General features: G+C 43.7%; 90 protein-coding genes, 1 tRNA gene and 3 pseudogenes (2 of these 94 cut by a window edge). 30 read left to right on the forward strand and 64 right to left on the reverse strand.

Annotated elements, in window-relative coordinates; genetic code table 11:
* The 14 genes from ptsG to yceD all read right to left on the reverse strand — a co-directional run.
* On the reverse strand, nt 1-709 hold the 5' end (the start) of the coding sequence (gene ptsG, locus FCV43_RS02375; RefSeq protein WP_136993911.1) for a PTS glucose transporter subunit IIBC. Its footprint begins 725 nt before the window's first position; 709 of the gene's 1,434 nt are visible here — the first part of the coding sequence; the start codon lies at nt 707-709; its stop codon lies beyond the left edge, outside the window.
* A gap of 446 nt (nt 710-1,155) precedes the next feature.
* Nucleotides 1,156-1,923: a TatD family hydrolase gene (locus FCV43_RS02380; protein WP_136993912.1), complete on the reverse strand. Its 768-nt coding sequence runs from the start codon at nt 1,921-1,923 to the stop codon at nt 1,156-1,158.
* Nucleotides 1,914-2,879: a DNA polymerase III subunit delta' gene (locus FCV43_RS02385; protein WP_136993913.1), complete on the reverse strand. Its 966-nt coding sequence runs from the start codon at nt 2,877-2,879 to the stop codon at nt 1,914-1,916. The genes FCV43_RS02380 and FCV43_RS02385 overlap by 10 nt, the downstream gene beginning before the upstream one ends.
* Before the next feature lie 8 nt (nt 2,880-2,887).
* On the reverse strand, nt 2,888-3,520 hold the full coding sequence (gene tmk / locus FCV43_RS02390; RefSeq protein ID WP_017053920.1) for a dTMP kinase: 633 nt from the start codon (nt 3,518-3,520) through the stop codon (nt 2,888-2,890).
* Entirely contained in the window at nt 3,517-4,533 is a 1,017-nt protein-coding gene (mltG, locus tag FCV43_RS02395; protein ID WP_136993914.1) for an endolytic transglycosylase MltG, read from the reverse strand. Before mltG ends, tmk begins: the two co-directional genes overlap by 4 nt.
* Nucleotides 4,530-5,348: an aminodeoxychorismate lyase gene (pabC, locus tag FCV43_RS02400; protein WP_136993915.1), complete on the reverse strand. Its 819-nt coding sequence runs from the start codon at nt 5,346-5,348 to the stop codon at nt 4,530-4,532. Before pabC ends, mltG begins: the two co-directional genes overlap by 4 nt.
* An 87-nt stretch (nt 5,349-5,435) precedes the next feature.
* Nucleotides 5,436-6,677, reverse strand: a complete 1,242-nt coding sequence (gene fabF, locus FCV43_RS02405) for a beta-ketoacyl-ACP synthase II (RefSeq protein WP_136993916.1) — start codon at nt 6,675-6,677, stop codon at nt 5,436-5,438.
* 98 nt (nt 6,678-6,775) lie between these two features.
* The gene (gene acpP, locus FCV43_RS02410) at nt 6,776-7,009 is read right to left on the reverse strand and encodes an acyl carrier protein (protein WP_017051317.1); all 234 of its coding nucleotides are present in this window, start codon (nt 7,007-7,009) and stop codon (nt 6,776-6,778) included.
* A gap of 166 nt (nt 7,010-7,175) precedes the next feature.
* Nucleotides 7,176-7,910, reverse strand: a complete 735-nt coding sequence (fabG, locus tag FCV43_RS02415; RefSeq protein WP_170961592.1) for a 3-oxoacyl-ACP reductase FabG — start codon at nt 7,908-7,910, stop codon at nt 7,176-7,178.
* A 25-nt stretch (nt 7,911-7,935) separates the two neighbouring features.
* The gene (fabD, locus tag FCV43_RS02420) at nt 7,936-8,859 is read right to left on the reverse strand and encodes an ACP S-malonyltransferase (RefSeq protein ID WP_136993918.1); all 924 of its coding nucleotides are present in this window, start codon (nt 8,857-8,859) and stop codon (nt 7,936-7,938) included.
* Between the two features lie 84 nt (nt 8,860-8,943).
* Nucleotides 8,944-9,894 (reverse strand): beta-ketoacyl-ACP synthase III, encoded by a 951-nt coding sequence (locus tag FCV43_RS02425; RefSeq protein WP_017051314.1) that lies wholly within the window; start codon nt 9,892-9,894, stop codon nt 8,944-8,946.
* A 5-nt stretch (nt 9,895-9,899) separates the two neighbouring features.
* Nucleotides 9,900-10,925, reverse strand: a complete 1,026-nt coding sequence (gene plsX, locus FCV43_RS02430) for a phosphate acyltransferase PlsX (RefSeq protein WP_017051313.1) — start codon at nt 10,923-10,925, stop codon at nt 9,900-9,902.
* A 10-nt stretch (nt 10,926-10,935) separates the two neighbouring features.
* Nucleotides 10,936-11,106 (reverse strand): 50S ribosomal protein L32, encoded by a 171-nt coding sequence (gene rpmF, locus FCV43_RS02435; RefSeq protein WP_017051312.1) that lies wholly within the window; start codon nt 11,104-11,106, stop codon nt 10,936-10,938.
* A gap of 48 nt (nt 11,107-11,154) precedes the next feature.
* Nucleotides 11,155-11,679 carry a 23S rRNA accumulation protein YceD gene (yceD, locus tag FCV43_RS02440; RefSeq protein ID WP_017051311.1) on the reverse strand — a complete coding sequence of 175 codons (525 nt, stop codon included), beginning with the start codon at nt 11,677-11,679 and terminating at the stop codon, nt 11,155-11,157.
* A 149-nt stretch (nt 11,680-11,828) separates the two neighbouring features.
* Between yceD and FCV43_RS02445 the strand changes: the two genes are divergently transcribed.
* Entirely contained in the window at nt 11,829-12,413 is a 585-nt protein-coding gene (locus tag FCV43_RS02445; RefSeq protein ID WP_136993919.1) for a Maf family protein, read from the forward strand.
* Here FCV43_RS02445 and rluC read toward each other — a convergent pair.
* Nucleotides 12,408-13,352, reverse strand: a complete 945-nt coding sequence (rluC, locus tag FCV43_RS02450) for a 23S rRNA pseudouridine(955/2504/2580) synthase RluC (protein WP_136993920.1) — start codon at nt 13,350-13,352, stop codon at nt 12,408-12,410. The two genes, FCV43_RS02445 and rluC, sit on opposite strands and share 6 nt — an antisense overlap.
* Nucleotides 13,353-13,960: 608 nt before the next feature.
* Here rluC and rne point away from each other — a divergent pair.
* The 3 genes from rne (at nt 13,961) to cobO (ending at nt 19,767) form a co-directional block, all read left to right on the forward strand.
* A complete protein-coding gene (rne, locus tag FCV43_RS02455; RefSeq protein ID WP_136993921.1) occupies nt 13,961-17,044 on the forward strand; it encodes a ribonuclease E in 3,084 nt (1,027 codons plus the stop codon).
* Between the two features lie 282 nt (nt 17,045-17,326).
* Nucleotides 17,327-18,886 carry a SulP family inorganic anion transporter gene (locus FCV43_RS02460; RefSeq protein WP_136993922.1) on the forward strand — a complete coding sequence of 520 codons (1,560 nt, stop codon included), beginning with the start codon at nt 17,327-17,329 and terminating at the stop codon, nt 18,884-18,886.
* Nucleotides 18,887-19,161: 275 nt separating this feature from the next.
* Nucleotides 19,162-19,767 (forward strand): cob(I)yrinic acid a,c-diamide adenosyltransferase, encoded by a 606-nt coding sequence (gene cobO, locus FCV43_RS02465; protein WP_136993923.1) that lies wholly within the window; start codon nt 19,162-19,164, stop codon nt 19,765-19,767.
* A gap of 117 nt (nt 19,768-19,884) precedes the next feature.
* Here cobO and FCV43_RS02470 read toward each other — a convergent pair whose 3' ends face one another.
* From FCV43_RS02470 to apbC, 3 genes are all read right to left on the reverse strand, one after another.
* Nucleotides 19,885-21,990, reverse strand: coding sequence for an AsmA family protein (locus tag FCV43_RS02470; RefSeq protein WP_136993924.1), 2,106 nt, complete (start codon nt 21,988-21,990; stop codon nt 19,885-19,887).
* Between the two features lie 221 nt (nt 21,991-22,211).
* Nucleotides 22,212-22,853: a uridine kinase gene (gene udk, locus FCV43_RS02475; protein ID WP_017051304.1), complete on the reverse strand. Its 642-nt coding sequence runs from the start codon at nt 22,851-22,853 to the stop codon at nt 22,212-22,214.
* A gap of 166 nt (nt 22,854-23,019) precedes the next feature.
* Nucleotides 23,020-24,096 (reverse strand): iron-sulfur cluster carrier protein ApbC, encoded by a 1,077-nt coding sequence (apbC, locus tag FCV43_RS02480; RefSeq protein ID WP_136993925.1) that lies wholly within the window; start codon nt 24,094-24,096, stop codon nt 23,020-23,022.
* A gap of 157 nt (nt 24,097-24,253) precedes the next feature.
* Here apbC and metG point away from each other — a divergent pair, with 157 nt between their 5' ends.
* Nucleotides 24,254-26,329 (forward strand): methionine--tRNA ligase, encoded by a 2,076-nt coding sequence (metG, locus tag FCV43_RS02485; RefSeq protein WP_136993926.1) that lies wholly within the window; start codon nt 24,254-24,256, stop codon nt 26,327-26,329.
* 187 nt (nt 26,330-26,516) lie between these two features.
* On the opposite strand, the gene fadR is transcribed toward metG, so the two are convergent.
* Entirely contained in the window at nt 26,517-27,356 is an 840-nt protein-coding gene (gene fadR / locus FCV43_RS02490; RefSeq protein ID WP_136993927.1) for a fatty acid metabolism transcriptional regulator FadR, read from the reverse strand.
* Between the two features lie 626 nt (nt 27,357-27,982).
* Between fadR and nhaB the strand changes: the two genes are divergently transcribed.
* Nucleotides 27,983-29,572: a Na(+)/H(+) antiporter NhaB gene (gene nhaB, locus FCV43_RS02495; RefSeq protein ID WP_017051300.1), complete on the forward strand. Its 1,590-nt coding sequence runs from the start codon at nt 27,983-27,985 to the stop codon at nt 29,570-29,572.
* A 131-nt stretch (nt 29,573-29,703) separates the two neighbouring features.
* Nucleotides 29,704-30,228, forward strand: a complete 525-nt coding sequence (gene dsbB / locus FCV43_RS02500) for a disulfide bond formation protein DsbB (protein WP_113795902.1) — start codon at nt 29,704-29,706, stop codon at nt 30,226-30,228.
* A gap of 149 nt (nt 30,229-30,377) precedes the next feature.
* On the opposite strand, the gene FCV43_RS02505 is transcribed toward dsbB, so the two are convergent.
* Entirely contained in the window at nt 30,378-30,992 is a 615-nt protein-coding gene (locus tag FCV43_RS02505) for an SEC-C metal-binding domain-containing protein (protein WP_136993928.1), read from the reverse strand.
* A 185-nt stretch (nt 30,993-31,177) separates the two neighbouring features.
* On the opposite strand from FCV43_RS02505, the gene dusC reads away from it, so the two are divergent.
* Nucleotides 31,178-32,128 carry a tRNA dihydrouridine(16) synthase DusC gene (gene dusC, locus FCV43_RS02510; RefSeq protein WP_029203227.1) on the forward strand — a complete coding sequence of 317 codons (951 nt, stop codon included), beginning with the start codon at nt 31,178-31,180 and terminating at the stop codon, nt 32,126-32,128.
* Nucleotides 32,129-32,213: 85 nt separating this feature from the next.
* Here dusC and malZ read toward each other — a convergent pair whose 3' ends face one another.
* The 5 genes from malZ to FCV43_RS02535 all read right to left on the reverse strand — a co-directional run bounded on the left by malZ (nt 32,214) and on the right by FCV43_RS02535 (nt 38,166).
* Nucleotides 32,214-34,073 (reverse strand): maltodextrin glucosidase, encoded by a 1,860-nt coding sequence (malZ, locus tag FCV43_RS02515; RefSeq protein ID WP_136993929.1) that lies wholly within the window; start codon nt 34,071-34,073, stop codon nt 32,214-32,216.
* A 203-nt stretch (nt 34,074-34,276) separates the two neighbouring features.
* Nucleotides 34,277-35,071, reverse strand: coding sequence for an ABC transporter ATP-binding protein (locus FCV43_RS02520; RefSeq protein WP_017051295.1), 795 nt, complete (start codon nt 35,069-35,071; stop codon nt 34,277-34,279).
* Entirely contained in the window at nt 35,068-36,012 is a 945-nt protein-coding gene (locus FCV43_RS02525; protein ID WP_136993930.1) for an ABC transporter permease, read from the reverse strand. Before FCV43_RS02525 ends, FCV43_RS02520 begins: the two co-directional genes overlap by 4 nt.
* 52 nt (nt 36,013-36,064) lie before the next feature.
* Nucleotides 36,065-37,033 carry an ABC transporter substrate-binding protein gene (locus tag FCV43_RS02530; RefSeq protein WP_017051293.1) on the reverse strand — a complete coding sequence of 323 codons (969 nt, stop codon included), beginning with the start codon at nt 37,031-37,033 and terminating at the stop codon, nt 36,065-36,067.
* 254 nt (nt 37,034-37,287) lie between these two features.
* Nucleotides 37,288-38,166: a Tim44 domain-containing protein gene (locus tag FCV43_RS02535; RefSeq protein WP_017051292.1), complete on the reverse strand. Its 879-nt coding sequence runs from the start codon at nt 38,164-38,166 to the stop codon at nt 37,288-37,290.
* A gap of 208 nt (nt 38,167-38,374) precedes the next feature.
* Here FCV43_RS02535 and FCV43_RS02540 point away from each other — a divergent pair, with 208 nt between their 5' ends.
* The 3 genes from FCV43_RS02540 to FCV43_RS02550 all read left to right on the forward strand — a co-directional run bounded on the left by FCV43_RS02540 (nt 38,375) and on the right by FCV43_RS02550 (nt 41,873).
* On the forward strand, nt 38,375-38,965 hold the full coding sequence (locus FCV43_RS02540) for a TetR/AcrR family transcriptional regulator (protein WP_017051291.1): 591 nt from the start codon (nt 38,375-38,377) through the stop codon (nt 38,963-38,965).
* A 15-nt stretch (nt 38,966-38,980) separates the two neighbouring features.
* Nucleotides 38,981-40,855 carry an MFS transporter gene (locus FCV43_RS02545; protein ID WP_136993931.1) on the forward strand — a complete coding sequence of 625 codons (1,875 nt, stop codon included), beginning with the start codon at nt 38,981-38,983 and terminating at the stop codon, nt 40,853-40,855.
* Nucleotides 40,856-40,946: 91 nt separating this feature from the next.
* Nucleotides 40,947-41,873, forward strand: coding sequence for a YeiH family protein (locus tag FCV43_RS02550; RefSeq protein ID WP_136993932.1), 927 nt, complete (start codon nt 40,947-40,949; stop codon nt 41,871-41,873).
* Here FCV43_RS02550 and FCV43_RS20325 read toward each other — a convergent pair.
* The 7 genes from FCV43_RS20325 to FCV43_RS02580 form a co-directional block, all read right to left on the reverse strand.
* Complete coding sequence (locus tag FCV43_RS20325) at nt 41,856-42,017, reverse strand: hypothetical protein (protein ID WP_017051288.1); 162 nt, start codon at nt 42,015-42,017, stop codon at nt 41,856-41,858. The two genes, FCV43_RS02550 and FCV43_RS20325, sit on opposite strands and share 18 nt — an antisense overlap.
* Before the next feature lie 129 nt (nt 42,018-42,146).
* Complete coding sequence (menE, locus tag FCV43_RS02555; RefSeq protein WP_136993933.1) at nt 42,147-43,601, reverse strand: o-succinylbenzoate--CoA ligase; 1,455 nt, start codon at nt 43,599-43,601, stop codon at nt 42,147-42,149.
* 1 nt (nt 43,602) lies between these two features.
* Nucleotides 43,603-44,589 (reverse strand): o-succinylbenzoate synthase, encoded by a 987-nt coding sequence (gene menC, locus FCV43_RS02560; RefSeq protein WP_136993934.1) that lies wholly within the window; start codon nt 44,587-44,589, stop codon nt 43,603-43,605.
* A gap of 124 nt (nt 44,590-44,713) precedes the next feature.
* Entirely contained in the window at nt 44,714-45,580 is an 867-nt protein-coding gene (gene menB / locus FCV43_RS02565; RefSeq protein ID WP_017051285.1) for a 1,4-dihydroxy-2-naphthoyl-CoA synthase, read from the reverse strand.
* A 27-nt stretch (nt 45,581-45,607) separates the two neighbouring features.
* Nucleotides 45,608-46,426 (reverse strand): 2-succinyl-6-hydroxy-2,4-cyclohexadiene-1-carboxylate synthase, encoded by an 819-nt coding sequence (gene menH / locus FCV43_RS02570; RefSeq protein WP_136993935.1) that lies wholly within the window; start codon nt 46,424-46,426, stop codon nt 45,608-45,610.
* On the reverse strand, nt 46,416-48,131 hold the full coding sequence (menD, locus tag FCV43_RS02575) for a 2-succinyl-5-enolpyruvyl-6-hydroxy-3-cyclohexene-1-carboxylic-acid synthase (RefSeq protein ID WP_136993936.1): 1,716 nt from the start codon (nt 48,129-48,131) through the stop codon (nt 46,416-46,418). The genes menH and menD overlap by 11 nt, the downstream gene beginning before the upstream one ends.
* Nucleotides 48,128-49,435, reverse strand: coding sequence for an isochorismate synthase (locus FCV43_RS02580; protein ID WP_170961590.1), 1,308 nt, complete (start codon nt 49,433-49,435; stop codon nt 48,128-48,130). The genes menD and FCV43_RS02580 overlap by 4 nt, the downstream gene beginning before the upstream one ends.
* A 226-nt stretch (nt 49,436-49,661) precedes the next feature.
* On the opposite strand from FCV43_RS02580, the gene FCV43_RS02585 reads away from it, so the two are divergent.
* Complete coding sequence (locus FCV43_RS02585) at nt 49,662-50,876, forward strand: pyridoxal phosphate-dependent aminotransferase (protein ID WP_017051281.1); 1,215 nt, start codon at nt 49,662-49,664, stop codon at nt 50,874-50,876.
* A gap of 350 nt (nt 50,877-51,226) precedes the next feature.
* Nucleotides 51,227-51,826, forward strand: coding sequence for a 5'-deoxynucleotidase (gene yfbR / locus FCV43_RS02590; protein WP_136993938.1), 600 nt, complete (start codon nt 51,227-51,229; stop codon nt 51,824-51,826).
* Between the two features lie 80 nt (nt 51,827-51,906).
* Here yfbR and FCV43_RS20590 read toward each other — a convergent pair.
* Nucleotides 51,907-52,620 (reverse strand): annotated as a pseudogene (locus tag FCV43_RS20590) (IS3 family transposase); the annotation flags it as partial.
* 130 nt (nt 52,621-52,750) lie between these two features.
* Between FCV43_RS20590 and FCV43_RS02600 the strand changes: the two are divergent.
* Both FCV43_RS02600 and FCV43_RS02605 read left to right on the forward strand, forming a co-directional pair.
* The gene (locus FCV43_RS02600; RefSeq protein WP_240697113.1) at nt 52,751-53,500 is read left to right on the forward strand and encodes a hypothetical protein; all 750 of its coding nucleotides are present in this window, start codon (nt 52,751-52,753) and stop codon (nt 53,498-53,500) included.
* A gap of 26 nt (nt 53,501-53,526) precedes the next feature.
* The gene (locus FCV43_RS02605; protein ID WP_136993939.1) at nt 53,527-54,381 is read left to right on the forward strand and encodes a hypothetical protein; all 855 of its coding nucleotides are present in this window, start codon (nt 53,527-53,529) and stop codon (nt 54,379-54,381) included.
* Between the two features lie 123 nt (nt 54,382-54,504).
* Here the strand turns inward: FCV43_RS02605 and FCV43_RS20330 are convergent.
* A pseudogene (locus FCV43_RS20330) lies at nt 54,505-54,616 on the reverse strand (IS3 family transposase); the annotation flags it as partial.
* A 2-nt stretch (nt 54,617-54,618) separates the two neighbouring features.
* Here FCV43_RS20330 and FCV43_RS02610 point away from each other — a divergent pair.
* A pseudogene (locus tag FCV43_RS02610) lies at nt 54,619-54,832 on the forward strand (YfbR-like 5'-deoxynucleotidase); the annotation flags it as partial.
* Nucleotides 54,833-54,870: 38 nt separating this feature from the next.
* Nucleotides 54,871-56,190 carry an anti-phage deoxyguanosine triphosphatase gene (locus FCV43_RS02615; RefSeq protein ID WP_136993940.1) on the forward strand — a complete coding sequence of 440 codons (1,320 nt, stop codon included), beginning with the start codon at nt 54,871-54,873 and terminating at the stop codon, nt 56,188-56,190.
* 29 nt (nt 56,191-56,219) lie between these two features.
* Here FCV43_RS02615 and FCV43_RS02620 read toward each other — a convergent pair whose 3' ends face one another.
* The gene (locus FCV43_RS02620; RefSeq protein ID WP_113795888.1) at nt 56,220-56,858 is read right to left on the reverse strand and encodes a tRNA-uridine aminocarboxypropyltransferase; all 639 of its coding nucleotides are present in this window, start codon (nt 56,856-56,858) and stop codon (nt 56,220-56,222) included.
* Between the two features lie 9 nt (nt 56,859-56,867).
* Between FCV43_RS02620 and rrtA the strand changes: the two genes are divergently transcribed.
* Entirely contained in the window at nt 56,868-57,431 is a 564-nt protein-coding gene (gene rrtA, locus FCV43_RS02625; protein WP_240697114.1) for a rhombosortase, read from the forward strand.
* Nucleotides 57,432-57,545: 114 nt separating this feature from the next.
* On the opposite strand, the gene FCV43_RS02630 is transcribed toward rrtA, so the two are convergent.
* From FCV43_RS02630 to tig, 7 genes are all read right to left on the reverse strand, one after another.
* The gene (locus FCV43_RS02630; RefSeq protein WP_431188280.1) at nt 57,546-57,851 is read right to left on the reverse strand and encodes a ComEA family DNA-binding protein; all 306 of its coding nucleotides are present in this window, start codon (nt 57,849-57,851) and stop codon (nt 57,546-57,548) included.
* A 128-nt stretch (nt 57,852-57,979) separates the two neighbouring features.
* Entirely contained in the window at nt 57,980-59,833 is a 1,854-nt protein-coding gene (gene ppiD, locus FCV43_RS02635; RefSeq protein ID WP_136993941.1) for a peptidylprolyl isomerase, read from the reverse strand.
* A gap of 181 nt (nt 59,834-60,014) precedes the next feature.
* Nucleotides 60,015-60,287 carry an HU family DNA-binding protein gene (locus FCV43_RS02640; protein WP_017051274.1) on the reverse strand — a complete coding sequence of 91 codons (273 nt, stop codon included), beginning with the start codon at nt 60,285-60,287 and terminating at the stop codon, nt 60,015-60,017.
* Between the two features lie 194 nt (nt 60,288-60,481).
* On the reverse strand, nt 60,482-62,833 hold the full coding sequence (lon, locus tag FCV43_RS02645) for an endopeptidase La (RefSeq protein WP_136993942.1): 2,352 nt from the start codon (nt 62,831-62,833) through the stop codon (nt 60,482-60,484).
* Between the two features lie 118 nt (nt 62,834-62,951).
* Nucleotides 62,952-64,232 (reverse strand): ATP-dependent protease ATP-binding subunit ClpX, encoded by a 1,281-nt coding sequence (gene clpX / locus FCV43_RS02650; protein ID WP_113795885.1) that lies wholly within the window; start codon nt 64,230-64,232, stop codon nt 62,952-62,954.
* An 83-nt stretch (nt 64,233-64,315) separates the two neighbouring features.
* The gene (gene clpP, locus FCV43_RS02655; RefSeq protein WP_017051271.1) at nt 64,316-64,942 is read right to left on the reverse strand and encodes an ATP-dependent Clp endopeptidase proteolytic subunit ClpP; all 627 of its coding nucleotides are present in this window, start codon (nt 64,940-64,942) and stop codon (nt 64,316-64,318) included.
* Nucleotides 64,943-65,046: 104 nt separating this feature from the next.
* Nucleotides 65,047-66,345 (reverse strand): trigger factor, encoded by a 1,299-nt coding sequence (tig, locus tag FCV43_RS02660; RefSeq protein WP_017051270.1) that lies wholly within the window; start codon nt 66,343-66,345, stop codon nt 65,047-65,049.
* 527 nt (nt 66,346-66,872) lie between these two features.
* Here tig and FCV43_RS02665 point away from each other — a divergent pair.
* Together FCV43_RS02665 and FCV43_RS02670 are read left to right on the forward strand one after the other, a co-directional pair.
* Nucleotides 66,873-68,675: a sensor histidine kinase gene (locus FCV43_RS02665; RefSeq protein WP_136993943.1), complete on the forward strand. Its 1,803-nt coding sequence runs from the start codon at nt 66,873-66,875 to the stop codon at nt 68,673-68,675.
* 10 nt (nt 68,676-68,685) lie between these two features.
* Nucleotides 68,686-70,029, forward strand: a complete 1,344-nt coding sequence (locus FCV43_RS02670; RefSeq protein WP_136993944.1) for a sigma-54-dependent transcriptional regulator — start codon at nt 68,686-68,688, stop codon at nt 70,027-70,029.
* A 379-nt stretch (nt 70,030-70,408) separates the two neighbouring features.
* Here the strand turns inward: FCV43_RS02670 and FCV43_RS02675 are convergent, their stop codons facing one another.
* The 3 genes from FCV43_RS02675 to FCV43_RS02685 form a co-directional block, all read right to left on the reverse strand.
* Nucleotides 70,409-71,770, reverse strand: coding sequence for a TRAP transporter large permease (locus FCV43_RS02675; protein WP_017051267.1), 1,362 nt, complete (start codon nt 71,768-71,770; stop codon nt 70,409-70,411).
* A gap of 3 nt (nt 71,771-71,773) precedes the next feature.
* Nucleotides 71,774-72,460: a TRAP transporter small permease gene (locus FCV43_RS02680; protein ID WP_050988724.1), complete on the reverse strand. Its 687-nt coding sequence runs from the start codon at nt 72,458-72,460 to the stop codon at nt 71,774-71,776.
* An 81-nt stretch (nt 72,461-72,541) separates the two neighbouring features.
* Nucleotides 72,542-73,540: a TRAP transporter substrate-binding protein gene (locus tag FCV43_RS02685; protein WP_017051265.1), complete on the reverse strand. Its 999-nt coding sequence runs from the start codon at nt 73,538-73,540 to the stop codon at nt 72,542-72,544.
* A 369-nt stretch (nt 73,541-73,909) separates the two neighbouring features.
* Between FCV43_RS02685 and FCV43_RS02690 the strand changes: the two genes are divergently transcribed.
* Entirely contained in the window at nt 73,910-74,317 is a 408-nt protein-coding gene (locus tag FCV43_RS02690; protein WP_029203223.1) for a thioesterase family protein, read from the forward strand.
* Here the strand turns inward: FCV43_RS02690 and FCV43_RS02695 are convergent.
* The gene (locus FCV43_RS02695) at nt 74,295-75,203 is read right to left on the reverse strand and encodes a 4'-phosphopantetheinyl transferase family protein (protein ID WP_017051263.1); all 909 of its coding nucleotides are present in this window, start codon (nt 75,201-75,203) and stop codon (nt 74,295-74,297) included. The two genes, FCV43_RS02690 and FCV43_RS02695, sit on opposite strands and share 23 nt — an antisense overlap.
* 696 nt (nt 75,204-75,899) lie before the next feature.
* On the opposite strand from FCV43_RS02695, the gene FCV43_RS02700 reads away from it, so the two are divergent.
* From FCV43_RS02700 to pfaD, 4 genes are read left to right on the forward strand one after another with little or no spacing between them, the layout of a single operon-like run.
* Nucleotides 75,900-83,780: a type I polyketide synthase gene (locus tag FCV43_RS02700; protein WP_136993945.1), complete on the forward strand. Its 7,881-nt coding sequence runs from the start codon at nt 75,900-75,902 to the stop codon at nt 83,778-83,780.
* Nucleotides 83,780-85,813, forward strand: coding sequence for a PfaB family protein (locus FCV43_RS02705; protein ID WP_136993946.1), 2,034 nt, complete (start codon nt 83,780-83,782; stop codon nt 85,811-85,813). Before FCV43_RS02700 ends, FCV43_RS02705 begins: the two co-directional genes overlap by 1 nt.
* Nucleotides 85,810-91,740, forward strand: coding sequence for a beta-ketoacyl synthase N-terminal-like domain-containing protein (locus FCV43_RS02710; RefSeq protein WP_136993947.1), 5,931 nt, complete (start codon nt 85,810-85,812; stop codon nt 91,738-91,740). Before FCV43_RS02705 ends, FCV43_RS02710 begins: the two co-directional genes overlap by 4 nt.
* Before the next feature lie 37 nt (nt 91,741-91,777).
* Entirely contained in the window at nt 91,778-93,415 is a 1,638-nt protein-coding gene (gene pfaD / locus FCV43_RS02715; RefSeq protein WP_136993948.1) for an eicosapentaenoate synthase subunit PfaD, read from the forward strand.
* Between the two features lie 196 nt (nt 93,416-93,611).
* Here pfaD and FCV43_RS02720 read toward each other — a convergent pair whose 3' ends face one another.
* The 8 genes from FCV43_RS02720 to FCV43_RS02755 form a co-directional block, all read right to left on the reverse strand.
* A complete protein-coding gene (locus FCV43_RS02720) occupies nt 93,612-94,748 on the reverse strand; it encodes a S8 family serine peptidase (protein WP_017051747.1) in 1,137 nt (378 codons plus the stop codon).
* A gap of 173 nt (nt 94,749-94,921) precedes the next feature.
* Nucleotides 94,922-96,289, reverse strand: a complete 1,368-nt coding sequence (hflX, locus tag FCV43_RS02725; protein WP_136993949.1) for a GTPase HflX — start codon at nt 96,287-96,289, stop codon at nt 94,922-94,924.
* 402 nt (nt 96,290-96,691) lie between these two features.
* Nucleotides 96,692-96,829, reverse strand: a complete 138-nt coding sequence (gene ykgO, locus FCV43_RS02730) for a type B 50S ribosomal protein L36 (RefSeq protein ID WP_017053342.1) — start codon at nt 96,827-96,829, stop codon at nt 96,692-96,694.
* A gap of 1 nt (nt 96,830) precedes the next feature.
* Nucleotides 96,831-97,100, reverse strand: coding sequence for a type B 50S ribosomal protein L31 (locus FCV43_RS02735; protein ID WP_017053343.1), 270 nt, complete (start codon nt 97,098-97,100; stop codon nt 96,831-96,833).
* Between the two features lie 296 nt (nt 97,101-97,396).
* Nucleotides 97,397-97,657, reverse strand: coding sequence for a DUF5062 family protein (locus FCV43_RS02740; protein WP_017053344.1), 261 nt, complete (start codon nt 97,655-97,657; stop codon nt 97,397-97,399).
* A gap of 119 nt (nt 97,658-97,776) precedes the next feature.
* Nucleotides 97,777-98,823 (reverse strand): ornithine carbamoyltransferase, encoded by a 1,047-nt coding sequence (gene argF, locus FCV43_RS02745; RefSeq protein WP_136993950.1) that lies wholly within the window; start codon nt 98,821-98,823, stop codon nt 97,777-97,779.
* Between the two features lie 130 nt (nt 98,824-98,953).
* Nucleotides 98,954-100,045 (reverse strand): agmatine deiminase, encoded by a 1,092-nt coding sequence (gene aguA / locus FCV43_RS02750; RefSeq protein WP_136993951.1) that lies wholly within the window; start codon nt 100,043-100,045, stop codon nt 98,954-98,956.
* Between the two features lie 17 nt (nt 100,046-100,062).
* Complete coding sequence (locus FCV43_RS02755; protein ID WP_017053347.1) at nt 100,063-101,481, reverse strand: APC family permease; 1,419 nt, start codon at nt 101,479-101,481, stop codon at nt 100,063-100,065.
* A 563-nt stretch (nt 101,482-102,044) separates the two neighbouring features.
* Between FCV43_RS02755 and FCV43_RS02760 the strand changes: the two genes are divergently transcribed.
* Nucleotides 102,045-102,650, forward strand: coding sequence for a TetR/AcrR family transcriptional regulator (locus FCV43_RS02760; RefSeq protein WP_029203448.1), 606 nt, complete (start codon nt 102,045-102,047; stop codon nt 102,648-102,650).
* 133 nt (nt 102,651-102,783) lie between these two features.
* Here FCV43_RS02760 and FCV43_RS02765 read toward each other — a convergent pair whose 3' ends face one another.
* The 8 genes from FCV43_RS02765 to FCV43_RS02800 form a co-directional block, all read right to left on the reverse strand.
* The gene (locus FCV43_RS02765) at nt 102,784-103,896 is read right to left on the reverse strand and encodes an ABC transporter ATP-binding protein (protein ID WP_136993952.1); all 1,113 of its coding nucleotides are present in this window, start codon (nt 103,894-103,896) and stop codon (nt 102,784-102,786) included.
* A 6-nt stretch (nt 103,897-103,902) separates the two neighbouring features.
* Nucleotides 103,903-104,760, reverse strand: coding sequence for a carbohydrate ABC transporter permease (locus FCV43_RS02770; RefSeq protein ID WP_136993953.1), 858 nt, complete (start codon nt 104,758-104,760; stop codon nt 103,903-103,905).
* A complete protein-coding gene (locus tag FCV43_RS02775) occupies nt 104,757-105,695 on the reverse strand; it encodes a carbohydrate ABC transporter permease (protein WP_009848503.1) in 939 nt (312 codons plus the stop codon). The genes FCV43_RS02770 and FCV43_RS02775 overlap by 4 nt, the downstream gene beginning before the upstream one ends.
* A gap of 144 nt (nt 105,696-105,839) precedes the next feature.
* Nucleotides 105,840-107,087 (reverse strand): ABC transporter substrate-binding protein, encoded by a 1,248-nt coding sequence (locus FCV43_RS02780; RefSeq protein ID WP_017053351.1) that lies wholly within the window; start codon nt 107,085-107,087, stop codon nt 105,840-105,842.
* A 98-nt stretch (nt 107,088-107,185) separates the two neighbouring features.
* Nucleotides 107,186-108,640, reverse strand: a complete 1,455-nt coding sequence (locus FCV43_RS02785; RefSeq protein WP_136993954.1) for an ATP-binding protein — start codon at nt 108,638-108,640, stop codon at nt 107,186-107,188.
* A gap of 33 nt (nt 108,641-108,673) precedes the next feature.
* On the reverse strand, nt 108,674-109,402 hold the full coding sequence (locus FCV43_RS02790) for a response regulator (RefSeq protein ID WP_017053353.1): 729 nt from the start codon (nt 109,400-109,402) through the stop codon (nt 108,674-108,676).
* A gap of 284 nt (nt 109,403-109,686) precedes the next feature.
* The gene (locus FCV43_RS02795; RefSeq protein ID WP_136993955.1) at nt 109,687-110,316 is read right to left on the reverse strand and encodes a LysE family translocator; all 630 of its coding nucleotides are present in this window, start codon (nt 110,314-110,316) and stop codon (nt 109,687-109,689) included.
* A 302-nt stretch (nt 110,317-110,618) separates the two neighbouring features.
* Nucleotides 110,619-110,695, reverse strand: a tRNA-Arg gene (locus tag FCV43_RS02800).
* 214 nt (nt 110,696-110,909) lie between these two features.
* Between FCV43_RS02800 and folD the strand changes: the two genes are divergently transcribed.
* Complete coding sequence (gene folD / locus FCV43_RS02805) at nt 110,910-111,764, forward strand: bifunctional methylenetetrahydrofolate dehydrogenase/methenyltetrahydrofolate cyclohydrolase FolD (protein WP_136993956.1); 855 nt, start codon at nt 110,910-110,912, stop codon at nt 111,762-111,764.
* A 324-nt stretch (nt 111,765-112,088) separates the two neighbouring features.
* Here the strand turns inward: folD and FCV43_RS02810 are convergent, their stop codons facing one another.
* Together FCV43_RS02810 and FCV43_RS02815 are read right to left on the reverse strand one after the other, a co-directional pair.
* The gene (locus FCV43_RS02810) at nt 112,089-113,090 is read right to left on the reverse strand and encodes a lytic murein transglycosylase (RefSeq protein ID WP_136993957.1); all 1,002 of its coding nucleotides are present in this window, start codon (nt 113,088-113,090) and stop codon (nt 112,089-112,091) included.
* 32 nt (nt 113,091-113,122) lie between these two features.
* Nucleotides 113,123-113,404 (reverse strand): YcgL domain-containing protein, encoded by a 282-nt coding sequence (locus FCV43_RS02815; protein ID WP_136993958.1) that lies wholly within the window; start codon nt 113,402-113,404, stop codon nt 113,123-113,125.
* 186 nt (nt 113,405-113,590) lie between these two features.
* Here FCV43_RS02815 and minC point away from each other — a divergent pair, with 186 nt between their 5' ends.
* The 3 genes in view from minC to minE are tightly spaced (at most 18 nt apart) and all read left to right on the forward strand, a layout consistent with a single transcriptional unit that may run on beyond the window.
* A complete protein-coding gene (gene minC / locus FCV43_RS02820; RefSeq protein WP_017051321.1) occupies nt 113,591-114,253 on the forward strand; it encodes a septum site-determining protein MinC in 663 nt (220 codons plus the stop codon).
* Between the two features lie 18 nt (nt 114,254-114,271).
* Nucleotides 114,272-115,084 carry a septum site-determining protein MinD gene (gene minD / locus FCV43_RS02825; protein ID WP_017051322.1) on the forward strand — a complete coding sequence of 271 codons (813 nt, stop codon included), beginning with the start codon at nt 114,272-114,274 and terminating at the stop codon, nt 115,082-115,084.
* Between the two features lie 6 nt (nt 115,085-115,090).
* Nucleotides 115,091-115,343, forward strand: partial view of a cell division topological specificity factor MinE gene (gene minE / locus FCV43_RS02830; RefSeq protein WP_017051323.1) — the 5' portion only. Its footprint extends 11 nt past the window's final position; the window shows 253 of its 264 coding nt (coding positions 1-253); it begins with the start codon at nt 115,091-115,093; its stop codon lies beyond the right edge, outside the window.

Below are 115,343 nucleotides of genomic sequence, written 5' to 3' on the forward strand. Positions count from 1 at the left end.
CGTCATCTGCAGTAAGGAAACAAGTCATGATACCGTTTACAGTTTCGCCAGCGTTATTTGTACATTGACCCGCTTCGTAGAAGAAAGGTACGTTCCAAATGTGGTGAAGACCGAATGGGATCAGAGAACGCTCAACAATACCGTAGATACCAAATGCAGTAACTGGGTTCTGGTTAGCTGCCCAATCAGAGAATGCTGCGATTGCAGAACCCACTGGTGGCCAAATAACAGAAAGGATTAGACCAAGAGCAATAGAGATAAAACCAGTTACGATTGGCACTGCACGCTTACCAGCGAAGAAGCCAAGGTATTCAGGAAGCTGAATCTTGAAGAAGCGGTTAAATGCCCAACCAGCTACACCACCCGCTAAGATACCACCTAGAACACCAGTATCGATTTTATCTACGCCAACTACAGTAGCCATTACTGCTAGTGTCGCTGTCATGATACCGTAACCAACGATAGCAGAAAGACCTGCAACACCGTCGTTATTTGTAAAGCCAAGTGCAACACCTACTGCGAATAGCAGCGGCATTTGGCCAAAGACTGAACCACCAGCTTGTTCCATTAAGTGAGAAACCACTTCTGGAAGGAAACTAAAGTTTGCAGCACCAACACCAAGTAAAATACCTGCAACCGGAAGAACTGATACTGGTAGCATCAGAGCCTTACCGACTTTTTGCAGGTTGGCAAAAAGATTCTTAAACATTTTTATGCTCCTGATAAAATTTATAAGTTTTTTATGGGTCCTAACGGCACACCCCCGCAGCCTAAATGTTAGCACCCATTGAAAATGTAACCATGTGTTCCGTTATATTTTTCGCCTCTAAATATATATTGTTGCACCCCTATATATCTAGTTACTTACGAAATTTAGTTTCAAAACCCATTATAGATCACAGTGCAAAACCCACTCTGCAATGCTTTACAGGTAACTTAAATCATTGTTATTAATCAACTTTACAATCAACAAGGTTTATTTTACTGCGTAAATAAAATATTGGCAGTTGTTATTTTATGTAACAAATTTACATTTTGACTTATTTGACATCTCGGCTTCAACAAAATCCGTAAACATTAGCAAACACAGCATAGAATAAGATAAAAACAATAAAAAAGGAGCTTTCGCTCCTTTTTACAGCCCAATTTGATTTTTCATCGCAAAAAAAGATCGTGGTAGTTTTTGGTGGTTTTTTCAGCAACTGAGGATAACGACGCCCCTTTTAACTGTGCAATATAGGATGCAACTTCCACAACATACGCTGGTTGATTCTCTTTTCCACGATGCGGAACTGGAGCTAAGTAGGGAGAATCCGTTTCAATAAGCAGCCTTTCTAACGACAATGCCGCCACCACTTCTTTCAACTCTTTGGCTTGTCTGAACGTCACTATTCCCGAAATTGATATATAGAAGCCAAGCTCCATAGCAGATTCAGCAAACTTTAAATCTTCAGTAAAGCAGTGGATCACACCACCACATTTATCTGCGCCGCCATTTTTCAAAATCGATAAAGTATCTTCACGCGCATTGCGAGTATGAATAATAAGTGGCTTGTTCACCTCAACGGCTAATTCAACCTGCTGCTCAAATCGTAATTTCTGCAACTCCGCAGTCTCTGGTTGATAATGATAATCTAGACCAGTTTCACCAATCGCAACCACTTTGGGATGTTTGGCGTATTCATATAACTTGTCGAGTGAGAAGTCACTTTTGACATCGAGTGGATGAACACCACAAGAGGCATGAACTTGCTCATATGGGGCAATCATCTCAAGCATTTTAGGAAAAGAGTCTAAAGTTACCCCTACCGATAGCAGTGACTCCACTTTAGCTTGCTTAGCTTTGTTAATTACGTCTTCAATTCCATTGTGTAAATCAGTGTAATCAAGCTTATCTAGGTGGCAGTGTGAATCTACGAACATGATGCCTCTTGCAATTTCAGTAACCAATTAATAACCATCAACTCTGTGTTTAAACCCGTATGGTTTGAAAGCTGATCCATTAAATCTTTTAATAAGTGTGACAACTGGTAGCTTGCTTCATAAGTTAATAATTTGGCTAATGCATCGCTCCCAGGAAGCAAATCACGACTATTTATACCAAAGTGAGCTTTTTGAGTATCACTGAGCAAATACCAGATCCAGCTCAACTTCGTCAACGTGTCACTTTCCAGTGCTGACCACAACTCATAAACATCCGTAGATTTTCCGTCGATAAAAGTAATAAACGCGGACTCAACACCACGATAGCTTTCAACGCCATTCTCATTGACAAATTCTAGAGTTTTAAGAGGAGCATGATGATTCAAACTTGCTACATAGCTTGGAATTTCATTGCTAGTTTGTTGGCCAACCCAATCCGTCAGGTCTGCAGATGAAGGTAAAACAATTTGCATTTGCTGGCAGCGACTAATGATGGTGGGTAAAAGCTTATGAGCGTTCTCTGTCACCAACAAAAAAACGCAATTATCTGCTGGCTCTTCTAGTGTTTTAAGTAGAGCATTAGACGCCGATTCGTTCATGGCTTCCGCTGGCGTCACGATGATCAATCGAGTTCCATTTAACTGTGATGACTGCTGAGCAATATGATTACATTGTCGGATCTGATCAACCGTGATTGATTTACCTTCCTTCTCTGGTTTTATCCAGTGTAGATCCGGATGGCTACCCGACTTTATCAGTTCGCAACTATGACAAAATCCGCACGCCTCACTAGCATAATTAGAGCACATCAGCGCTGCGCTAAAGTGCTCTAATAACTGTAAGATCCCCACGCCGTTACTCGCAGAAATCAGCATTGAACCAGATAAACGCTGGTTGTCTAACTTATCTTTTAACTGTTCCCATGTTGGTTGCAACCATGGATAGAGTGTACTCATAAGTGAACCTACTGAGCCTTAAGCCATGTAATTAAAGTCGCTTTAATATCTTTAGCAACATTAGCAATCTCTTGCTCAGCATTAATGACAAAAACAGAATCATCAGAAGCCGCTATTTCTAAATAACGCTCTCTTGTGCGGTCAAAAAAACTAATATCCATTTTCTCAATACGATCGAGCTCTCCGCGGCCTCTTGCGCGTTCAAGACCAACGCGAGGATCAAGGTCAAGATATAGAGTCAAATCAGGCTTAAATCCTTTTAAGGTTGTCTCTCTGAGGTTTTCCATCGTCGCTCTTGCTATTTGACGACCACCACCTTGATAAGCTTGAGATGACATATCATGGCGATCACCTACCACCCAACTTCCGGCATTTAGAGCAGGCTTGATGACATTTTCCACTAGTTGAACTCGAGCAGCGTACATAAGCAATAACTCAGTCATGTCTTGAAGCACTTCGCCTTCATGCTCCTCTTTCACTAATGAGCGCATTTTCTCGGCTAAAACCGTACCGCCAGGCTCTCGTGTATTAACAATTTGTTCGACACCAAACTGATTGAGCGTGTCTAAAATTGCGTTAATTGCGGTGCTTTTCCCCGCCCCTTCGAGCCCTTCGACTACAATAAATTTTGTTTGATTCATTTATTCTTTCTTAATTGTTTTAGGTACGCTCTAACCGCACGATTATGTTCAGCTAGGGTTTTAGAAAATACATGGCCGCCAGTTCCACTAGCAACAAAGTAGAGATATTTTCCTTTTTCAGGATTCAATGCTGCCTTAATTGATGCCTCGCCGGCCATAGCGATTGGTGTTGGTGGCAAACCGTTAATTACGTAAGTGTTATAAGCAGTACGAGCTCGTAAATCCTTTTTACGAATATTGCCTTTGTAGTTGTCACCCATCCCATAAATAACCGTAGGATCCGTCTGCAAACGCATGCGTTTATTCAATCGATTGATAAACACAGAAGCGACTCTTTCACGCTCAGAAGCAACCGCTGTCTCTTTTTCAATGATTGAAGCGAGGATTAAAGCCTCATAATCACTTTTCAAAGGTAGCTTATCCTGACGTGATGACCAGTGCAGGTCCAATACTTGCTTTAAGTTTGCATGTGCTCGCTTCAATATATCGAAATCCGACGTTCCTAAAGTGTAATAATAGGTTTCAGCTAAAAATAGGCCTTCTAACTTATCTCTATCTATCCCTAACTTTTGGGCAATTTCGGTTTCAGATAAAGCCGCTAGACTGTGATCCAAATACTTCGCTTGTTTAAATTGCTCTAACCATTCACTGAATCGGCTACCTTCCACAAAAGTAATCGAAAATTGGTGCTCTTTTCCTTCAACGAGAAACGCTAACACTTCTCGCAGTGATTGTTCAGGCTCAATCAAAAAAGTACCCGCTTTAATGTGAGTCAGCTCAGGATGTAATCGGCGTACTAATTTTGATGTTGGGTTACTTACAATCCAGCTATCCGTAACAAATTGATTCAGGACACGATTAAAGCTCATGCCTGGTTTTATGGTTACAATTTCCTCATCTTGGATCTGAACAGGTTGATCGAGAAATTGTTGAATTTGCGATGTGGTATAAAAAAAAGCGCCTGCCGCCAATACCGCTAGTACTGTAAGCAAGAGTAGTAACTTCTTAATCACGAGTTAATCGTCTCCTGAAATATTGTTGTCATTGTTCCTATCGAATAAGCCCTGTGCTGATCCGAAGAAAAATTTATTTGAGTAACAGGGACGACACCTAAAATAGAGTTGGTAATAAAAATTTCATCAGCGTCGTAAAGCCTAGTAAGCTCAAAGTGTCCTATTTTTGTCTCAATCTCATTTCGTTTTGCGGATTCAAGTATTTGTTCACGAATCACACCCGCGACACCGCAGTTAACAAGACTCGGGGAATATAACACATTGTCTTTCGCCCAAAATAGATTCGCCATTGTTGTCTCGATAACATAGCCATTGATGTCCATCGCAACGCCATCCACAAATCCACGTTGCTCAGCTTCAGACTTCATTAAGATCTGCTCAAGTCGATTATTATGCTTGTGGCCGGCTAAATACGGATTTAAGCCTAAGCGGTGTTCACAAATGGTTAGGGCTATTCCGCTCTGTGAAAATAGCTCATATGACTCAGGAAAGCTGAAATCACTGATCGTTACCGTAATTGGTGAAATATTGTTAGGGCTATACCCTCTCCCACCTTGACCACGACTGATGTGCAACTTAAGCCCCGCTTTGGACACTTTTTGGCTTGCCTGCTCTAACCAGGTAAAAATGAGCTCCCAATCGGGCCTAGGAATCTGCAAAGCATCAAGGCTCCGATTCATCCTCTGAATATGCTTCGGCCAATATTGAATCTCGCCGTTTAGCGTGAGCATTGTGGTAAAGCAACCATCTCCGTATTGAAAAGATCGATCACTTAAAGAGATTGTGTCACTTGGTTGTCCATTCACCCAGTACATTTTTGCTATCCCACAAACAAAGAAACGGCTCAATGCTAAGCATCAAGCCGTTCGAAAACAAGTCTAAATGTGACCTATTGGGTTAACTTAAATCTTTTTGAAGATTAAGCAACCATTTGTACCACCAAATCCAAACGAATTACACGCAGCATAAGTAAGATCTGCTTTACGTGCCGTATGTGGAACAAGATCAATACCTAAGTCATCTTCAGGATTATCTAGGTTGATTGTTGGCGGAACAATTTGGTCAACAAGAGTTAACGCTGTAATAATTGCTTCTACAGAGCCTGCCGCACCCAATAGGTGGCCAGTCATCGATTTAGTAGAAGAGACTAATACTTGCTTACTTCCTGCTTCACCAAGTGCTCGTTTGATGCCTTTAACTTCTGCAACATCACCCGCTGGTGTTGATGTACCATGAGCATTGACGTAGCCAATTTGCTCACCCGTAACATCGGCATCACGCATGGCAGCTTCCATCGCAAGTGCACCACCAGAGCCGTCTTCACTTGGAGACGTCATGTGATAAGCATCACCAGACATACCAAAGCCAACGATTTCACAGTAGATTTTAGCACCACGAGCTTTTGCGTGTTCGTACTCTTCAACAACCATCACGCCAGCACCATCACCGAGAACAAAACCATCACGATCTTTATCCCATGGGCGAGACGCTTTTTGCGGTTCGTCATTACGAGTAGAGAGCGCTTTTGCTGCTGCAAAGCCGCCCATACCAAGAGGCGTTGATGCTTTTTCAGCACCACCAGCTAGCATGGCATCCGCATCACCATAAGCGATCATACGTGCTGCATGGCCGATATTGTGTAAGCCTGTTGTACAAGCTGTTGAGATTGCAATGTTCGGACCACGTAAACCTTTCATGATAGACAGGTGACCTGCAATCATATTTACGATGGTTGAAGGCACGAAGAAAGGACTGATTTTACGAGGACCTTTTTCCGAAAGCACTTTATGGCCTGCTTCAATTAAACCTAAACCACCAATACCTGAACCGATAGCTACACCAACTCTTGGTGCATTCTCTTCAGTAATGGTTAGGCCTGAATCACTAAAGGCTTGGATTCCTGCTGCGATGCCGTATTGGATAAACAAATCCATTTTACGTGCATCTTTTTTAGACATGTACTCTTCGCAGTTAAAGTCTTTGACTAGACCTGCAAAACGAGTTGAGAAATTGGTGGCATCAAAATGATCGATATTATCGATTCCACTTTGACCAGCTAGCAGGGCTTTCCAAGATGATTCTACAGTGTTGCCTACCGGTGACAACATACCCATGCCAGTGACAACTACACGACGCTTGGACACGATTTTACTCTCCGGGAATTGATGAAAGGGTTCTATATGAGGGATAGAAGGCTTTAGAAAAAACACAGGCGGTCTAGATGACCGCCTGGGAGAGAATCTTACTGAGCGCTGGTCACGTAGTCGATAGCAGCTTGAACAGTAGTGATTTTCTCAGCTTCTTCGTCTGGAATCTCAGTGTCAAATTCTTCTTCTAGAGCCATTACTAGCTCAACTGTGTCTAGAGAATCAGCACCTAGATCGTCAACAAATGAAGCTTCGTTTTTAACTTCTGCTTCGTCAACACCTAGCTGTTCGATGATAATTTTTTTTACGCGTTCTTCGAGGTTGCTCATTTTTCTTTTCCTTTACAGAGTTCGCTTTATGCGATGTTTTCCGTAGTTTATTCAAAACTTTAAAAGTTGCAAGGAAGACCTTGCTGGTCAAACCACAATTTACGCGATTTTAACCGAAAATACATACATTTTTGACCTAAATCATGCATAAATTTTATGCAACGACTTAAACCATGTACATTCCACCATTAACGTGAAGTGTTTCTCCAGTGATGTATGCTGCCGCTGGAGATGCTAAGAATACTACAGCTTCCGCAATTTCACGAGGATCACCTAAACGACCTGCTGGTACATTTGCTAGTGTAGCAGCACGTTGCTCATCATTCAGCGCTTTTGTCATATCTGTTTCAATAAAACCGGGTGCAACGGTATTTACTGTTACACCGCGTGAAGCAACTTCACGAGCCATAGACTTAGTAAAACCAATTACACCAGCTTTTGCAGCGGCATAGTTTGTTTGACCAGCGTTACCCATGGTACCAACAACAGAACCGACGTTAACGATACGACCTTGACGCTTTTTCATCATGCCACGCAATACCGCTTTAGACATGCGGAAAATAGGCGTTAGGTTAGTATCGATGATGTCATTCCATTCATCGTCTTTCATACGCATTAGCAAGTTATCACGAGTGATACCTGCATTGTTAACAAGAATGTCAATCGCACCGAATTCATCGTTGATGGTTTTCAGTGTAGCAGCAATTGAGTCAACGTCAGTGACATTAAGAGCAAGACCTTTACCGTTCTCACCAAGGTACTCACTGATTGCATCTGCGCCGCCTTCAGACGTAGCAGTACCGATAACTTTAGCACCACGCTCAACTAAAAGTTCAGCGATTGCACGACCGATACCACGGCTTGCGCCTGTAACCAGTGCAACTTTGCCTTCTAAATTCATCATAACTTCTCTATTAAGTGGTTATTTACTTAGCAGCTTCTAGTGATGCAGTATCATTAACTGCTGCAGCTGTCATAGTTTTTACGATTCGTTTTGTTAGACCAGTAAGAACTTTACCAGGGCCTAACTCAAGAAGTTTTTCAACACCTTGTTCGTTCATCGCTTGTACGCCTTCAGTCCAACGAACTGGGCTGTAAAGTTGACGAACTAATGCTTCTTTAATTTTTGCAGGATCTGTTTCAGCCGCTACATCAACATTGTTGATAACTGGCAGCGCTGGCGTGTTGAACTCTAGTTCTTCAAGCGCAATAGCTAGTTTGTCTGCTGCTGGTTTCATTAGAGCACAGTGAGAAGGAACAGAAACAGGTAAAGGAAGTGCACGCTTTGCGCCTGCTTCTTTACATAGTACACCTGCACGCTCTACTGCCGCTTTGTTACCTGCGATAACAACTTGGCCTGGAGAGTTAAAGTTAACAGGAGACACAACTTCATCTTGCGCTGCTTCTTCACACGCTTTAGCAATCGCTTCATCACCTAGACCGATGATAGCGTACATTGCACCAACGCCAGCGGGTACAGCTTCTTGCATAAGCTGGCCGCGCAGTTCAACTAACTTGATCGCTTGTTTAAAATCGATAACGCCAGCACACACTAATGCAGAGTATTCACCTAGGCTATGACCCGCAAGGTTTACAGGCTGCTCTAAACCCAGTTCTTGCCATACACGCCAAATCGCCACAGAAGCGGCAAGCAATGCAGGTTGAGTTCTGAATGTCTCGTTAAGATTTTCAACAGGGCCATCTTGAATAAGAGCCCACAAATCATAACCAAGCACATCTGACGCTTCTGAAAAAGTCTGCTTAACAACATCATACTTTTCGCCAAGATCAGCCAACATGCCAAGAGCTTGTGAACCTTGACCTGGAAATACGATAGCAAATTTGCTCATTTCATTTACCTTCAGAAATTCAATATATAAATGCAATAAAGGTAAAAGTGACTTACTTTTACCTATTAATTTTTTTGATGCTAACTAGAATTTAACTAGAGCTGAGCCCCAAGTAAAACCGCCACCAAATGCTTCTAATAGCAACGTCTGTCCACGCTTAATACGACCATCTCTGACTGCTTCATCTAACGCAGTCGGTACCGTAGCAGCGGAAGTATTACCGTGACGATCAAGGGTCATCACTACTTGGTCTAAAGACATCGTCAGTTTCTTCGCGGTTGCGGAAATAATACGATAGTTCGCTTGATGTGGTACAAGCCAATCCAATTCAGATTTATCCATATTATTAGCCGCTAGCGTATCTTTAACTAAACGCGAAAGTTGAGTTACTGCCACTTTAAATACTTCGTTACCCGCCATATGAAGCCATTTATCGACATCACCACCACGTTCCGGAACTTCAAGACTTAATAGCTCACCAAAACGGCCGTCAGAGTAAATATGGGTAGAAAGGATCCCAGGCTCTTCACTTGCCCCAACAACTACGGCACCGGCCGCATCTCCAAATAGGATGATGGTAGAGCGGTCAGTTGGATCGCATGTTTTTGAAAGCGCGTCCGCACCAACCACTAAGACATTTTTACACATGCCAGATTTGATATGCTGATCCGCGACAGATAACGCATAAACGAATCCAGAACATGCAGCGGCAAGATCAAATGCAGGACAACCAACGATCCCTAATCTGCCTTGAACTTGGCAAGCTGACGATGGAAACGTGTGGCTGCTACTTGTTGTCGCAACAATAATAAGATCGATGGCGTCTTTATCAATGCCCGCCATTTCTATTGCTTTCTCTGACGCATAAAAAGCCATATCCGCAACAGTTTCATCATCAGCTGAAATGCGGCGCTCTTTAATACCTGTACGAGTTACAATCCACTCATCTGTTGTGTCTACCATTTTTTCTAAATCTGCGTTTGTGCGCACTTTAGATGGCAGGTAGCTACCAGTACCTAAAATTTTGCTATACATGAAAACTAATAATGCCTCTCGAGTAAAACCGCTTCCAAACGATCGCTAATACGGCTTGGTACTTGTCGTTTGACCTCGTGCAAAGCTTCGCCTATCGCGTTGACAACCGCGCTTACATCGGCACTTCCATGACTTTTAATGACAATGCCGCGCAATCCTAGCAAACTTGCGCCGTTATACTGGTCGGGGTTCAAGGTTTTTAATTCAGAAAATAACTCAGAAAACAATTTTCTAGCTATCCAGCCTTTAATTGTAGACGCCATCATGTGCGTTTTTAATTTATCAATGAAGAGTTGTGCAGTGCCTTCACAAGTTTTTAGGCAAACATTACCCACAAACCCGTCACATACTACGACATCAGCGCTATCTTGTAATAACTGATTGCCTTCGATATAGCCAGTGAAGTTGACAGATTGCGTTTGCGATAACATTTCAGCGCAACGTTTGACTAAATCATTGCCTTTTATCTCTTCGGCTCCAATGTTAAGGATTGCAACTCTCGCGGGGGCTCCTAAGTGCTCCTCAGCAAGCGCGCTACCCATAACTGCAAATTGGAATAGAGAATCAGCATCACTCGAGACATTGGCACCTAAGTCAAGCATCCAGGTTCTTTTTCCTGTAGCAGTAGGAAGCGCAGAAACAAGGGCTGGGCGATCGATACCGGGAAGAAGCTTTAGGCGAAAACGAGAAAGGGCCATCAATGCGCCTGTGTTTCCACCGCTTACACATGCATCGGCTTCGTCATCAGCAACCAGATCAATGGCGACTCGCATGGAACTGCCTGCACTATTTCGAAGTGCAAGAGATGGTTTTTCTGAATTTGAAATCACTCGATCACAATGCTTTATACTCAGACGAGAATGAGGCTGGCAATCAAGTAAAGATAATTGAGATGTGATCGTATTTTGATCACCAATAAGGACCACTTTTAGCTCTGGGAAATGCGACAGTGCCTGCACGGCGGCAGGCACTGTTACGCGAGGACCGAAATCCCCGCCCATTGCATCAAGTGCAACGGTTATATTTTGCAAAGGATCAACCTTACTTGTTGATAACCTTTTTGCCACGGTAGTAACCGTCAGCAGTCACGTTGTGACGTAGGTGAGTTTCACCTGAAGTTGCGTCTACAGATAGTGCAGCTGTAGTTAGTGCATCATGTGAACGACGCATGCCACGCATTGAACGTGATTTCTTGCTCTTTTGTACGGCCATTGACCCTACTCCTATGTAAATTCTTAAAAATACTTACTTGATAATAAGTTAGTTCTTTAAGTTTTTTAAAACATCAAATGGATTCGGCTTCTCTTCCACAATTTCTTCTGGAATATCACCAAACACCAAATTATTTGAGTTAACGCTACAGTACGCTTCATCGTGCATTGGAATTTGTGGCAATCCAAGGATGAACTCGTCTTCAACTAGTTGTATGAGATCTACTTCACCGTACTCGTTCAGATCTACCAAATCGTACTCTTCCGGTGCTTCCTCTTCACTCTTCTCACTATAATAGGGAGTACAAGTGAATTGTACTTCGCACTCATGTGCGAAAATCTCATTACAACGCTGACACTCTAAATCGACTTCGACGTTAGCTTTACCAGAGATAACGACTAATCGCTGTTCATCAAGCCCAAATGACAATGAGACTTGCGCGTCGCGTTTTACGCTTTCAACAGATTCAGATAAACGTTTAAAAAGACTAGGTTGAATGATACCAACTAAATCCAATCTCTTTTGTGCCGTTTTACCCGGGTCTACCGAGCGCGGTATTTTTACCTTTTGCATAGGGCGCGAATCTTATCTTCCAAAATGTATTTAGTCAAAGGAAAAGAAGAAAAAAATGTACTTTTCTCCCCTTCCCGCAAAGAGAGTTATGAAGATGGACATAAGTTCGTATATCCTTCAGCAAGAACTCGAAATAATTGTAAATTAAAATGAAAAATTACCAACTAGTTTTAGCATCGACTTCGCCATTTAGGCAGCAGTTGCTCTCAAAGTTAGCAATACCTTTCACTACGGCTCAGCCAGATTGCGATGAAACACCATTAGCACAAGAGTCTCCTCAGGACTTAGTGATGCGCTTGTCAGAGGAAAAAGCTAAATCATGCGCCGTTATTGCGCCAAGTCTGATCATAGGTTCAGATCAAGTCTGTGTTATCAATGATAAAATTGTTGGTAAACCGCACAACAGAGAAAATGCCATTGCCCAGCTAGAAGCTCAAAGCGGCAAAAGCATTACTTTTTATACCGGCATTTCATTATGGAATACCGAAACAGGTCGCTGCATCACTAAACTCGACACTTTTACCGTTCATTTTCGCCAGCTTTCGCGTTCGATGATCGAAGCGTATGTTGATGCAGAACAACCTTACTATTGCGCAGGAAGCTTCAAGAGCGAAGGTCTTGGCATTGCCCTCTTCCAACGACTAGAAGGCAAAGATCCAAATGCTCTAATCGGTTTACCCCTTATTACTCTCATCGATATGCTAGAGGAACAAGGCGTCACCGTTTTATCATAAACGTCGCAACCCCGTTAAAGCTTCTTCGAGACGTTTTTCCATCGGTGCCGAGATATCCATCTTTTCTTCCGATCCCGGATGAACAAACTTGATATTCGCGGCATGCAAAAACAGTCGGTCAAGACCCACTTTATTGGTGTAGGCATCAAATCGACGGTCACCATATCGGTCATCCCATGCGATTGGGTGGCCGGTATATTGGCAATGTACACGAATTTGGTGCGTACGCCCGGTAATAGGACTAGCTTGCACTAGTGTCGCATCTGCAAATTTTTCCAACACTTTGAAACGTGTCTCAGACGCTTTTCCATTCGGGTTAACTCGAACAATACTGTTTACTTCGTTTTTAAGCAGTGGCGCATTCACCACTTTACAGCTCGATTTCCAAACGCCCATGACTAAAGCAAAATAATATTTCTGTACGGTTTTTTCACGAAACTGCGCTTGCAGGTGACGTAACGCAGAACGCTTCTTCGCCACTAACAAAATACCAGACGTGTCTCTGTCTATGCGGTGGACTAACTCCAGAAAGCGAGCATCCGGTCTTAAAGCACGTAATGCTTCGATTGCTCCAAACTTTAAACCGCTTCCACCATGTACAGCAGTACCAGAAGGTTTATTCAGGATTAACATATGATCATCTTCGAAGATGATCGCATGCTCTAATTCAGATACCTTATTCAATTTGGTATTTGGAACATTGTCTTCTGTTTTTTCTTCAATCGTTACTGGCGGAATTCTGACTATATCTCCAGCTTTTAACTTATATTCAGCTTTAATTCGCTTCTTATTTACACGGACCTCTCCCTTACGCACGATTCGATAAATCATACTTTTAGGGATGCTTTTTAGTTGGTTTCGTAAGAAATTATCAATACGTTGACCAGCCATATCGTCGTCAATATCGACAAATTGGACTTTAGTTCTAATTTCACTCATGCCGCTATTGTATCACTCAAATGTCTATCACATCACATTTTCTTACTTCTCTTTTACTGTCACCAACTTGCCAAATATTGCTGATTTTTGCATCAAAATTTATGAGAACTAAAAAGCTGTGTATAAAAATAGCCCTTATTTAGCACAAATGTGCGTTTATTGTCTTTAAACCCTATATAAACATAGGCTTACTCAGCTCAAAAAAGAACCTAAAAATATTTATTTTGCCTGTTTATAACAAAGCAGATTGCTGTGAATTCCCTCCACTGTTATAGTTCTCAGCTGCTATTGATTAATTGATTGTTTTTTGTACTCGTCAGTTATCGACAAGCAATAATAATTGAGTAGAAAACTTAGTATCCAGTGCAGCAACCGGCGTAAGACACGAAGAGCTAAGTCACCTTATCGCTCTACTCATCGTAAACTCATGTTGAGTATTCACCGCCACATCGCGGATCATAGGCAACATACCTATGATGACTGAAGTGCCCTAGAGCATCCCTTCCAGCCGGGAGGTTGCAACGTTAAAGCCGTGGGATCAGGCACCATGAGAAACGAAATAAAGCGATAAGATCAAAATAAAAGAAAAGACAACGAGAATTTCTAAAATGAAAAGAATGTTAATTAACGCAACTCAAAAAGAAGAGTTGCGTGTCGCTTTGGTTGATGGTCAGCGACTGTTCGATCTTGATATCGAAAGCCCAGGCCACGAATCAAAAAAAGCGAATATCTACAAAGGACGTATTACCCGTATTGAACCAAGCCTAGAAGCGGCATTCGTCGACTATGGTGCAGAAAGACACGGTTTCCTACCTCTTAAAGAAATTGCCCGCGAATACTTCCCTGATGGTTATACCTACCAAGGCCGTCCAAGCATTAAAGAAGTGCTAAAAGAAGGCCAAGAAGTAATTGTACAAGTAGAAAAAGAAGAACGTGGCAGCAAAGGCGCTGCTTTAACAACTTTTGTTTCTCTTGCGGGTAGTTACTTAGTTCTTATGCCAAATAACCCTCGTGCTGGCGGTATTTCTCGCCGTATCGAAGGTGATGAACGCACGCAACTTAAAGCAGCATTAAGCACTCTTGAGCTACCTCAAGGTATGGGGCTTATTGTCCGTACAGCTGGTGTTGGTAAAAGTGCAGAAGAACTTGAGTGGGATTTAAATGTACTGCTGAACCACTGGGGTGCAATTAAACAAGCCTCTGAGACTAACCAAGCTCCGTTTTTGATTCACCAAGAAAGTAATGTAATCGTTCGTGCAATTCGTGACTACCTACGTCGCGACATTGGCGAAATCTTAATTGATAGCAATACTATTTTTGAACGTGCTCAAGCTCATATTCAGTTGATTCGTCCTGATTTCATGAATCGTGTTAAGAAATACGATGGTGAGGTGCCACTGTTTAGCCACTACCAGATTGAAAGCCAGATCGAATCTGCCTTCCAACGTGAAGTTCGTCTTCCATCTGGTGGTTCTATCGTTATCGACCCAACAGAAGCACTGACTTCTATCGATATCAACTCTGCCCGCGCAACAAAGGGCAGCGATATTGAAGAGACAGCGCTTAACACTAACTTAGAAGCAGCCGATGAAATTGCACGTCAATTACGTCTACGTGATCTAGGTGGTCTAGTTGTTATCGACTTTATCGATATGACGCCAGTTCGTCACCAACGTGAAGTTGAAAGTCGTCTACGTGATGCTGTTCGTTTAGATCGCGCTCGTGTTCAGATTGGTCGCATTTCACGTTTTGGTCTTCTAGAGATGTCTCGTCAACGTTTGAGCCCATCACTAGCGGAAGCAAGTCACCACATTTGTCCTCGTTGTACGGGTACTGGTGTTGTGCGTGATAACGAATCTCTAGCACTATCTGTTCTACGTCTTATCGAAGAAGAAGCTCTGAAGGACAACACAGCACAAGTACTTGCTGTTGTGCCGGTTCCAATCGCTTCTTATCTTCTGAACGAAAAACGTCGCTCAGTAAATCACATCGAGAAGAATCAAGGTGTGAAGATCACGGTTGTTCCGAACTCTGATATGGAAACACCTCATTTCGAAGTAATTCGAGTGAGAGAAGGTGAAGAGTTCGATCTGTTATCTTACCTACTGCCTCAAAAACTGGATGCTTTGAAAGAAGCGGAAAGCAAAGAGCCTGTAGAAGTTGACATCAAGCCGAAGAAAATTGAAGAACCTGTATTAAAAGGGTTTGCCGCGCCAGCACAATCAGCGCCGACACCGGCACCGGCTCCAACACCAGCAGCTAAACCTGCTAAAGTTGAAGAAAAAGCAGATTCTCAGCCAGGTCTATTCAGCCGTTTCTTTAAAGCACTGTCTAGCTTCTTATCTAGCCCTTCAGAAGAAGTGAAAGAAGAAGTTAAACCAGAGCCAAAACAAGAGAACAATCGTCAACGCCGTGATCGCAATGATCAGCGTCGCCGCAACTCTCGTGATAATGGCAACCGTGACAATAAACGTCGCCGTAAACCTTCACGCGAAGAGCAAACTGAAGAGCAAGGCAATAAAGCAAATGATCAGCAGCCTCGTCAACAGCAAAACCGTAAGCCACGCCAAGATCGCCGCAACAAGCCGAAAACGGAAGTTAAAGCGCCATCTAAGCTAGCGGAACAGGGCCAGCAACTTGCTGCTGAAGCAAACGCTGCTCCATCTACTGATGCTAACGCAAAACGAGATGCTAAACCTGTTGAGAAAACAGCAAAAATCAAAGAGCGTCGTCAACGTCGTAAATTGAATAAGCAAGTTCGTGTGAATGGCAAGAAACCAGCCGTTGAAGCGGAAACTCAAGTTAAAGCGGAAGTTCAGCAACAGAAACAAGCTGTTGAAAAAGTAGAAGTAGAAGCGACTAACGATACGGTTCAAAAAGAAGAGCCGAAACAACGTCGTAACCGCCGCTCTCCTCGTCATTTAAGAGCAAGTGGTCAACGTCGTCGTCGTGGTCGTGATCGCAAACCAAATCCATTCCGCCTTCGTCCAGGTGGTGTTGCCTCTCCTGAGATGGCAATGGGTAAGGTAATGCCGATGTACGTACCTAAGCCTCATCACCATGCTGCACCTAAAGTTGAACAAGAAGTGGTTAATACCGAGACTGTTGAACAAAATGCTCCATTAGGTGGCTACGCTTTCCCTGAAACAGCAATGGGTAAAGTGATCATCAAGCGTGAAGAGACGGTTGAAGCAGTTGTAGCGGCTTCTGTTGCAGAAACAAAAGCTGAAACAGTTGAAGTAGAAGCTGTAGTTGAACCCGTAGTTGAAACGACTCCTGTTGTTGAGACTCCTGCTATTGAAGAGACAAGCGTTGCAGAAGAAGCAACGGTTGAACAAGCTCCAATAGCGGTTGTTGAAGCGAATACTGAAGAGACTAAGACTGTCGAAACTCAGACTGTCGAAACTAAGGTTGAAGCTCCTATCACTGAAGCACCTACTGTTGAAGAAAAGCCAGCTGTAGTTCTTGAAGAGCAACCAGCTGTATCTAAGCCAGTGGTTAAAGCAGCCATTAAGGGTGTTAAATCTCAAGCAGGTTCAGCAATGGCAAGTGCACCAGGCCCTCAAACTTTAAAAGAGATTGAAGTCGTGGCGGCACCATTTAAAGCAGAACGTTACCAACCGAAAGGGGCTGGTAGCCAAGTCGCTCGTAGCAGCGCATCTGCAGGAATGACCAAGCCACAAGGTTACTAACCTAACTTTATATAGTCTAAAGCACTATACCTGAAACAAACGAGTCGCATTCTGTGCGGCTCGTTTTTTTTGGTCTAAACTATAGATATGATGAAGATCATGTATTTGTGACGATTTTTAGCCAATATGCGGTTCATTCTTGAACTTAGTCACACTTTTAGGTAGCATGCGCCGACTTAAGTTCTCGACACCAGATTCTTATGCAGCTCTTTTCCATCACTGTTTAGTACGCGTATAGAAATTTGTGTCGGGTAAAATCCATCTTTAGCATACTGAGCCCCCATGTTTGAATTCCCCCAATTTTCGAAACACTCTGTAAAAAACGATGTGTTGTCAGGTTTAACAGTAGCATTAGCTCTTGTTCCTGAAGCCGTAGCATTTGCATTTGTTGCCGGTGTTGACCCTATGGTTGGTCTATACGCTGCCTTCATTGTTGGTTTAATCACCTCTATCTTTGGTGGTCGTCCAGGCATGATTTCAGGTGCAACTGGTGCAATGGCTGTTGTAATGGTTAGCCTTGTAGCAACGCATGGTGTTCAGTACTTATTTGCAGCCGTATTATTTGCAGGTATCCTGCAAATCGCAGCGGGCATATTTAAGCTTGGTAAATTCATTCGAATTGTTCCGCATCCAGTAATGATCGGTTTTGTTAACGGACTTGCTATCGTTATCTTCTTAGCACAGCTAGGACAATTTAAAGCACCTGATATGTCAGGAGCATTAACTTGGCTTCCTAGTGGTCAAATGACGATCATGCTTGGTTTAGTTGCTTTAACGATGGGTATAATCCATTTCCTACCTAAGCTAACGACTGCTGTCCCGTCTTCTCTAGTTGCGATTGTCACGGTAACGGCGCTTGTCGTTGGCCTAGATCTAGAAACACGTACTGTTGTGGATTTCCTACGCACCATGTCTGGCGATGAAGCAGCAACGCTTGCTGGCTCACTACCAACATTCGCGATTCCATCTGTACCATTTACTCTAGAAACGCTACAGATCATTCTGCCATATGCAGTTATCCTTGCCGCTATCGGCTTAATTGAATCACTGCTAACACTGACAGTACTAGACGAAATGACCAATACTCGCGGTCAAAGTAACCGTGAATGTGTTGGTCAAGGTATCGCAAACATGACATGTTCTGTTTTCGGAGCTATGGGTGGTTGTGCAATGATTGGTCAATCAATGATCAACATTAACTCAGGTGGTCGTGGCCGCTTATCAGGTATTGTGGCTGCTGTTGCTCTGCTAATTTTCATCCTATTCGCTTCTGCCCTGATCGAGATGATCCCTCTCGCGGCATTGGTTGGCGTAATGTTTATGGTTGTAATTGGTACATTTGAATGGGCAACATTTAAACTTGCACGTCGCGTACCTAAACAGGATTTCTTTGTCATCGTCCTGGTTACCGTTGTAACAGTAATGACTGACTTAGCCGTTGCAGTAGCAGTAGGTGTTGTCGCTTCAGCGCTTATGTTTGCTTGGCAACATGCGAAACATATCTACGCAAGCAGTGCATTGAACGAAGAAGGCTCTAAAGTTTATCATGTTCATGGCCCTGTATTCTTTGGCTCTGCAGCAAACTTTTTAGAGCTTTTTGACGCAAAAAATGACCCTGCAGACGTGATCGTTGATTTTGCAAATTCTCGTGTGACTGATCACTCAGCAATTGAAGCGATTGAAACACTGGCAGAGCGCTACACCGCACTGGGTAAGACTCTACATTTACGTCACCTGAGCCAAGATTGCCGCGCTCTTCTTCATAAAGCTGGCAGCCTTGTTGAAATCAATGTAAAAGAAGACCCTAGCTATAAAGTTGCAACCGACTTACTTGCTGGCTAATCTAGATTATACCTATCAAAGGCCGATGCGATTTGCATTGGCCTTTTTTATACCTCTTTGTTTTTATATCTCATCATTTTTATGCCTCATGGCTTGCCGCCCCCACCTTCTTAGACCTCGACATCTGCCTGTATTATTTCTTTGTATATGTCTCTATTGACCAACAGAGGAAACTTAGCGCCTATTCACCCAAATTTTGAAGGTTTTTAGCTCTCCAACATTGCGTTATCATGCAAGGAAACTATTCTGAAAAACTAGGCTGAAAAGGAATACCTATGCCAATTGATGACAATAAAGAAGCTCGACACAAAGCGCGCCAACAGAAAGTAAAAGATCAGGTTGATGAAAAAGTGGCGGCAGCGCAAGAAGAGAAAGGGCTACTGCTTGTGATCACTGGCAACGGCAAAGGAAAATCAACCTCCGGGTTTGGAACCGTCGCAAGAGCGGTTGGTCATGGCTTAAATTGTTCTGTTGCTCAATTCATCAAGGGAACTTGGGATAATGGCGAAAGAAATTTACTTGAAAAGCTTGGGGTTGAATTTCAAGTGATGGCAACAGGCTTTACTTGGGAGACTCAAGACAAGCAATCGGATACCGATGCCGCACAGTTAGTGTGGAAAGAGTGCAAACGCATGCTGCAAGATGATTCTATTGATGTGGTGCTACTGGATGAGCTGACATATATGGTCACTTACGGCTACATAGACCTCGACGAAGTCATTGAAGCACTGACGCAGCGTCCTAAGATGCAATCTGTTGTTATCACAGGCAGAGCGGCACACCGTAGCCTCATTGAGCTTGCGGATACCGTATCTGAAGTAAGAAATGTAAAGCATGCTTTTGAATCAGGTATTAAAGCCTTGAAAGGTGTCGATTGGTAACTTCGATTACCTTTAAGTGCCTATCTTGTTAGCGCTTAGCCATAGAATATTTAGCGATCAAAAAAACGTCCCTAGCCAGGGACGTTTATCTATTAAAGTTGAATCTGAATAGCTGACTTAATTAAACAGACCTTTCAACAATCCATTGACGGCTTCTTTGGTCTTTTCATCTTTAATTTTATCGGTGAGTTTTTCAACACCACGATCAACTTCTTTCTTAGCTTTCTGTTTTAAAACATCATCAAAAACAAGTTTGAACTTAGGATCTGTCCATTTCCCCGTAATTTTAACAGGGATCGTTACGTCTTTAAGATCATCAATATTTTGGCCACCTTGCCCTTCAAGAGAACCAACAATCGATGTTCTCACTAGAAAGTCAGCCGTCTCGCTAATATAGTTGGCTTTACCTTCACCGTGGATCCGAAGCAGTGGTGATTGCATGTTTAGATTGTTTGTTGAGACTTCACCATTATTCAATGTCAACGTCGCGGTCATCGCACTAAAGTCTGTCTTTTGAGCTTCACTGCCCTCTTTAACTTCTTCACCTTTAATTTTGGCATAGTTAGTACGAATCAATTGAGCCACATTGATCCCATTAACCGCACCGTCTTCAAAGTTAATTTTGATTGTCCCACTAATATTTTTCTTTATGCCCGTTGGCGTTAAGCCTTTGCCTTTTACATCAACGTTGATGTTACCGCTTCCTTCCAACTTATCATTGTTCGCCACATCTTTAAGCAATGGTTGAACTTTAACGCCGATGATTTGTTTTTTGGCACTATAAGTCGCTGGCACTTTACGAGCATCTAATCGGGCGCTTGCTTTAATTGAACCTTGATAAAGGTTTGAGCTAAATGATTGCAGATCAACCACACCACGATTAATAGAAAACGCAGTATTCACACTCTGCATTCGAGCATTGTTCGCTTTAAATTTGTCGATGGTAATCTTGCCTTTAACATCAAGTCCTTTTAATGCACTCAGATCGGGTTCAACTTCAGGCCCTGCTTTCGCTGGGGATGGTTCGTTACCTGCCGAGTCCGTCTTATTGTTACTGTCCGTTGCTTGCCCTAGCCCCAAAAACTCATCTAAATCGATATCTGGACTATGAAGTGCAAAACGTACTTTAGGAATATCAGCAAGCGTAATATTCGCTTTACCATCTAACTGGATTTTATTTAGGGTCAGTTTTTCTAGAACGAAGTCCAAATAACCTTTGTTAATGTCAAAACTAAAGTCTGAGTTCATCTGTATTTTCATTGGCGACTGCGGCAAGCTATCTCCAACAAAAGATGAATCTAGTGTGAGTGACTCAACCGCAAGAAGAGAGACTGCACTATCAATAGAAAATACTGCGTCACCTTTCACATCAAGTGCAAGATCCGCAGCGTTACCTTTAACGCTATAACCTAACGAGTTTGGCTGATCAAATTCAAATCGATCTAACGTGATTCTTGCGTCTTTAATCATATTCACGCCATCATCAAATGTGGCATCAAATGCAATGTCTCTAACCGCATATTCCTTATAGCCTTTAGAAAGCTTAAGCTCAGCTTCTCCTTTGGCTGTAAAATTTTGCTGATTATTTTTACCTTTCGCTTCAAAAAGAATCGATGTCCACTGTTCTGCTTTAAACTCAGACATGCTAAAGCCGACATCATAGAGTTTTGTGTACGTTTTGGCTTTATGATCTTGAATTTCAAGAAGCGCGTTAGTGACTGTAATGCCAGCTAAACCGATAGACCATGCACTGCTAGATGAGGCTGTTGGTTGCTCATCGCTTTGAGCCGGATTCTCATTTGCTACGGTTTCAGAAGGGGCGGTTGAAGAAGTTTGAGTAAGCGCATCAAGGTTAGATTTACCATCACTTAGCGTTTCCAGATGAACTTCAGCGCCATCTAGATAAATATTGCCGATCTTCAGGTGTTGGCTAAACAGTGGCGTCACATCTATTTCAATACCAACGCGGTCTACTTTGAAAAAAGTATCGTTGCTGAACCCTTGTGGATTCTTTAGCTCTGTTTTCCCCATTTCAAAACCAATGGTAGGGAAAAACGTCCAGCCGATATCTCCGGAAATATTAAGTTCCAGTCCGGTCTGTTTTTGTGCTTGTTCAGTAATAAGTGGCTTGAATTGATTTGGATTGACGAATAACACCAGTGCGGCCACTGCAAGAACAATGACGAAAATCGGCACACTAATGAACAACAGTAACTTTTTCATAAGCGTTTTCCTTGATTAATATCCAAAAATAAAGTGGCACATAAAGTGCCACTTATTATATAAAAAATGCAACTTACATTCAGCTTTCATTTTACTCAACTCGTTCAGGTTTAAGACAATTTTCTGTCAACCTAACAAATTGAAATAATGATAACGTCGGTAAGATCACTATAGTTATTTGACTCTATGCAAATGACTGATAGCGACTTCGCTTTAATGACTTAGCTTTTCAGCAACTTAGCGATGTGAGCTTTCAATACGTCGATTGCGATACGGTTCTTACCACCACGAGGCACAATAATATCCGCATGTTGCTTAGACGGCTCAATAAACTGCATAAACATTGGGCGTACTGTTTCTTGATATTGTTTAAGAACAGAGTCCATTGTACGACCACGCTCTTCTACATCACGCTTAACACGGCGTAGTAAACAGATATCTAAAGGTGTGTCCATAAAAATAGTCGCATGCATTAGGCTACGTAGACGTGGATCAGTCAGTAATAAGATACCTTCAAGAATGATCACTTTCTTTGGCGTCAACGTCACTGAATTTTCAGTACGTGTATGCTCAGTGTAGCTGTAATCTGGCACATCTACAGCTTCGCCTTTGATAAGCTGCTCTAAATGCTCACATAGTAGGTCATGATCAAGTGCACTCGGATGATCATAGTTAGTTTTCACTCGCTCTTCCATGCTCAAATGGCTTTGATCATTGTAGTAGCAATCTTCCGTGATAACACCAATTTGATGGTCGCCTACTTTTTCACGTAGCTCATTATAAATGGTGCTCGCGATCAGACTTTTTCCAGAAGCAGAAGCGCCCGCGATACCTACGATGACGCATTGATTATTATCAGACATTATTTGTGCACCCAATACTGTATGGTGATAGGAATAGATAAACCGCCTAATTATAGGGACTTCAGTCAACAGATACTAGTCAGGATGAGACCTAAGTCAGAGTATTTATTGTATTTGTACAATTAAAGACCATATAAAATCCTAAATTAGTGATGCGATCACATTATTAGCTAATCGTCATAACATTAATTGCATCAGGCTTAACTTTTCCCTGCCAAAACAGGCTGCATGCAACTCGATCAGCCAGTAGCTGATATTGCTGCGCATGTTCGCTATCAGGTCTTGATATCACCGTCGGTTTCCCCATGTCGATGTCATTTCTTACATCAATATGCAGTGGTATCTGAGCTAATACTGACAACCCAAATTCCGAGGCCATCTGCGCCGCCCCACCTTGTCCGAATATATGTTCTTTTGCACCACACTGACTACAGATATGATAGCTCATATTTTCGACGACACCGACAACAGGTACATGCACCTTATCAAACATCGCCACACCTTTTTGTGCATCGGCTAATGCTAAGTCTTGTGGTGTTGTAACGATCACAGCACCTGTCACTGGTATTTGTTGAGATAAAGTGAGTTGAATATCTCCTGTACCCGGTGGCATATCGATCACCAAGTAATCGAGCTCTGGCCACTCTGTCTCATTTAGCAATTGAGCTAATGCTTTCGATGCCATTGGTCCACGCCAGATTGCCGCCTCATTTTTATCAACCAAGTAGCCAATTGAGTGAGTATAAATGCCAAATGCTTCTATCGGCTGCATCCACTTGTTATCACGAACACTTGGCTTTGCATCTACCTTACCGATCATCATTGGGACTGAGGGTCCATAGATATCCGCATCCAGTAAACCAATTTTTGCGCCACTGGTTGCCAGTGATAGTGCAAGGTTGACCGCAGTGGTCGATTTCCCTACCCCGCCTTTGGCAGAAGAAACAGCAATAATATTTTTGACCCCTTTTATACTTTGAGGCACTTCTGTCTCTAATGACTTAACTACGCAAGAAACCGTATATTCAAAAGGTGCCACATTCTTCTGTTCTTGCTCGCCAGCGATCCATGAGACTAAAGAGCGCTGAAGCGTTTGAGACGCAAATGGAATTGCGATATCAAACGTTCCTGTCGCTTTCACCGAGACAATACCCGCGGTACTTGCCCAATTTTCAATCAGCAGTGGATGCTGATACTGATTCAACCAATCACAGAAATCTTGTTTACTCGTAAACTGACGCATATAAGCTCCTTTTTTATTTATGCTACCACCTCATTGATTTTGACAGAACCCTAAAAAAACTAAGGTATTACTCACTCTCATGCCTTGGAGTCAGGCGGCGCATAAGGTAATATCAACAATCAATTTTTATCCCTATCTAGTAAAGCGAATATTAAGTATGGCAACTGACCCAAAAAACGTTTCTTCAAGGAAACTGCTGGTAACTTGTGCCCTTCCGTACGCTAACGGTTCTATCCACCTAGGTCATATGCTTGAACACATCCAAGCTGACATTTGGGTACGTTACCAACGCTTACGTGGCAACACTGTAAACTTCATCTGTGCTGACGACGCTCACGGCACGCCAATTATGCTTAAAGCGCAACAGATGGGTATTACTCCAGAAGAGATGATCGCAGCAGTCAGCGAAGAGCATCAAAAAGACTTCGCAGGTTTTGATATCAGCTTTGATAATTATCACAGCACTCACAGTGAAGAGAACCGCGAGCTTGCATCTCATATCTACCTTGAGCTGAAGAAAAACGGTTTTATCTCTAGCCGCACGATTTCTCAGTTATTCGATCCTGAAAAAGAGATGTTCCTTCCTGACCGTTTCGTGAAAGGTACATGTCCGAAATGTAAATCTGAAGATCAGTATGGCGATAACTGCGACAACTGTGGTGAAACTTACAGCCCAACAGAACTGATTGAACCTAAATCAGCAGTTTCTGGTGCAACACCTGTAATGAAAGATTCAGAACACTTCTTCTTCGATCTTCCTCAATTTGAGAGCATGCTTAAAGAGTGGACTCGTTCAGGTTCTCTTCAAACTGAAACTGCAAACAAGATGCAAGAGTGGTTTGAGTCTGGCTTGCAACAGTGGGATATCTCCCGCGATGCGCCATACTTTGGTTTTGAAATTCCAGGTGAAAAAGACAAGTTCTTCTACGTGTGGCTAGATGCTCCGATTGGCTACATGGGTTCATTTAAAAACCTATGTAACAAACGTGATGACCTTGATTTTGATGAGTACTGGAACAAAGACAGCAAAACTGAACTGTACCACTTCATCGGTAAAGACATTGTTTACTTCCACAGTCTGTTCTGGCCTGCAATGCTTGAAGGCTCTGGTTTTCGTAAGCCAAATAACGTATTCGTTCACGGTTACGTAACGGTAAACGGTGCGAAAATGTCTAAGTCAAAAGGCACATTCATCAAAGCGGGTACTTACCTAAATCACTTAGATCCAGAATGCCTACGTTATTACTATGCTGCGAAGCTTAACAGCCGTATTGACGATCTAGACTTGAATCTTGAAGACTTCACACAACGTGTAAACTCTGATGTTGTAAACAAGATCGTTAACCTTGCATCTCGTAACGCTGGTTTTATTACTAAGCGTTTTGAAGGCAAACTGGCGGACAACTTTGCAGAACCTGAGCTTTACGCTGAATTTGTAGCGGCTTCTGAGCGCATTGCTGAACTTTACGAAACTCGTGAATTTAGCCGTGCTATTCGCGAAATTACAGCGCTTGCTGATAAAGCGAACCAATACATTGATGAAAAAGCCCCTTGGGTTCTAGCGAAGCAAGAAGGTAAAGAGCAGGAGCTACAAGAAGTTTCTTCTGTTGGTATCAACTTGTTCCGCGTACTGATGGCATACCTCAAACCAGTAATGCCAGAGCTTGCTGCTCGCACTGAAGCGTTTTTAAACGAAACGTTGACGTGGGAATGTATTGCACAACCGCTAACTTCTCATGAAATCACTAAGTTCAAAGCTCTATTTGCTCGTATTGATCCGAAGAAAGTAGAAGCGATGGTTGAAGCATCAAAAGCAGATGCTGCTGTTGAAATTGCAGCGAAAGAGAAAGCGGAAGCAGAAAAGAACAAAGCAAACCAAACCGAGCTAGACAAAGAGCCAATCGCTGATGAGATTGAGTTCGATGCATTCGCTGCGGTTGATATGCGTATTGCTCGTATTATCTCTTGCGAAGAAGTACCAAAGGCAAACAAACTGCTTAAGTTCCAACTGGACATCGGCGGTGAAACCCGCCAGGTATTCTCTGGCATTAAGTCAGCGTACAAACCTGAAGAGCTTGAAGGAAAGCTAACCGTAATGGTTGCTAACCTAAAACCTCGTAAGATGAAGTTCGGAATGTCAGAAGGCATGATCCTAGCCGCAGGCCCTGGTGGCAGCGATCTGTGGATCCTTGAGCCACATGAAGGCGCACAGCCTGGCATGCGTGTAATGTAATCACGCTGGAGGGCTTGGTCCACATCTAAGCCGTACCAAATAAAAAGCCAGTATCTGATTGAGATACTGGCTTTTTTATAACTATTCAAACGCTACAATGCGCTTTAAAATCATACGCTTTGTAAATACAGTGTGTTGACCTTTCTGGTACAAATTCGAAAGAAATCAAACAGTGCGATTGGGATTCTTAGCTATCATCTTCTGTGAAGTTGGTTGGTAACGTTTTTTTCATCTCGTTCCAAATATATCCACTTTCAAGACCATACTGTCTAATTAAGGCTGGCAGTTGATCGCGTTCGTCGCTTTGACAAATCTCAAGAAGCTCGCGGTAGAATTTCAGCGCTAGCTGACGTGATTGAGGGCAAGAGAAGTAGTAACTGCCAATGCGATCATATAGCTTCTTCACACCATTAAAAATCAAGCCATAAACTTGGTTCCCGGAATGGAAGGCTAAACGCTGAAACAGCATGTAATCATAGAAATTGAACGTTTTCGCCATCAAGATAACCTGACGTTTCTGTTCATCTTTTTCGTTGTCATCTTTAATGCTTTGCTTAATTTTGTCGGCGTATGGAGAAGACTCAACAAACGCATCCCAAGATTCAGCAGCAAGCAGACTTTCACATGATTCAATCACATTTTGAATCGTACGTTCGGAACTTTCTTTATTCACTTTAAACGCATAGCGCATGAAAATCGGACTGATATTAGAGCGAGCCGCCAAAAGATCTTCCACAATACTTGTCGCATTGTCGCTATCAAGGGAAATCAAAGTATCAAGAATATGCAAACCTGATGTTTCCATGAACTGGTTTACTTTAGTTGGTTTACCGTGCTGGATAGTCAGCCAACCATCACGAGCTAAACGCTGTAAAACTTCACGTAAGGTGGTTCGTGTCACTCCAATTAATTCAGATAACTCACGCTCTGCGGGTAGAATTGAACCCGGTGGAAAGCGGCCATTCCAGATGCTCTCGATAATGTACTTTTCTGCAAAGCCGGCAGGGCTTTTTGCCTTAATGACCATTTATATTGGTATCCGATTATAATTTTTTATATTGATAGACTCATCATACCACTAGTTTTATGTCAGCGGAAACTTCTCTCAGTGAATCGTAAGCACAAAAACATTTAGAGTACAAACTCTAATATAATTTAGAGCCTTACAATTTTTTAAGTCCAGAGAAAGATTTTGCCACTCCCCCTTAAATACACAAAATCGACAAATTAACCGATATATTAGTCACATTTGTCAAATCTCAATCTGCAATGTAATTTTGTAAAAATCTCCCTTAGAGATAGCTTTAAATATCTTTTTTGAATGCTTAATTACGATTATGATACCCATGCGCTATTTTCATAAACATCTATAGAAGCACACACTACTCTGATCGCGTTTTTTAACAAAAATTGCCTTTATATCGTACGTCGGTACAATTCTTGTTGACTAAATGTTATCTAAGAGTAGAGTTGCGTGCGAAGCAAGGAGTGCTTGTAATTACTAGGAAGTGACTTGGCAAAATTACATAATAAACCATAGCGTTGTTATTTTTCTAAGTCGCTGTTTTATAATGGATATCTAATACAGCTCCGTTATATGAATTTCAAACACTTTTGCAATGTCTATTCATTACTAACATTAAGAGTATTAACATGCCGATGTCACTCGGAAATGCGTTTATCAAGAACTTCCTTGGTAAAGCACCTGATTGGTATAAACTTGCCATCATTGCCTTTCTTATTATAAACCCATTCGTTTTTTTCTATGTCGACCCGTTTACTGCTGGTTGGTTGCTCGTTGTAGAGTTTATCTTTACGCTTGCAATGGCACTAAAATGCTACCCTTTACAACCTGGTGGGTTACTTGCAATTGAAGCAATAGCCATCGGAATGACAAGCCCTGAACAAGTTAAACACGAACTTGTTGCCAATATTGAAGTACTACTATTGCTGATCTTTATGGTTGCCGGTATTTACTTCATGAAACAGCTACTTCTGTTCATTTTCACCAAAATCCTACTTGGTATTCGCTCTAAAGCAATGCTCGCTGCTGCCTTCTGTTTTGCAGCCGCTTTCTTATCAGCATTCTTAGACGCACTAACCGTGATTGCCGTCGTAATCAGCGTAGCTGTAGGTTTCTACTCGATTTATCACAAAGTTGCTTCTGGGCAAGGAACTAACTCAGCGCATGATCATACGAAAGATGAGCATTTTTCTGAGCTGACTCGTGACGATTTAGAAAATTACCGTTCATTTTTGCGCTCACTTCTAATGCATGCTGGTGTTGGTACTGCCCTAGGTGGTGTAACCACAATGGTTGGAGAACCTCAAAACCTAATCATTGCCGATCAAGCGGGTTGGTTATTTGGTGAGTTCCTGATTCGTATGTCTCCAGTGACGGTACCAGTATTCATTTGCGGTATTATCACTTGTATCCTAGTAGAGAAACTAAAAGTCTTCGGTTACGGCGCAGAACTGCCAGATAACGTACGTAAGATTCTAGTCGACTTTGATACAGCAGAGCGTAAGAGCCGCACTAATCAGGACGTAGCAAAACTTTGGATTCAAGGCGCGATTGCGGTCTGGCTAATTGTTGGTCTAGCGATGCACTTAGCTGCCGTTGGTCTTATCGGCCTTTCTGTTATCATCCTTGCCACTGCATTTACTGGCGTGATTGAAGAACACTCTTTAGGAAAAGCATTCGAAGAAGCACTTCCGTTCACCGCTTTACTTGCGGTTTTCTTCTCGATTGTTGCTGTAATCATCGACCAAGAACTCTTTAAGCCAATCATCGACTCAGTACTTGCCGTTGAAGATAAAGGAACGCAACTGGCGCTTTTCTATCTCGCAAACGGTTTGCTCTCTATGGTGTCGGATAACGTGTTCGTAGGAACGGTATACATCAACGAAGTGAAGACAGCGTTAGTTGAAGGGTTAATCAACCGAGATCAATTTGATTTACTTGCGGTTGCCATTAATACAGGCACTAACTTACCTTCAGTTGCAACGCCAAATGGTCAAGCTGCATTCCTATTCCTACTAACGTCAGCGATAGCACCACTTATTCGTTTGTCGTACGGACGAATGGTCATAATGGCACTTCCATATACGGTTGTATTAGCTGTTGTTGGTTTGGTCGGTATCGTGTTCTTCTTAGAACCATCCACAGCTTATTTTTACGATGCAGGTTGGATTTCTCACCATATTCCATCCGCAACATCGGCAGTTTCAGGTGGTCACTAAATTTTTTAGTTGATTACGAAACTAATCCAAGATAAAAAGCTCTGAGTATTCAGGGCTTTTTCATTTTTGGTCCGTTCCATTTTTTCGATCAGACCAAATTCAAGTAACTTAAGTATAGAAGGATATTATTTGTGAATGCTCTTGCCGCTATTAAGGCTTTCTCTGCACGCAGACTGTCTTGGCTTCTCTTACTGATCTTTATCGTTTTTTTCGAAGCATGCGCACTGTTCTTCCAACATGTTGTTATGCTATCCCCATGTGTAATGTGTATTTATGAAAGAGTTGCCATGATGGGGATTGGTGGTGCTGCATTATTAGGATTAATCAATCCATCAAATCCTATTATTCGCTGGTTAGGACTGGCGGCCTGGGGGGCAAGCGCCTACAAAGGGTTAGCGTTAGCGATGCAACATGTGGATTATCAATTTAACCCTTCTCCCTTCGCAACTTGTGACCTCTTTGTCACCTTCCCTGACTGGGCTCCATTAAACCAATGGGTTCCGTGGATGTTTGAAGCTTATGGGGATTGCAGTGAAGTCGTTTGGCAATTTTTAACGTTATCAATGCCGCAATGGCTCGTTATCATTTTTGCAGGTAATTTAGTGGCCCTTGCCATCATTATCCTTGCACAATTTGTTAAGCAGCCAAAAGCTTAACTCTTTGCAGATAGCTCTTAATTTGTAGATAGCTCTTAGTTTGTAGATAGTTCTTAATGTAAAAAGCTCATTACGCTTCAGCGCCACTAAGTCGTGCTGGCTAGCGTAATGAGCCCTTTCTTTAATCGATATGGCTATTTACTGCAACGCTACTTATTACTGCAACATTGCTTAAATTTCTTCCCACTGTTGCATGGGCAAGGATCATTGCGACCAATTCCCTTAAATGGGTTAACTATCTGTGATTTATTGCCAAGCATCGCTTCATCTGCTGCAAGCGCTACTTCTACCACCATGACATCCAATTGATCAGTAAAATCGGCAAGTGCAGGGACTTGATCAAAACCAGCCTCTTTCATCTGCTGTTGTGTCTGCTCTTCATCAATCGCCAACATTAGAGTGGTTAGGAATGCCTGCAACATGCGCATACTCCCCTCACCAATGTTTGCCTCTTCCCACTGTGTCTCAATCACAGGCCATACATTCATGAAGCCTTCAGCGAAGTCCGCTAAATTGTCAGAGAAGTCACCATCATTAAGTAACTGTGTTAATTCAAACTCGCTACGCTGAAGTAAGTTGTGCTGTTTATTAATCTGCTCCACAACGACGGTTTTCACCGTATTTAGCTCTTCACCAAGCAGCGGCTGTAACCAAACTTCAGGATCAAGAGGTTTAGTGGCTAGGTTACTCGCAAAAATCGCACCTTCTAAATACACACTTGAAAGAGGAAAATCTGTGTCGGGTAATGTCAGTAATTGATACATGTCTTGTTTAACTTTTTAAAGATACCATTTGCGAAACATTATAAACGTCTCTGCCTATTTTGTTAGCCGTTTATTTGATAATAGCCATTATCACAGTACCTCCTAATAGAGACGCCTTCAGATCTAGTGACATTTCGAGCTCTAACCACTACAATCGCGCCTCTTTATTTAGTCGGCGGTTGGTTATGCGAGTGATACTGGGCCCTATGGAGGGCGTGTTAGACCATTTAATGCGTGAAATTCTTACAGAGATTAATGATTACGATCTCTGTGTCACCGAATTTGTGCGGATTGTCGATCAACTGCTGCCAGAACATGTGTTTCACCGTTTGTGTCCTGAATTGCTTCAAGGCTCTCAAACTCAATCTGGCGTGCCTGTACATATTCAATTACTTGGTCAAGAGCCTAATTGGATGGCGGAAAATGCAATTAGAGCGGCGGAGCTTGGCGCGAAAGGCATCGATCTTAACTTTGGTTGCCCTGCAAAAATGGTGAATAAAAGTAAGGGCGGAGCAGCATTACTGCAACATCCTGAACTCATGTATCAAGTAATCAAAGCTTGCCGAGAAGCCGTACCTGCCCACATTCCAGTCACCGCTAAAATTCGATTAGGTTGGGAAGATCCTGAAGACTGTTTTGAAATTGTTGATGCCATTGAGCAAGCTGGAGCCAACGAATTAACCGTCCATGCACGTACTAAATCAGGTGGTTACCAAGCAAGCGAAATAAAATGGGAATACATCAATAAGATTCGAGAAAAAACGAGTTTACCTTTAATTGCGAATGGCGAAATTTGGAACTATCAAGATGGCCAAGCTTGCAAAGCAGCAACCGGAGTTGATTCATTGATGGTATGCCGCGGAGCTTTTAACATCCCAAACCTAGGCAATGTGGTTAAACATAACCATCCGAGAATGCCGTGGCCTGAAGTCGTTAACTTGTTACTTCGCTATTCAGAATTTGAAATTCAGGGTGATAAAGGCCTGTACTATCCAAATAGGGCAAAACAGTGGTTTGCTTATTTACGTAAAGAGTACGATCAAGCAGATGAACTGTTTAGAGAGATTCGAACGTTCAAAAAGGCAGCGCCAATTGTCGAACACATTCAACGCTATAGAGATGCTTTACCAGCGTAATTTACCCCTCACGTTCCGTATGAACCTATCGCTGATCTAGCAAAAAGCCGGTGTCAGCGATATGGCTCTGTATTTCGAGATTCGTTTATTTAACGTTAGATATGTGTTCCAACTTGATGATCTGAGACTCTTGTGGTGATAGCGCTAATCGGAGTTCTCCGCCATCAATATCGCAATCTTGCTTTTCAGTCAGCAGGCTCATTGCTTTACCTCCTTCAAACCCCAACTGCCAAGCAGGCAGGACTAACTCCAACTCCTCATCACTCAGGTTAACTGCGACAAGAATCGTTTCTTGTTCCAACACTCTGGCAAACACAAAGCTCTTTTCATCCACATGCAAAGGATGTAACCAGCCCTTTTGTAGTGCATGACTTGATGTTCTCAAGTGAATTAAAGATTGGTAATAACTAAACCACGGCGAATTTTCGACCTCCCCCCAAGGGAAACAACGGCGATTATCAGGATCATTGCCCCCTTCAAGCCCGATCTCAGTGCCATAATATAGACACGGAGCACCCACATAAGTCATCAATAGTGTTGATGCGATCTTCATCAATGCTTGATCACCGTTGACCAGGGAAATGAACCTCGCGGTGTCATGACTATCCATTTGGTTTAACTGTGTCAGTTGGTTAGCCCAAGGTAATTTGGCTTTAGCCTCCAGCAGCCAGTCAACAAAATCACAAGCATCGATATCAATGGGATCGTAGCTAATATCTTGTTTGGCAAGTAGCGCTCTTAATGGGTGTGCGAAACCATAATAGTTCATCGACCCATCTTCCTGATCCCCTTGCAACCAAGAGCTCGCTTCGAAGAAATGCTCTCCTAGCACATAAGCATCATTGTTCTCTTGCTTGGATGCTTTTCTAAATTCTTGAACATAGTGAGCGTTATTTTTCGCGCCCTCACCCTCTCCAAGCATATGGATCACATCAAATCGCCACCCATCAACGTTATAAGGACTGCGTAGCCAATGCTTGATCACCGCGTCATCCGATTGATAGATGTAATCTTTCACCAGTTGATTTTCGAAGTTCAAAACAGGCAAGTTGCTTACGCCTTTCCAACCGATATACTCTTTCGACTCTCCCTGAAAGAAATAGTAATCCCGATAAGGTGACTCTGGATGATGAAAAGCACCACACTCGGTCTTGCCACTTTTATCAAACCAAGGATGTTCAGCTGACGTATGATTGAATACGGCATCCAGCACAATTTTCATCTCTCTCTGATGGATATTGGCTGTCAGAGAGGCAAATTGTTGATTTGTACCAAGGTGCGGATCGATATTGAAATAATCCGTTGTGTCATATTTGTGATTACTCAGCGAACTGAAAACTGGATTCAGATAGATCGAAGTGATTCCTAGATCCTGCAAATAATCGAGCTTACTTTCAATACCGGCAAGATCACCGCCATAGAACTCAATTCCCCCTTCTCCTGGTTGAAGGCTCACAGGCTCTCCCCAAGATTTCGCGATAACGTCACGAGTGCCATTTTTGACTTGGTATTCACCGGTGACAATATTAAGAGCAGGATCTTGATTACAAAAACGATCCGGGAAAATTTGATAAAAAACTTGTTTACTCACCCACTCTGGAGGTTGTTGAGTCGCGTTGTATTTAAAATGAAACTCTTTTGCAGGAATCCGCTTACTGACGCCTTTCGCATCTAGCCAATACTGCTGAGTGCCGATAACAACTTTAAATACGTAGTGAGTAAGTGGGCGATCTTTATTGATGACAAACGTCGCTTCCCAGCATTGAAGCCGACCTTGGCGATGGGTTTTATGCAGATCAACAAGGTACTCCTCATTGTCAGGTTCATGTCTGACTTGAACTTTATCGAACTCAATAGCTTCCGTTTTGAAAACAACGGTGAGTAGATCATTGTCGCAACTCAAACCATCAGTAGTTTGAGCGTGGTAGAGAAATGGCGTATTCATAAGCATCCCACATGTCTGTTTTTTCCCATTTTAAAACATGTACAGATAAGAAAAATCCCCCTTCTCGTTTTCAAAAATCGTTAAAAACTGAAAGGGGGATCACATTTAGTAGGCTGAGCTAGAGGGCGTAGCGCCGATAACATCAGCTTTGACTAATTAATAAGCTTTGGTTGAGTTACAAGCTTTAGGTTGAACAATAAGATCTAATTGAGCAACAAGCTATCATCAGCCAACTCTTCGCCCCGGACTTTAGTAAACATTTCTAGTAGATCGGGGACTTGCATATTGGCACGTTGCTCACCAGCAACATCAAGTACAATTTCGCCTTGATGAAGCATTACCGTACGGTCACCGCACGCCAATGCATCTTTCATTGAGTGAGTAACCATCATGACGGTTAGATTAAATTCTTTAACTATTTTCTTTGTTAAATCAATAATAAACGCAGCCATGCGTGGGTCGAGCGCCGCCGTATGCTCATCAAGCAACAATAGCTTACTATCTGACAGAGTCGCCATAACCAAGCTAACAGCCTGGCGTTGCCCTCCAGACAATAATCCAATGTTATCACCTAAACGATCTTCTAAACCTAAACCAAGAATACTGATTCGCTCTTGAAAAAGTTTACGGCGCTTTGAAGAGAGAGAAAGATTCCAACCTCGACGCTTTCCTCGCATATACGCGAGCGCCATATTCTCTTCAATGGTGAGATCACCACAAGTTCCCGCTAAAGGATCTTGAAACACACGAGCACATTGAGTCGCTCTCTGGTCGACCGTTTTTCGGGTAACGTCTAACTCATCAATGATAACGTTTCCTCCGATCATCGGTGTTTCACCCGTTACCGCCCCTAGCAGGGTCGATTTACCCGCACCATTCGAACCAATCACAGTGAGGAACTGATGCTCAGGTACTTCGAGGTCAACCCCTCTCAACGCTCGGTTTTCTAATATCGTTCCAGGGTTAAACGTGACCTGAATATCTTCTAAACGAATCATACCGCCTCCCCTGATGATTTACTTGACTCTGTTCGTGCCTCGATCTTTATCGGCTTACTGAACTTTTTTGCTTTCAGCTTCCCTTTCATTTTTGGTGCAATCAGCGCCGCGGCAACAAGTACAGCTGTGACTAAGTTTAAATCTGATGCTTGTAGACCAAACATTCCTGAACTCAACGCGAAAGCTACGGCTAAACGATACAAAACAGAACCGACAATAACAGCAACCACAGCCATCCAAATCTTACGACTTGGTATGAGTGTCTGCCCCAAAATCACAGCCGCTAAACCGACAACAATGGTTCCTACGCCAGAAGTGACATCAGCGAAGCTATTGGTTTGAGCAAATAGCGCACCCGCGAAACCCACGAAGCCATTCGATAGCGCTAAACCAAAGTAAGTGTAAAACGAGGTGCTTCCCCCCTGTGCTGACACCATTCGCGAGTTCACACCTGTCGCTCTTAGTCCTAAACCAAAATCACTATTAAGCAATCGGATAACAAACCAAGCGGAAAACAAGACAAGAACACCAACGACTAATGGCCGGACATACATTGAATCTCCCATCGCTTCAAAAGGCGTTAAAATTGTATCCTCACCAAGCAAAGCCATGTTTGGGCGACCCATGATCCTAATATTGATAGAAAACGCTGCAATCATAGTCAAAATAGAGGCGAGCAGATGCAAAATTCCACACTTTATCGCCAAAAAGGCAGTCACCCAGCCCGTCATTGACCCTGCAACGATCGCCATTCCCGTCGCAACCCACGGATCAATTCCCGCCACAATAGCAGTAGCAGCAACCGCAGCACCCATAGGAAAACTACCATCGACACTTAAATCGGGGAAGTCTAAAACTCGAAATGTTAGGTAGACACCTAACGCGACTAGGCCATAGATAAGACCTATTTCAATCGCGCCAAAAAACGCAAAAGCAGACATAAATTCTCCTTTTCTGCTTTAAGCGTGGCGATAATTCACCACGCTTAACTCCTTATTTTAGAACTTTCGTCGCTCGATCTAAGACTGAATTAGGAATGACCATACCCAATTTTTTTGCCGCGCCTGCATTAATGACTAAGTCAGAACCTTTTGCCACTTTCACATCAAGTGAACCTGGATCTTGACCTTCAAGAATAGCAACGACGTAATCAGATGTTTGTACACCAATTTGGTAATAATCAAAGCCTAAGCTCGCAACAGCACCGCGTTCAACATAAGAAGTTGCGGCTCCAAAAACAGGTGTTTTCGCTTGATTTGCAGCTACAATCATCCCTTCGATCGCACTTGCCACTGTATTATCAATCAGTGCATACAGCACATCAGATTTAGCTGAAATAGCTTGTGTCGCCGACTGCACATCTGCACTTCGTAATGCTGTCGCTTCAACCAGTTCGATGCCATGTTTATCAGTACTCGCTTTTAACAGCTCCATCAAGCTGACAGCATTTGCCTCACCAGGGTTGTAAACCACGCCAATAGATTTAACTGTCGGCATGAGCTCTTTGATTAATGCCACGTGTTGTTCAACAGGTGATAAATCAGAGAGACCCGTAACGTTTTTCCCTGGTTTCTCTAACTTTCTAACCAATTTGGCACCGACAGGATCAGTCACCGCAGTAAACACAACAGGTATCGAGCGAGTGGCAGAGACAAGAGCTTGAGCAGTCGGAGTCGCGATGCCCACTAAAACATCAGGGCTTTCACCGACGAACTGCCGTGCAATTTGAACAGCAATTGCCGGGTTTCCTTGAGCCGTTTTAAAATCAAATTCTAAATTTTTACCTTGTTCATAACCTTTGGCTTTTAATCCATCAAGTAAGCCTTGGCGTGTTGCATCTAATGCTGGGTGTTCAACAATTTGTGATACCGCGACTTTCGCTGTTTTAGCTAAAAGGCTGGTTGAAGATAGTAGTGCAGCTCCAGCGAGGAATGCAGTAACAATGATCTGATTTGCTTTCATCTTAACTCCTTGATTTAAGCAACGTTGTAATAGGATGTTGTGATTTTGGTACTTTTTATAATATAAACTGTGCGCTTTTTGCGCATCTACCAGTATTATTACCAGTTAGTTAGCTGAAAGGGAAGTTAGATTTAACAAAAAATCAACAAGCGGAATGTCTAATCTATTTTATTGGAAAGTCACAGGTATAAAAAAGCGCCTAGCAAATTCATGCTAGACGCTTAAATGATTGTGTTGTCGAGCTACAATATCACCTAGCCTTGGATACCAACGATAAGCCAAGGGGCATTCGATGTTGTTAAGTCACGTTCTAAGTGCCAAACATCTTCGATGCTCTCTTCAATGCCTTCTGAAGCATCACGGTATCGGCCACTAAATTGCAAACTTAGTTGAGCCTTAGATGAGTCATAATCTGCACGAACAATCTCGGCGTCTACATACATAACGTCTGTATGTTGCTCACCTTCTAATTTTGCACGCTCAGATTTAAGATCTTCAAACAAGCTTGCTGATACATACTCTTCAATCGTATGCAATTCATTATGATTCCATGCACCCTGTAACGTTCTGTAGTGCTCGCGAGAACCATTGATAAATGCAACTTGATCAAAACCTGGTGGGTAGTTGTGCGGGATATCACTTTGCGCAACATTTCCAAAACCGCCACCATTGGATTGAGTTTGTTCAAAATTATGTACGTTCGGCTGCTGTTCAAACTTCTGAGAGTGAGCGCCTCCGAAGGCTTCCTGCCTTTGATGCTGATTCATAGAGCCTTGCTTTGCACCAAGCATACCTCGCATAAGTTTGAAGATGACAAATGCAATCAAGCCCATGATCAGGATATCCATAAATTGGATCCCTTCAAAAGCACCACCAAAGAAAGCGGCCAACAGGCCTCCAGCTAACAGACCACCCAATAAACCGCCCATCAAGCCTTTCTTACTTGAACTCTTAGCCGCGGTTTTGCCCGTTTGATCTTGCTTCAGCGTATTCGTATTTTGTTGTTTAGGAGCAGGAGCGGTTTTAAAGCTCTTACCGAATGACTTGCCACCACCAAATTTCTTAGCTTCAGCGATTGGCGTTATAGCCACTGATACCATCAATAGTGCTACAAGCGAAAAAAAACGTTTCATGTTTATCCTTAGGTTTCTATCTTGCCTATCTCGCAATCATACTCGTTAACTATACACAATGAAATATTCAACCTATGCTGGACATGTATCAGAATATTGCGACACCACACAAATCACACCGTTTTTATTAAGATAATCATAGGTGCTTGTTGACGCCTATCCAACAGCTGACTAGTATATTGAACGTTGTTCATTTAAGAAGTTAATCATGGCACGTAGAAACGATCACACCCGAGAACAGTTAGTTAGCCTCACGTTAGATACCGTAAAAGCTTTTTTAGAAGAAAATACGCATCACGAGCTGAGTTTAAGAAAAGTAGCAAATATGATTGGCTACGTTCCAAGCACCTTAGTCAATGTGTTTGGCAACTATAATCTATTGCTGCTACATGCCATTGCACAAACACTAGATGAGCTATCCGAACAAGCGAAAACTGTTGTCTCTAAAACAACCAACTCTAAAGATGCACTTTATGAGCTCGCCTTTTGCTATCATGATTTCGCGCAGCAACACCCTTATCGTTGGCAGTTAATTTTCCAACATAATATGAATGGTGATCAGTTACCTGAATGGCAAGCTGAACGTATTGATAATATGACTGGAATGCTTGAGTCGCTGCTTGCTGAGCTAGCGCCTTCTCGCTCAAAACAAGAAGTACTACAAGCAAGTCGAGTACTATGGTCTGGCGTACACGGAATTACACTACTCAGTGTTGATGACAAATTCTTTTCCTCTGAACCAATTGATGGTAAAGAACTTATTAATAACCTAATCTCAAATTACCTGATGAACTGGTAATTCAAAGGATACAAAATGTCTCATAGCAGCCAGTCTTCGCTGTTAACTCAAAGAAGATTTCTTCCCTATTTTGTGACGCAGTTTTTCGGAGCTTTCAACGACAACATATTCAAAAATGTCTTGTTATTGTTCGTTGCATTTGCCAGCAAAGAAGCACTTCCAGTCTCCAGCCATTTATTCATCAATCTTGCGGCAGGCCTTTTCATTCTTCCCTTTTTCCTATTCTCGGCTTCCGCTGGGATTCTCGCGGATAAGTATGAGAAATCATGGTTTATCCGTAAAGTTAAGTTAGCTGAAATTGCAATCATGACGTTAGGAGCCATTGGCTTCATTTTTGAAAGCTATGCGATCCTATTGGTTTTACTATTTTTGATGGGAACACAATCTGCATTCTTTGGCCCCGTTAAATACGCATTATTACCGCAACAGCTAAAACCAAAAGAGCTCGTTCCGGGCAATGCTTTGGTTGAAACGGGAACGTTTATCGCCATTTTACTGGGTACTCTTGGCGCTGGCGTTATCGCATCCGCTGAATATGCAAAATATATCGCAGCAGGCAGCGTCATTCTCTTTGCCGTCATGGGGTATTTAGCTAGCCGCTCTATCCCTCACTCTCCCGCTTCGGCACCTGACATTCAATTCAAATGGCGACCTATTGCTCAAACAAAGCAAACCATAGGCATTGCGAAGCAAGATCGTGCGATTTTCCAAGCCATCATGGCAATCAGCTGGTTCTGGTTTCTTGGCGCGTCTTATTTAACTCAATTTCCAAATTTCACCAAGATTTACCTGCAAGGTACCGAAAGCAGTGTTTCCTTTCTGCTCGCTCTGTTTTCTGTTGGTATCGCAATCGGCTCACTGACTTGCGACAAACTGTCAGGACATAGAATCGAAATCGGCATTGTACCTATTGGTAGCCTCGGCATTTCAATCTTTGGCTTCTTAATGGCCACCTCTATTCCAAGCGAACTACCTCAATTTACCCACTTTGCTGAATTCGTTAGTTACGCACCGTTATGGCCGCTCTATTTCTCATTACTGTTTCTAGGGATCTCTGGTGGGATCTTCATTGTGCCCTTGTATGCACTAATGCAACAAAGAGCAAAAGTCACTCAAAGGGCGCAAGTGATTGCGGCTCTGAACATCTATAACTCTCTATTTATGGTTGGCAGTGCGATTCTTGGTATTGTCTGCTTATCCGTTCTATCGCTATCAATACCGCAACTTTTTAGTGTTCTCGCCGTGTTGAATCTACTTGTTACCATTTATTTATGTTTTCAAGTGCCTATATTTTTAGTTCGTTTTTTAATGTGGGTACTCACTCACACCATGTACCGCGTTAAGCATAAAAATTTGCACCACCTTCCAGAACAGGGTGGCGCACTCATCGTGTGCAATCACGTAAGCTATATGGATGCCTTATTACTCAGTGCCGTCTGTCCGCGTTTGATTCGATTTGTGATGGAAGAGAAGTACGCAAACCTTCCTCCTTTAAAACGATTCTTAAAAAGAGCGGGGGTCATACCTATTTCCGCGACAAATCGTTCATCAATAAAACAAGCTTTTACCGATGTTGAACAAGCTCTCTCTGAGGGGCATTTAGTCTGTATTTTCCCAGAAGGCACTCTGACATCAGATGGCGAAATTGGTACTTTTATGCGCGGGATGGACATCATTATCAGACGATCTCCTGTTCCTGTCATTCCAATGAGTTTGAAAGGATTATGGGGAAGCTACTTCAGTCGACACAAAGGTTCCGCCTGCAAAGGGCTACCGACTCGATTATGGTCAAAGTTAGAAATTGAAGCGGGAACACCGGTTGAGGCAAAGCTCGCGACAACACAGTTAATGCGTGAAAAAGTATCAGAGCTAAGAGGAGATTGGCGTTAAGTTTTTCTGAACAAGAGTTCAAAACATTTAGACTTACTTACCAGAGGCTTAACGGTAGAATACTCACTCACATCCATATTAGAAAAACACAATGACTAACTTTAAACAAAAGGCTCCCTTTTTTCTGGCAATTATCATCTGCCTAACCCCGTATATCACATCGCCGACAGCGTTAGTCATTGGCTTTTTATTAGCCACATTGGGTTTAGTTCCAAAAGAGATTGCAGTGGCTAAAATTACCAAGAAGCTACTGGCCTACTCCATTATTGGGCTTGGCTTTGGGATTAACTTTCAGCAAGCTCTGTCCGTTACCAGTAATGGTATCGGTTTGATTGTCACTAGTATCCTCACCACTCTCAGTGTTGGCTGGATACTGGCGAAAAAAATGCAACTTGAAAAGCATACCGCTTATCTTATCTCTGCTGGCACCGCCATTTGTGGGGGTAGCGCGATCGCAGCCGTCGCTCCAGCGATCAAAGCGGACGATGACCAAATTGGGATCGCCCTTGCAACCGTCTTCGTATTGAACTCTATTGCTCTATTTCTATTTCCTGTCATTGGACATGCTCTAGAGTTAAGCCAGCATACATTTGGAACTTGGGCAGCGATTGCGATTCACGATACCTCTTCTGTCGTAGGCGCGGCTTCTGCCTATGGTGAAGAGGCTCTGACAACCGCGACTACCTTAAAACTTGCGCGCGCACTCTGGATCATCCCTGTCGCATTTATCAGCTCGCTCATTTTTAGCAATAAACAGAAAAAAATCACCATTCCATTTTTCATTGTTTTCTACTGTCTTGCTATTTTTGTCAGCGACGCTTTGCCGCAATTTGATGTGGTTTATCAAGGGATTTTCCAACTATCAAAACAGGCACTCGTGGTTTGCCTATTTTTGATTGGTTGCAGTATTTCAGTTGAAAAGCTTAAAGCCGCAGGTGCTAAACCGCTAATTTTCGGAGTCTCATTATGGCTGATGATATCCGTCGGATCGCTAACATGGTTACTGCTGAGCAGATGAGGTTTGAGCGGATTGCTTGTAATTGAGTACCAATGAGGCAACGAGCAAAAAAGCGGTTAATTCGGCAATAGAGCGGACGAGACCTTCGCTCTGAATCGCTAAGGTAATTTGCAGCACTATTGCCACAAGGATAATGATTTTCATAATAAGTCCGTTATTCCAAAGTCCTTTATCTTTGATGCTTATTATGAAGCTAGGTTATAAAAATAATAAATGCCGTTTTGAACTAACACATATCCAATTCAAATAAGTTAATTCAAAAAGGCAAATTGACTACTCGCCCTTTTCTGATCGCAGGTGCATCCACTCTGTCTGTTGAAGCCAGTTTGATAGCGCTTTACGTGACACTTTTATCCCTACCGATTCTATTACAGGCATCCGAAAGTATGCGATTGGAAACTTAAACTTATCGAGTTTCCCATCCAAATACTGACGATAAGCGAAATCCTCATCTAACCGCTCACTGTCGATGATCGCCACAGGTCGAAAACCAAACTCAGCATCTTCGACGGGAATAATAAACGCCTGCCGAATTTGAGGATGACGGTTCAGCACGGCTTCAATCTCTTCACAATGAATATTCTCTCCACCAGAAATAAACTGATTATCCGCCCTTCCTAATACCATTAGCTCATCAGATTGCCACTGACCTAAATCTTTACTATCAAACCAACCTCCCTCATTCAGCGGCTTTAATTGGCCTTGATGGTAATAACCACTCGCAAGCGTTTCACCGCTAATATAGATGCGCTGATCAACGATTTTCAGTTTCCGCTTCGGTAATAAGAATCCGGCACTGGATATTGAATCGAGTCGTTTAGCTGTCACCGTTGAAGCGGCTTCTGTCATCCCATAGCCGAGCCAAGTATCAATACCGACTAACTGTGCTTGCTGCGCGAGCGTATGTGGAATATGGCTTCCCCCGAGTAATACACGTTTGAGGGTGAGTGACCGCTTGCTATCAAGAAGCCGTTTTAATTGTGTGCTCACTAAAGAGGCGTGCGTAACCTCTTGAATATCGGAGTCCAAATCTCCGGAGCCGATCTTGAGCTCCCCCCCGGCCACCAGCCAGCGCCAGATAATCGCCAACCCAGACACATGATACATCGGCAAACTTAATAGCCATCTATCAGATGCTTGATATTCAAAACACTCCAGAAGCCCTTCCGCTGAAGCAATATGCTGCGCCTCAGTATGTGCGACCGCTTTGGGCTCGCCCGTTGAGCCAGAGGTGAAGATAATTGATCCAAGTCCCTTAGGGTGACTGCGAGGCGTTTCCAGTACAGATCCATATTGCTTCTCAGGTGAGAGTTCTAGCAAGTGCAGTGGAGTGACGTTTACTATTTGATTTGTGGTCGCCAGTCGCTCTAACTCTGCCTTAGATAGGGGAAGCTCACTGGGATTGGGCATCCAAATTGACGGAACCTGAGTCTCAGCATACAAAATATCTAATTTACGCTTGAGCTGCGCCAAGGGCTGAGGAGGACAAATCGCAGGTAGAATGCCTAGACGTAAGCAAGCCAGATAAACGAGTGGGAATTCGGGTTGATTCTTACCAACAAAAACCAAGACATCACCACGACCAAGCCCTTGGGAGCATAAAGTCGAAGCATAATCATCAATAATACATTTCAACGTTTGCCAATTGATCTGCATTTTTCCTGAGATCAACGCTGTTGAAAAAGGGCTCTGCTGAGCCCATTTTTTTAGCAATGCCGACGCTGACATATTACCCCTGCCACACCAATTCTTGCTCTGCAAGTGGTGCCACTGGAATCTCGCAATCAGGCCAAGAGATTTCCAATTGCGACTTAAACAAGCCTATTGTATCCAACCCTGGAACTTCATCCGGCAATTGCCATTTTGAAAAACGAGCCAACTGAGTTAAACCTAAGCTCGACTCAATACTAGAGCTGATCACGACTTGAATACCAAGCGCTTGAGCTCTTTCAATCAATTCAATACAAAAATAGGCTGAACCGATCAAACTTGGCTTAATCACGATCGCTTTCACCCCCGTTAGTTCATCTAACGAAAAGTTTGGCTCTCGAACTGCTTTTTGCAATGTCTCATCCCAAGCGATCGCAATTCCGGTATCAATAGCGAAAGCAAGGCTATCGGCTGGCGACTGACAAGGCTCTTCAATAAACGCAATCCGTTGACGAACAGAAGGCGTAACATACTTGGCAAACTGCTGAGCTTTGGCTAACTTCCATGCTTGATTCGCATCTAAACGCAGTGATAAATCTGGAATTGACTCTAAAAACAGATCAACAATCATTCCATCGCGAATGGCTTCGTACAGTCCGACTTTGATTTTGGCAATTTTCTTTCCATTCATCTGATTCAAGACAGGAATTAACTCATCAGGGTCACCGCTACACAAAGGAGCCGCTTGATAATTCCCCTCTATGGGTAACTCACTGTTCAATTCCATCTTTGCCATTGATAGGCCGAATGCAACTGAAGGTACTAACGCCTCAAACGAGAATTCACCACCATTTACCCATGTTTCCAGTTGCGCTTGAGCTTGCTGTCCCGCCTCTTCCATTGATTCAAGACTAAAACCGGGTAATGGCGCTATCTCTCCACGCCCTTGCTTTCCGTCCTGTTCAATTTCAACAATCCAGCCTTGACGTTCTGTCAGTTTGTTTTCGCGAAGTATCACCCCACTGTCCATAGGGAGAGCGTAGCGATAGAGCTTGGCAGTGCGCATATAATTTGAGTCCTAAGTTGGTAACGGTGATAAGTTGGTAACGGTGATAAGTAAGTCACTGAGAATAGAAGAGTCATAAGCTTAGGTGAAAAATCATCACCTAAGCTTAAAATCACCAAATGAATTATGGGTTACGCGGGAATTTATCGAAATCAGGACGACGCTTTTCATTAAATGCGTTACGTCCTTCTTGGCCTTCTTCAGTCATGTAGAACATCATCGTCGCATTACCAGCCAACTCTTGAAGGCCTGCTTGACCATCACAGTCCGCATTAAGCGCCGCTTTCAGGCAACGTAATGCCATTGGGCTATGCTGTAGAACTTCACGACACCAACGTACCGTCTCTTTTTCAAGATCCGCAACAGGTACAACAGTATTCACCAGACCCATCGCTTCTGCTTCTTGAGCATTATAAAAACGACATAAGAACCAAATCTCACGCGCTTTCTTCTGCCCTACAATACGAGCCATATAAGACGCGCCCCAGCCACCATCAAAAGAGCCCACTTTAGGCCCTGTTTGACCAAACTGAGCATTTTCAGCCGCAATGGTTAAATCACACATCATGTGTAATACGTGACCACCACCAACCGCCCAGCCAGAAACGGCGGCTATCACAGGTTTTGGGCAAGTACGAATTTGACGTTGGAAATCCAACACGTTTAAGTGATGAGTTCCGCTGTCATCTTGGTAGCCGCCGTAATCGCCACGGATTTTTTGGTCACCACCAGAACAGAATGCATCTTCACCTAAACCCGTCAGGATAATCACACCCACTTTTTCGTCATAACGCGCATCAGCCAACGCATTAATCATCTCTTTCACAGTCTGTGGGCGGAATGCATTATGAACTTGAGGACGAGCAATAGTGATCTTTGCGATGCCATCTGCCGATTTTTGGTAATGAATGTCTTCGTATTCAGTCCCGCAATCTTTCCAGTTTACCGGTGCGTATAGTTCTTCTTCTGAAATGCCTACTGTTTTTGCCATGGTTGTTCCCATTGTTCTATTTCATGATTAATGTTTAACGTCATTAATCGATTTAATTGATTCACTTAATAAGCGAATAACGGTTGCGACTTGCTTTGGTTGCTCCTGATGAACGTTATGCCCTGCGTTGTCTATTTGCGAAAAAGAGAACTGACTTTCTTTTGCAAGCTGACAAAATTTGGCGTCTTTCTCTCCACAGAGATAATGAATAGGTAGCGACGATTGCTGCAAATCACTTAATAAATAAGGCTGTTTCGCCAAAGAGGTTGATAACAGCATTTTTGCGACCGAGTCACCAAGATTATCACTGCGCTTAGCGATCAAGGTTTGTCTTTGCTCATGGTTTAGTGAAGAAAAGACACCTTGTTGATACCAATCGGATAAAACCTGTTCGATCGGTTGTGTCGTGAATCGTTCAGCCCAATATTGGTCGCTTTCCCAGCGTGCAATTCGAGCCTCTTCATCTGATAAACCGAAATTTCCGGCTTCAATAATCATCAACTGAATATTAAAACAAGACAGTAACTCTTTTGCGGCTGCGTACATCGCAATCCGCCCACCAAGAGAATAGCCCACGAGAATTATAGGATATTGGGGAGACATCAAGGAACGATCTAACGCAGAAAGTATGGTTTGTTTGATGAGCTGACAGCAATGCTCAAACCCATCGCAACTCAAATGCTGACTCTGCCCATGACCGGGAAGATCAACGATAAGCTGTGGGTAGTCATCAAGCTCATTCAAACACGCTTGCCAATCTTTGCCCGTTCCAAGCAGGCCATGAAGAAACAACAGTAGTGGTTTCTCGTCCGAACCGCTCGGTAACATCAGCTGACTATGAAGCATGGATCTGCTGCATAAGTTGATTCAATTGAGTTGACGCTTGCTCTGCAGGGGTAATCACTTCAACAAGTAAAACACCCGTTCCCGATTCAAAATGATCAGCAATTGCCTGACGATATGCAGAAAGCGTTTGCGGCTGGCAATAAGCTAAATTAAATTGCTTCGCGGCATGCTCAAATTGATACCCGTGAGGCATTTGATATAACGACTGTTTCTTCTGTTTTGGCACAGGAAGTAGATCGAAAATTGCCCCACCATCATTGTTTGTCACCACAACCACCATCGCTTGAGGGCAATGGTTTAACAACGCTAATGAATTCAAGTCATAGAGCAGCGCAGTATCTCCAATAAGCATCAGCATCGAACGTTGACGAGCTCGCTGGACACCAGAAGCCGTAGCCACTAACCCATCAATTCCCGAAGCACCTCGGTTAGTGAACACTTCGTTATTGGGTAAATCCCCTAGCATATCCACTAAACGAACAATCAGGCTATTACCTAGAAAAACATCATGTTGCTCAGCTTGAGTCGCGACATCAACAGCAACCACCAACTCGGTTAAGTCCTCGCCACTAGATACCTGAGCTTGAGCGAGATGAGTAATTTTTTCCGATGAGCAGATAAGGCCGTCAGCCCAGCCCGAGTTTGTCATCCCTATCAATGGTAGAGAACAAGACTCAATAAATTGGCTTGCCGAACTCACAACATGCCGTTGCGGAAGGTGACTTTGGTTAATGCGGTGAGCATCAGGTGAAACCACGAGATAGTGACCACTCATCTGTGGCACTGTCTGCTCAATCCATTGATTTAAGCGTTTGGAGACAATTCGCTCACCAAACTGAATGATCACATCGCATTGAGCCAGCGTCTCTTTTGTTTCGGCTTTCTGCATCCACAAATCATAATGACGCCATGCACTGCTTATCCCCGATTGAGGATCACACAGTAACGGCCAGCCAATAGATTGGGCAAAATCTGCCACTTTCTGAGACTCTTGCAGTGGCAAACTTCCTACGATAATCACGCCTTTTTTATCAATCCAATCTGCAGGTTGGACATCGCTTACCGCTGCTGAATAAGTTTGAAAAGTATGAGTATAAGGCTCACTACTGCTTTTCCAGCGAGATAATGGCGCTAAGTAGTCAGAAAACGCCTCTTTTGAACCCGAAGAGTACAAAGGCTCTGGAAATGGACAGTTGATGTGTACACTGCCACCCACTAAACCTTGCTGGTGCAATAACTTATCCGTTGTCGTCAATAACCAAGCTAAAGGAACAGACGTTGATGGGCTAGGTAAATTTTGAGCTGCCACCACATGAGAAGAGAAAATACCGACTTGATCGATGGCTTGATTCGCACCGCAATTGACTAATTCGACAGGGCGATCTGCGGTTAATACCACCAACTTCTCCCCTGTCAATTTTGATTCTGCAATGGCTGGCAACAAGTTAGCGACAGCAGTACCCGATGTGACAATAATCGCCACAGGTTTATTGCTCGCTTTCGCCAATCCCAATGCTAAAAAGCCTAAGCCTCTTTCGTCGAAGTGAGTATGCAGATTCAAGTGCATGTTTGCATCGGCTTCCAGTGTTAACGGTGTCGAACGTGACCCCGGAGCAACACAAACCTCTTCAACACCTAGTCTTACCAACTCTTCCAATAAGGTCTCAGACCAAATACGATTAAGAACCGCTTGGTCAGTACTCATGATGCAACACCTAACGGTGGATTGTCTGATATTAAACTAAGTAACGTTGCCATCTTCTTATTTAACTCTTGCCATTCATGTTCGGCATTAGAACCCGGTACAATCCCTGCGCCAGCAAATAATTGAACTTGATTATCAACAATCAATGCACTGCGGATCGCGACACAAAATTCCGCTTTCTGGTGACTAATATAACCGACAGATCCAGCATACCAACCGCGAGCAAAAGGTTCATTCTCTTGAATAAATTGCATCGCTTCTGCTCGAGGTAAACCCGCTACAGCAGCGGTTGGCTGAAGAGCACCAAGCAGTTGCACACCATTGGTATTCGGCTTGAGTTGTGCGTGAATGCTTCGCTTTAAATGCTGCACTTTTCTTAGTCGAACTAATCTTGCCTCTTGCTGAACATTCACGGTTTCTGAGTGCTGGGTTAACCTTTCAACAATGTCATCAACAACGTACTGATTTTCATTAAGATTTTTTGCATCTTGAGATAACCAATTCGCCAATTCCATATCTTGCGTCGCATTCTTACCACGGCCAATCGTGCCTGCCAGCGCTTCGGTATGTAGCTCTTGTCCAAAGCGACTATAAAGCCTTTCAGGTGTTGATCCCATAAAGCTATGCTTCGAATCTAACGACATCATGAAATGAAAACTATGGTGATTCTGTTCATAGCTTGCTTTAAGTAATTGTGCCGAACAAATTGGAGCATCGAGTTTTAAGACAGTCTTTCTTGCCAGAACCACCTTTTTGAAATCGTCCACTTCAATGCCAGAAAGCACTCGTTCCACTAAATCAGCCCAAATCGCTTTTGATGGCGTGTGCTCGGTATGCTCTATTTGAGCACTCAACGGAAGCAGACTCTGCACGTCACAAACTATTTTATTGAGAGCGTTGATCAAAGTTTGCTTTTCAGACGGTAAATTCACCGCTATCGACCATTGATCATCATATCGAATCAATTCTATTTGCGGTAAAAAGAAAAACGACTCCATACAACGACGATTCTTTTCTGTATGGCCGTCAAACGAGCGCCCTCCCCAGATCCGTTGGCCTTCACCAAGGATCGTATAAGCGGGAGCGGGATCTGAAAATGTATGTACCTTACCTAAAGCAACCACTTCTTCACGAGTATCACGAGATTGCCAGTAAAACTTAGGAAATATAGGTTGAGCTTCAAGCCAGTCAATAAATACAAACGGAGGCTTTTCATCCAACCTTTCAACAAGGCGAACCTCTTTGGGAGTCGAGCTCTTCACTCGCTCAACTAACGTTTGTATGGCTTGATAAAAATGGGACAAATCAACCTCGTACACATCAAAAATTCGTATATTGGGGGATACTCTATTTATAGACCACTATCAAATCAAGGATGCGATTGAGGTTTTGTGTTTATTAACAATAAACACACATAACAAAATGTACAAAGCTCACCCGTTAATGCGCTTATTTACAGATTTTTATTCTATCAAACAGTGATTTGATGTACTTTAATAAAGTAATTAATTATTTTTTAGGAATTCGACAATGCAAAATATCGGGATGTCGTCAAAACTCAACAGTGTCTGCTACGATATTAGAGGACCTGTGCTCAAACATGCTAAGCGCATGGAGGAAGAGGGGCATAAAATACTGAAGCTCAATATTGGTAATCCAGCCCCATTCGGTTTTGACGCCCCAGATGAGATTCTTGTGGATGTGATCCGTAACTTACCCACGTCTCAAGGCTATTGTGATTCCAAAGGCATTTATTCCGCGAGAAAAGCGGTGGTTCAGCACTACCAGCGTCGCGGACTACTCAATCTTGATGTTGAAGATGTTTATATCGGAAACGGTGCATCTGAACTGATTGTGATGGCAATGCAAGCCTTACTGAATAATGGCGATGAAATGCTGGTTCCAGCACCGGATTACCCACTATGGACGGCATCAGTTGCTTTGTCTGGGGGCTCCGCGGTTCATTACCTGTGTGATGAAGAGTCAGATTGGTACCCTGATCTGGATGATATTAAGAGAAAAATAACGCCAAAAACTCGCGGTATTGTTCTTATTAACCCAAACAACCCGACAGGTGCGGTTTACAGCCGCGATTTCCTATTAGAGATCGTAGAAATTGCTCGTAAGCATAAGCTCATTATTTTTGCTGATGAAATTTACGATAAAGTACTTTATGACGGTGCAACCCACACCTCTATCTCAACACTAGCCGATGACGTATTAATGGTGACCTTTAACGGGTTATCTAAAGCTTATCGCGTATGTGGTTTCCGTGGTGGTTGGATGTTTATCACAGGACCTAAGCAATTTGCTAAAGGCTACATTGATGGCCTAGAGATGCTTGCCTCCATGCGTCTGTGTGCCAACGTACCTATGCAACATGCTATTCAGACAGCGTTGGGGGGTTATCAAAGTATCAACGAATTAATTCTTCCTGGAGGGCGATTACTCGAACAGCGAGATCGTGCTTGGGAACTGATCAACCAAGTCCCAGGGGTATCCTGTGTCAAACCGAAAGGTGCGATGTACTTATTCCCTAAGATCGACACCAAGATGTACAACATCAAAGACGATCAAAAAATGGTTCTCGACTTCCTTAAACAGGAAAAAGTGTTACTCGTACAAGGCACAGGCTTTAACTGGCCGAAACCGGACCATTTCCGCATTGTGACACTACCACGAGTGGAAGATTTAGAAATAGCCATTGGCCGATTTGAACGTTTCTTATCGGGTTATAGCCAGTAAACCTTTCTTTCGTAAACCTTTATCTCTACTCTTAATAGGTGCTGTACATTACAGCACCTATTTTTTTATGATGTAAAATCAACAAGCCACTATTAAACCAATCAGCATTATGAAACCAATAAGCATTATGAAACCAATAAGCGCTAAGAGATAAACAATAAAGGATTAGATAGTTATGGAAGAGACCGTTATAGAAGGAAAAACGCCTCAAAAGAGCCATTTTAGGGATGTACCACGATACCAGCGAGGTCCTTAGTAAGGATTAGTTCGTTTTCTTAAATATATGTAAACCAGCACCTTAGTTCGTTAATCTACAAAAGTTGACAAAACGGTTTCACGAGGAGAATCAAATGAAGAACAAGCAGAGTACGTTCATGGCATGGGTTACGCGGATGCCGCTTATCAAACGTTGGGCATTAATGCACTGCTTTCAAGAAGAAAACGTTTCTGAGCATTCACATCAAGTTTCAGTCATAGCTCATCTATTGACAGTGATCAGAAATAAGCGTTATGGAGGGAACCTAAGCCCTGAGCGAGCGGCGGTGATAGCTATTTATCATGAAATCTCTGAAACCAAACTTCAGGATATGAATTCAAAAACCAAATATCATAGCCCTGAATTTACCGCAGCATTTAAGAAACTTGAAGACATTGCAGAGCAAGAATGCCTAGATACTTTACCTGAAGATTTACGTGATGAGTTCTCGGGTCTACTTGTTCAGAAAAATGTAGACGCTGAATATAAATCGATAGTAAAAGCAGCGGACATCCTTGCCGCCTATATCAAAGCGTTAAATGAGCTTAGATTTAGCAACGATGAATTTTTACACGTCAAGGAAGGGCTCGATCATCGAATTGAGAAGCTTATTGAAACTATGCCTGAAGTTAAAGATTTTATGGATGTGTTTTGCGATAGCTGTACAACAACATTTGATAAGATTTCAGGATAAAGTCTCCTGACCGCTTCCAATATCTTGACCATTGACTGTGATTACCGAGGGAGGTTGACGATCTAAATACCGAAGGATTCTGTCGTTGTCACTCTAGTGCTCATCGACCAACCAACTACTTGCCGTGAGTACAGGTCAATAATGGTAGCCAAATACACCCAACTTTCACTTGTTGCAAGGTAAGTGATATCTCTAGCCCATTTTTGATTGGGTGCTGTTGCATTAAAGTCCTGCTCAAGCAAATTCGGCCTAGTAGGCAACTGAATGCTTATACTTTCTGTCTGTCGTACATTTGAACTTACAAGCGGCCTTCGCTACAAGCTTCTGTTGATTCATGTTCGCCACAATGGTCTTCACATCGTGTTTATGAACATTGTCTTCAAGATTTTTTTGAATTCGTCTTGCACCATCGCGTTCTTTTTTATCATCAAAGACCGCTCAAACTTTACTATCAAGCTGCTTACTCTGCTCCTTGCGTTGAGTGACCTTATGACGATTCTCAATTCAATAATAAAACCCATTTCGAGAAACCCAAAACACCTTAGCCATACGGACAATTTTATATCGCATCAGGTGTTCGAGTATAAACTCATAGCAATCTGTTTGAGATTTTTCGCGAAGTAGCTGACCTTTTTAACGGTGTCTAACTCTTCAGCTTACTCGGCTAATAATCATTTGAACTTGGCATTTCCAATTGCTAACTCTTTTCTCTATCGCTGGTATTTATGTCTTTTTTTAATAGCTTCACGCCATCCATAGATCTGAGATTCATATAACGATAGTTGTCTTACCGCTTTGCAGAGTGTGCATATAGCATTATCTAAATACTGATAATGTATGCACGGTATGTGAGTTCTACTGGCCTTTTTTATAATTGCTGTTGCATATTTATAAAGTATACAGTAGCTTGCGCCCAAAACCTGCGTGAATAACAAACTAATTGCGCTTAAAAACAATACATTAGGAAATGAAATGAGAGACTTAAGGGATAAATTTAAACTCCTTACTATTGCTGGCTTAGCTCTACTATTGACTGCATGTAGTAGCACGCCTCAACCAACAGTTACATTAAACACTAACTTGTTTTCCAAGGATGATTTGAAAATTGGTGTTGTTTATATTTCTCCTGAAGAAAAAGCAACGACCCATATATTTGGAGCAAGTTGTTTGCTTTGCTATGGTGTAGCATCTGCATTAACAAGTGAACTGGATACCCATCTAGAAACTACGATTACAACTGATGAACTAACTAAGATGAGGGATTTGGTGCTATCAGAATACTCTCAGCGTTCAAAGAATGTAGAGTTGATAGAGTTACCAACTTCGATAAATGAGTTAAATGACTTTAATGGAGAACTGGGATTTGCTAAAAAAGATTTCAGAGCATTCAAAGAAAACTTTGGCATTGATTTATTAGTGGTTTTAGAGATATCTCGTCATGGAGCATATCGTAGTTTCAGCGATTATATACCTAATGGAGATCCACAAGGCCATGTCGCTGGATTACTGTATTCAGTTGACCTAAACACCAATGCATACGTTCAATATATGGTAATCAATGAAATCATTCAGCCGTCTGGTGAGTGGGATGAGCCAGCTAGCTTCCCTAGTGTGACGACATCTTATTACCAAGCAATTGAAAATGGAAAGAAAAAAATCGAAATCGCTATTTAATTCATGTTAGTTATTGGATGAAAAATATGCGATTTTTATTAATGATTTTCACTATAACTTTGATAGGGTGTGGCAGCACACCCTACCGAGATGATTACGCTAAACATGTAAATCTAATAGCAGACAACCATATTGATAAAGCGAACTTTAAGTTTAGTTTTGCTAATAACACAAATGTCGATTTGCGCGGGTTGTATTTACAAAACAACACCGCTGACGCCTCGCCAATGGTGTATCAAGGTGGAGCTGGGTTAATCGGTTTACTAGTTCAGATTGGTACACACTCTTCCTTGGTGGAGTCTGAAAGGAATAACAAGCTAACTAAGGAGCAAAAACAAGCTAACAAAAAAATATTACCTCTAATAAGCAAGTCAAAAGAGATACTTTTAATTGACCTCATAGGGGATTATAACTTCCAGCTGATGAGTCAGGAAAATGAAGATCCTGATACTATCAATATCAAGCCTATTTTCTTTAGCAATAGTGACATGACGAAGCTTTCACTGAAATCGATTGTTTGGTTACCATTACAAGAAAAAAGCAATAGTCGGAAACAAAAGCTAAAATATAAAAACCTGATTCAGGTATACAGCCCTAAGTTAACTGACTCTCAAAGTCAAAAACTCATCGAGGGAGACAGTGAGTATTTATCTGAAGTGTTATCATCTTTACTAAAAACTGCACTGTATATCACTAGAAATGAACTTACAGGTCAGTATTATAAAATTAAAAATCCGGCTCATACTTTTATAATTGAGGATGATTCTAATATAAAAGTCATTCGAGGTTCAGTTGTTGAGGAAAAATGTGAATACCAAATAATCCAAGATGTTCATTCTTGGCTGATCGCCTACCCTAACCCTAAAGGCACTTGTAGTTGAAATAACTGGCGTAACTGATGCTTCTCTGCATCAAATGCAAAATGAACTGATCGTCGCGAATGTGCTTGAACATTAGAGCACAACTACACCGAGTGAGCTGCTCCAGTCAGACTGGACACTTAACTAAGCGACATTTTGCTTTTCAAAGTTCATTGGGCTCAGATACCCAATGGCACTTGTGCCTTCTCGTTCGATTATAATCAACCTCTATGTACTCGAAGATCGTTTGGCGGATCACTAATCAGTGATCTCCCGACTCCGGTCAAATACTACAATCCCGAAATTGCCAAAGAGTATAAGGAAATCGAAGCCGCGGCAGAGCATAAACTTCTTTCTATGCTACCTGACGAATTTAAAGAGGACTTTGCAACAGCGACATACGCCTGAAATGGAGTACTTTCTGCAAACCTTCGCACCAAGCTTTGAATTAACACTAGACGAAATCAACTAACACACTGTAACGTAAGGGGATAACAGAGGAGTCACAGCATGGATATTGACTTAAACCCTCAGTGGTTAGAAAGAGATAATGACGAACATAAAATTAGACGCGACGATCACCGAAGCCCGTTTCAGCGTGATCGTGCTAGGATCTTACACTCTGCGGCTTTTAGACGCCTACAAGCTAAAACCCAGGTTCATGGTACGTCGGTTAATGATTTCCACCGAACTCGGCTCACTCACTCCTTAGAGGCCGCACAGCTAGGTTCTGGCATTGTGGCTCAAATCAAAAAGAAACAACCTGAGTACCGCGGCTTGTTGCCTTCTGATAGCTTAATTGAATCCATCTGCCTTGCTCATGATATTGGTCACCCACCTTATGGACATGGCGGTGAAGTCGCGCTCAACTACATGATGCGTGATCATGGTGGTTTTGAAGGCAATGCCCAAACTTTTCGAATAGTAAGCCGTTTAGAACCATACACAGAGCATCACGGTATGAACCTATCTCGACGTACTCTATTGGGTTTAATTAAGTACCCAGCGTTATTGAGCCAAACTCGTTCGCACGTTCAGCCCAAACCTGTTGAGCATCAACGTCGACTAAAAGCGAAAGATTGGTCTCCGGCAAAAGGTATTTACGACCAAGATAAACCGATTCTTGATTGGGTATTCTCTCCTCTTAGCACCCAAGATAAAGCGCTATTCTCCACAATGCGTGAAAGTGATGTTTCAGAGTTTGAGCACCAGAAAACCCAGTATAAATCCATTGATTGTTCGATTATGGAGCTTGCCGATGACATCGCTTATGGGGTCCACGATCTTGAAGATGCCATCGTGCTAGGTTTAGTGACTCGCCAACAATGGCAAGAGTCTGCAGCAAGTCAATTAGCAGAATGTGGTGATAAGTGGTTTGAATCCAACCTAGAGTCGATTAATGAGATGCTTTTTTCTGGAAAACATCATTTAAGAAAAGATGCCATAGGCGGAATGGTCAACGCCCTGCTGACCAGTATTAGCATTCAAAAGGTTCCTGCACCCTTCGAATCAGAACTCCTTGCGTACAATGCATACTTAGAGAAACCAATGGCCGACGCCCTAGAAGTCTTAAAAGGCTTTGTTAGCCAGTTTGTTATCCAAATACCTCAAGTCCAAATTGTAGAGTACAAAGGTCAACAGATCATAATGGATATGTTTGAAGCTTTTAGCGCCGATCCAGAAAGATTACTACCCGAATCAACACAACAATTGTGGCGAGATGCCAACCAGAAGCATGGCGATGGAATGAGAGTTATCGCGGACTATATTTCTGCGATGACCGATGGTTTTGCCCAGCAGTTACACCAGCAACTGTTCTCATCCCATTAAAAGTGGGCTCAAAACCCAATCATTGCCCTCTAATCACTGAGCTTTGATAGATAGTTTTTTTCAAACACTCCAGGGGGCATTTGCTTAATTTGAAACTCAATCATGTTATCAAATGCTTCAAGCAGCGGTGAAAAATCATTTTCAGGCTCTAGCAAAGACAAAATATGATAGCCCGCCTCTACCGTTGAAAGACTATTACTTGAAGGGGCTTTCCGAATTCGATAATTCCCCTGCAGATCCGTTGGCAGGTGGATGCAAGTTAAGTCGCGCAAATTGTTCGATACTTGCCACATTTTAAATGCTTTCTTCCATGTTCCATCCAACAGAATCACACGTAGTCTCTTTTCATCTCCAAACCTTCTGTCAGGATCTTGTACCTGCTTGAACGCCTGAATATCTGTCGATTTTTCGCTTGGGTAAAGAATGACATGCTCGACCTCACTTTCACTGAGCAAACCATTGAGTTCTACATTATCAGAAAAGTCTTCACCTACGATTAGTCGACTGTTCGGCAATGAAAGAGATAGAATTCTCGCCGTTCCCATCGGTCTATTTTCTTCTGTCGAATGCTGAAGAATGATAAGCTCAACCGAAGTCGAAAGGGTTTTAATCCAGTCACATATGCATGCTTTGAGTGATTTTCGACATTTACTGCAATATCTATACATGGAGTAACAGTGTACCTATTTTTAGTAATAATGAGCGGCGTTTGCCTTGCTTTTCAGATACCAGAATTACAATCGTGGGCAACATGGGATGCATCCGCCATTGTTTCTGGCCAGTGGTGGCGGATCCTAACAGGAAACCTCACTCATACCAATGCCATGCACCTTATCATGAACATTGCAGGGCTATGGGTTATTACTCACTTATTTAAACCGACGGCTAAGCATGTTGCTTTTGTGCTGCTTTGTTGCTGCGCAGTGGTTGGTATCGCTTTATTGGCAACAGAGATGCAACGCTATGTTGGGTTGTCAGGTGTCCTGCATGGACTATTTGGATATTTCGCACTCAGAGAAGCTTTAGAGGGAAGGAAAAGCAGCTGGCTACTCGTGGGTGGATTAGTAGCTAAAGTCGCTTGGGAGCAATCATACGGAGCTTCAACAAGCACGAGTGCAATGATCAACGCCCGAGTGGCCATTGAGGCACACCTAGTAGGGGCTCTCGGAGGAACTTTGTTAGCTTTGCTCACCCTATCAGTCCAAAAAATCACCGCATCAGATAACGAGTCTCATGAGTAAATCTTTTCATGATATTTTCATGAGACCCTTTAAGCGGTTAGAGACATAGCCAAAGTAACAGTACCTTGTGCTCTATTTATGTAGTTCTATTTACGTAGCTTTATTTATGTAGCTTTATAACTGTATTCTTTCACTGTTTTTTTCTAATGTTGACCTTCCAATACCTTTCACATTCGTCAACTCTTCAGCCGATTGAAACTCACCATTGGCTTTTCTATAGTCCACAATATCTTGTGCTCTCTTCTTACCAACACCTTTTAGTAAGGTGGCAAGCTCCTCTGCAGAAGCGGTATTAATATTCACCGTAATTTCAATGCCATCATGCTTAGTAAGCGTACTCTCTTCAGCCGCAAAAGCAGAAATGGGTAATGATATCGCCAGAATCAGAGTCAATAGGTATTTACGTAAAAGCATATTCAATTCCTTTTAAATAGATTGGAATGAAATAATAGCGATGATGCAGAAATGAAGGTTGGGGAAGCCAGAAAAATAAAACGGGCCACAAATGTGACCCGTTTTCATATTCATATCTATTACATGTTAATTGCCTACTGGCTCACAACATAATACTCAATGCTGGTATTTTTACGTAATACACTTAGCACGGCATTCAGATCTTGCTGAGTGTTGCTACGCTCAAGTTGAGCACCAATCTGTTCGCTGTATGCAGGGTTAATATTTGCTGCAACGTTAGACAGTTCAACAACAATGATATTGCCTTCAGCATCTTTAGATTGACCAAATGTCACTTTATCCGCTTCTGGCTTAGCGAAAGTAAATACTGACGTTGCCAATGGAGAGCTACGGTCGATAGTCTCAACATCACCAAACTCTAGGCCATTGTCAGCTAAAATCGCAGTATTGCCCGCTTCTAGTTCTGACACCAACGTCGAACCAAGTTCGATAGCTTGCTGTTCACCTTTATTTTTTGAAAGCTGAGTAACCACTTGTGCTTTCACGTCTTCTAAAGGCAGCACTTTCTCATCGCGAGTATCTTCTACACGAACAACGATAATATGCTCAGGAGCAACTTCAATCGCTTCTGAATTCAAACCATCTTCTTTCACTTCAGGGCTAAGAATCGCGTCAATAACCGCAGGTGCTTTCAGTAGTTCTGGCGCATCAACTTGAGAGATGAAGTCAGTGGTTTTGATCTCTTGGCTGATAGCTTGAGCAGCATCATCTAATGAGTCAGGGTATTCAAACGCCACTCTCTCTAATTCAGATTGCAGCTCGTAGAACTGATCAACGGCTTTCTGATCAACCAGTTCAGTCTTGATTTCACCAACAACATCAGTAAACGGTTGAGCTTCAGACGCTTTCACTTCATCTAATTTGATGATGTGGAAACCGAAATCAGATTTCACCACGGCGCTAATGTCACCCGCTTTTTGCAAACCAAATGCTGCAACTTCAAATGCAGGGTCCATTACGTCACGTTCAACCCAACCAAGATCACCACCCGCTTCTGCACTGCCGAAATCTTCTGATTTTTCTTCAGCGAGTGTCGCAAAATCAGCACCATTGTTAAGTTCAGCTAAAATAGCGTCTGCAGCGTCTTCGCTTTGAGTCAGAATGTGGCTCACTTTACGCTGCTCTGCTGTTGAGTACTTATCCATATGATCTTGGTAGTACTGTTGTGCATCCGCATCAGAAACGGTTACTTGCGATTTTAGTTGCTCAGCAGATAGCTCAACATAAGCGACTTTTACCTGCTCTGGGCGAGTAAAGCGTGCGGCATTATCTTGGTAAAACTGTTGAATCTCTTCGTCCGTCAATTCTGCGTTTTTCGCAAATTCATTGAGTGACAAAGTTACCGTGCGAATATCACGAGTTTGAGTGATTAGCTTGCTCTGAGCATCAATCTCACTTGGCAGCGTAAACTCACTACTTTCTAGTGCCGTAAGAAGCTGAGTACGCATTACGTCACGACGCATGTACTCCGCAAAGCTTTCAGCGCTAAAACCAGCACGACGAAGTGCGGACTGGTAAATATCTTGGTCGAATTTGCCATCATTTTGGAATTGAGGCATTTCTAAAATCATGGTACGAATTTGAGCATCGCTTACTCGCAAGCCTAATGCGTCTGCATGTTGCTCTAAAAGCAATTCATTCACCATACGATCTAATACAGACCTACGGAATGATTCAACATAAGCAGGATCACCTAAAAGCTGTGCAAAGTAATCACCCATTTGAGATTGCATGCGGTTGCGTTCATTTTGGTATGCTTGTTCAAACTCACCACGACCAATCTCTGTATTGCCAACTTTCGCTGCTGCGTTATTACCACCACCAGTGATGTAGCTACCTACACCAGCAAAAACAAATGAAAGGATGATTAATCCAAGGATAATTTTTATCGCGATGCTATTCACGCCTTCGCGTAATCGATCCATCATAATTTAACTGCTCTCCGGAAATGAAGTAAGGACTTCAAAATCAATATTATGTATTGCGCGATAATATCAGAAAAAGAAATGCGCATCAGTAGGATGCGCATAAATTAAAAAAGTTCGACTTAATATTTGAGAATTTGTGCCTATCTCAGTATCAAGTGCTTGTCTGCTCGAATAATCGAATCTAGTTACAAGCGTCTTTTAGTGCTTTACCTGCTTTAAATGCTGGAACTTTTGCTTCAGCAATTTGAATCTCTTCGCCAGTTTTTGGGTTACGGCCAGTACGAGCTGCACGAGTACGTACGCTAAAAGTACCAAAACCAACAAGTGCCACTTGGTCACCGGATTGAAGTGTATCGCCAACAGCGCTGATAAATGCGTCTAATGCGCGACCAGCTGATGCTTTTGAAATATCTGCGTTTTCTGCAATTGATTCTACTAATTGTGCTTTATTCACTGTGATTCCCCTTTGTGTCACCTATGATTATTTTTTTAAGGTGGCTTCGTTCCGTTTTAGATTTAAATTTAGCCTAAAGCCTTACTGTAACTGGGCTGCACGCTTTAGTGGATTAACTTAGCGTCCAAAAAAAACGCTGACAAGTTTTTTTGAACTTATCAGCGTAATCTTTTACTTATTTATGCTGTACATCACTATTTTTCAGCAGCAAACTCAACACCAGTAGGCTCTCGCTCTAATGCCACTTTAAGCACTTCATCAATCCATTGCACTGGAATGACTTTTAAATCAGCAATAACATTGTCTGGAATCTCTTCCAAATCACGCTCATTATCTTTCGGGATAAGGACCGTTTTAATACCACCACGGTGCGCAGCAAGTAACTTCTCTTTCAGTCCACCGATAGGAAGCACCTCACCACGAAGCGTAATTTCACCGGTCATTGCGACTTCTGCTTTCACGGGGTTGCCCGTTAAGCTAGACACAAGCGCTGTACACATCGCGGTACCAGCACTTGGGCCATCTTTAGGTGTTGCACCTTCAGGAACATGAACGTGGATGTCACGCTTCTCGTAGAAGTCGGTATTGATCCCAAGCTTCTCTGCACGTGCGCGTACCACTGTCATTGCCGCTTGAATTGACTCTTGCATCACATCGCCAAGAGAACCCGTTTGAGTCAGTTTGCCCTTACCAACCATTGATTCTGTTTCAATAGTTAATAGATCACCGCCAACTTCCGTCCACGCAAGACCCGTGACTTGGCCGACACGGTTACTGTCATCAGCTTTACCGAAATCACAACGTTGTACACCAAGATACTCTTTCAAGTTATCCATAGAGACAGTCACACTCTTCAGGTCTTTATCTAGAAGAATGTTCTTCACTGCTTTACGGCAAATCTTGGAAATTTCACGCTCAAGGCTACGTACACCGGCTTCACGTGTGTAGTAACGGATTATGCCGATAATGGCAGAGTCTTCGATCGTGATCTCTTTAGGTTTCAAACCATTACGTTCAACTTGCTTCTCAACAAGATGTCGCTTCGCAATGTTTAGTTTCTCATCTTCGGTATAGCCCGAAAGACGAATCACTTCCATACGGTCCAGAAGAGGGCCAGGAATATTCATTGAGTTCGATGTTGCAACAAACATGACATCAGACAGATCGTAATCTACTTCTAGGTAATGATCGTTGAAAGCATTGTTTTGCTCAGGATCTAACACTTCTAAAAGTGCAGATGACGGGTCTCCACGCATGTCAGAAGACATCTTATCGATCTCATCCAGGAGGAATAGTGGGTTTTTCACGCCAACTTTCGACATTTTCTGGATTAACTTACCCGGCATTGAGCCAATGTAAGTACGGCGGTGGCCACGGATTTCAGCTTCGTCACGAACGCCACCCAGCGCCATACGTGTGTACTTACGTCCTGTTGCAGAAGCAATTGAGCGACCTAATGACGTTTTACCTACACCAGGAGGACCAACCAAGCACAGAATTGGGCCTTTAAGCTTGTTGATTCGGTTTTGAACCGCCAAATACTCAAGGATTCGTTCTTTCACTCGATCTAAACCGAAATGGTCTTCATTAAGAATTTCTTCGGCTTTCGCAAGATTCTTCTTAACTTTTGAGCGCTTCGTCCAAGGAACACCAATCATCCAATCAATGTAGCTACGCACAACGGTGGCTTCAGCAGACATTGGCGACATCATTTTCAGTTTTTGAAGCTCTTGTTCGGTCTTATCACGCGCTTCTTGTGGCATTTTAGACTCTTCGATTTTCTGCTTTAAAACTTCGAATTCGTCAACGCCATCTTCCGTTTCGCCAAGCTCTTTCTGAATCGCTTTCATTTGCTCATTCAGATAGTACTCGCGCTGTGATTTTTCCATCTGCTTCTTAACACGACCACGAATACGCTTCTCAACCTGTAGCAGGTCAATTTCCGATTCCATTTGTCCCATTAAGAATTCAAGACGCTCTGTCACATCTTGAATCTCTAATACATGCTGCTTATCCACTAACTTAAGAGGCATATGTGCAGCAATGGTGTCAGCTAAACGCGCTGCTTCATCAATACCGTTAAGGGAAGTCAGTACTTCAGGTGGTATTTTCTTATTCAGCTTAATAAACCCTTCGAACTGATTAATCGCGCTGCGAACAATCACTTCTTGCTCTTTATCATCAAGTTCAGTCGTCGTTAGATACTCAGCATCCGCTAAGAAAAATTCATTTTCTTTAAACTGATGAATCTTCGCGCGCTGTTGCCCTTCGACAAGTACTTTAACGGTACCGTCTGGTAATTTTAAGAGCTGTAGAATGGTCGCGACCGTACCAACAGTGAATAGATCATCAATGGCAGGTTCATCGGTGTCGGCTTCTTTTTGAGCGACAAGTAATACTTGCTTGTTTGCGTCCATTGCTGATTCAAGACAGCTAATTGATTTTTGACGGCCAACAAACAATGGAATAACCATATGAGGGTAAACCACTACATCACGTAGAGGTAGTACGGGGATCTCGATACGCTCGGAACGTTCCAAGTTCATATTTTTCTCTCTTCCGCTTAGTCTTATGAGCAGTATATGGGGGCTAATTGGTTGGATTCAATGAAAGAATAAAAAAAAGGAGGTAATTGCTTACCTCCTTCGTATATTTGCTTATCGCTTACTCTGCGCCAGCGGCTTGATTGTCTGAATTGCTATAAATTAATAAAGGATCAGATTCACCTTTAATTACAGATTCATCAATCACTACTTTGCTTACATCTGTTGAAGACGGAAGCTCGTACATAGTATCTAGCAATACACCTTCTAGAATAGAACGAAGTCCACGAGCACCTGTTTTACGCTCCATCGCTTTCTTAGCAATAGCACGTAGGGCATCTTCACGGAACTCTAATTCGGTCTCTTCGATTTCAAATAATGCAGCATACTGCTTAGTTAGCGCATTTTTTGGTTCACAAAGAATTTGAATCAGTGCTTCTTCATCCAACTCAGTTAGCGTTGTGGTAACAGGAAGACGACCAATGAACTCTGGAATCAATCCATATTTCACTAGGTCTTCAGGTTCAACTTGGCTAAATAGCTCGCCAACCGTCTTCGTTTCGTCTTTAGAGCGAACTTCTGCTCCGAAACCAATACTTGAACCTTTTTCTACACGTTGCTCAATCACTTTATCTAAGCCGGAGAATGCACCGCCACAGATAAATAAGATTTTAGATGTATCTACTTGTAGAAACTCTTGTTGCGGGTGCTTACGACCACCTTGTGGCGGAACAGAAGCAATTGTACCTTCAACCAGTTTCAATAGCGCTTGCTGCACACCTTCACCAGATACATCACGTGTAATTGATGGGTTTTCAGCTTTACGTGAAATCTTGTCGATTTCATCGATGTAGACGATACCACGCTCAGCTTTTGCCACGTCGTAGTCACATTTTTGTAGCAGTTTCTGAATGATGTTTTCTACATCTTCACCTACATAACCAGCTTCGGTTAATGTAGTTGCATCTGCCATTGTAAATGGTACGTCTAAAAAACGAGCCAGTGTTTCTGCTAGTAATGTTTTACCACTACCAGTAGGACCGATAAGCAAGATGTTACTCTTACCTAGCTCAACACCTTCACTCGTTGTATCACCATTACGTAAACGCTTGTAGTGGTTATATACCGCAACAGCTAGCACTTTTTTCGCGTAATCTTGGCCAATTACATAGTCATCAAGGTGCTCACGAATATCACGTGGCGTAGGAAGTGCCTCAGATTCTTTCTTAGGCAAAACATCCTTGATTTCTTCACGAATAATGTCGTTACATAGATCGACACATTCGTCACAAATGTAAACTGAAGGACCGGCGATTAGCTTGCGAACTTCGTGCTGGCTTTTGCCACAGAAAGAGCAGTAAAGCAATTTACCGCTTCCACTCTCTTTGCTTTTGTCTGTCATTCGCTAACCTCTTAGCCTTTACTCTTATGCTTTGAGTGTATATCAATTTTAATCAATTTGCGTTAAACAATTACCCTTGGTAACTATTCACCACGATGATTAAGAACTGCATCCACCAAACCGTATTCTACTGCCTGATCTGCAGCCATGAAATTGTCACGATCGGTATCACGCTCTACCACTTCTAATGGTTGACCCGTATGCTCAGCTAATAAATTATTTAGCTTTTGCTTAATCGTTAGGATCTCTTGAGCATGAATTTGGATATCTGAAGCTTGGCCTTGGAAGCCGCCTAGTGGTTGGTGAATCATTACGCGAGAGTTAGGTAATACATAACGTTTACCCGGCGCACCACCAGCCAACAGGAAAGCACCCATTGAACAAGCTTGGCCCATACATACTGTGCTCACATTTGGCTTAATGAACTGCATAGTGTCATAAATAGACATACCCGCAGTAACGCTGCCACCTGGAGAGTTGATGTATAGGAAAATATCTTTATCTGGATTTTCAGATTCTAAGAAAAGCAGTTGAGCCACGACAAGGTTTGCCATGTGGTCTTCCACTTGACCTGTTAAGAAAATTACTCGTTCTTTTAATAGACGAGAATAAATATCGTAAGAACGCTCACCACGGGAAGTCTGTTCAACCACCATAGGTACGAGTGCGTTCATGATCGGCGACATTGCATTGTTTTCTTGGTAGCTCATATTCTTATGTCCCTAAAATAAATGGCCCGGATGATATAATCACACGGACCATTGTTAGCAGAATAGTTTACGTTAAGTCAACCATCTACGAAATATATTGCTTATTAAGCTGGTTGCTGATTCATTAGCTCGTTGAAGCTAACTTCTTTATCAGAAACTTGAGCTTTAGCAATGATCGCGTCAATCGCTTGCTCTTCTAGAGCTACGTTGCGCATGTTTTGCATCATTTGCTCGTTTTGCTCGTAGTAAGCGATAACTTCTGTTGGATCTTCGTATGCTGTCGCCATCTCTTCGATAAGTGCTTTCACTTTCTCGTCGTCAGCTTTTAGCTCTTCAGACTTGATTACTTCACCAAGAAGAAGACCAACAACTACGCGACGTTTAGCTTGCTCTTCGAATAGCTCACGTGGAAGTTGTGCAGCAGCTTCAGGGTTACCACCGAAACGTTGTGCAGCTTGCTCACGTAGAGTACCGATTTCTTGATCGATTAGAGCAGAAGGAACGTCAATGTCGTTCTCTTTAACTAGACCGTCAAGCGCTTGCTCTTTGATGCGGTTTTTAACAGCTTGCTTAAGTTCACGTTCCATGTTCTTACGAACTTCAGCTTTAAGACCGTCGATGCCTTCAGCTGCGCCAAATTTAGAAACGAATTCATCATTTAGCTCTGGAAGTTCACGCGCTTCAACTTTGTTTAGTTTGATAGCGAACTTAGCTGCTTTACCTTTTAGGTTCTCAGCGTGGTAATCTTCTGGGAAGTTTACTTCGATTTCGAATTCGTCACCTGCTTTCTTACCAGCGATGCCATCTTCAAAACCAGGAATCATTCGGCCAGCACCCATCTCTAGAGGGAAGTTTTCAGCTTTGCCGCCTTCAAACTCTTCACCGTCGATAGAACCAACGAAATCGATAGTTGCGCGAGAGTTCTCTGTTGCAGCTTCTTCTACTTCAGCCCAAGTTGCTTGTTGCTTACGTAGAGTTTCGATCATCTCAGCAACGTCTTCTTCTTTAACTTCTACTGCTGGTTTTTCAACAGTGATGTTAGCAAGACCAGCAAGTTCGATTTCTGGGTAAACTTCGAAAGTTGCGTTGAAAACGATGTCTTTGCCTTCTTCAGTCTCTACTGGTGCGAATGTTGGTGCGCCAGCTGGATTGATTTTCTCTTTAACGATCGCTTCGATGAAGTGACGTTGCATTACTTCGCCCATTTTGTCTTGACGAACAGCTTTGCCGTACATCTTAGCAACCATCTTCATTGGCACTTTGCCTTTACGGAAACCATCGAAACGACGGTTTTTCGCGATGTTGCGTAGTTCAGCTGTTACTGCATCTTCGATGTTAGCAGCTGGAACAGTAATGTTAAGACGGCGCTCTAGGCCTTCTAGTTTTTCAACAGTAACTTGCATTATATAAACCTCAAAACTGGCTCAGTAATCTGAGCGTATGAGCCGTAACTGAGGCAGTTGCCTTTCGTTGTTAGCATCATGTTTGTGTAGTGCTCTATCCGAACACCTAATTTAAAATTGAGCATCGATACCTAACGGGTGAAACCAAGGTTAAATATCGGACTAATCAGCGATATCTTTATTCAACTCAAAAATGAGTGATAAAAGGTATCTCCTATTAGCCTCAGGACAGAAATTTAGACGCGACATTCTAGCGATCTGAATCAGACCTGTCGAGTCGTTCACCTATGCATGGTGCTTAATGTCCTAAATTCTCATGCTAAGTGATAAAAAAAGCATCAACTTATCATTAGACACATCAGAAATGGGGACAATAGCGACTTTTTCAAGGGAATGAAGGGCTTTTTTTATTAAAAAGCTCAAAAAGAGATCTTGCTCTTGTTTTGCAGCACATAGTTGATAATTTTTTCGCCACCGAGACATTCAAAGCCGTACCCTATTTATAGGAGCTGTACATGGAGAAAAGGATGTCCAAACTCAAACGTATCTCGCTGATTTTTGTCTTACTTTATCTATTTTGTGCTCTATTAGGCGGCCAATGGGTATGGAAACACAGCTACAATCTGTTGGTATTAGAACACCAAGCGCAGCTCGATCGCTTTGCCAGTCATATCACCAGTAAACTGGATAAATACGCCCATATTCCTGAATTACTTTCTCAGGATCAGGAGCTCGTTGATGCGCTTATTCAGCCCCAAAACAGCGCTCAAATTGAGTTAACCAACCGATATTTAGAACATGTGAATGATGTCATTCTGGCATCTGATACTTACCTCATTGATCAATATGGCACCACGATTTCTGCCAGTAATTGGGATAAAGAGCGCTCATTTGTCGGACGAAATTTCGCTTTTCGCCCTTATTTCAAGCAAGCAATTGTCGGCTCCGAAAGTCAATATTTCGCACTCGGTTCAACATCTGGGTTACGTGGTTACTATTACTCTTACCCTGTTACTTATGCGGCCGAAATTATAGGGGTTGTGGTGGTAAAAATGGATCTGTCCGCCATTGAAGATAACTGGAAAAGTAAACAAAACTATTTTGTCGCCAGTGATAAAAATCACGTGATCTTTATGTCGAGTAATCCAGATTGGCTATTTCACAGCTTATCGCCTCTGGCTGACGCCAAAAAGAACGAGATTCTAGCGTCCCGACAATATTTGGATACCAATATCTCCAGTTTGAATTTTTCTGGCGATCTTTATCTTACTTCTACCGAGCTAACCCAACCCCATCAAGTTGGATTTCAGGGAGACTTTATTACTTCATCTCGTTCACTGCCCGGTGAGCACCTTACGATTCGCGTCATGTCTCCAAAAGTTTTAGTGCTTTGGGATACCTTGGGTTTTGTCTCTATATTGACTCTGATCTTCGCCGTCTTTTTTCTGATTTATCAATTGATCGCCCACCGCCAACAGAGACAGCGTCAAATTGATCAAGTGCATATTGAGGCGAACCAAAAGCTTGAATTTCAAGTCATGGAGAGAACCGCTGAACTGCACGCTGAAATTCACCGACGAGCGAAAACGGAAGAAGCCTTAATACAGACTCAAGACGAACTGGTTCAAGCGGCGAAACTCGCGGTTCTGGGACAAATGTCTGCAAGTATCAGCCATGAACTGAATAACCCCCTTGCGGCCATTCGTAGCTACGCGGAAAACGGCAAACTGTTTTTAATGAAAAATAAACCAGATAAAACCATTGAAAACCTTACTCGTATTTCGTCACTAACAGAGCGAATGGCAAAAATAAGCCAGCAGCTCAAGTCATTTGCGAGACGAAGTTCAGCCAACGAATTAATCGATGTTCAACTTAACCCGGTAATACTCTCCGCCAAAGAGCTGCTCAAACCACAACTGAAATCAAGCCGAGTCAATTTTGATTGCCAGCTATTAGAACGAGATGAATCTGTCGTCATCAATCCAATCCAGTTAGAACAGGTGCTTATTAATCTGCTGACGAATGGTATTCAAGCTTTAGACAACATTGAACCCAAACAGCTATCACTCTCGATTGAACCCTCTGATGAGCATATCAATATTCACATCGAGGATAATGGTTCCGGCATTGATAGCGATAAAATGAACAACTTATTTGAACCTTTCTACACCACGAAGAAAAATGGTTTAGGTCTAGGTTTGTCTATCTCCCAACAGATTATGCAAAGTATGAATGGTAATTTATTTGTCAGTCGATCACCGCTGGGTGGTGCCCGATTTACAGTTCAATTACTGAACACCTCCCCTTCCCAACTCAAAAATAATAATTAAAGGAAGAAATATGTGTCACGTATTTTTTATAGATGATGAACCCGATTTAAGACACGCCATTGAGCAAAGTTTTGAACTTGCAGATATCGAAGCGCGATTTTTCCCTGATGCGGAAGAGGCACTGCTTGCTGCTGATAAAGATGGTCTCCCTCATGTGGTTGTAACAGATATATGCCTTCCTGGGATTTCAGGACAAGACTTGCTCAACTCGATCAAATATAAAGATCCGGAGCTGCCTGTTATTTTGATCACTGGTCATGGTGACATTTCAATGGCAGTGCAAGCGATGCATGATGGCGCTTACGACTTCATTGAGAAACCATTCGCACCTGAACATTTAATCGATACGGTAAAACGTGCGATTGAAAAACGCCAACTCACCATAGAAAACCAACAGCTCAAACGAACTTTGAAAGCCAGTCAGGCGCTAGGCCCACGTATCATAGGTAACACTGAGAGCATTCAAGTTTTGCGCGATACCATCACCCACATTGCTGATACCAGTGCCGATATTCTGTTATTCGGTGAAACTGGGACCGGTAAAGAGCTGATTGCACGATCTCTGCATGAACAGAGTCGTCGTAGAGAGCAAAATTTCGTGGCGGTCAATTGCGGGGCTGTGCCTGAAAACCTAATCGAGAGTGAGCTGTACGGTCACGAAAAAGGCGCGTTTACAGGCGCAGATAGCAAGCGAATAGGCAAATTTGAATACGCTCAAGGAGGCACGCTTTTCCTTGATGAAATTGAATCCATGCCAATGCAAGCTCAAATTAAACTACTTCGAGTACTACAAGAGAGGGTCATCGAGCGTGTAGGTTCAAATAATCTTGTCCCTTTAGATATCAGAGTGGTTGCCGCGACTAAAGTCGATTTAAAGCAAGCGTCGGCTGAAGGTTCATTTCGGCAAGATCTCTATTATCGCCTCAATGTTGTCACCCTAGATTTACCCCCTTTAAGACAGAGAAAAGAGGATATCCCGGCACTTTTCCACCATTTTTTGCTGGTCGCGGCGGCTCGATATGGAAAGGCGGCGACCGCGCTACCTCAATCGGATCTCCAAGCACTGCTTAGCCATGACTGGCCGGGGAATGTGAGGGAGTTAAGGAATGCTGCGGAACGTTTCGTACTGCTTGGAAAGCTCGCCCAACTTGGAGAACAACCCTGCTCTCCACTCACGCAACAGAGCCTGATTGATCAAGTATCAGAGTTTGAAAAATCAGTCATAGAACAGGCACTTATTGAGTGTGGAGGCAGTATTAAGGATACGATGTCACGGCTTAACCTTGCTCGAAAAACCCTATATGACAAAATGCAGCGCTACAATTTAGATAAAGATCGCTATAAAAATGACTAATTTTCTATAAACATAAAGATGAATATTATTTTCACATTATATTCATCTTTCTCCCGCTAGTATTAACTCATCAAAGCGAAATCGGTTATTACTTTTGAGTCTTACACGTTATTTATCCACTGCCTTAAATAGTATTTTGACTGCAATAACCCCGCTGAGACACCCCCAGAATATTGTTCTATTAGTGCTTTATTCCTACTGTCCTAGATACTCTTAGCCCCACCAATTTGGCGGGGCATTTTTTTATTTGCTATCCAAGCGATCAAATTAGAGTGGACTTATTTACTCGTAACTTTTGTCCTACTCAGTGATTAGTTACCTAACTGCTTAGCCACTTAGTTACTTAGCTGCTTAACTACTTAGCTACTTAGTTAGTTAGCTACTTCGTGATGATTTCAGGCCCCATTAATGTTGTTGGTAGCCATGTTGAAACCCAAGGAACGTAAGTCACGATCATAAGGAATAGGAACATAACACCAACCCACGGAAGCGCGGCTTTCACTACATTCATCATCGACATCTTCGCTACCCCGGCAGTAACAAAGAGGTTGAGCCCAACAGGTGGGGTTATCATGCCGATTTCCATATTCACCACCATCATAATACCAAGGTGAATCGGGTCGATACCCAGTTCAATCGCAATTGGAAAGACTAACGGCGCGACAATGATCAACAGACCCGATGGCTCCATGAATTGACCACCAATCAGCAATAACACGTTCACCACAATCAAGAATGCAATTGGGCCTAAACCCGCAGAAAGCATTGATTCCGTGATCATCTGAGGAATTCGTTCTTCCGTCAGCACATGTTTTAAAATCAGAGCATTAGCGATAATAAACAGCAGCATTATCGTTAGTTTACCCGCTTCATAAAGCGTGTCTTTGGTGTCTTTGTGGCAAAAAGTTTGGAACACCTTCACCAAAGCAGGTTTGGTATTCTTCTTGTCAGCGAAAGGCCCCATATCTTTATAGATAAAATTGGCAATAAAGAAGGCATAAACCGCTGCAACTGCCGCCGCTTCTGTTGGTGTAAAAATACCGCCGTAGATACCGCCAAGAATAATGACGATTAACAGTAGTCCCCAACTCGCATCTTTAGCCGCAGCAAACGTTTCTCCCCAACCGACGAATGGCTGCGCTGGAATGTTCTTAATTCTTGCGGCAATATAAATCGCAATCATCAACATGACACCTGCGAGTAGCCCAGGGATCACGCCACCCAGGAACATACGACCAACCGATACATCCGTAGCTGCGGCGTAAACCACCATCACGATAGAAGGCGGAATCAAGATCCCTAATGTACCCGCATTACAGATAACCCCTGCCGCGAACTCTTTTGAGTAACCGTTCTTCACCATTCCGGCAATCACGATACTACCGATTGCGACAACCGTTGCTGGTGATGACCCTGATAAGGCCGCAAACATCATACATGCGACAACAGAAGCCATTGCGAGACCACCACGGAACCAACCTACCATTGCAATCGCGAAACGAATAATACGCTTTGCTACCCCACCAGTAGACATAAAACTAGAGGCCAAAATAAAGAATGGAATCGCTAATAGTGTGTAGTGGCCAGCAAATGCATTAAATAGGGTTTGAGCGACCGACGCTAAAGAGGCATCTGAGTGCATCAATAGGAAGATCATGCTCGATAGACCTAGCGAAATTGCAATTGGCACACCGACTAGCATGAACGCAATGACCATCAAAAATAGAAATAACATTGCCATGGTCTACTTCTCCTTACCGTTCGACTTTAGAGGTGAGGTCGCATCTTCATCGCTACCTTCCAATACTTGCGTTTTTAATGCTTCTAAGCCCTCTTCCGCTTCATGACCTGCGATCATTCGATCTAATTTGCCAGTGAACACTTGGAAAGCAATTTGCGTGAATCTAAACGTAAGCAGAGCCATACCAATAGGCAGTGCCATATAAGGAATAAATCGCGGCAATTTTTCGTAACGTTCGCCTTCATTCAACCAATCCGACATAAATTGCAGCATCTCTGGCATTGGAATGTCATCGGTTTCATACCAAGCACGTTCTGTTGCAAACGGATACCAGTAGTTCCAAGAACCAATTAACAGCAAAACTGAGAATGCCAAACAACTTGTTACTGCAATCACTGCATAAGCCTTTCGTAATTTTTCAGGGGCCATGTTGATAACCACATCCACCCCAATATGAAAGTGCTTCTTAACACCATAGGATGCGCCGACCAAAACCATCCACGCAAACATAAATACGGTTAGCTCCAAAGCCCATAAAATATTGCCGTTGAAGACATAGCGAAAAACTACGTTGGCAAAAGTAAGTAGGGTCATTGCGCCTAAAAAGAATGCAATCAGAGTTTCCTCAATTGCATCGGTAAATTTTCCGACTTTAGAAAAAAGAGACTGTTCCATCTGAGACTGCTCCATTAGATTCGTCACTCTTGTCATTGTTAATAAACGACACAATTATTAAGAGCGGCACACCAACATGCCGCTCTATTATCTTTACTATTTTTTATTTGAAGCTAGTGCAGCATCGATGAGATCTGAACCAATGTCTTTCTCGAATTTCTTCCACACAGGTTGTAGCTTCTCAACCCATTCTTGACGCTGAACTGCGGTAAGAGTACGTACCACACCACCCGCTTCAATTACGTTATTTTTATTTGCAAGGTTCACTTTCGATGACTCTGCATTACGAGTTGCCGTCACCTCTTTAACAATCGTATCTAGCTGGCTACGAACATCATCAGGTAACTTTTTCCAGAAATCGTTTGATGTCACAACTAGGTAATCCAAGATACCGTGGTTGGTTTCTGTCACCCCATCTTGTACTTCAAAGAATTTCTTACCGTAGATGTTTGACCAAGTATTTTCTTGGCCATCGATAACCTTAGTTTGCAGGCCACCGTAAACTTCTTTGAATGACATTTTCTGAGGGTTAGCACCTAACTGTTCAAACTGAGCAACCAGAACATCGGATGCTTGAACACGGAACTTCAACCCTTTTGCATCTTCAGGGGCAATCAATGGCTTATTTGCCGACATCTGCTTCATACCGTTATGCCAGAATGCAAGACCTTTTAGGCCGCGACGTTTCATCGCATTCTTCAGAGTGTCGCCCGCTTCAGAGTTTTGGAAACGGTCAACGGCATCGACATCTTCAAATAGGAATGGAAGGTCAAAAATACGGTATTTCTTAGTGAATTTTTCAAATTTTGACAGCGACGGAGCTGCCATTTGAACATCACCATTGAGAAGGGCTTCCAGTACCTTGTTATCATCATAAAGAGTCGAGTTTGGAAAAACCTGCATACAAGCTTTACCATTCATCTCCGTGTTTACACGCTCTTCAAGCAATGATGCCGCAATGCCTTTCGGGTGCTTATCAGTATTGGTTACGTGACTGAATTTAATCACGATCTCGCCTGGGTCACAGTTAGCAGCAGCATTAAAACTAGTAGCAGCAAGTACCGATAAAGACAGTAGAGTAAGAGGCTTAAACATTATTATTCTCCTTGATTGATCAAAACAGCCCCATCTATGGGTACTGTGTAATCCTTACAAGGCAATTTACGCGCCAACTCTATACAAACCATTAACAACCCTTTAACCACAAAGGATCGGATAGATAGCAATTCATGCCAGCCATCAACATGGGTAATTCCATGGGTGGAAAATGACCCATTAAAATTTATGGTATGGGGGAGATCTCGCCTATTGACATAAAATGGAGGTCTGACCAAGGCAGCCACGCTCTTAGAATATTGAAGTAATTTAGAAATTTAAGGTAAAGTGCCGCTAACCATATTGATTGTCATCGCTTCGGCGAGATATTACGTATCAACGACTGACTTACTTGAAGAGATCGTCGAGATGAGCAAAATTTACCACCACCCCGTACAAATTTATTACGAAGACACCGATCACTCAGGTGTTGTGTATCACCCTAATTTTCTAAAATATTTTGAGCGTGCTCGGGAGCATGTATTAGGAAGTGACATACTGGCGCAACTATGGAATGAACAAGGATTGGGGTTCGCTGTCTACAAAGCCAATATGACCTTTCAAGACGGGGTTGAGTTTGCTGAAATTTGCGATATTCGAACCTCCTTCGAATTAGATGGCAAATATAAGACATTATGGCGACAAGAAGTGTGGCGTAAAGAGGCAACAAAACCCGCAGTGATTGGGGAGATTGAAATGGTCTGTTTAGATACAGAAAAACGACTTCAACCAGTACCAGATGTCGTTTTAAACGCTATGTTGGGTCCTTCGATTTAAATACCTCCAATTGTGAAAATAAGTCGGAAGTTTGAAACTCAATCATGTTGAGTTTTATTCCGGCTATACCCTCTGCACCTAGCGTCACGGCAAATCGATATTGGTCATCTACTCGGCCAAGCAAACTTTTCCAGTAAAGGTTATTGCATTGTTTATCTCGTGTAGACGTTTTTTTCGCGACCTCACGATCGGGACCTTCGAAGAGATGAAGTTCAAGCCCTTGAAATAGACGTAACTGACGACTCTGCCCAACTCTCTCTTTGCTCGAATTCGTCACGGTTCTCATTGTCTCAGTCCGCTCAGTGACCTTAGAAAAATCAAAAGCAAAACCTTTCAATGATGTCGCGAGCCCTGTGCCAGTAGCTTTAATGTAGGACTCTTTTAATGCCCATAAATCAAAAAATCTCGTAGATTGCTGAGATTCATCCAAAGCCATTAATTGATCTATTTCTAAGTGCGAAAAATAGTGAGTCATGATCGATTGGATATTGGTGTTGTCTCGTGAATGTTCAATATCGACTCCCAACGCTATGGGATCCCAAACCGAATTATTCAAACAAACGGCCACCAACAAATAATCACGACTATGGCTGATGTTGAATTCAATTCCAGTTTTGGAAAATTGGTCAGCACTTAAACGAGGCTTCCCTTTGTCGCCATATTCAAAACGCCACCAGTTGGGATGACGGTTGGCATAACGGGACAAAATCGCACGCAAAAAGCAGCGCACATACAGACCTCTAAGACGATCTCGTTCCATTTTATAGCGGCTCACTTTTGCTATCTCATCGTCGGTTAACCATGCTTTAAGCTCTGCCGTTAATGCTTCGCTCTCATCAAGTTCTTCTATTGGGCACAACCACAAATCAACCACAGAATTAGACATAAAACCTTACTTTCCCCAAACTATAAAACGACCGATATTTGCACAATGATATTTTTAGCCGCTAGCCTACAAAAACTTATCGCTAAGCCAATAGCATAAGAGACCCACACTAAAAACAGCGATTCAAAGAAGTTACAGTAATTGTATATCAGAAACAAACAACTCCTTAAGAACTAAACACTGCTACAAACTATCTATCAAAAATGATAGCTGGATCTCACAAAGCTACAATTTAGAGCAAAAACACTAAAAACACACAAAAAGACATTAATTTTCAATAACTTATAAATATTAAATCTTATATTTACAAAAATTAGAGTAATTCATCTGGTCTGAACAGATCATAGTGGCCTCTGGGAGCATTGTATCGACCACTCACCTCGGGTAGCCTGCTCAACCATTGGTCAAATCATCTAATTTACATTGCGATATCTCCCCCTGTATTTCGCAATAAAATAGACAGGACGTTAATGGACATGACTCCCAATCCTAGAAACCTAACTCGCTTGTGATGCTTTCACCTTCTCGCGAGCATTACTGCTCAATAAACCCAATTTCAAACTGGTTGCTTAACTTCAACAACCTGACTTTTCGGCTGCGTTTGCTCAAGTCTGTTTCAGATTTATTTTCTATCCAATTCAAAGCGCCGCCTCTAAATAAGACATCGCCCTCAGTGATTTCAAGTGGAGACTCATAATGAGCCAACCCGAAACAAACGCCCCTGAATCAGTCGACGACACTCGACTGAATAAACGCCTTAAAGACATGCCAATTGCTATCGTTGGTATGGCAAGCATGTTTGCAAACTCTCGCTACCTAAACAAATTCTGGGATTTGATCAGCGAAAAGATCGATGCCATTACTGAAGTGCCAGAAACCCACTGGCATCCCGAAGACTACTACGATTCAGATCGTACTGCGCCAGACAAGTCTTATTGTAAGCGCGGTGGTTTCATCCCTGAAGTGGACTTCAACCCAATGGAGTTCGGCCTTCCGCCAAACATTCTAGAACTGACTGATACGTCACAGTTGCTTTCTCTGATCGTGGCAAAAGAAGTTCTTGAAGATGCCAAGCTGCCTGAAGGCTACGATCGCGATAAGATCGGTATCACGCTAGGTGTTGGTGGCGGTCAGAAGATCGCTCAAAGCCTAAATGCTCGTCTTCAATATCCTGTTTTGAAAAAAGTCTTCAAGAGCAGTGGCATCAACGACGAAGACAGCGAAATGCTGATCAAAAAATTCCAAGACCAATACATCCACTGGGAAGAGAACTCATTCCCTGGTTCATTGGGTAACGTAATTTCAGGTCGTATCGCTAACCGCTTTGACCTTGGTGGCATCAACTGTGTGGTGGATGCAGCATGTGCAGGCTCTCTGGCGGCAATGCGTATGGCTCTTAGTGAGCTGGTTGAAGGCCGCAGTGAAATGATGATCACAGGTGGTGTGTGTACTGATAACTCACCAACCATGTACATGAGTTTCTCTAAAACACCTGCATTTACCACTAATGAAACCATTCAACCTTTCGATATCGACTCCAAAGGCATGATGATTGGTGAAGGCATTGGCATGGTTGCTCTTAAGCGTCTTGAAGATGCAGAGCGCGATGGCGACAGAATCTACTCAGTGATTAAAGGTGTCGGTTCTTCTTCGGACGGTAAGTTCAAGAGTATCTACGCGCCTCGCCCTGAAGGACAAGCAAAAGCACTAAAACGCGCTTACGATGATGCTGGTTTCGCACCGCACACGCTTGGCCTTTTAGAAGCGCACGGCACAGGTACCGCAGCAGGTGATGTGGCTGAATTTGGTGGCTTAAACTCGGTATTCAGTGAGAACAACGAAGAGAAGCAACACATTGCATTAGGCTCTGTGAAATCTCAAATTGGTCACACCAAATCAACCGCGGGTACTGCAGGTTTAATCAAAGCTGCATTAGCACTACACCATAAAGTACTTCCGCCAACGATCAACGTGTCGAGCCCGAATCCTAAATTGGACATCGAGAACTCACCATTCTACCTAAACACACAAACGCGCCCTTGGATGCAACGTGTCGACGGCACACCGCGCCGTGCAGGTATCAGCTCATTCGGTTTTGGTGGCACTAACTTCCACGTTGTATTAGAAGAGTACACGCCAGAGCACGCTCGCGGTGACAAATACCGTCAGCGCCAAGTACCGCAAACTCTGTTGTTCAGCGCAGAATCTCGCCAAGCACTGATCGACGAGCTAAAACAGGTTTCAACTCAAGCTGCCGATGCTGCGTTCAAACTGGAAGCACTTGCTGAGCAACACTCTCTACGTGAAGTAAACGCTCAGCATGCTCGTCTTGGTTTAGTCGTGACTGACCAAGCAGACCTTCAAGCGCAACTGACTCAAGCGATTTCTATGCTTGAGAGCCAAACCAAAACACATTGGCAGATGCCGAACGGTACTAGCTACCGTGAGTCAGCACTGATTGCTGAAAACGGTGCAGGTAAAGTCGCGGCACTATTTGCAGGTCAAGGTTCGCAATACCTCAACATGGGTCGCGAGCTTGCTTGTCATTACCCAGAAATGCGCCAACAGCTTGCTCAAGCGGATCAAGTATTTGGTCAACATAAGAAAACAGCTCTGTCGCAAATTCTGTTCCCAATTCCAACCTTCACACCAGAAGCAACCAAAGCTCAAGAAGCAGTACTAACCAACACAGCCAACGCGCAAAGTGCGATTGGTACTGTGTCTATGGGTCAGTTCGACATCATGACTCAAGCTGGCTTCAAAGCAGACATGGTTGCAGGTCACAGCTTTGGTGAGCTAAGCGCATTATGTGCATCGGGTGTTATCTCGCAAGAAGATTACTACCAGCTAGCTTTCGCTCGTGGCGATGCAATGGCTGCGACACCTGAACAAGGTGACAGCGGTACTATGTTTGCGGTCATCCTAGATGCAGACAAGCTTCCAGCCGTTGAAAGCTGCATCAGCCAATTCGAAGGCGTGAGCATTGCCAACTACAACGCTCCGACTCAACTGGTTATTGCAGGTCCAACTACGACGGTTCAACAAGCAGCACAAGCGCTAACAGAACAAGGCTTCAAAGCGATTGCTCTGCCAGTGTCTGGTGCTTTCCACACACCGCTTGTTGCTCACGCTCAAAAACCATTTGCTGCTGCAATTGATAAAGCTTCATTCAGCGCTCCAACGCTGCCGCTTTACTCAAACGCAACGGGCAAACTGCACAGCAAAGACGCGAAAGCGATTAAGAAAGCATTCAAACAGCACATGCTGCAATCGGTTCGTTTCAGCGAGCAAATTGAAGCGATGTATGAAGCAGGCGCGCGTGTATTCGTTGAGTTCGGTCCGAAAAACATTCTTCAAAAGCTGGTTGAGAAAACATTGGCTGATAAGAACGAAGAACTTTACGCAATCAGTATCAACCCAAGCCCTAAAGGCGACAGTGACCAACAGCTTCGTTTAGCTGCGGTTCAACTGTGCGTGGCAGGTGTTTCATTAGACAACATTGACCCTTACCAAGCTGACATTGCTGAACCTGCAAAGGCATCACCAATGAACATCAAGCTGAATGCAACCAACTACATCAGCCCCGCTACTCGTAAGAAAATGAATCAATCATTGGCTTCGGGCAACGTCACCGAAAAGACTGAGATTGTTGAAGTGAAAGTTGAAGTCGAGAAAATCGTGGAAAAAGAAGTGATTAAAACAGAAATCGTTGAAGTACCTGTGGCTGCTCCTCAAGCTTCAAATGTACAACAGTCAGCTGCTCCAGCACCAAGTGCACAAGTAGCAACAGCTGCTCCACAATCACAAGTGGTTCAAACAGCCCCAGCGACTAGTCAGCCTGCAGCTCAAGTAACAGTTGATGAATCTTCACTGCAATCGTTCTTCAATGCTCAACAACAAGCAGCGGAAGTACATCAGCAATTCTTGGCGATTCCTCAGCAATACGGTGACACATTCAACACCCTAATGTCTGAGCAAGCGAAAATGGCAACAGCAGGCGTGGCAATTCCTGAGAACCTACAGCGTTCTATGGAAATGTTCCACCAGCACCAAGCTGAAACGCTAAAAGCGCACGCTCATTACCTAGAAATGCAAGCGCACAGCAACAGCTCTGCACTTAATATGCTGACGCAAGGTTCAGCACAAACGGCACAACCAACCTTCGTTGCGCCAGTAAATGCTCAGCCAGCGATTCAGGCTCCAGCTACTCAAACTACTCCAGCAGCTATCGTTCAACAGCCTGTAGCTCAAGTACAAGCGACTCCTGTCCAAGCTGCACCAGTTCAAGCTCAGTCTGTTCAAGTTACGCCAGTACAGAAAGCTGCTCCTGCACCACAAGTAGCGGCTCAAGCCGCAGCGCCTGTTGCAACTCAACCTGTGCCAGTTAAAGCGCAATCAGCTCCTGTAGCTGCACCATTAGCAGTACAATCAGCCGATGCTGAAAAAGTGATGCTAGAAGTGGTCGCTGAGAAAACGGGTTACCCAACGGAAATGCTTGATCTAGAAATGGACATGGAAGCAGACCTTGGTATCGACTCAATCAAGCGCGTAGAGATCCTTGGTACCGTTCAAGACGAAATGCCGAACCTACCTGAGCTGAACCCTGAAGATTTAGCGGAATGTCGTACTCTTGGTGAAATCGTCGAGTACATGAACAGTAAAAGCATGAACAGCAAGATGCCAGCATCAGCGCCTGTGGCAGCACAGCCAAGCGCAACTGCTCCTGTTCAAGCTGCTAACGGTCTTGATGCGAAAATCGTTCAACAAACCATGCTAGAAGTGGTTGCTGAGAAGACAGGTTACCCAACGGAAATGCTTGATCTAGAAATGGATATGGAAGCTGACCTTGGTATCGACTCAATCAAGCGCGTAGAGATCCTTGGTACGGTTCAAGATGAACTGCCTACTCTTCCAGAGCTAAACCCTGAAGACTTAGCTGAGTGTCGTACTCTTGGCGAAATCGTTGCTTACATGAACAGCAAGCTTCCAGCTTCGGCACCAGTAGTCGCTCAAACTGCAGAAACTTCAGTTCAAGCAGCTAGCGGTTTAGATGCAGCTGTAGTTCAGAAAACTATGTTAGAAGTGGTAGCAGAGAAGACGGGCTACCCGACTGAAATGCTAGACCTAGCAATGGACATGGAAGCTGACCTTGGTATCGACTCAATCAAGCGAGTTGAAATTCTAGGTACGGTTCAAGACGAGTTACCTACTCTTCCAGAACTCAACCCTGAAGATCTCGCAGAGTGTCGCACTCTAGGCGAAATCGTAGCCTACATGAACAGTAAGCTTCCAGCTTCTGCTCCTGCTCCAGTAGCAACTCAAGCATCTGCACCAGCGCAAGCAGTATCAAACGGTTTAAACGCAGAACAAGTTCAAAGCACAATGCTGAGCGTAGTGGCTGATAAAACAGGCTACCCAACAGAAATGCTCGACCTAGCAATGGACATGGAAGCAGACCTTGGCATCGACTCAATCAAACGTGTTGAGATCCTTGGTACGGTTCAAGACCAGCTACCAACATTGCCAGAGCTGAACCCTGAAGACCTAGCTGAGTGTCGTACTCTTGGCGAAATCGTTGCTTACATGAATACTAAAAGCATGAACAGCAAGTTAGCTCCGAATTCGGAAGCAGCGACAGTAGCTCCTGCTGCAGAAGTAGAGGCAATTGTAGAAAGCGCAAGCAACGACCTAAACCCTGCTCATGTTCAATCAACAATGATGGAAGTGGTTGCCGACAAAACAGGCTACCCAGCAGAAATGCTCGATCTAGCAATGGACATGGAAGCAGACCTTGGTATCGACTCAATCAAACGTGTTGAGATCCTTGGTACGGTTCAAGACCAACTACCAACGCTGCCAGAGCTAAATCCTGAAGACTTAGCTGAGTGTCGTACGCTTGGTGAAATCGTTACCTACATGCAAAGCAAGCTATCCGCGGCTGCACCCGTAGCGACTGCTAAAGCTGAATCAGTAACGCCTATCGCAGAAACAGCGACAGCGGAACTTCCTCCACACAATGAGGTGGCGCTAAAAAAGCTACCAGCGGCAGATAAACTCGTCGATTGTTTCTCAAAAGACGCTTGTGTCGTGATCACAGATGATGGTCACAACGCCGGTGTTCTAGCAGAGAAGTTGACCGCTAACGGCATTCAAGTTGCTGTAGTGCGTAGTGCTCTTTCTGCCGCGTCACCTTTAAACAGTGAAATCGCAAGCTACACACTCAACAGCGTCGATGATGCTGGTGTCACTGCAGTTATTAACGACATCGAAGCAGACCTGAAAACGTCGAACAAAGTGATTGCTGGCTTCATTCATCTACAAGCTATCGTTGATGCTAAACAATGCAACGAGCAAGCGGTTAACTTGAATGCAGGCTCAAGAGCTTCGCTGACGACAGCGTTCTTATTCGCCAAGCACCTAAATGGCCAACTGAATGCGGTTTCTGGTCGCAGCGTGTTCTTCACACTAAGCCGTATCGATGGTGGCTTTGGTTACCTAGATGCTAAGCAACTAGCGAATGCAGAACTTAACCAAGCCGCGTTGTCTGGTCTAACTAAGACACTGAGCCATGAATGGTCAAACGTGTTCTGCCGTGCATTGGATGTTGATGCTTCGATTGATGCTCGTCACCTTGCTGAAGCTATCACAGGCGAACTGTACGATATCGATACCAACACGGTTGAAATCGGCCTTAGCCATGCGGAAAACGGTGAATCTGGTCGTGCAACATTGATTGCTGCAACACCAGGTGCTGCACAAACTAAAAACACAGGCGCTCAACTCACCAAGAGCGATAAAGTTCTGGTAACTGGTGGCGCTAAAGGCGTGACGTTTGAATGTGCACTGACGCTTGCTAAGCAATGTAAATCTCATTTCATTCTTGCAGGTCGTAGTAAGCATATTACTTCAGCTGAGCTACCTCAGTGGGCACAGGGCAAGCAAGAGAAAGAGCTAAAACCAGCGGCTATCGCTCACCTACAAGCAACAGGTGACAAACCAACACCGAAAAAAGTTGATGCCTTGCTAAAGCCGGTATTGAGCAGCCTTGAAATCAACGCAGCACTTGCCGCTTTCAACGAGATTGGCGCGAGCGCTGAATACCTAAATCTAGATGTGTCGAACCATGAGTCTGTAGCGAAAACACTGGCGAATTTCGACGGCATCACGGGGCTAATCCACGGCGCAGGTGTACTGGCTGACAAACACATTCAAGACAAAACGCTTGATGAACTGAACATGGTTTACGGCACCAAAGTGGGTGGACTAGAAGCGGTTCTTGGTGGTCTTGATAGCGGCAAGTTAAAACTGATTGCGATGTTCTCTTCGGCGGCGGGTTTCTATGGAAACACAGGCCAAAGCGATTACTCGATGTCTAACGAGATCCTAAACAAAGCGGCTCTACAACTGTCTGCGCGTAACCCTCAAGCGAAAGTAATGAGCTTCAACTGGGGACCGTGGGACGGCGGCATGGTAAACGCAGCACTGAAACGTATGTTTACAGAGCGTGGTGTGTACGTAATTCCTCTTCAGGCAGGTGCAGAACTGTTTAGCTCTCAACTACTGAACGAAACTGGCATTCAACTGCTGGTTGGTACGAGCATGCAAGGTTCTGACAACAAGGAAGCTGCTGTAAAAAAGCTTAATGCGGAGTCTGTGCATCTTGCAGAGAGTCCGCTGAATACAAGCATCACTGTGACACGTCATCTTGATCCTAAGGCATTGCCTTTCATTCAAGATCACTGCATTGCCGGTAACCCAGTGTTACCGACAGTGTGTGCCATCCAATGGATGCGTGAAGTGGCTGAGCAACTGTTAGGGGTGAACGTTAGCGTTCACAACTACAAACTGCTTAAGGGAGTGATTTTTGATACTGATGAAGTGCAAGAGCTGAAGCTGGTTCTTTCCTCTGATGCTAAATCAAAAGATCAGCTAAAAGCGGTGATCAGTTGCCAAGGGCGACCACAGTATCAAGCTCAGTTGCAAGTTGCCTCTGTGCAAGTGTCTGAAGATGTTCAACAAGCGTCGACAAAACGCTTTGAAGCTAACTCTTCAACACCAGTAACAACGGCGCAAGCTCTATACAGTGATGGCACTCTGTTTCACGGACCAAGATTGCAAGGTCTTACTTCAGTCGAGCGCTTTGACGACTTAGGCTTATTGGCTCAATGCCAGTTGCCTCAGATTGAAAACAGCGACTGCGGATCATTTATTCCGAAGCAAAGTTTTGGTGATAGCCAGCCATTTGCAGAAGATTATCTGTTGCAAGCGATGCTGGTATGGGCTCGATTGAAATACGGCGCGGCAAGCCTACCGTCTGCAATTGGTGAGTTTATTTGTTACGCACCAATGCACAATGGTGACAAAGGTTGGCTAGAACTGAGCGTGATAAAAAGCACGGCTCGTTCGCTGCAAGCTGATATCTCGCTTTACCACCAAGATGGTCGTTTAAGCGCAGTAATGAAAGGTGCCAAAGTCACCATCAGCAAGAGCTTAAACGACGCATTTTTGCCGAAGTCTAGCTCAGCAGTATCAAAGAAAGAGGCGACTAAGAACCCAGAAAAGGAGCAATTGTCATAGTGACTGTTCCTACTAATAAAGCGATGCCATTGCGCATCGCTCTTTTAGCTCAGCCAGCAAACGCGGCTGAGCTTTCTGCCGACTTATCACCTTCGCTTCCAAAAATGATGACTGTTGTGGTTGATGGCAATTTTAATCAAGCACTTGCTCACGCCATCGAGACAGTCAATCAAGGTAATGTTGTTAAGCTTTGTTTGGATTCTCACTCACCATCATTGGTGATGTTGAGCGCACTGACCGCAGCCCAAAATAAGATTCATCCACACGCGAATTTAGCGGGTTTTGTAGATGCTGTTACCGGAGATAGCATCCAGCTTGCTCTGGATATTGCGCGCCGCCCCGCTACAGATTTAAGCCATCAACAACAATATTCTGCACTTTCTGCTTCGCTGCAGTTTGATGAATTGTTGAATATGGTTAATGCGATATCGAGCCGTTCATTACCGAGCCATTACTGGTTCACTGAGCCGAACAAAGCACGTGTTGCTGCGTTAACTTTCAGTGACGATAGCCAAACAGCCACCAGCCTGATATTGACTCAAGCAACCGGTTTGCAAGAACCAAAACCCTTGCTATCCAGCGAGCGTTTGATGTTTGTGGTTTCTGGCAATAACCAAGCTGAATTGTTTTCTCAGTTGACCTCACTAAGAGTTGAGCTTAAATGCGTTAACGAAGCGGCAGACAGCAAACTTGCTATCGCCACTTTGATGCATTCAAACCTAAGCCACTTCCAAAGCGCTCAACACAATGCTGATCTTGGCGCGAACATCGTGATTCAAGCGGCTTCAATTGAGGCTGCAATACAAGAGATCACAGCACTAGAAAATGCGTTGCCAAAAGTAATGGCTGACAATAGCCAATACAAAACTCCTGCGGGTAGTTGTTTCTCACCGAAGCCTCAAAGCGAAGGTGGCGTTGCATTTGTTTACCCTGGTGTTGGCACGGTTTATCCCGGTATGTTGCGAGAGTTTCACCACCATTTCCCACAGTTATTTGCTCGTTTAGAACGTGAAGGTAACTTGAAAGAGATGCTGCAGGCTGAAAAAACCTACGCTGAAGACTCGCAAGAAATGTCGCTCAGTGAATTGGCAATTGCAGGTGTGGGCAGTAGTTATCTGTTAACACAACTGCTATGTGATGAATTCAAAGTGCAGCCAGATTTCGCTTTGGGTTACTCCAAAGGTGAAGCTTCCATGTGGGCGAGCTTAAATGTTTGGAAAAACCCACATGCGCTAATCGAGATGACTCAAACTAGCCCTATTTTCACGACGGCTATTTCTGGTGAACTCACAGCCGTGCGTCAAAATTGGCGGCTGAACGGCGACGAAAGCATCCAATGGAACAGCTTTGTGGTTCGCAGTGATGCGCAAGCGATTAAGGCTCTGTTACCAGAGTTTCCGCGTGCTTATCTTGCCATTATCCAAGGTGACACCTGCGTACTGGCCGGTTGTGAAAACACTTGTCGTGCACTACTCAAAAAGCTTGGTAAGCGTGGCATTGCCGCGAACCGTGTTACTGCAATGCACACCACGCCAGCGTTGAGCCAGCATAGCCAAGTGCAGGAGTTTTACACTCAACCACTGTTCGACGAGTTGCCAAAGCATATCCGCTTTATCAGCGCAGCAGGTCTACCGACTGGCGCACCAATCAATATCGACAGCGACAGCATCGCCCTTTCGATTGCCGGCACTTTCTGTTCGACGCTGGATTTCACCGCGTTGATCCAGAGTGCACGTCAGCAAGGTGCTCGTCTGTTTGTCGAAGTGGGTGCCGATCGTCAAACCAGCACATTGATCGACAAGATCAATCGTAGCGACAACGTAGCCGACCAGTACTGCACAATCGCTTCCAATGCCAAAGGCGGTGACGATGTTGTCACGCTCATCAAATGCATTGGTCAGCTCATTACTCATCAAATTCCATTGTCTGTCGAGCCACTAATTCAAGGGCTAGAACAACAGATCACCGCCGCTAAGCAATTAAGTGGTGTATCTCAAGGCAGCGCAGTGAATCATCAAGGAGAGCTAGTATGAGTTCTCAATCGAACCAGTATCAGGCTCAAGCTAAGAATAAGCAGCAAGTGAAGTGCAATAAGATCGCGATTGTCGGTATTGCTAACCAATACCCAGAAGCTGATACGCCAAAAGACTTTTGGCAAAACTTGCTGAATAAAAAAGATTCTCGAACCACATTAAGCGCTGAAAAACTAGGTGCTAAACCTGAAAGCTATCAGGGTGTGCAAGGTGAGTCGGATCGCTTTTATTGTGATAAAGGCGGCTACATCGAAAACTTCAAGTTCGATAGCAATGGCTACCGCTTAACAGCAGAATCATTTAACGGCGTAGATCAAAGCTTCCTATGGGCTTTGGACACAAGTCGTAAGGCGTTAGTCGACGCAGGCATTAATTTAAATGCCGATATTTTAGAACGCACAGGCGTGATCATGGGTGCCCTTTCGTTCCCAACCACACGCTCAAACGACCTGTTTCTGCCGATGTATCACTCGGTGGTCGAGAAAGCACTTAAAGATAAATTGAATAATGACCAGTTTTCACTGCTACCAACCAATGAAACTGCTCAAGACCTCAACCCGATCAACGGTGCAGCAGCACACAACGCCTCTAAGTTAGTAGCTGATGCGTTAGGTTTAGGCAACGTACAACTTAGCCTAGATGCGGCATGTGCAAGTTCTGTGTATTCATTGAAGTTAGCGTGTGATTACTTAAACACAGGCAAAGCCGACATGATGTTGGCAGGTGCGGTATCCGGTGCTGACCCATTCTTTATCAACATGGGTTTTTCCATTTTCCACGCTTACCCTGACCACGGTGTGTCGGTTCCGTTTGATAGCAACAGTAAAGGCCTATTTGCTGGCGAAGGTGCCGGTGTTTTAGTGCTAAAACGCTTAGCTGATGCAGAGCGTGATGGCGACAACATCTACGCAGTCGTCAGCGGTATTGGCTTGTCGAACGATGGCCGTGGCCAGTTCGTATTAAGCCCAAATAGCAAGGGACAAGTCCAAGCCTTTGAACGCGCTTACGAGGCTTCAAACCTATCACCAGACAGCATTGAAGTGATTGAGTGCCACGCAACCGGCACACCGTTAGGTGACAAGGTTGAGTTAACCTCAATGGAACGTTTCTTTGCTGACAAGTTGAATGGTTCTAACCCGCCATTGATTGGCTCTGCGAAGTCAAATCTCGGTCACTTACTGACGGCAGCAGGTATGCCTGGGATCATGAAGATGATCTTCGCGATGAAAGAAGGTGTGCTTCCTCCAAGTATTAATTTGGACAAGCCACTATCGTCGCCAGAAGGTTTATTTGGTTCACAGACGCTACCAACACAAGTGCAACCTTGGCCAAGTAAAGCGGGCAACCAAGAGCGCTGTGCGGGTGTTTCTGTATTTGGTTTCGGTGGTTGTAATGCTCACTTACTGCTTGAAGCGTATTCAGGTACGGGTCATGCAAACCAGACTCTAGAGTCAGCATCTCCAAGCCTACAATCGCCTAATTTAAGCATTACTGGTCTCGCGTCTCACTTCGGTTCTCTGCAAAGCATCAATGCACTAAGCACTGCGATTGAGACTAACAGCGATGCTTTCATTGCCTTGCCGAAGAAACGCTGGAAAGGCTTAGACCAACATCCAGAACTGCTGAATCAGTTTGGTTTACACGGCATTCCAAATGGCGCGTACATCGATCAATTCGACCTCGATTTCCTACGCTTCAAAGTACCGCCTAATGAAGATGACCGTTTGATCTCTCAGCAGTTGCTACTGATGAAAGTTGCAGACGAAGCCATCAAAGATGCCAAGCTCGTGGCAGGTCAAAAGGTTGCGGTTTTAGTGGCAATGGAAACAGAGCTTGAAATGCACCAATTCCGTGGACGCGTAAACCTGCATAGCAAATTGGCTGACAGCTTTGCCAACATGGGTATTGAGCTAACACAAGACGAATACAAATCGCTAGAAACCATCGCGATGGACAGTGTAATGGACGCAGCCAAGCTGAACCAATACACCAGTTTCATCGGCAACATCATGGCTTCGCGTATCTCTTCATTGTGGGACTTTAACGGCCCTGCCTTTACGATTTCAGCCGCTGAACAATCAGTTGCTCGTTGTATCGATGTCGCGCAAAACCTAATGTCGCAAGAATCCATGGACGCAGTCGTGATTGCAGCCGTTGACCTTAGTGGCAGTGCGGAACATGTGATTCTGAAGAACAGCATGAGCCCAGTGTCACTTGCTCCAAAATTCGGACAACCGCAAGACGGCAGTTGGAATGTGGGCGAAGGCGCAGGTGCGATTGTTCTTGTTGAAGAGAGTCGAGTAGCGAGCAACCAAGAGACAGCTTACGGCAGTATCAACGCCTTAGCCTTTGGTTCAAGCGAGCGTAACAACGCCGTTGCTGATGAGTTACTGACTCAAGTCGGTATGAGCTCGAACGATGTTTCTCTGCTTGAGCTTAACCATGCACCAGAGTCTTCATCATATCAGTCTTCGTCTCTAAGTTTAGCGAGCACAAGGACGACTCAAGCGAGTCAACGTATTGGTCATTGCTCCGCAGCTTCTGGCATGGCAAGCCTGCTACACGGTCTGCTCAACCTGAACCTTGAGTCTCTGAATCCAAATGTCAGCTCTAAGAGCGCGATTGTTGCTAACATCAGCGAAGGACAATGTTCACAGCTGCTACTAAGCCAATCGAATGTTGAATCTCAGTCGCTGTCCGTTCGTTTAAGCAATGAACTGGCGAGTGATGCTAAACGTCAATTGGTTAAGCAAGTGACATTAGGTGGTCGCGATATCTATCAACATATTGCCCAAACCCCAGTGACCAACTTGGCAACGATTCAACAGAAAGCTTCTGGTAAACAAGCAGCAAGAGTGGCGTCGATTCCAACGACGGCAAGCATTCAAGCAGCCCTTGCGCAAAAAGAGTTAGAGAAGAAGGCATTAGCGCAGAACGCGGTAGAGCCAGTCATCGAAACTCCTACATCAGTATCCCCTACTCTGGCGCCAACTCGCCACAGTCAGCTAACAGGTAACCACAGCAATATGACTCATGTCCTATCCGCTAAAAATGGCGCGTCTCAAATCGACGCTAAGACGGATGCAGCATTACAACCGTCTGTAACACCACATAACCAAGCTTTTGCTCAAAACCAGCAAGCGGCCCAGCAAGTACACAAAGCATTCCTGCACACTCGTGCCCAAGGCATGCAGATGGCTGATGCACTATTAAAGGCACAGTTAAACGCAATTACGTCTGGTTTAGATAGCTCAGCTGAAACATCAGCTCAACCAGCTCAACCAGCTCAAGTTCAGTCAGTGCCAGTAAACGCACTTACGACGCCAGCACCAGTAAAACCTATCCGTAAGCCATGTATCTGGGATTACGATGATCTGGTTGAATACGCTGAAGGTGATATCGCCAATGTATTTGGTCCTGACTACGCGATCATCGATAGCTACTCGCGCCGCGTTCGCTTACCAACCACTGACTACCTATTGGTATCTCGTGTAACCAAGCTCAACGCGACAGTGAACGAATACAAGCCAAGCACCATGACCACAGAATACGACATCCCAGTTGATGCGCCGTATCTTGTCGATGGTCAGATCCCTTGGGCTGTCGCGGTAGAATCTGGTCAGTGTGACCTAATGCTGATTAGCTACTTAGGCATTGATTTTGAAAACAAAGGCGAACGTGTTTACCGCCTGCTTGATTGCACATTAACTTTCCTTGGCGACTTGCCTCGTGGTGGCGATACGCTGCGTTACGATATCTCAATCAATAGCTTTGCTCGCAATGGCGATACGTTGCTGTTCTTCTTCTCGTACGAATGTTTCGTTGGCGACAAGATGATCCTGAAAATGGATAACGGCTGTGCAGGCTTCTTCACTGATGAAGAACTAGCGGACGGCAAAGGTGTGATTCACACTGAAGACGAAATCAAGGCTCGTAAGCTTGCTACTAAGCAACGCTTCGACCCAATGTTGCACTGCCCTAAAACCCAGTTTAACCACCAAGAACTGCGCCACCTACTAACTGCCAACATTGCAGAATGTTTTGGTCCAACTCACCAATCCAATAGCCACCAGCCTTCTTTATGCTTCAGCTCAGAGAAGTTCATGATGATCGAAAAAGTTAGCCGTGTGGAACCGCAAGGCGGCACATGGGGACTTGGTCTGATTGAAGGTCATAAGCAGCTAGAGCCTGAGCACTGGTACTTCCCTTGTCACTTCAAAGATGACTCAGTAATGGCTGGTTCTTTGATGGCAGAAGGTTGTGGTCAACTGCTTCAGTTCTTCATGATGCACCTTGGCATGCACACGCTTGTTCAAAATGGTCGTTTCCAACCACTTGAAAATGCGCCTCAGCAAGTACGCTGTCGTGGTCAAGTTCTACCACAATCGGCAGAACTGACTTACCGCATGGAAGTGACCGAGATTGGTCTCAGACCTCGCCCATACGCGAAAGCTAACATCGATATTTTGCTGAACGGCAAAGTGATTGTTGATTTCCAAAATTTGGGTGTGATGATCAAAGAAGACGACGAATGTACTCGTTACCTGCCTTCTTTAGAAACTGCTGTCGCAACTCCTGTTATCGAAAGCTTGGACCATAAAAGCTTGGGCAATACACCAGCAGTAAACCAACAAGCTTCAGCGAATGCACCACTCATGGCACAAATTGAAGACCTAGAAACAGCGCCAAATAAAGGCGTAATTCCTCTTCAACACGTTGAAGCTCCGGTAACGCCTGATTACCCGAACCGCACACCTGATACGGTTCCATTCACGCCATACCACATGTTCGAATTCGCTACTGGTGATATCGAGAAATGTTTCGGTCCTGATTTCTCTATCTACCGTGGCATGATTCCACCACGTACTCCGTGTGGCGACCTACAGCTAACTACTCGCGTTGTTGAGATCGACGGTAAGCGTGGCGACTTCAAGAAGCCTTCATCGTGTATCGCTGAATACGAAGTGCCAGAAAACGCATGGTACTTTGATGAAAACAGCCACCAGACCTTAATGCCTTACTCGGTATTGATGGAGATTTCACTGCAGCCGAACGGCTTTATCTCTGGCTACATGGGTACGACACTGGGCTTCCCAGGTGAAGAACTGTTTTTCCGTAACCTAGATGGCAGCGGCAAAATGTTGCGTAACGTCGACTTGCGCGGCAAAACGATCACCAACGATTCTCGCTTGCTTTCAACCGTAATGATGGGCACCAACATCGTACAGAGCTTCAGCTTCGAACTGAGCACTGACGGTGTGCCGTTCTACGAAGGTACAGCGGTATTTGGTTACTTCAAAGGCGCAGCACTGAAAGACCAACTTGGTTTGGACAACGGTAAAGTGACTCACCCTTGGCACGTTGATAACAACCGCACGCCGGATGTAAACATCAACCTACTAGACAAAACGACTCGTTACTTCAATGCACCAGTTTCTGCTACGGGTGAAGTGCAAGAGCACTATCAACTGGCTGGCGGTCGCTTGAACTTTATCGATACCGTGCAGATCACTAGTGACGGTGGTAAAGACGGCCTTGGTTACCTATACGCTGAACGTACCATTGACCCAAGCGATTGGTTCTTCCAGTTCCACTTCCATCAAGATCCAGTAATGCCAGGTTCTCTAGGTGTTGAAGCAATCATCGAGCTGATGCAAACCTATGCGCTAAACAAAGATCTTGGCGCTGGCTTCCGCAATCCGAAGTTTGGTCAAATCCAATCTGAAGTGAAATGGAAATACCGTGGTCAAATTAACCCTCTGAACAAACAGATGTCTCTGGATGTACACATCACTGCGATTAAAGACGAAGACGGCAAACGCATCATCGTTGGCGACGCAAACCTGAGCAAAGATGGTCTGCGTATTTACGAAGTGAAAGACATCGCAATTTGTATCGAAGAAGCCCCTGCTATCGATAAAGCATAAGCCGCATTAGAGACAGAGAACTAGGAAAGAATTTAGTATGACAACTCAAACTACAATCAATAACGAAAAGCTATCTCCGTGGCCTTGGCAGATCGAAGAGAGCACAACTCGCTTTGATAACGCGGCAATGTCGACAATTTTGAAAGATTTAAGCCTTGCTTGTTACGTAGTGAACCACCCAGAAAAAGGGTTAGGTGTTAGCCAACAAGCAGAGATTGCATCGGGCGATTCAGCAAGTTCAGCGAACAACCAACCTGTTAGCGCTTTTGCTCCGGCATTGGGCACACAAAGCTTGGGCGACGAAGATTTTCGTCGCTGTCACGGCGTGAAATACGCTTATTATGCAGGTGCAATGGCAAACGGCATTTCATCTGAAGAGCTTGTGATCGCACTTGGTCAGGCTGGCATTCTTTGTTCATTTGGCGCTGCGGGCTTAATCCCGTCTCGCGTTGAGCAAGCGATCAACCGCATTCAAGCTGCACTACCAAACGGTCCTTACGCGTTTAACTTAATTCACAGCCCAAGCGAACCCGCTCTAGAGCGCGGCAGTGTTGAGCTGTTTTTGAAGCACAAAGTGAAAACAGTTGAGGCTTCAGCATTCTTAGGTTTAACACCGCAAATCGTTCACTATCGTGCTGCGGGCCTTAGCCGCGATGCACAAGGTGAGATTCAGATTGGCAACAAAGTTATTGCCAAGGTAAGCCGTACTGAAGTCGCAAGCAAGTTCATGCAGCCAGCTCCAGCTAAAATGCTGCAAGCTTTGTTTGATGAAGGTCGAATCACAGCAGAACAGATGGAACTAGCACAGCTGGTTCCTATGGCAGATGACATTACCGCAGAAGCTGACTCTGGTGGTCACACGGATAACCGTCCGCTAGTAACACTGCTACCAACGATTCTAGCGCTGAAAGAGCAAATCCAAGCACAGTACCAGTTCAAAACACCACTGCGTGTTGGCTGTGGTGGTGGTGTAGGCACGCCTGACGCAGCTCTAGCGACGTTTAACATGGGCGCGGCATACATTGTTACCGGTTCTATCAACCAAGCGTGTGTTGAGGCTGGCGCGAGCGAACACACACGTAAGCTGCTTTCGACAACTGAAATGGCTGACGTGACGATGGCTCCGGCCGCAGACATGTTCGAAATGGGCGTGAAACTGCAAGTGGTTAAGCGCGGTACCTTGTTCCCAATGCGTGCCAACAAACTGTATGAGCTATACACACGTTACGACTCGATTGAAGCGATCCCAGTTGAAGAACGCCTGAAGTTAGAGAAACAAGTATTCCGTTCAACATTGGATGACATCTGGGCGGGGACTGTGGCTCACTTTAATGAGCGCGATCCTAAACAGATCGAACGTGCGGAAGGCAATCCGAAACGTAAGATGGCATTAATTTTCCGTTGGTACTTGGGTCTTTCTAGCCGCTGGTCAAACACCGGCGAACAAGGTCGTGAGATGGATTACCAAGTATGGGCAGGTCCAGCACTTGGCGCATTCAACGCATGGGCAAAAGACAGCTATCTAGATGATTACCAACAGCGTAATGCAGTCGACCTAGCAAAACACCTAATGCATGGCGCAGCCTACTTGGCTCGTGTTAACTTGCTGACCTCGCAAGGTATCAAGCTTGACCCAGAACTCGCACGTTGGAAGCCGACACAAAGAATGGCGTAACGGTTCTTTCATTCAACTACATGAAAGAACCGCCAGCTATATTGGCCAATAACGAACAAAAAAAGCGACCGGATCATCGGTCGCTTTTTATTTATGGTTTACTGCCTGTGATTAAAAAGGGAAACGGCAAATAGGAAGGAGTCTATGTACCGCTTCCCGTATATACATCACGCTATTTTTCTAGTCTTTATGCACATTAATTACGTACTGCAATCGGATCTGGAGTGCCATCTGGATCATTATTCACCACCCCATCGGTTGCAACCAAACCTGAACTCGCCAGAATCACACCACAGAAATGAGGCGCCGCCATGGATGTACCGTTATAGGCCACCGTCCCACCACCAGCCTTGGTCGATAAAATATTCACTCCCGGTTGTCCATATTCCACATCAGGCCCATAGTTAGAAAAAGCGGCAAAATTATCATTGCTATCAAACGCTGAAATGGTAAATACATTAACGTGATCGGTACTTGCTGGCGTAAAGTTCTCTGCATCGGCACTAGAGTTACCAGCCGCAACAGAGAAGAATATGCCATCGTCCGCCGCCGACTTTATGGCACTATCAAGAGCCGCAGAAAAGCCACTACCGCCTAAACTCATATTGGCGCAATCACCAGCACTTGCGTTAGCCGCAACATGATCGACACCCGCAATCACGCCAGACATTGTGCCGCTACCATTATTATCTAGCACTCGAACAGGGATCACTGTTGCACCCGCGGCAACACCAACCACATCAAATCCGTCATTTTTTGCAGCAATCGTCCCTGCAACATGAGTACCGTGTCCGTTACCGTCGTTGGTATTATTTTTCTTCCCACGAGCAAAGTTAGCCCCTCGTCTTCTATCAACGTTCAGATCTGGATGACTACTATCAATCCCAGTATCAATGACCCACGCCACTGAATTGGAGCCTGTCATGTCGACAAAACCTCCGACACGATCAATCCCCCACGGAGTCTGTTGTGTCGCTCTTGGGTTTTCACTATCGCCCCCTCCTTTATCAGGTTTTCCGCCTCGTGGCATCGCATTTACAACCATATCAGGTTCAATATAATCGATATCTGGAAAGCGATGCTTCAAACCGTTTAAAGCTTGAATAGGCATACGAACAGAGAAGCCTTTTATTGCAAAGTTATAACGGTGCCCGACGACACCTTTTCCTTTCGCGACCGCTTGAGCAATTTCACTAGCACGAGAGTCCGGTGTGTTACCGTCAAGCACCACAATATAATGATCTTTGAGATCATAACCTTGATTAACCACCGCGAGAGATCCTGAAGAGAACATTGCCAGTGAGATAGCACTCGCTAAATAAATCAGTTTCATAACCACCACCCAAACATTCACATAAATAATGAATTTACTTTTTGAGTATAGAGGTTAATGATAAAAGTATTAGTAACAAGTAGAGATATATAGTACGAAAGGGTGAAAAGACAATACCGCTAACTTAAGAAAGCGGCATTTTTATGGTAATCACAGAATGATAAATAGGTCACTTAAATATTTTGCATACGCTTTTTCAATCGTGCTAAATCAATCGCGCTTGAGCGAACCGTTAGTTTGATACATTCGTAGTCATAATCTTCTTTAACCACACTCATTTTAGAGCGAATTTCACCAATAATGCTTTGTCCAGAGTAAGGGATGGTGATCTCTTCTTCGATCATCCCTTGTTCTGCAACACTAACGATGTATTTGTGCAGTTTAGTGATATCTAATGGGTCAAGAGTTGACGTTAGCATCGCATCTGGGAACTCTTCCATCAGCGCTAACTGCTGTTCTTCGTTCAATCTATCGCACTTATTCAGCACTAATAGTTTTTCGCTGCCTTCAACCCCCACTTGGGCTAGTACTTCATGTACCACATCAAGCTGAGCACGGAATGTCGCATCAGACGCATCCACGACATAGAGTAGTAATGACGCATCATGCGCTTCTGCTAGTGTTGAGTGGAATGAAGCAACCAGATCGTGTGGTAATTTTTTGATGAAACCAACCGTATCTGAAACCAAGATACGCGGTTGAGTAATTGGCTGAAGAGCACGAACCGTCGTATCAAGCGTTGCGAAAAGTTTATCTTCACCTACCACTTCGGTTGTGGTCATCGCACGCATCATCGAAGACTTACCGGCATTGGTATAACCAACTAAAGCTACAGTGAAAAGCTCCGCGCGTTTAGTGCGTCGGTTTTTCATTTCATCTTGTACGCTAACCAGTTCACGTTTAAGTGCGGCAATTTGATCGCGAACTTTACGGCGGTCAAGCTCTAGTGACGTTTCACCAGCACCCTGACCCATTTGACGTTCTTTATCGCCCTCAGCTACTTCTCGCAGTCGAGGCACTAGGTAATTTAGACGAGCAATTTCAACTTGTAGACGAGCGGTACGAGTGCGAGCATGACGGCTGAAAATCTCAATGATGATGCCGGTACGGTCAAACACTTCAACACCCAAATGGGCCTCAACATTACGCAGTTGAGACGGGCTCAAATCACAGTCAAATACCACAACATCAGCAGTTCCGTACTCCAACCCTTCAGATGGCAAATTATCAAAATCTAATTCATCAATACCAGAGCTAAAATCAAACGATTCATCAATAAAATCTTCGTCTTCTACTTCTTCAATCGAGCCTTGGTAACCTGTAAGGTGGGCGATTTCAGCAAGTTTACCCGCTCCCAATACGTTCTGTTTCTGCGTTGACTTGTGATGCTGTGATTGAGTTCCAACCACTTTGAACCCTAACGTGGTTACTAATCGAGCAAGTTCAGCAAGGGACTCCTTTGCTTCATCACCTTTAAATTCCGGCGTCGTTATAGAAATAAGTAGAGCGTTATTCTGTGATGGTTTTGCTGTTAGTTTCATGATTAATTACATTTATGCACCTAAGTGCAGCCTAGTTTTGGGGCTAAAGTTAGCTTGATCCTACGCTGTTATAGGTCAGCTTTATAGAGTAATAGAATACTAAATACAGATATTATTGCGATTCGCTATAAAGTTAGTCGTAATAGAACAAGAATCAAGTGCAGGATTGGAAATTGTACTGTGAAGTTTTGTGGTGTACTACTTTTAGGTAGGTTCTATGTTTTAGTATTTCACTGGATCGCTTAAAGCCTCCAGAATTAAGCACCCGTTTTCATTATTTACCTCATTGACTCATTCAACAGAAATAGCACTTAACATGGTATTTCTGCTGAACAATGTCGAATGTACGAATCTAAAGCAAATTTATCCTTACATAACTCTTTATCGTATACCCCGCTTTATCTACTTTTTCTTCTTACCTTGAACCGCTTTAAAGCGAGGGTTTGATTTGCAGATAACGTAAATTCGCCCTTTTCTTTTGACGATTTGACAATCGGGGCTTCGCTTCTTGGCGCTCTTTAGTGAATTTAATACTTTCATGTTACTTCTCTCCCTGCTTTACTGAATTCAAACTACCGAAACGACGAGTAAAGTTAGCCACACGACCCTCTTTATGAATGACACGCTGCTTGCCTGTATAAAATGGATGAGACTCGGACGACACTTCAACCGTGTAATAAGGATAAGTTTTGCCATCCTCCCACTTAATTTCTCGGTCTGTTTGTAAGGTCGAGCCGATCAAAAAATACTTATCAACACTCGTGTCATGAAATACCACAGTACGATACTGCGGGTGGATGTCAGGTTTCATATCATTTCCCTCAAATTAGCAATAGCAGGCTGCTGCCCACCAAACTTGCGTTATGTTATAACATAACAATGCGACCTGGTAAATGATAATAAGTCTCATCAGCTTAATGTTTTTGATAGTTCGCGAATTTCAATTCAGAATAGTTGGGCACACCTGGAGCCGATCGTTTGTAGAGAGTCTTTGGATAATTCCAGATATTACAAATCTCCTATCAAGTGGCCAAGTTCACTCAGCCACCGAAGATCAAACAAAGCGAACCAACTGGCTCGCTTTGTTATGACTCTTCATCATAGTTTTTACTTTAGAGGGTCGTTGTCTGGCAACGTATTATGAACCCAAAGAGCCAACCTGTGCTTGATGTTTGCACCGTCGAGTTTGCCATCAGGTAACGGCGTGATCTGTTTGGCATCGACCAAAAACAGGTAAATCGCTTTTACTCTATCAGGTTGTGGTGACTGCGGTAGGTTAAAGCCTTGCATCTTTGCCATCTTCCCGCCAATATCAAGCGCCTTCTTAACCAGTTTGTCTTCATTACGCAGCTTGGAACTTTTTGACATAGATAGAACCCTCTTTTCACTGGCCTATCGCTAACGCGCAAAAAAACGCCCCGTGACTCGATATGAATACGGGGCGATTTATGTGGCGCTGTTTTCTTTACACTTAAAAGCAACGGCGGTTATAACGTTTTTAAGAAGCCGTTAATTTTATCTTCGTGGTGCTTAATCGTCTCTTGCGTTGGGATCACCGCGTCTTTATGAGTGAAGTACACCAAAATAGCCATTTGAGCCGTTAGTCGGTTTTCTGCTTCATCAAACGCCACTGAGTATTCACTTTCTAGTGCGCCACGTGTCACTTCCTCTTTATCATTTGCTGGTAGGCAGTGAAGTAACATCGCACCAGGACGAGCTTTCGCCATTAACTCTTCGGTGATCACATAGTGAGGCATAAATGCCGCAAGACGCTCTTCCTTCTCATCCATTTGAGTCACCCAGTAGAAGCTATCACCGTACACCACATCACAATCGCTAATTCGTTCTACATCGTCTGTAATTTCAATCGTGCCGCCAGACTCTTCGCAGAAGTTCAGAGCCATATCGATCCACTCTTGCTCCATGTGGTATTTTTTAGGACCAATCTGCTTGAAGCCCATGCCGTACTTAGCACAAGTCAGCATCAATGAACGACATACATCAGTTGCATCGCCCATGAATGCCAAAGTTAAATCTGAGAGTTTACGTCCGTCTGTGATGTGCTCTCTGATGGTGAAAAGATCGGCCAACATCTGTGTTGGATGGAAGCGAGTATCGAGGCCATTAATCACTGGCACTGTCGACATTTCAAGTAAGCCATCAAGTGTTTCAGGGCTGTTAGTACGAGCCATGATGATGTCACACATACGAGAAAGTACGCGTGAAGTATCATCAATCGACTCTTTACCACCAAGGTGAATATCTTTTGGAGACAAGAATAGTGCGTGGCCGCCTAGCAATGTTGCCGCAACTTCAAAAGAGACACGAGTACGAGTTGAGCCCGCTTCAAAAATCATCCCAACGGATTTGCCTTTGAACAGTTGTGGAATCGCGTTATCTTTGCGTGCCTGCTTCAAATAAGTCATGAGTTCCATCATGTTGTCCATCTCTGTTACAGAGAAGTCTTTCATTGACACCATATGTTCAAGGTTTGATTTGTTTAATTCAGTTGCACTAGAAGAAGGTAATTTCATTTTAAGTTCCTATTTTTATTGTTGTTCACGTTTCTTTCGAGTAGATCTCGTGACGATTCGGTTTCATGTATTGTTTTGGATTTAATTTCTTAGTTATCAATGCCACTGACTTTCATGGCTCAATCGATAGTTACACTCTGGGTACCTGCTGAGTGATGCAGTGAATGTTGCCACCGCCAAGCAAGATTTCTCTCGCAGGGATACCGTTCACCTCATAACCCGGATAGATATTTTCTAACATCGCAATTACGTCGTTGTCGTATCGTTCATCAAGCAGTGGCAAGACTATCTGCTTGTTGGTGATTAGGTAGTTGGCATAAGAAGCCGCTAAACGTTCACCCGCTTCACGTTCCATCCCTTCTGCTATATCAATTCCTGCCGCTTCTTCAGCTGACATAAATAGCGGGCCCGGCATTGGCAGTTTATGAACTTTGATGTTGCGCCCTTTTGCATCGGTTTGGCTGGTGATGCTGTCGTACGCTTCTCTGCTGATCGCATATTGAGGATCGTTTTCGTCATCACACCACGTCAGCACGACTTCACCTGGCTTAACGACATGGAGAATATTATCGACATGACCGTTGGTTTCATCGTTGTATAAACCATGGGGTAACCAGATGATCTTCTCAACATTGAGATGCTCACAAAGTACGGCTGTGATCTCCTCTTTATTGAATTCAGGGTTGCGACTCTCATGAAGTAAACACTCTTCTGTTGTATAAAGCGTCCCTTCACCATCAACGTGGATAGAACCACCTTCTAAGACAATCGGAGCTTTATAACGAGAATCTCGGATAATCTCACACATCTTCTGAGCTACTTGATTATCTCGATTCCATGGTGAATAAAGCCCATCAACTAAACCGCCCCAAGCATTGAATTCCCAATCTACTCCACGACGTTCACCTTGGTCGTTCACGACATATGTTGCTCCGATATCACGCATCCACGAATCATCTGTCGACACTTCCAAAACGCGAATATCATCAGGCAGACGTGACACGGCGTTATCGTATTGGGCTGAGCTTGCAAGCATGGTTACTGGTGTCGTTTTACTAATCTGCTTCGCGACATCCACAAACACTTTCTGTGCAGGTTTTGCCCCATCACGCCAGTTATCAGTACGTTCCGGCCATGCCATCCAAATTTCATTATGTGGCTCATGCTCACCTGGCATTCTGAAATTGTCATTTTTTGGTGTGCTATCTAATGTTTTTTTCATGATCTCATTCTCCTAGATTACGCTTGAGCATCTTGATGATGTATTTCTGTCACTTCTTGTTCTTTCTTACGTTTCAACGCGCCAAGTAAAATCCATTCCCCAATAAGGATGGTCGCGATAACGCCTATCAGAACTGGTCCTGTATATCCCCAGTCCGCTACCGTTAGATCTAACGCTTCTGGGAAGATGAAAAGTACCACCGCTTGGAAAACCACAAGAAAACAGACAATTGACATAATCCACTGCATCGCCATGCCACCCGGCACTTTGAATGGACGTTCACGTTCACCATCTACCACGCGAAGCTTCAAGTACGCTGGGAACATGAACAGGTAAGGCAGTAGGAAAATACAACTTGAGAAAGCAAATATTGACCAGAACAGATCATCGTTCCCTTGTGCAAACAGTGCGTAAGACAAGATAACAACCGTTGATACAATACCCGTGATGTTATTTGCTCCGACTGGTGAGCCTTTCTCTGATACTTTCGCGACAGGTGCTGGAAGTTCTCCCTCTTGTGCTGCTTCCGCTGCGGCACGGCTTGCACCCATAGTCCAACTCACCATGTTGCCAATAAGAGTTAACAGTGCGAATGTACCGAATAGATAAACCATTGCCGTACCGAATGCACCCTCACCAAATAGTGTTCTAAAAGTGTCAATCAAACCAGAAACCAGACCAATGCTTTCAACTGGCAGAGCCATCAAGATGCCAACAGTACCAAAAATGTATAGGAAAGCAGTGATACCAATAGAAAGGAAGACAGCTTTAGGCATGTCGCGTACATCTTTCATCTCTTTTGTCATGGTCGCAACCAGTTCGAAGCCCATCAAATTAAATACGATAGCGGGTAAGAAAGTGACCGCAGAATCAAGCGAAGGCATCATTGCTGGTAGGGTAAATTCGTTGGCTACGCCATTTTTCATCGCATAAATAAAACCGCCGACACCTAATGTGCTGATGACAACTATTTTTAAGACGGCACCGATATTGGTCACCCAAACACCGATATCAGCAGACACATTACAAATCCAAACCGTTAACCATGTGAGTAATATACAAATAGCAATTTGGCCCCATAAAGAGAGCTCAGGCATAAAGAGTTCGGCAAACATTCCCGCAAACATGATGTAAACCGCAGGCATCCATAAGCCAACGTTGATCCAGTAGAACCATGTTGTTCTAACCGCCCATTTAAAATTGAATGCTTCTTTTACCCAGTCGTAAATACCACCCTCGCCTGGGTATGTTGTACTTAATTCAGACGTGATCAACCCATAGGGGATCACAAAGAAGATTAACATTAAGACCCACCAACCAATCGCACTGACACCAATGCTGGCTGACGCAGTTAATGTGTCGACTACTAGGACTGCACACAATGTAAAGAGTGCAATTCCCGTAACCCCCATTTTTCCTTGCGTTTCGTTACTCATCGCTTAATTCCTTAATGATTAATACGGGATTAATTAAACGGCAAAGCGACAAGCTGAACTGGGATGAAAACTGAATATCGGTTTTGGAGAAACGAACCTTGAAGAAAAGTGAAATTAACCCAACAAAAATTGGACAAAAAAGTATCAACGACGGAATCTTTGATTTTTATCAATTGTTTTTACGGTTATTTTTTGAAGTTCCAGTTTCAAATTCAAGATCACATATCTGAAGAATTTGATGATTCTTACGGCATTATGTGATGGAAGAACAACTTACCAAGCGAAATCGAAAGCAGCCATCGAATTGTGATTTTTATCCCCGATGCACTGCGAAAACTTCAATACAGTAAAGGGGATTTTATTAGCCTCTTTCTATGTGTACTTGAGGAACAAATAAAGAGTACATATTCAGCGTCAATATTGTTCTAACTTTGTGTATTTGCAAAACCAACATGAGGAAGGCATAAAGAGGTACTGAGTCAAACTTCCGATTGATAGAATGGATTTTTTCCCCACAACCCTTTATGTTTTTTGACCGCTTCAATAATAGTGAGCACCGTCGTATGCGAAAAGTAACAACGCAAGAGAAGCTACTGAAAATCCATGATGCCGTGGCCCAGTTAATGGAACGCCGTGAAGCCACAGATATCTCTATGTACGATGTAGCGAAAGAGTGCGGAATGGCAACGTCTACCGTCTATCACCACTATCCAAACATTGAAAACCTGTTCCAAAATTTGCTTGATGATGTATTTAAGGATTTTGACGCCTTGCTGCATCAGTGTATTGATGCCGAGAAAGTGACGCATTGGACGGATATTAATCGCATGATTGAAACAGCTTATGTGAACTATTACAACACTAACCCTATTGCGAGAAAGTTGATTTTAGGACGACATACTTTTACCGAATTAGGCCATGCAGATACTGAGCACGATCTAATACTGGGTAATGAAGTTGAGATGATTTATCGACAGTACTTCGACGTTCCGCAATTATCGCAACCCATCAATGTGTTTGCGATTTCGTTGCAAGTAGCAGACAAAATTTATTCACTGTCTTATCGTCAGCACGGCTGTATCACACCGGAACTTGCCAACGAAGCGGTTCGCCTTACTGAATCTTATCTCAAACTCTATATCCCTCATATTTGCCAACGAGCCGTTTAAACCGTTAATGTTCATGGCCAAGCACTTAGCACTTAAAACTTAAAACTTAAAACTTAGCCCCAGCAGAACAAAAAAAGGCAACATCTCAATTCCGACGTTGCCTTCTGATTCAATTTACCGTTTTCCTTCCGAATTAGAAATCAATTCTCGCTTCTGTTTGCGCGTCAAAGAATACTGCTTTCGATAAATCAAAATGCAATGGCGCCATTTGTCCAACGGTCACTTCGAACTCAGGAGACAAACGACAAGCCACTTCTTGGTCGTTCACTTTCACCATCGCGATAGTATCTGGCCCAGTGGGTTCCAAAACCTCTAATTTCAGGTCAAGCAAGGTAGACGCGGAAACATCATCCCCTGCTTGATCGGTAATATGTTCGGGCCTTAATCCGATCACTACCTCTTTGCCATCTTGCTCGCGCATCGATTGTGGTAAGCGAATATGGTGCTCTTGGTTTTCAGTCCCTATCACCTTAATGATTGGGTTCTGTTCGACATCTAGATCCACCATTGTCTTGATGAAGTTCATCGATGGTGACCCCATAAAGCCAGCAACAAACATATTATTCGGACGAGTGTAGATCTCTTTTGGCGTTCCTAGTTGTTGCAGCTCACCATCTTTCATCACCGCGATCCTATCTGCTAATGTCATGGCTTCAATTTGGTCATGAGTGACATACACTATGGTGGTATTTAATTGTTGGTGAAGTCGCTTTATTTGGTGGCGCATCTCAACCCGCAATTTCGCATCCAAATTAGATAACGGTTCATCAAAAAGATACAACTTGGGGCGACGAGCAAGCGCACGGCCCATGGCGACCCTTTGTCTTTGTCCACCAGAAAGTTGCGACGGTTTACGATCCAGAAGTTGATCAATTTGCAGCATTTCTGCCACTCGATTCACTTCAGCATCGATTTCATCTTTGGGCATTTTTTTGATTTTTAACCCAAAAGCGATATTGCCACGTACCGTCATGTTTGGGTATAGCGCGTATGATTGGAATACCATCGCGATGTCGCGGTCTTTAGGTTCAACCTGAGCCACGTCAACACCATCAATCACGATTTCACCCGAGCTAATGTTCTCTAGCCCAGCAATGGTGTTCATCAGGGTGGATTTTCCACACCCCGAAGGGCCGACAAGTATCAAAAATTCCCCCGAATCGATACTGATGTCGATGCCCTTTAACGTTTCGTTGTCCGCGTTGCGATAGGTTTTACGGATCTGTTTTAAATCTAATGTTGCCATGGGTAATTATCCTTTTACTGATCCTGCCGTTAGGCCACGAACAAAATATTTTCCTGCGAAGACATACACCAACAGCGTTGGCAGTGCGGCGATAATAGCGGCAGCCATATCGACGTTGTATTCTTTAACGCCCGTGCTGGTATTGACTAAGTTGTTTAATGCTACGGTGATTGGTTGAGTCTCTGAGCCTGAGTACACCACCCCGAACAAGAAATCGTTCCAGATTGCGGTGAACTGCCAGATCACCGTCACCATGATGATGGGTGTAGAGATCGGTAATAAGATCTTGAAGAAAATGGTGAAGAAGCCCGCACCATCCAGTTTTGCCGCTTTGATCAACTCATCAGGAATCGAGATGTAGAAGTTACGGAAAAACAGAGTCGTAAACGCCATGCCGTAGATAACATGCACAATCACCAAACCGATGGTTGTGTTAGCCAAGCCCATCTTGCCAAGCATGGTCGCCATTGGCAGCAGCACCACTTGGAATGGGATGAAGCAACCAAACAGCAACAGGCTAAAGAACAGATTTGAACCTTTGAACTGCCATTTTGTTACTACGTAGCCGTTGAATGCACCGAGCAATGTTGAGATTGCGACCGCAGGAATCACCATTTGGAACGAATTCCAAAAATAACCTTTGATGCCTTCACATTTAACGCCAGTGCACGCGGTGTCCCACGCTTTATACCAAGCATCAAACACCCACTCTTTCGGCAAGCTCATCAAATTGCCCGCCTTAATGTCTGGCAAGGTTTTGAATGAGGTCAGTACCATTACGAACAGTGGCATTAGGTAAACTAAGCAGAAGAAAAGCAGTGCTGAATAGATAAACATTCGAGCAAAGTTGATGTTGTTCATCATGACTTTTTCTCCCTAAGTTCAGAGTAAAGATAAGGCACCAGAATCGCTAAAATACCCGCAAGCATCATCATGGCACTGGCAGCACCAAGGCCGATTTGTCCGCGTGTAAACGAGTGTGCGTACATGAATAGCGCTGGAAGATCCGATGAATAACCTGGGCCACCCGCTGTCATCGCGGTCACAAGGTCGAAGCTCTTAATCGCAATGTGTGAGGTGATGATCACCGCACTGAAAACCACAGGGCGCAAGCAAGGCAGAATGATTTTGAGATAAATAGTGGGTAAGCTTGCCCCATCAATTTGAGCGGCTTTGATGATTGAAGAGTCAATGCCACGAAGGCCTGCTAAGAACATCGCCATCACGAAGCCTGATGATTGCCAAAGTGCCGCGATAACCAAGGTATACACCGACATTTCGGAGTCGACTAGCCAATCAAATTTGAAGTCAGTAAATCCCCAGTCTTGCATCAACTTTTCAATGCCAAGACCTGGGTTAAGGATCCACTTCCACGCCGTACCTGTCACGATGAATGACAGCGCCATTGGGTAGAGATAGATAGTGCGAATCGCCCCTTCTTGACGGATATTCTGGTCAAGCAATACCGCTAAACCGACACCAAGCAAGATAGCAATCGCCATAAATAGAAAACCAAATACGCCGAGGTTGGTGATTGAAGTGATCCAGCGATCGTTGTCCATCAGCTTTTCATATTGGGTTAAACCAACGAAGTTGAAGCTCGGTAGAAATCGAGAGTTAGTGAACGACAACGCTGCCGTCCAAAAAATGTAGCCGTAGATACACACCACGGTCACTAACGCGGTCGGCGCTAGCACAATCTTAGGTAGCCAATGTTGCAACCTGTCAGCAAAACTCGGTTTCGGTGCAGGCTGGCTCCTTGTGGGTTTTGGAGTCGACTCAGTCAAAACATGCTCCATAACTTATCCTTGTTGCACAATCGAGCCAATGGCTTGCCTTTCGGCACCACATCAGCATCACGCATATCAGAATTGGGAGTGAAGAGTAGATAGGCTCCCTACGAGCCTACCCACCCTGGGGGTTTGGTGTTAGACCAAGTTAGATTAGATAGCCGCTTTCACTGCTTTCGCTAACTTAGCTGCCGCTTCTTTTGGATCGGCATCTTTCTCATTGAAGAAGTTGGTTACCACGTCGTAAATTGCGCCTTGCGCGTAACTTGTCGTCGCTAGGCCGTGAGCCATACTCGGAACAAGGTCGCCAGATTCCGCACTCGCTTTGAAGGTTGCCATTGAGTCCAACGCACATTGGTCAAACTTAGACATGTCCATATCTAGACGTACTGGGATTGAACCTTTGTTAAGGTTGAAGACTTCTTGGAAATCTTTGGTAAGAATGGTTTTCGCTAGGTCTTGCTGCGCTTTTTGGTTCTCTTTGTCACTCAACTCAAAGAACGCAAAGCTATCGATGTTGAAAGTGAACTGGCCATCGGTGCCCGGTGCTGGTGCACAGATGTAATCTTTACCCGGCACTTTACCAGCGGCGGTAAATTCGCCTTTCGCCCAGTCACCCATGATTTGCATCGCTGCTTCACCATTGATAACCATTGACGTTGCGACGTTCCAATCACGACCTGGAGAGTTGCTGTCGATGTAGTCACGCATCTTTTTGAATTTGGTGAATACTTCCACCATTTTGTCGCCAGATAACACGTCCATATCAAGTTCTACGAACGCTTTGTTGTAATCTTCACTGCCTAGCACGTCGAGAGCCACTGCTTCGAATACCGTCGCGTCTTGCCAAGGCTGACCACCATGAGCCAATGGAATGAAGCCAGCCGCTTTAATCTTGTCTGCCGCAACAAAGAACTCATCTAATGTAGTCGGAACCGTAACGCCTGATTTTTCTAAAACAACAGGGTTAGCCCAAAGCCAGTTAACACGGTGAACATTGACAGGAACGGCCACATATTCGCCATCCCATTTCATCACTTTAGTCACAACCGCTGGTAGAAGATCATCCCACTTTTCTTGTTTCGCTGTTGCATCGAGAGACGTTAGAAAACCTAAGCCACCCCACTCTTGAATATCATGACCTTTGATCTGCGCCGCTGATGGTGGGTTACCAGAGACTGCTCGCGTTTTTAAAACGGTCATCGCACTTTCACCGCCACCACCAGCCACTGCAAAATCTTTCCATGTATGGCCTTGTGTTTCAATCATCTCTTTCAGTACCGCTGCAGATTTCGCTTCGCCACCAGCCGTCCACCAGTGAAGCACTTCCACCTCACCCGCTTGAGAGAATGTTGAGGCTGCAAGAAGAGATAGAGTAAGTAGGGTTTTATTGAGTTTCATTATGTTCTTCCATGTTTGTCCGGTTCAATAGAGAGTCTACTTAATCTGATTGATAAGATTGAAACAAAAGGTAAGCCCCATGTAACACAATTGTTACATTAGACATCCAGACTACGTGGTATAAAGACTTGCGCGATTAATCCGCTATTTAGTGAGTTGCTGATAATGAGATCTCCCCCATGTCCATGAAGAATATTACGGCAGATCCCAAGCCCTAAACCATGACCTTCACTGTCAGTTGCAATCCGAAAGTAAGGTTCGAATACGGCTTCTAACTTATCTTCGGGGATCCCTTCGCCGTGATCAGTAATGGTGATCGCGACCCAGTCATCGAACTCTTCCAGCGTTACGTTGACTCGGTGGCCATACTTCACACCGTTATCAATCAGGTTGGTTAATACTCGTTTGATCGCTAAAGGCTTCGCTACAATCGGTTCAATATCAGTACGAGCAAACTCAACCTTTGTTGCTTTCTGATTATGGGATTCCATCACCGAAAATAGCATCTCATTGAGATCGACATAGGCGTTGTTCTCATGCAAATCCGTATCGCGAACGCATTGCAACGCCCCTTTCACCATGATCTCTAACTCATCGAGGTCTCGATTGAACTTGTTTCGCTTTACCTCATCTTCCAGCAATTCAGTTCGTAATCTCAACCGAGTAATAGGCGTTTTGAGATCGTGAGAGATAGCAGAAAAAAGGTGTTCTCGATCGGCCACATAACGCCTAATACGCATCTGCATTCGATTAAAAGCACGCGTCGCGGTGACCAGCTCTGTCGCTCCTTCTTCACGTAATGGCGGTTGATCGATATCCATACTCATTTCATTCGCAGCTTTGGCTAAGTTTTTTAATGGCCTGACCTGACGCCGTATCATCAGGTATGTAAGTACTAACAACAAAATCGTCGAGAAGAACAAAAACATCATCTGTTCTCGCCCTAAAATGGTGTCATCTAAGCTGACATAAGGAGCCGGAAGTAAAGCCGCGATATAGACCCACTCATGTTCGGCAAGCTGAATTTGAACCACCAACACAGGAGGGTTCAGTGGCTCTAAGGTCAACGTGTGGTGCGCCCATGACTTGGGGAGGTCGCTAAGATAAATGTCATTTTTCAACAAGCGTAGTTTTTCAGGTGGTGAAAAATCAACCAACACGGTTTCCACTTTATTGAGCTTACTCTCCAGCACTTGTTTCACTGAATCCATCGCGACCAGTTTCAATTGGGTATCCGGAATCGGCTCAACGATGAGTTCGTTTTTATTGAATGAGACAAAGAAGCGAGTGCCACCCATATTGCGAATTTGGTCCAATACGATATGGCGATATTTTACGGGAAGCGACTGAAAAAAGGTGACGGTTGAGGCAAACATATTTGCCATACTGGCAGAAGTAGAACGAATACCCTCAAGCTCTTTCTGTTTAGACTGATGGTACCAAATTCCTGTCGCCACACCTTGAGCCAGAACCACAGCAATAAGCGTCAACCATAAGGTTCTTGCCACTAAAGAGTTGGGGCGAAGTACACTGAATGGCTCTTTGCGCTTCATGCTCGTTCCTCATCCATTGATTAACATCTGAAGTTAATGCTCAATATTGACAGGAACTGCCAGAATATAGCCGTTTCCACGCATGGTTTTAATATAGTGAGGGTATTTACCGCTATCACCCAACCGTTGACGCAAACGACTGAGTTGAACATCAATCCCACGTTCAAACGGTAAGGCTTCTCTGCCTCGAGTCGCGAATGAGATGGTATCTCGATCTAAGACTTCATTAGGACGCGACAAAAACAGCATCAACAGAGAAAAGTCACTCCCTGACAGGTCATGCTCATCGTTATTCTCAAGGTTGATGATTCGGTGCGCTAAAGTATCGAGCTGCCAATCACCAAAAGTGATCAACTTAGGAAGTGCATCGCTCGGCTTCTCATCACTAGCCTGAACGCGACGTAGCAAGGCTTTTATTCGCGCCATTAACTGACGAGGGCTGAATGGCTTCGCGATATAATCATCAGCACCAATTTCAAGACCAATGATTTGATCGGTTTCATCGGACACCGCTGTCAGCATAATAATGGGAACGTTGGAGTGTTTTCGAACTTTTTGACACAGTGTGAATCCATCTTCACCCGGTAACATTACATCAAGCAAAATCAGGTCAGGATAACCGTTAACTTCTATTGCTTGCGCTAACTCCACACCATCACTGACAGACGACACAAAAAATCCAGACTTGGTGAGATACTCTTCGAGTAGTTCTCGGATCTCCTGATCATCATCAACAACCAGTATGTGAGTCTTTGTGTGCATCCCTAAACCTTTCTCATTACATCGAATTAACACAGTGTAAATCTGGCCGACACGTTTAATCATGCCTATTTATATAATTATTAGAGACTAAGCAGGGCAATGATCACAATTTACGCTGACTAGAAACTTAGCCAAGGTTTTTGATGTGCACCTAATTTGGATTTTTTGCCTCAAGGCTGATAACGATACCAATGTTGCCACGAGAATGTTGCCACCGAGAATCCGCAGCAACATCGAATCCGCTATAACCGAAAGAATCCCCGATCACTTAAAGAGTTAAAGGCTTAAGAGCGACTGGTGGTGGAAAGCAATATGCCTGCACTCATGAATACACCGCCTGTAAGCTTATTAAATAACTTGGCTCTCCCTTTGGCTAATATCCAGTTTGAGGACTTAGAACCAAGGTAGGCATAAAAGAGCAGCCAAGAGAGTTCCATACAAGCAAAGGTCGTCGCAAATACTGCATATTGAGCAAGCAATGAAGCGTTAGGGTCAATGAACTGTGGGAAAAGAGCGGTAAAGAATAAAATGGCTTTAGGGTTGCTGGCTCCGACAATGAAACCACTCGTAAAATGAGCGATGCGCTTCACATTATCAGGTTGAGCCTGACCATCAATTTGATAAGACTCTTGCGTCGAGGTCAACGCTTTCCAACCTAAGTAAACCAAGTAAGCCGCCCCTGTCCATTTAACAATATTGAACACCATTTCAGATGAGGCAATTAGCACCCCTAGTCCGGTAAACGACAACGTTAAAATTCCAGTAATGGCGGTTAAGCTTCCCAAGGCCGTAAAGATCGACAACTTAAAACCTGAACTCACCGCTTTGGTCATACACAGTAGTGAACTGGGCCCTGGGGATGCGGTTAGTATCAAAACGGCAAGTAAATAGTACATCCATGTTTCTATGCTCATCATCTTCTCCTTTGATGAAAGAATCCATTCAGCCTCATGCTAATGGCGATTTACCCGTTAATCATTTCGTTCTAGTACCGCTTTAAAAGAGAGATTAAATCAACAGGTGGTAAGACAACATGCCAAACATTTAAAATGAAATCAAATGCATAAATCCTTAATTTATCAGTGGTTATTTGTATGTCGAGATAACAGCGAAGAGGAAAATCAGAGAGAGAAGAGGCATTAACAGCAGAGGTAAAATAAAAGCTCATAATGCAAAAAACCGCTGCAAGCATACACTTACAGCGGTTCTTTCAATATGGTACGCCCTACAGGATTCGAACCTGTGACCACCTGCTTAGAAGGCAGGTGCTCTATCCAGCTGAGCTAAGGGCGCTTTGTGGGGTGAATTATACGAGATGACAGAGCTAAAGCAACGCTTTTATCTAACATTATGATCTGAATGACCAAAAAAAGCTCAACTGGTGCTTATGTGATGAAAAATAGAACAAAGCAAACGATTGCTTAATGGAAATAAAAAACAATTTCTGCCACAATGCGCTAAAAATTATTAACATCTCTAATTTCAAGACCATTTTCTAAGGAAAGTCATGACTGCTCAAAACATTGATGGAAAGTTAATTTCTCAAACGGTTCGCTCGGAAGTCGCCGCACGTGTAAAAGCGCGAAGAGAAGCCGGACTGCGAGCTCCCGGCCTAGCGGTAGTCTTAGTCGGTGAAGATTCAGCCTCACAAGTCTATGTTGGAAGTAAGCGTAGAGCTTGTGATGAAGTTGGTTTCGTCTCAAAATCTTATGACTTACCTGCTACGGCAAGTGAAAGTGAACTGCTCGCTTTAGTTGACCAACTCAATGAAGATCCTGAAATCGATGGCATCTTAGTACAGCTACCTCTTCCTGCAGGCATTGATACCACACATATCTTAGAGCGTATCACTCCGGAAAAAGATGTTGATGGCTTCCACCCTTATAACGTCGGTCGCTTAGCTCAGCGTATCCCAAAACTTCGTTCTTGCACGCCAAAAGGGATCATCACCCTACTTGACCGCTACAATATTGATCTGCGCGGTAAACATGCAGTTGTGGTTGGTGCGTCGAACATTGTTGGCCGCCCTATGACGCTGGAACTACTTCTAGCAGGTTGTACGACGACGACTTGTCACCGTTTCACCAAAGATCTTGAAAGCCATGTACGCCAAGCGGATGTGGTTGTGGTCGCAGTGGGTAAAGCAAACTTTATCCCTGGCGCATGGATTAAAGAAGGTGCCGTTGTGGTCGATGTGGGCATCAACCGCCAAGAGTCAGGCAAGTTAGTTGGTGATGTTGAGTACGATGTCGCGAAAGAGAAAGCCAGCTTTATCACTCCCGTTCCTGGTGGTGTTGGCCCGATGACGGTGGCGAGCTTGATTGAAAATACCATGATCGCTTGTGAGCAATATCGCCGTTAAATCTATGACTAATCGCTGCTGTCATTTGTTTTTGTTCTGAGCGTAAAGCAGAGACTGAGCGATAACAGTAATGACTGCAATAACAGCGATTTAAACAAAAAAACACCGCCCATGAATAGTGAGCGGTGTTTTCGATCTAGCGGATGATTATACCAATCGTAGTAAATAACTGGTCATCCTAGCTTGTTAAAATACTCGATAACGGCGTTAGAAATTTTGATTGTAGAATAACTACTTATCGAAAATTTCTGCCTTGTTCTCAAGCATTTTTCCTGCGCTTTTTATGACCACCTACTTACTGTGATTGGTATTATTACGCTTTGACTAATGAAACTTGATTCTATCGGCCAAATGGCTAACCGCTAATGCAAAGTAATACGAGCGGTTCCACTTCATCAATACATTGTAGTTGTTGTAAATGAGGTAAGCTCGCCCGTCTACATCATCAGGTAAGATCAGCCAAGCATTCAGCGGCTTGTCCAGCTTAGGAAGAGGTTTACCGTTATAACGAGTCACACCTAACGCTTGCCACTCTTCCAACGTTTTGGCCTTCTCTGCATCACGACCTTGTAGCTCGGTAGAGATGGAGTGAGGCACTCGTACTTGCCTTCCCCACGTATAAGTATCATCCCAACCCGATTGGCTTAAATAGCTGGCTGCAGAGGCGAAAACATCCGCTTCGCTACTCCAAATATCTTTTTTGCCATCACCATTACCATCAGCAGCATAAGCTAAAAATGAAGATGGCATAAACTGAGGTTGGCCCATCGCGCCGGCCCATGAACCTTTCAAATTTTCCGGCTCAATATGGCCTTCATTTAGAATGGTTAATGCTGCCATGGTCTCTTTACGGAAAAATGCTTCACGACGCCCCTCATAAGCAAGAGTCGATAATGCATCGATGACGTTATAATTACCGGTGAATTTCCCAAAGTTACTTTCAACGCCCCATAACGCGACAATGAATCGAGGCTGAACCCCATATTCATCACCAATTTTTTTCAGTTCGGCGTAGTGCTGCTTATAAAGGTTTTTCGCTTGCTTAACTTTCCAATCTGGCACTGCTCGGGGAATATACTCATCCAAGGTCAATTTCTTTTCAGGCTGATTACGATCCGCTGTTACTGCTCTCGGTTTGTAAGTCACGTCAGCAAACGCTTGTGACAAGATCTGCTCAGAGATCCCTTGCTCACGACCTTGCTGCTTTAATTGTTCAACATATTGCTCAAAACTGGGTTTTTCTACAGAATCACTATCGGCATAGGCCGCAGTAGTTGAGAGGCTAGCGATCCCTACACCAAGCAAGATAGATAGTGCTGATTTCAAACGGGCTCCTTAAGCTAATTAGCTATCATTATTTAGCTCTTACGTTGTTGTGCTTTTCGTTCTTTGTGTTGCTCTAATAAGTTTTCTGGCGGTGGTGGTAACTGCAAGAAATAGCCATCCGAGGCTAACGACTCTTTCACCTTTTCGATATCAACTTGAGCCAGTGTACGGCCTTCCGTTTTGATAACCATAACAAAGCTAGGTTTGCCGAACATCTGCATCAAAGTGTCAGGAACTTGTGAAAAATCATCCTTTTTTGGGATGTATAAGTATGTACCTTCTTTCTTTAAGCTTTTATAAATAGAACACAGCATGACAAGCCTTCTTTAGTAATTCTCTCTGCCAATACAGAGATTCTTTATGAATTCTCAATCTTTATACAATTTTGAGAATAAAACGTTCATTTGACAACAAGATAACTTGCTGTGCTTGAATTGGGAATATAACATGACATGCCTAGTTTCAGGCAATGCCTATTCCACTGAGGTCTTAAGTTTTCGATGTCTACTACACCAGACCTAAAAGGTAGCAGCTTTACTCTATCAGTTTTGCATTTATCTGATAATCAAGTTGCTAGTACGGTTGATTTTTTAAATGAGAAAGTGGCTCAAGCCCCCTCTTTCTTCGCTTCTGCTCCTGTTGTGATTAACATCAGTAAAGTTCAAGGCGATATTGATTTCGCTGAACTGAAGCAAGGCATCACCAACGCTGGGATGATTCCTGTTGGTGTTACTGGCTGCAAAGATAAACGTGAGCAAAACTTAGCCTCTGAAGCTGGGTTCGCAGTGATGACGGCAAGCAAAACGCCTTCACAAGCGCCTGCAAAAATGGCCCCCACAAAAATTGTCCGAACGCCTATTCGTTCAGGCCAACAAGTTTACGCAAAAGATGCCGACTTGGTTATTTTGAACCATGTCAGTGCCGGAGCTGAGGTGATTGCCGATGGTAGCATTCACATTCATGGGACGTTGCGTGGTCGCGCTATCGCAGGGGCAAGCGGTCAAAAAGAAGCAAAAGTGATTTGTAACGATTTACAAGCCGAGCTGGTTTCCATTGCAGGAAATTACTGGCTCAGCGATCAAATTGAAAGTGAGTACTGGCAGAAAAAAGTGATGCTAAGCATGACTGATGACGTTCTCCATTTAGATGTACTCAGTATTTAAATTATTAAGGATAAAATAATGGCACGCATTATTGTTGTAACGTCAGGTAAAGGTGGGGTTGGGAAGACGACATCCAGCGCCGCTATCGCATCGGGCCTTGCTTTAAAAGGCAAGAAAACCGCGGTAATTGATTTTGATATTGGCTTACGAAATCTTGATTTGATCATGGGCTGTGAACGCCGCGTTGTTTATGATTTTGTAAACGTGATCAACGGTGAAGCGACTCTGAATCAAGCGATGATCAAAGATAAGCGCACTGAGAATCTTTTCATTCTTCCTGCATCCCAAACTCGTGATAAAGATGCGCTGACAAAAGATGGCGTAAAACGAGTATTCGCTGAACTGGATGAGATGGGCTTTGATTTTATTATCTGTGATTCTCCTGCAGGTATCGAGCAAGGTGCGTTAATGGCGCTATACTTTGCTGATGAAGCAATCGTCACGACCAACCCTGAAGTCTCTTCTGTACGCGATTCAGACCGAATTTTGGGTATTCTTGACTCTAAGTCTCGCCGAGCGGAGGAAGGGTTAGAACCTGTTAAACAGCACCTCTTGCTAACTCGTTACAACCCAGCTCGTGTTAATCAAGGTGAAATGCTTAGCGTAGAAGATGTAGAAGAGATCCTACATATCTCATTGCTAGGGGTTATTCCTGAAAGCCAAGCAGTACTCAATGCGTCAAATAAAGGTGTGCCCGTAATATTTGATGAACAATCTGATGCTGGTATGGCCTATGACGATGCTGTTGCCCGTCTATTGGGTGAGCAAGTAGATTTTCGCTTCCTAGTTGAAGAGAAGAAAGGCATTTTCAAACGACTATTTGGGGGCTAATTTGTCATGTCATTATTAGAGTTTTTCCGTCCACAAAAAAAGACAACCGCTAACTTAGCGAAAGAACGCCTGCAAATTATTGTTGCAGAGCGCCGTAGTCATAATGATCCTGCGCCATCTTATTTGCCTCAACTAAAAGAAGATATTCTTAAAGTGATCGCTAAATACGTTGACGTTGACCCATCGATGGTTGACCTTTCATTTGAGCACAAAGGCGATGACATTTCGGTTTTAGAACTGAATGTTAAATTACCAGACG

Source organism: Vibrio genomosp. F6, assembly GCF_005146325.1.
Classification (GTDB): Bacteria; Pseudomonadota; Gammaproteobacteria; order Enterobacterales; family Vibrionaceae; genus Vibrio; species Vibrio cortegadensis.

Coding starts and splice junctions, on each gene's coding strand:
- FCV43_RS02380 (WP_136993912.1), bottom strand. CDS start 1,923: ATGTTCGTAGATTCACACTGCCACCTAGATAAGCTTGATTACACTGAT.
- FCV43_RS02385 (WP_136993913.1), bottom strand. CDS start 2,879: ATGAGTACACTCTATCCATGGTTGCAACCAACATGGGAACAGTTAAAA.
- tmk (WP_017053920.1), bottom strand. CDS start 3,520: ATGAATCAAACAAAATTTATTGTAGTCGAAGGGCTCGAAGGGGCGGGG.
- pabC (WP_136993915.1), bottom strand. CDS start 5,348: ATGTACTGGGTGAATGGACAACCAAGTGACACAATCTCTTTAAGTGAT.
- acpP (WP_017051317.1), bottom strand. CDS start 7,009: ATGAGCAACCTCGAAGAACGCGTAAAAAAAATTATCATCGAACAGCTA.
- fabG (WP_170961592.1), bottom strand. CDS start 7,910: ATGAATTTAGAAGGCAAAGTTGCACTGGTTACAGGCGCAAGCCGTGGT.
- fabD (WP_136993918.1), bottom strand. CDS start 8,859: ATGAGCAAATTTGCTATCGTATTTCCAGGTCAAGGTTCACAAGCTCTT.
- FCV43_RS02425 (WP_017051314.1), bottom strand. CDS start 9,894: ATGTATAGCAAAATTTTAGGTACTGGTAGCTACCTGCCATCTAAAGTG.
- rpmF (WP_017051312.1), bottom strand. CDS start 11,106: ATGGCCGTACAAAAGAGCAAGAAATCACGTTCAATGCGTGGCATGCGT.
- yceD (WP_017051311.1), bottom strand. CDS start 11,679: ATGCAAAAGGTAAAAATACCGCGCTCGGTAGACCCGGGTAAAACGGCA.
- FCV43_RS02445 (WP_136993919.1), top strand. CDS start 11,829: ATGAAAAATTACCAACTAGTTTTAGCATCGACTTCGCCATTTAGGCAG.
- rluC (WP_136993920.1), bottom strand. CDS start 13,352: ATGAGTGAAATTAGAACTAAAGTCCAATTTGTCGATATTGACGACGAT.
- rne (WP_136993921.1), top strand. CDS start 13,961: ATGAAAAGAATGTTAATTAACGCAACTCAAAAAGAAGAGTTGCGTGTC.
- FCV43_RS02460 (WP_136993922.1), top strand. CDS start 17,327: ATGTTTGAATTCCCCCAATTTTCGAAACACTCTGTAAAAAACGATGTG.
- cobO (WP_136993923.1), top strand. CDS start 19,162: ATGCCAATTGATGACAATAAAGAAGCTCGACACAAAGCGCGCCAACAG.
- FCV43_RS02470 (WP_136993924.1), bottom strand. CDS start 21,990: ATGAAAAAGTTACTGTTGTTCATTAGTGTGCCGATTTTCGTCATTGTT.
- udk (WP_017051304.1), bottom strand. CDS start 22,853: ATGTCTGATAATAATCAATGCGTCATCGTAGGTATCGCGGGCGCTTCT.
- apbC (WP_136993925.1), bottom strand. CDS start 24,096: ATGCGTCAGTTTACGAGTAAACAAGATTTCTGTGATTGGTTGAATCAG.
- metG (WP_136993926.1), top strand. CDS start 24,254: ATGGCAACTGACCCAAAAAACGTTTCTTCAAGGAAACTGCTGGTAACT.
- fadR (WP_136993927.1), bottom strand. CDS start 27,356: ATGGTCATTAAGGCAAAAAGCCCTGCCGGCTTTGCAGAAAAGTACATT.
- nhaB (WP_017051300.1), top strand. CDS start 27,983: ATGCCGATGTCACTCGGAAATGCGTTTATCAAGAACTTCCTTGGTAAA.
- FCV43_RS02505 (WP_136993928.1), bottom strand. CDS start 30,992: ATGTATCAATTACTGACATTACCCGACACAGATTTTCCTCTTTCAAGT.
- dusC (WP_029203227.1), top strand. CDS start 31,178: ATGCGAGTGATACTGGGCCCTATGGAGGGCGTGTTAGACCATTTAATG.
- malZ (WP_136993929.1), bottom strand. CDS start 34,073: ATGAATACGCCATTTCTCTACCACGCTCAAACTACTGATGGTTTGAGT.
- FCV43_RS02520 (WP_017051295.1), bottom strand. CDS start 35,071: ATGATTCGTTTAGAAGATATTCAGGTCACGTTTAACCCTGGAACGATA.
- FCV43_RS02525 (WP_136993930.1), bottom strand. CDS start 36,012: ATGTCTGCTTTTGCGTTTTTTGGCGCGATTGAAATAGGTCTTATCTAT.
- FCV43_RS02530 (WP_017051293.1), bottom strand. CDS start 37,033: ATGAAAGCAAATCAGATCATTGTTACTGCATTCCTCGCTGGAGCTGCA.
- FCV43_RS02535 (WP_017051292.1), bottom strand. CDS start 38,166: ATGAAACGTTTTTTTTCGCTTGTAGCACTATTGATGGTATCAGTGGCT.
- FCV43_RS02540 (WP_017051291.1), top strand. CDS start 38,375: ATGGCACGTAGAAACGATCACACCCGAGAACAGTTAGTTAGCCTCACG.
- FCV43_RS02545 (WP_136993931.1), top strand. CDS start 38,981: ATGTCTCATAGCAGCCAGTCTTCGCTGTTAACTCAAAGAAGATTTCTT.
- FCV43_RS02550 (WP_136993932.1), top strand. CDS start 40,947: ATGACTAACTTTAAACAAAAGGCTCCCTTTTTTCTGGCAATTATCATC.
- FCV43_RS20325 (WP_017051288.1), bottom strand. CDS start 42,017: ATGAAAATCATTATCCTTGTGGCAATAGTGCTGCAAATTACCTTAGCG.
- menE (WP_136993933.1), bottom strand. CDS start 43,601: ATGTCAGCGTCGGCATTGCTAAAAAAATGGGCTCAGCAGAGCCCTTTT.
- menC (WP_136993934.1), bottom strand. CDS start 44,589: ATGCGCACTGCCAAGCTCTATCGCTACGCTCTCCCTATGGACAGTGGG.
- menB (WP_017051285.1), bottom strand. CDS start 45,580: ATGGCAAAAACAGTAGGCATTTCAGAAGAAGAACTATACGCACCGGTA.
- menH (WP_136993935.1), bottom strand. CDS start 46,426: ATGCTTCATAGTCAGCTGATGTTACCGAGCGGTTCGGACGAGAAACCA.
- menD (WP_136993936.1), bottom strand. CDS start 48,131: ATGAGTACTGACCAAGCGGTTCTTAATCGTATTTGGTCTGAGACCTTA.
- FCV43_RS02585 (WP_017051281.1), top strand. CDS start 49,662: ATGCAAAATATCGGGATGTCGTCAAAACTCAACAGTGTCTGCTACGAT.
- yfbR (WP_136993938.1), top strand. CDS start 51,227: ATGAAGAACAAGCAGAGTACGTTCATGGCATGGGTTACGCGGATGCCG.
- FCV43_RS02605 (WP_136993939.1), top strand. CDS start 53,527: ATGCGATTTTTATTAATGATTTTCACTATAACTTTGATAGGGTGTGGC.
- FCV43_RS02615 (WP_136993940.1), top strand. CDS start 54,871: ATGGATATTGACTTAAACCCTCAGTGGTTAGAAAGAGATAATGACGAA.
- FCV43_RS02620 (WP_113795888.1), bottom strand. CDS start 56,858: ATGTATAGATATTGCAGTAAATGTCGAAAATCACTCAAAGCATGCATA.
- ppiD (WP_136993941.1), bottom strand. CDS start 59,833: ATGATGGATCGATTACGCGAAGGCGTGAATAGCATCGCGATAAAAATT.
- lon (WP_136993942.1), bottom strand. CDS start 62,833: ATGAACTTGGAACGTTCCGAGCGTATCGAGATCCCCGTACTACCTCTA.
- clpX (WP_113795885.1), bottom strand. CDS start 64,232: ATGACAGACAAAAGCAAAGAGAGTGGAAGCGGTAAATTGCTTTACTGC.
- clpP (WP_017051271.1), bottom strand. CDS start 64,942: ATGAGCTACCAAGAAAACAATGCAATGTCGCCGATCATGAACGCACTC.
- tig (WP_017051270.1), bottom strand. CDS start 66,345: ATGCAAGTTACTGTTGAAAAACTAGAAGGCCTAGAGCGCCGTCTTAAC.
- FCV43_RS02665 (WP_136993943.1), top strand. CDS start 66,873: ATGTCCAAACTCAAACGTATCTCGCTGATTTTTGTCTTACTTTATCTA.
- FCV43_RS02670 (WP_136993944.1), top strand. CDS start 68,686: ATGTGTCACGTATTTTTTATAGATGATGAACCCGATTTAAGACACGCC.
- FCV43_RS02675 (WP_017051267.1), bottom strand. CDS start 71,770: ATGGCAATGTTATTTCTATTTTTGATGGTCATTGCGTTCATGCTAGTC.
- FCV43_RS02680 (WP_050988724.1), bottom strand. CDS start 72,460: ATGGAGCAGTCTCAGATGGAACAGTCTCTTTTTTCTAAAGTCGGAAAA.
- FCV43_RS02685 (WP_017051265.1), bottom strand. CDS start 73,540: ATGTTTAAGCCTCTTACTCTACTGTCTTTATCGGTACTTGCTGCTACT.
- FCV43_RS02690 (WP_029203223.1), top strand. CDS start 73,910: ATGAGCAAAATTTACCACCACCCCGTACAAATTTATTACGAAGACACC.
- FCV43_RS02695 (WP_017051263.1), bottom strand. CDS start 75,203: ATGTCTAATTCTGTGGTTGATTTGTGGTTGTGCCCAATAGAAGAACTT.
- FCV43_RS02700 (WP_136993945.1), top strand. CDS start 75,900: ATGAGCCAACCCGAAACAAACGCCCCTGAATCAGTCGACGACACTCGA.
- FCV43_RS02710 (WP_136993947.1), top strand. CDS start 85,810: ATGAGTTCTCAATCGAACCAGTATCAGGCTCAAGCTAAGAATAAGCAG.
- pfaD (WP_136993948.1), top strand. CDS start 91,778: ATGACAACTCAAACTACAATCAATAACGAAAAGCTATCTCCGTGGCCT.
- FCV43_RS02720 (WP_017051747.1), bottom strand. CDS start 94,748: ATGAAACTGATTTATTTAGCGAGTGCTATCTCACTGGCAATGTTCTCT.
- hflX (WP_136993949.1), bottom strand. CDS start 96,289: ATGAAACTAACAGCAAAACCATCACAGAATAACGCTCTACTTATTTCT.
- ykgO (WP_017053342.1), bottom strand. CDS start 96,829: ATGAAAGTATTAAATTCACTAAAGAGCGCCAAGAAGCGAAGCCCCGAT.
- FCV43_RS02735 (WP_017053343.1), bottom strand. CDS start 97,100: ATGAAACCTGACATCCACCCGCAGTATCGTACTGTGGTATTTCATGAC.
- FCV43_RS02740 (WP_017053344.1), bottom strand. CDS start 97,657: ATGTCAAAAAGTTCCAAGCTGCGTAATGAAGACAAACTGGTTAAGAAG.
- argF (WP_136993950.1), bottom strand. CDS start 98,823: ATGAAATTACCTTCTTCTAGTGCAACTGAATTAAACAAATCAAACCTT.
- aguA (WP_136993951.1), bottom strand. CDS start 100,045: ATGAAAAAAACATTAGATAGCACACCAAAAAATGACAATTTCAGAATG.
- FCV43_RS02755 (WP_017053347.1), bottom strand. CDS start 101,481: ATGAGTAACGAAACGCAAGGAAAAATGGGGGTTACGGGAATTGCACTC.
- FCV43_RS02760 (WP_029203448.1), top strand. CDS start 102,045: ATGCGAAAAGTAACAACGCAAGAGAAGCTACTGAAAATCCATGATGCC.
- FCV43_RS02765 (WP_136993952.1), bottom strand. CDS start 103,896: ATGGCAACATTAGATTTAAAACAGATCCGTAAAACCTATCGCAACGCG.
- FCV43_RS02770 (WP_136993953.1), bottom strand. CDS start 104,760: ATGATGAACAACATCAACTTTGCTCGAATGTTTATCTATTCAGCACTG.
- FCV43_RS02775 (WP_009848503.1), bottom strand. CDS start 105,695: ATGGAGCATGTTTTGACTGAGTCGACTCCAAAACCCACAAGGAGCCAG.
- FCV43_RS02780 (WP_017053351.1), bottom strand. CDS start 107,087: ATGAAACTCAATAAAACCCTACTTACTCTATCTCTTCTTGCAGCCTCA.
- FCV43_RS02785 (WP_136993954.1), bottom strand. CDS start 108,640: ATGAAGCGCAAAGAGCCATTCAGTGTACTTCGCCCCAACTCTTTAGTG.
- FCV43_RS02790 (WP_017053353.1), bottom strand. CDS start 109,402: ATGCACACAAAGACTCACATACTGGTTGTTGATGATGATCAGGAGATC.
- FCV43_RS02795 (WP_136993955.1), bottom strand. CDS start 110,316: ATGAGCATAGAAACATGGATGTACTATTTACTTGCCGTTTTGATACTA.
- folD (WP_136993956.1), top strand. CDS start 110,910: ATGACTGCTCAAAACATTGATGGAAAGTTAATTTCTCAAACGGTTCGC.
- FCV43_RS02815 (WP_136993958.1), bottom strand. CDS start 113,404: ATGCTGTGTTCTATTTATAAAAGCTTAAAGAAAGAAGGTACATACTTA.
- minC (WP_017051321.1), top strand. CDS start 113,591: ATGTCTACTACACCAGACCTAAAAGGTAGCAGCTTTACTCTATCAGTT.
- minD (WP_017051322.1), top strand. CDS start 114,272: ATGGCACGCATTATTGTTGTAACGTCAGGTAAAGGTGGGGTTGGGAAG.